Source organism: Rhodococcus sp. BP-332 (genome assembly GCF_019836065.1).
Classification (GTDB): domain Bacteria; phylum Actinomycetota; class Actinomycetes; order Mycobacteriales; family Mycobacteriaceae; genus Rhodococcoides.
In genome coordinates, this window is sequence record NZ_JABUEC010000003.1 from 340,657 (window position 1) to 453,496 (window position 112,840).

Annotated in this window: 115 protein-coding genes (1 of these 115 cut by a window edge); 69 read left to right on the forward strand and 46 right to left on the reverse strand. The window is 69.2% G+C overall.

Translation table 11 applies throughout. From position 1 onward, the window contains the following. Positions 1–476: the 5' portion of a DUF6542 domain-containing protein gene (locus HQ314_RS12805; RefSeq protein WP_261781647.1), read on the reverse strand. Its footprint begins 358 nt before the window's first position; 476 of the gene's 834 nt are visible here — the first part of the coding sequence; the start codon lies at positions 474–476; its stop codon lies off the left edge, out of view. A 20-nt stretch (positions 477–496) separates the two neighbouring features. Beyond that, a complete protein-coding gene (locus HQ314_RS12810; protein ID WP_222650252.1) occupies positions 497–1,675 on the reverse strand; it encodes a DNA recombination protein RmuC in 1,179 nt (392 codons plus the stop codon). A gap of 79 nt (positions 1,676–1,754) precedes the next feature. Between HQ314_RS12810 and HQ314_RS12815 the strand changes: the two genes are divergently transcribed. Continuing rightward, complete coding sequence (locus tag HQ314_RS12815; protein ID WP_222650253.1) at positions 1,755–2,939, forward strand: exonuclease SbcCD subunit D; 1,185 nt, start codon at positions 1,755–1,757, stop codon at positions 2,937–2,939. Next, positions 2,936–5,917 carry an AAA family ATPase gene (locus HQ314_RS12820; RefSeq protein ID WP_222650254.1) on the forward strand — a complete coding sequence of 994 codons (2,982 nt, stop codon included), beginning with the start codon at positions 2,936–2,938 and terminating at the stop codon, positions 5,915–5,917. Before HQ314_RS12815 ends, HQ314_RS12820 begins: the two co-directional genes overlap by 4 nt. A 4-nt stretch (positions 5,918–5,921) precedes the next feature. On the opposite strand, the gene HQ314_RS12825 is transcribed toward HQ314_RS12820, so the two are convergent. From HQ314_RS12825 to HQ314_RS12840, 4 genes are all read right to left on the reverse strand, one after another. Next, a complete protein-coding gene (locus HQ314_RS12825) occupies positions 5,922–7,217 on the reverse strand; it encodes an AI-2E family transporter (protein ID WP_082544615.1) in 1,296 nt (431 codons plus the stop codon). A 98-nt stretch (positions 7,218–7,315) separates the two neighbouring features. Continuing rightward, positions 7,316–8,227, reverse strand: a complete 912-nt coding sequence (locus tag HQ314_RS12830) for an AlkA N-terminal domain-containing protein (RefSeq protein WP_308119387.1) — start codon at positions 8,225–8,227, stop codon at positions 7,316–7,318. Between the two features lie 12 nt (positions 8,228–8,239). Continuing rightward, positions 8,240–8,431: a YbdD/YjiX family protein gene (locus tag HQ314_RS12835; protein WP_051612930.1), complete on the reverse strand. Its 192-nt coding sequence runs from the start codon at positions 8,429–8,431 to the stop codon at positions 8,240–8,242. A gap of 1 nt (position 8,432) precedes the next feature. Then, complete coding sequence (locus tag HQ314_RS12840) at positions 8,433–10,706, reverse strand: carbon starvation CstA family protein (RefSeq protein WP_222650255.1); 2,274 nt, start codon at positions 10,704–10,706, stop codon at positions 8,433–8,435. Positions 10,707–10,905: 199 nt separating this feature from the next. Between HQ314_RS12840 and HQ314_RS12845 the strand changes: the two genes are divergently transcribed. Continuing rightward, positions 10,906–11,337, forward strand: coding sequence for a CD225/dispanin family protein (locus tag HQ314_RS12845; protein ID WP_308115714.1), 432 nt, complete (start codon positions 10,906–10,908; stop codon positions 11,335–11,337). A 37-nt stretch (positions 11,338–11,374) separates the two neighbouring features. Then, positions 11,375–12,454 carry a redox-regulated ATPase YchF gene (gene ychF, locus HQ314_RS12850; protein WP_027503913.1) on the forward strand — a complete coding sequence of 360 codons (1,080 nt, stop codon included), beginning with the start codon at positions 11,375–11,377 and terminating at the stop codon, positions 12,452–12,454. A 9-nt stretch (positions 12,455–12,463) separates the two neighbouring features. Here ychF and HQ314_RS12855 read toward each other — a convergent pair whose 3' ends face one another. After that, positions 12,464–13,483, reverse strand: coding sequence for an LLM class flavin-dependent oxidoreductase (locus HQ314_RS12855; protein ID WP_222650257.1), 1,020 nt, complete (start codon positions 13,481–13,483; stop codon positions 12,464–12,466). 71 nt (positions 13,484–13,554) lie between these two features. Between HQ314_RS12855 and HQ314_RS12860 the strand changes: the two genes are divergently transcribed. Then, positions 13,555–13,989 carry a VOC family protein gene (locus tag HQ314_RS12860; protein WP_222650258.1) on the forward strand — a complete coding sequence of 145 codons (435 nt, stop codon included), beginning with the start codon at positions 13,555–13,557 and terminating at the stop codon, positions 13,987–13,989. Positions 13,990–13,996: 7 nt separating this feature from the next. On the opposite strand, the gene HQ314_RS12865 is transcribed toward HQ314_RS12860, so the two are convergent. Next, the gene (locus HQ314_RS12865; protein ID WP_222650259.1) at positions 13,997–15,499 is read right to left on the reverse strand and encodes a DUF222 domain-containing protein; all 1,503 of its coding nucleotides are present in this window, start codon (positions 15,497–15,499) and stop codon (positions 13,997–13,999) included. A gap of 60 nt (positions 15,500–15,559) precedes the next feature. Between HQ314_RS12865 and HQ314_RS12870 the strand changes: the two genes are divergently transcribed. Then, a complete protein-coding gene (locus tag HQ314_RS12870) occupies positions 15,560–15,913 on the forward strand; it encodes a VOC family protein (RefSeq protein WP_222638182.1) in 354 nt (117 codons plus the stop codon). Between the two features lie 182 nt (positions 15,914–16,095). Here HQ314_RS12870 and HQ314_RS12875 read toward each other — a convergent pair whose 3' ends face one another. Further along, the gene (locus HQ314_RS12875) at positions 16,096–17,061 is read right to left on the reverse strand and encodes an SDR family NAD(P)-dependent oxidoreductase (RefSeq protein WP_307095058.1); all 966 of its coding nucleotides are present in this window, start codon (positions 17,059–17,061) and stop codon (positions 16,096–16,098) included. 8 nt (positions 17,062–17,069) lie between these two features. Further along, positions 17,070–17,264: an antitoxin gene (locus HQ314_RS12880; protein WP_037183861.1), complete on the reverse strand. Its 195-nt coding sequence runs from the start codon at positions 17,262–17,264 to the stop codon at positions 17,070–17,072. Between the two features lie 73 nt (positions 17,265–17,337). Between HQ314_RS12880 and HQ314_RS12885 the strand changes: the two genes are divergently transcribed. Both HQ314_RS12885 and HQ314_RS21390 read left to right on the forward strand, forming a co-directional pair. Beyond that, entirely contained in the window at positions 17,338–18,831 is a 1,494-nt protein-coding gene (locus HQ314_RS12885; RefSeq protein ID WP_261781648.1) for an alpha-amylase family glycosyl hydrolase, read from the forward strand. Beyond that, the gene (locus tag HQ314_RS21390; protein WP_261781649.1) at positions 18,794–19,249 is read left to right on the forward strand and encodes a hypothetical protein; all 456 of its coding nucleotides are present in this window, start codon (positions 18,794–18,796) and stop codon (positions 19,247–19,249) included. The genes HQ314_RS12885 and HQ314_RS21390 overlap by 38 nt, the downstream gene beginning before the upstream one ends. Here HQ314_RS21390 and HQ314_RS12890 read toward each other — a convergent pair. Further along, the gene (locus HQ314_RS12890; protein ID WP_222650499.1) at positions 19,246–20,412 is read right to left on the reverse strand and encodes a lipase family protein; all 1,167 of its coding nucleotides are present in this window, start codon (positions 20,410–20,412) and stop codon (positions 19,246–19,248) included. The genes HQ314_RS21390 and HQ314_RS12890 overlap by 4 nt on opposite strands. A 108-nt stretch (positions 20,413–20,520) precedes the next feature. On the opposite strand from HQ314_RS12890, the gene HQ314_RS12895 reads away from it, so the two are divergent. From HQ314_RS12895 to HQ314_RS12930, 8 genes are all read left to right on the forward strand, one after another. After that, positions 20,521–21,759 carry an acyl-CoA dehydrogenase family protein gene (locus HQ314_RS12895; protein ID WP_308119390.1) on the forward strand — a complete coding sequence of 413 codons (1,239 nt, stop codon included), beginning with the start codon at positions 20,521–20,523 and terminating at the stop codon, positions 21,757–21,759. 10 nt (positions 21,760–21,769) lie between these two features. Then, a complete protein-coding gene (locus HQ314_RS12900) occupies positions 21,770–22,060 on the forward strand; it encodes a hypothetical protein (RefSeq protein ID WP_027503896.1) in 291 nt (96 codons plus the stop codon). Then, positions 22,057–22,671: a bifunctional 2-polyprenyl-6-hydroxyphenol methylase/3-demethylubiquinol 3-O-methyltransferase UbiG gene (locus tag HQ314_RS12905; protein ID WP_285188406.1), complete on the forward strand. Its 615-nt coding sequence runs from the start codon at positions 22,057–22,059 to the stop codon at positions 22,669–22,671. The genes HQ314_RS12900 and HQ314_RS12905 overlap by 4 nt, the downstream gene beginning before the upstream one ends. Positions 22,672–22,680: 9 nt before the next feature. Further along, on the forward strand, positions 22,681–23,046 hold the full coding sequence (locus HQ314_RS12910; protein ID WP_027503894.1) for a VOC family protein: 366 nt from the start codon (positions 22,681–22,683) through the stop codon (positions 23,044–23,046). A gap of 23 nt (positions 23,047–23,069) precedes the next feature. After that, the gene (locus tag HQ314_RS12915) at positions 23,070–23,549 is read left to right on the forward strand and encodes an SRPBCC family protein (RefSeq protein ID WP_222638179.1); all 480 of its coding nucleotides are present in this window, start codon (positions 23,070–23,072) and stop codon (positions 23,547–23,549) included. A 1-nt stretch (position 23,550) separates the two neighbouring features. Then, positions 23,551–24,885, forward strand: a complete 1,335-nt coding sequence (locus HQ314_RS12920; protein ID WP_222650261.1) for a wax ester/triacylglycerol synthase domain-containing protein — start codon at positions 23,551–23,553, stop codon at positions 24,883–24,885. Between the two features lie 18 nt (positions 24,886–24,903). Then, complete coding sequence (locus HQ314_RS12925; protein ID WP_222650262.1) at positions 24,904–25,677, forward strand: site-2 protease family protein; 774 nt, start codon at positions 24,904–24,906, stop codon at positions 25,675–25,677. A 140-nt stretch (positions 25,678–25,817) separates the two neighbouring features. Then, complete coding sequence (locus HQ314_RS12930; RefSeq protein WP_222650263.1) at positions 25,818–26,555, forward strand: DUF1906 domain-containing protein; 738 nt, start codon at positions 25,818–25,820, stop codon at positions 26,553–26,555. 158 nt (positions 26,556–26,713) lie between these two features. Here the strand turns inward: HQ314_RS12930 and HQ314_RS12935 are convergent, their stop codons facing one another. Next, positions 26,714–27,481, reverse strand: coding sequence for a hypothetical protein (locus tag HQ314_RS12935; RefSeq protein WP_204866753.1), 768 nt, complete (start codon positions 27,479–27,481; stop codon positions 26,714–26,716). Between the two features lie 350 nt (positions 27,482–27,831). On the opposite strand from HQ314_RS12935, the gene HQ314_RS12940 reads away from it, so the two are divergent. Beyond that, positions 27,832–29,061, forward strand: coding sequence for a mannosyltransferase (locus HQ314_RS12940; protein ID WP_222650264.1), 1,230 nt, complete (start codon positions 27,832–27,834; stop codon positions 29,059–29,061). Here HQ314_RS12940 and HQ314_RS12945 read toward each other — a convergent pair. Beyond that, entirely contained in the window at positions 29,009–29,293 is a 285-nt protein-coding gene (locus tag HQ314_RS12945) for a 4a-hydroxytetrahydrobiopterin dehydratase (protein ID WP_222638174.1), read from the reverse strand. The two genes, HQ314_RS12940 and HQ314_RS12945, sit on opposite strands and share 53 nt — an antisense overlap. 9 nt (positions 29,294–29,302) lie before the next feature. Here HQ314_RS12945 and HQ314_RS12950 point away from each other — a divergent pair, with 9 nt between their 5' ends. After that, positions 29,303–29,695 carry a (deoxy)nucleoside triphosphate pyrophosphohydrolase gene (locus HQ314_RS12950; protein ID WP_269320087.1) on the forward strand — a complete coding sequence of 131 codons (393 nt, stop codon included), beginning with the start codon at positions 29,303–29,305 and terminating at the stop codon, positions 29,693–29,695. Here HQ314_RS12950 and HQ314_RS12955 read toward each other — a convergent pair whose 3' ends face one another. Further along, positions 29,696–29,866, reverse strand: coding sequence for a hypothetical protein (locus tag HQ314_RS12955; RefSeq protein WP_204866762.1), 171 nt, complete (start codon positions 29,864–29,866; stop codon positions 29,696–29,698). It abuts the gene before it with no gap. A gap of 178 nt (positions 29,867–30,044) precedes the next feature. Here HQ314_RS12955 and typA point away from each other — a divergent pair, with 178 nt between their 5' ends. From typA to HQ314_RS12980, 5 genes are all read left to right on the forward strand, one after another. Then, positions 30,045–31,976, forward strand: a complete 1,932-nt coding sequence (typA, locus tag HQ314_RS12960; protein ID WP_037183854.1) for a translational GTPase TypA — start codon at positions 30,045–30,047, stop codon at positions 31,974–31,976. 2 nt (positions 31,977–31,978) lie between these two features. Next, positions 31,979–33,733 carry an ABC transporter family substrate-binding protein gene (locus HQ314_RS12965; RefSeq protein WP_222650265.1) on the forward strand — a complete coding sequence of 585 codons (1,755 nt, stop codon included), beginning with the start codon at positions 31,979–31,981 and terminating at the stop codon, positions 33,731–33,733. After that, entirely contained in the window at positions 33,730–34,611 is an 882-nt protein-coding gene (gene mshB / locus HQ314_RS12970; protein WP_308119392.1) for an N-acetyl-1-D-myo-inositol-2-amino-2-deoxy-alpha-D-glucopyranoside deacetylase, read from the forward strand. Before HQ314_RS12965 ends, mshB begins: the two co-directional genes overlap by 4 nt. A gap of 129 nt (positions 34,612–34,740) precedes the next feature. Continuing rightward, complete coding sequence (locus tag HQ314_RS12975; protein WP_162246780.1) at positions 34,741–34,893, forward strand: glycoside hydrolase family 6 protein; 153 nt, start codon at positions 34,741–34,743, stop codon at positions 34,891–34,893. Positions 34,894–34,921: 28 nt separating this feature from the next. Continuing rightward, positions 34,922–35,323, forward strand: coding sequence for a hypothetical protein (locus tag HQ314_RS12980; RefSeq protein ID WP_027503883.1), 402 nt, complete (start codon positions 34,922–34,924; stop codon positions 35,321–35,323). On the opposite strand, the gene HQ314_RS12985 is transcribed toward HQ314_RS12980, so the two are convergent. The 3 genes from HQ314_RS12985 to HQ314_RS12995 are packed head-to-tail and all read right to left on the reverse strand — an operon-like array spanning position 35,296 to position 38,080. After that, complete coding sequence (locus tag HQ314_RS12985) at positions 35,296–36,054, reverse strand: uracil-DNA glycosylase (protein ID WP_222650266.1); 759 nt, start codon at positions 36,052–36,054, stop codon at positions 35,296–35,298. The genes HQ314_RS12980 and HQ314_RS12985 overlap by 28 nt on opposite strands. Then, entirely contained in the window at positions 36,051–37,565 is a 1,515-nt protein-coding gene (locus HQ314_RS12990; protein WP_308119394.1) for a PH domain-containing protein, read from the reverse strand. The genes HQ314_RS12985 and HQ314_RS12990 overlap by 4 nt, the downstream gene beginning before the upstream one ends. Further along, positions 37,562–38,080, reverse strand: a complete 519-nt coding sequence (locus HQ314_RS12995) for a PH domain-containing protein (RefSeq protein ID WP_027503881.1) — start codon at positions 38,078–38,080, stop codon at positions 37,562–37,564. Before HQ314_RS12995 ends, HQ314_RS12990 begins: the two co-directional genes overlap by 4 nt. Before the next feature lie 60 nt (positions 38,081–38,140). On the opposite strand from HQ314_RS12995, the gene HQ314_RS13000 reads away from it, so the two are divergent. From HQ314_RS13000 to HQ314_RS13040, 9 genes are read left to right on the forward strand one after another with little or no spacing between them, the layout of a single operon-like run. Further along, positions 38,141–40,708: a bifunctional FO biosynthesis protein CofGH gene (locus HQ314_RS13000; protein ID WP_222650503.1), complete on the forward strand. Its 2,568-nt coding sequence runs from the start codon at positions 38,141–38,143 to the stop codon at positions 40,706–40,708. Then, on the forward strand, positions 40,705–41,532 hold the full coding sequence (locus HQ314_RS13005; protein ID WP_222650267.1) for a hypothetical protein: 828 nt from the start codon (positions 40,705–40,707) through the stop codon (positions 41,530–41,532). The genes HQ314_RS13000 and HQ314_RS13005 overlap by 4 nt, the downstream gene beginning before the upstream one ends. An 11-nt stretch (positions 41,533–41,543) precedes the next feature. Next, positions 41,544–41,867, forward strand: a complete 324-nt coding sequence (gene fdxA / locus HQ314_RS13010; RefSeq protein ID WP_027503879.1) for a ferredoxin — start codon at positions 41,544–41,546, stop codon at positions 41,865–41,867. A gap of 53 nt (positions 41,868–41,920) precedes the next feature. Next, a complete protein-coding gene (dapC, locus tag HQ314_RS13015; protein WP_222650504.1) occupies positions 41,921–43,009 on the forward strand; it encodes a succinyldiaminopimelate transaminase in 1,089 nt (362 codons plus the stop codon). 8 nt (positions 43,010–43,017) lie between these two features. After that, positions 43,018–43,557 carry a DUF6584 family protein gene (locus HQ314_RS13020; protein WP_027503877.1) on the forward strand — a complete coding sequence of 180 codons (540 nt, stop codon included), beginning with the start codon at positions 43,018–43,020 and terminating at the stop codon, positions 43,555–43,557. Between the two features lie 56 nt (positions 43,558–43,613). Then, entirely contained in the window at positions 43,614–43,826 is a 213-nt protein-coding gene (locus tag HQ314_RS13025) for a hypothetical protein (protein WP_037183849.1), read from the forward strand. 13 nt (positions 43,827–43,839) lie between these two features. Continuing rightward, entirely contained in the window at positions 43,840–45,237 is a 1,398-nt protein-coding gene (locus tag HQ314_RS13030) for an acyl-CoA synthetase (protein ID WP_222650268.1), read from the forward strand. An 11-nt stretch (positions 45,238–45,248) separates the two neighbouring features. After that, on the forward strand, positions 45,249–46,265 hold the full coding sequence (locus tag HQ314_RS13035) for an NADP-dependent oxidoreductase (RefSeq protein WP_222650269.1): 1,017 nt from the start codon (positions 45,249–45,251) through the stop codon (positions 46,263–46,265). Between the two features lie 16 nt (positions 46,266–46,281). After that, positions 46,282–47,466, forward strand: a complete 1,185-nt coding sequence (locus HQ314_RS13040) for an alpha/beta fold hydrolase (RefSeq protein WP_222650270.1) — start codon at positions 46,282–46,284, stop codon at positions 47,464–47,466. A 15-nt stretch (positions 47,467–47,481) separates the two neighbouring features. Here HQ314_RS13040 and HQ314_RS13045 read toward each other — a convergent pair whose 3' ends face one another. The 7 genes from HQ314_RS13045 to dapD all read right to left on the reverse strand — a co-directional run bounded on the left by HQ314_RS13045 (position 47,482) and on the right by dapD (position 56,044). Beyond that, a complete protein-coding gene (locus HQ314_RS13045; protein WP_222650271.1) occupies positions 47,482–49,293 on the reverse strand; it encodes an ABC transporter ATP-binding protein in 1,812 nt (603 codons plus the stop codon). Beyond that, entirely contained in the window at positions 49,286–51,091 is a 1,806-nt protein-coding gene (locus HQ314_RS13050) for an ABC transporter ATP-binding protein (protein WP_222650272.1), read from the reverse strand. Before HQ314_RS13050 ends, HQ314_RS13045 begins: the two co-directional genes overlap by 8 nt. Before the next feature lie 97 nt (positions 51,092–51,188). Then, on the reverse strand, positions 51,189–52,175 hold the full coding sequence (locus HQ314_RS13055) for a crotonase/enoyl-CoA hydratase family protein (protein WP_308119396.1): 987 nt from the start codon (positions 52,173–52,175) through the stop codon (positions 51,189–51,191). Next, positions 52,172–53,809: an acyl-CoA dehydrogenase family protein gene (locus HQ314_RS13060; RefSeq protein WP_222650273.1), complete on the reverse strand. Its 1,638-nt coding sequence runs from the start codon at positions 53,807–53,809 to the stop codon at positions 52,172–52,174. The genes HQ314_RS13055 and HQ314_RS13060 overlap by 4 nt, the downstream gene beginning before the upstream one ends. After that, entirely contained in the window at positions 53,806–54,429 is a 624-nt protein-coding gene (locus tag HQ314_RS13065) for a TetR/AcrR family transcriptional regulator (protein ID WP_056447444.1), read from the reverse strand. The genes HQ314_RS13060 and HQ314_RS13065 overlap by 4 nt, the downstream gene beginning before the upstream one ends. Positions 54,430–54,502: 73 nt before the next feature. Beyond that, complete coding sequence (locus HQ314_RS13070) at positions 54,503–55,060, reverse strand: GNAT family N-acetyltransferase (protein WP_222650274.1); 558 nt, start codon at positions 55,058–55,060, stop codon at positions 54,503–54,505. A gap of 33 nt (positions 55,061–55,093) precedes the next feature. Then, on the reverse strand, positions 55,094–56,044 hold the full coding sequence (gene dapD / locus HQ314_RS13075; protein ID WP_222650275.1) for a 2,3,4,5-tetrahydropyridine-2,6-dicarboxylate N-succinyltransferase: 951 nt from the start codon (positions 56,042–56,044) through the stop codon (positions 55,094–55,096). Between the two features lie 54 nt (positions 56,045–56,098). On the opposite strand from dapD, the gene dapE reads away from it, so the two are divergent. The 10 genes from dapE to HQ314_RS13125 all read left to right on the forward strand — a co-directional run bounded on the left by dapE (position 56,099) and on the right by HQ314_RS13125 (position 64,586). After that, entirely contained in the window at positions 56,099–57,211 is a 1,113-nt protein-coding gene (gene dapE / locus HQ314_RS13080; RefSeq protein ID WP_222650276.1) for a succinyl-diaminopimelate desuccinylase, read from the forward strand. 10 nt (positions 57,212–57,221) lie between these two features. Continuing rightward, entirely contained in the window at positions 57,222–58,019 is a 798-nt protein-coding gene (locus HQ314_RS13085) for a TIGR00730 family Rossman fold protein (protein WP_027503866.1), read from the forward strand. Continuing rightward, the gene (locus HQ314_RS13090; protein ID WP_056447448.1) at positions 58,016–58,594 is read left to right on the forward strand and encodes a TIGR00730 family Rossman fold protein; all 579 of its coding nucleotides are present in this window, start codon (positions 58,016–58,018) and stop codon (positions 58,592–58,594) included. The genes HQ314_RS13085 and HQ314_RS13090 overlap by 4 nt, the downstream gene beginning before the upstream one ends. Positions 58,595–58,651: 57 nt before the next feature. Then, positions 58,652–60,424 carry a long-chain-acyl-CoA synthetase gene (locus tag HQ314_RS13095; RefSeq protein ID WP_222650277.1) on the forward strand — a complete coding sequence of 591 codons (1,773 nt, stop codon included), beginning with the start codon at positions 58,652–58,654 and terminating at the stop codon, positions 60,422–60,424. A gap of 106 nt (positions 60,425–60,530) precedes the next feature. Then, entirely contained in the window at positions 60,531–61,343 is an 813-nt protein-coding gene (gene folP / locus HQ314_RS13100; protein ID WP_081821090.1) for a dihydropteroate synthase, read from the forward strand. Between the two features lie 11 nt (positions 61,344–61,354). Further along, entirely contained in the window at positions 61,355–62,302 is a 948-nt protein-coding gene (locus HQ314_RS13105; protein WP_051613039.1) for a glucosyl-3-phosphoglycerate synthase, read from the forward strand. Between the two features lie 101 nt (positions 62,303–62,403). Beyond that, the gene (locus HQ314_RS13110) at positions 62,404–62,727 is read left to right on the forward strand and encodes a DivIVA domain-containing protein (protein WP_222638160.1); all 324 of its coding nucleotides are present in this window, start codon (positions 62,404–62,406) and stop codon (positions 62,725–62,727) included. A 13-nt stretch (positions 62,728–62,740) separates the two neighbouring features. Continuing rightward, positions 62,741–63,304 (forward strand): DNA-3-methyladenine glycosylase I, encoded by a 564-nt coding sequence (locus HQ314_RS13115; RefSeq protein ID WP_222650506.1) that lies wholly within the window; start codon positions 62,741–62,743, stop codon positions 63,302–63,304. A gap of 157 nt (positions 63,305–63,461) precedes the next feature. After that, on the forward strand, positions 63,462–63,629 hold the full coding sequence (locus HQ314_RS13120) for a DUF3117 domain-containing protein (RefSeq protein ID WP_003406247.1): 168 nt from the start codon (positions 63,462–63,464) through the stop codon (positions 63,627–63,629). Between the two features lie 108 nt (positions 63,630–63,737). Then, entirely contained in the window at positions 63,738–64,586 is an 849-nt protein-coding gene (locus tag HQ314_RS13125; protein ID WP_222650278.1) for a methyltransferase domain-containing protein, read from the forward strand. Here HQ314_RS13125 and glgA read toward each other — a convergent pair. Next, positions 64,565–65,731, reverse strand: a complete 1,167-nt coding sequence (gene glgA, locus HQ314_RS13130) for a glycogen synthase (RefSeq protein WP_222650279.1) — start codon at positions 65,729–65,731, stop codon at positions 64,565–64,567. The two genes, HQ314_RS13125 and glgA, sit on opposite strands and share 22 nt — an antisense overlap. Positions 65,732–65,808: 77 nt before the next feature. Between glgA and glgC the strand changes: the two genes are divergently transcribed. Further along, positions 65,809–67,023, forward strand: coding sequence for a glucose-1-phosphate adenylyltransferase (gene glgC, locus HQ314_RS13135; RefSeq protein ID WP_027503860.1), 1,215 nt, complete (start codon positions 65,809–65,811; stop codon positions 67,021–67,023). Position 67,024: 1 nt separating this feature from the next. On the opposite strand, the gene HQ314_RS13140 is transcribed toward glgC, so the two are convergent. After that, positions 67,025–67,642, reverse strand: a complete 618-nt coding sequence (locus HQ314_RS13140) for an O-methyltransferase (RefSeq protein WP_027503859.1) — start codon at positions 67,640–67,642, stop codon at positions 67,025–67,027. Between the two features lie 239 nt (positions 67,643–67,881). Between HQ314_RS13140 and sigE the strand changes: the two genes are divergently transcribed. The 4 genes from sigE to tatB all read left to right on the forward strand — a co-directional run bounded on the left by sigE (position 67,882) and on the right by tatB (position 70,941). Continuing rightward, positions 67,882–68,544 carry an RNA polymerase sigma factor SigE gene (gene sigE, locus HQ314_RS13145; protein WP_027503858.1) on the forward strand — a complete coding sequence of 221 codons (663 nt, stop codon included), beginning with the start codon at positions 67,882–67,884 and terminating at the stop codon, positions 68,542–68,544. Positions 68,545–68,661: 117 nt separating this feature from the next. After that, positions 68,662–69,006 carry a hypothetical protein gene (locus HQ314_RS13150; protein ID WP_056442598.1) on the forward strand — a complete coding sequence of 115 codons (345 nt, stop codon included), beginning with the start codon at positions 68,662–68,664 and terminating at the stop codon, positions 69,004–69,006. Between the two features lie 9 nt (positions 69,007–69,015). Then, positions 69,016–70,512, forward strand: coding sequence for a trypsin-like peptidase domain-containing protein (locus tag HQ314_RS13155; protein ID WP_222650280.1), 1,497 nt, complete (start codon positions 69,016–69,018; stop codon positions 70,510–70,512). A 9-nt stretch (positions 70,513–70,521) separates the two neighbouring features. Beyond that, entirely contained in the window at positions 70,522–70,941 is a 420-nt protein-coding gene (gene tatB, locus HQ314_RS13160; protein ID WP_222650281.1) for a Sec-independent protein translocase protein TatB, read from the forward strand. A 13-nt stretch (positions 70,942–70,954) separates the two neighbouring features. Here the strand turns inward: tatB and HQ314_RS13165 are convergent, their stop codons facing one another. The 5 genes from HQ314_RS13165 to HQ314_RS13185 all read right to left on the reverse strand — a co-directional run bounded on the left by HQ314_RS13165 (position 70,955) and on the right by HQ314_RS13185 (position 76,189). After that, positions 70,955–72,091, reverse strand: coding sequence for an Mrp/NBP35 family ATP-binding protein (locus tag HQ314_RS13165; protein ID WP_027503855.1), 1,137 nt, complete (start codon positions 72,089–72,091; stop codon positions 70,955–70,957). A gap of 24 nt (positions 72,092–72,115) precedes the next feature. After that, on the reverse strand, positions 72,116–72,964 hold the full coding sequence (locus HQ314_RS13170) for a lytic murein transglycosylase (RefSeq protein WP_222650282.1): 849 nt from the start codon (positions 72,962–72,964) through the stop codon (positions 72,116–72,118). A 150-nt stretch (positions 72,965–73,114) separates the two neighbouring features. After that, positions 73,115–74,236, reverse strand: coding sequence for a lytic transglycosylase domain-containing protein (locus tag HQ314_RS13175; RefSeq protein WP_222650283.1), 1,122 nt, complete (start codon positions 74,234–74,236; stop codon positions 73,115–73,117). Between the two features lie 65 nt (positions 74,237–74,301). Next, a complete protein-coding gene (locus HQ314_RS13180) occupies positions 74,302–74,919 on the reverse strand; it encodes a DUF1003 domain-containing protein (RefSeq protein WP_081821023.1) in 618 nt (205 codons plus the stop codon). Continuing rightward, the gene (locus HQ314_RS13185) at positions 74,912–76,189 is read right to left on the reverse strand and encodes a magnesium transporter MgtE N-terminal domain-containing protein (protein WP_027503853.1); all 1,278 of its coding nucleotides are present in this window, start codon (positions 76,187–76,189) and stop codon (positions 74,912–74,914) included. The genes HQ314_RS13180 and HQ314_RS13185 overlap by 8 nt, the downstream gene beginning before the upstream one ends. 55 nt (positions 76,190–76,244) lie before the next feature. Between HQ314_RS13185 and HQ314_RS13190 the strand changes: the two genes are divergently transcribed. The 6 genes from HQ314_RS13190 (at position 76,245) to HQ314_RS13215 (ending at position 82,214) form a co-directional block, all read left to right on the forward strand. Beyond that, the gene (locus HQ314_RS13190; RefSeq protein WP_308119398.1) at positions 76,245–77,246 is read left to right on the forward strand and encodes a CoA ester lyase; all 1,002 of its coding nucleotides are present in this window, start codon (positions 76,245–76,247) and stop codon (positions 77,244–77,246) included. Further along, on the forward strand, positions 77,243–77,734 hold the full coding sequence (locus tag HQ314_RS13195) for a general stress protein (RefSeq protein ID WP_027503852.1): 492 nt from the start codon (positions 77,243–77,245) through the stop codon (positions 77,732–77,734). Before HQ314_RS13190 ends, HQ314_RS13195 begins: the two co-directional genes overlap by 4 nt. Positions 77,735–77,906: 172 nt before the next feature. Beyond that, positions 77,907–79,280 (forward strand): extracellular solute-binding protein, encoded by a 1,374-nt coding sequence (locus HQ314_RS13200; protein ID WP_231476097.1) that lies wholly within the window; start codon positions 77,907–77,909, stop codon positions 79,278–79,280. Further along, positions 79,277–80,215 carry a carbohydrate ABC transporter permease gene (locus HQ314_RS13205; protein ID WP_027503850.1) on the forward strand — a complete coding sequence of 313 codons (939 nt, stop codon included), beginning with the start codon at positions 79,277–79,279 and terminating at the stop codon, positions 80,213–80,215. The genes HQ314_RS13200 and HQ314_RS13205 overlap by 4 nt, the downstream gene beginning before the upstream one ends. A 3-nt stretch (positions 80,216–80,218) precedes the next feature. Further along, positions 80,219–81,049, forward strand: a complete 831-nt coding sequence (locus HQ314_RS13210; protein WP_027503849.1) for a carbohydrate ABC transporter permease — start codon at positions 80,219–80,221, stop codon at positions 81,047–81,049. A 4-nt stretch (positions 81,050–81,053) separates the two neighbouring features. After that, the gene (locus tag HQ314_RS13215; RefSeq protein ID WP_056442586.1) at positions 81,054–82,214 is read left to right on the forward strand and encodes an ABC transporter ATP-binding protein; all 1,161 of its coding nucleotides are present in this window, start codon (positions 81,054–81,056) and stop codon (positions 82,212–82,214) included. A gap of 67 nt (positions 82,215–82,281) precedes the next feature. Here the strand turns inward: HQ314_RS13215 and HQ314_RS13220 are convergent, their stop codons facing one another. Further along, positions 82,282–83,130 carry a hypothetical protein gene (locus tag HQ314_RS13220; RefSeq protein WP_027503847.1) on the reverse strand — a complete coding sequence of 283 codons (849 nt, stop codon included), beginning with the start codon at positions 83,128–83,130 and terminating at the stop codon, positions 82,282–82,284. Then, positions 83,120–83,830 carry a metallophosphoesterase gene (locus HQ314_RS13225; RefSeq protein ID WP_222650284.1) on the reverse strand — a complete coding sequence of 237 codons (711 nt, stop codon included), beginning with the start codon at positions 83,828–83,830 and terminating at the stop codon, positions 83,120–83,122. The genes HQ314_RS13220 and HQ314_RS13225 overlap by 11 nt, the downstream gene beginning before the upstream one ends. Before the next feature lie 60 nt (positions 83,831–83,890). Here HQ314_RS13225 and HQ314_RS13230 point away from each other — a divergent pair, with 60 nt between their 5' ends. From HQ314_RS13230 to HQ314_RS13245, 4 genes are all read left to right on the forward strand, one after another. Beyond that, positions 83,891–84,505 (forward strand): suppressor of fused domain protein, encoded by a 615-nt coding sequence (locus HQ314_RS13230; RefSeq protein WP_222650285.1) that lies wholly within the window; start codon positions 83,891–83,893, stop codon positions 84,503–84,505. Between the two features lie 28 nt (positions 84,506–84,533). Then, positions 84,534–85,412 (forward strand): PHP domain-containing protein, encoded by an 879-nt coding sequence (locus HQ314_RS13235; RefSeq protein ID WP_222646045.1) that lies wholly within the window; start codon positions 84,534–84,536, stop codon positions 85,410–85,412. Continuing rightward, positions 85,409–85,666: a hypothetical protein gene (locus HQ314_RS13240; RefSeq protein WP_027503843.1), complete on the forward strand. Its 258-nt coding sequence runs from the start codon at positions 85,409–85,411 to the stop codon at positions 85,664–85,666. Before HQ314_RS13235 ends, HQ314_RS13240 begins: the two co-directional genes overlap by 4 nt. A 263-nt stretch (positions 85,667–85,929) precedes the next feature. Then, on the forward strand, positions 85,930–87,135 hold the full coding sequence (locus HQ314_RS13245) for an NADP-dependent malic enzyme (protein WP_222650286.1): 1,206 nt from the start codon (positions 85,930–85,932) through the stop codon (positions 87,133–87,135). 6 nt (positions 87,136–87,141) lie between these two features. Here the strand turns inward: HQ314_RS13245 and HQ314_RS13250 are convergent, their stop codons facing one another. Genes HQ314_RS13250 through HQ314_RS13265 form a run of 4 tightly spaced genes read right to left on the reverse strand, consistent with a single transcriptional unit; the run spans position 87,142 to position 90,600 of the window. After that, complete coding sequence (locus tag HQ314_RS13250; RefSeq protein ID WP_027503841.1) at positions 87,142–87,822, reverse strand: ABC transporter permease; 681 nt, start codon at positions 87,820–87,822, stop codon at positions 87,142–87,144. Then, complete coding sequence (locus tag HQ314_RS13255; protein WP_027503840.1) at positions 87,819–88,496, reverse strand: ABC transporter permease; 678 nt, start codon at positions 88,494–88,496, stop codon at positions 87,819–87,821. Before HQ314_RS13255 ends, HQ314_RS13250 begins: the two co-directional genes overlap by 4 nt. Beyond that, positions 88,496–89,632, reverse strand: coding sequence for an ABC transporter ATP-binding protein (locus HQ314_RS13260; protein WP_222650287.1), 1,137 nt, complete (start codon positions 89,630–89,632; stop codon positions 88,496–88,498). Before HQ314_RS13260 ends, HQ314_RS13255 begins: the two co-directional genes overlap by 1 nt. Continuing rightward, positions 89,629–90,600 carry an ABC transporter substrate-binding protein gene (locus HQ314_RS13265; RefSeq protein WP_027503838.1) on the reverse strand — a complete coding sequence of 324 codons (972 nt, stop codon included), beginning with the start codon at positions 90,598–90,600 and terminating at the stop codon, positions 89,629–89,631. Before HQ314_RS13265 ends, HQ314_RS13260 begins: the two co-directional genes overlap by 4 nt. A gap of 80 nt (positions 90,601–90,680) precedes the next feature. Between HQ314_RS13265 and HQ314_RS13270 the strand changes: the two genes are divergently transcribed. After that, complete coding sequence (locus HQ314_RS13270) at positions 90,681–91,520, forward strand: hypothetical protein (RefSeq protein ID WP_222650288.1); 840 nt, start codon at positions 90,681–90,683, stop codon at positions 91,518–91,520. Here the strand turns inward: HQ314_RS13270 and HQ314_RS13275 are convergent. From HQ314_RS13275 to HQ314_RS13285, 3 genes are read right to left on the reverse strand one after another with little or no spacing between them, the layout of a single operon-like run. Next, positions 91,500–92,411, reverse strand: a complete 912-nt coding sequence (locus HQ314_RS13275; RefSeq protein WP_222650289.1) for an alpha/beta hydrolase — start codon at positions 92,409–92,411, stop codon at positions 91,500–91,502. The two genes, HQ314_RS13270 and HQ314_RS13275, sit on opposite strands and share 21 nt — an antisense overlap. A 21-nt stretch (positions 92,412–92,432) precedes the next feature. Then, a complete protein-coding gene (locus HQ314_RS13280; RefSeq protein WP_222650290.1) occupies positions 92,433–93,272 on the reverse strand; it encodes an SDR family oxidoreductase in 840 nt (279 codons plus the stop codon). Then, entirely contained in the window at positions 93,269–94,852 is a 1,584-nt protein-coding gene (locus HQ314_RS13285) for an NAD(P)/FAD-dependent oxidoreductase (RefSeq protein ID WP_027503834.1), read from the reverse strand. The genes HQ314_RS13280 and HQ314_RS13285 overlap by 4 nt, the downstream gene beginning before the upstream one ends. A gap of 69 nt (positions 94,853–94,921) precedes the next feature. Between HQ314_RS13285 and HQ314_RS13290 the strand changes: the two genes are divergently transcribed. Next, on the forward strand, positions 94,922–95,548 hold the full coding sequence (locus HQ314_RS13290; RefSeq protein ID WP_222650291.1) for a TetR/AcrR family transcriptional regulator: 627 nt from the start codon (positions 94,922–94,924) through the stop codon (positions 95,546–95,548). A 103-nt stretch (positions 95,549–95,651) separates the two neighbouring features. Next, positions 95,652–96,683, forward strand: a complete 1,032-nt coding sequence (locus HQ314_RS13295) for a beta-ketoacyl-ACP synthase III (RefSeq protein WP_027503832.1) — start codon at positions 95,652–95,654, stop codon at positions 96,681–96,683. Between the two features lie 5 nt (positions 96,684–96,688). Here the strand turns inward: HQ314_RS13295 and HQ314_RS13300 are convergent, their stop codons facing one another. The 6 genes from HQ314_RS13300 to HQ314_RS13325 are packed head-to-tail and all read right to left on the reverse strand — an operon-like array spanning position 96,689 to position 107,490. Beyond that, positions 96,689–97,399: an AAA family ATPase gene (locus HQ314_RS13300; protein ID WP_307806153.1), complete on the reverse strand. Its 711-nt coding sequence runs from the start codon at positions 97,397–97,399 to the stop codon at positions 96,689–96,691. A gap of 10 nt (positions 97,400–97,409) precedes the next feature. Then, entirely contained in the window at positions 97,410–101,180 is a 3,771-nt protein-coding gene (locus HQ314_RS13305) for a multifunctional oxoglutarate decarboxylase/oxoglutarate dehydrogenase thiamine pyrophosphate-binding subunit/dihydrolipoyllysine-residue succinyltransferase subunit (protein ID WP_222650292.1), read from the reverse strand. A 36-nt stretch (positions 101,181–101,216) separates the two neighbouring features. Next, complete coding sequence (locus HQ314_RS13310) at positions 101,217–105,077, reverse strand: ABC transporter ATP-binding protein (protein ID WP_308119399.1); 3,861 nt, start codon at positions 105,075–105,077, stop codon at positions 101,217–101,219. Beyond that, the gene (locus HQ314_RS13315) at positions 105,074–105,853 is read right to left on the reverse strand and encodes an ABC transporter permease (protein ID WP_222650294.1); all 780 of its coding nucleotides are present in this window, start codon (positions 105,851–105,853) and stop codon (positions 105,074–105,076) included. Before HQ314_RS13315 ends, HQ314_RS13310 begins: the two co-directional genes overlap by 4 nt. Further along, the gene (locus HQ314_RS13320; RefSeq protein WP_222627359.1) at positions 105,850–106,800 is read right to left on the reverse strand and encodes an ATP-binding cassette domain-containing protein; all 951 of its coding nucleotides are present in this window, start codon (positions 106,798–106,800) and stop codon (positions 105,850–105,852) included. Before HQ314_RS13320 ends, HQ314_RS13315 begins: the two co-directional genes overlap by 4 nt. A gap of 3 nt (positions 106,801–106,803) precedes the next feature. Next, a complete protein-coding gene (locus tag HQ314_RS13325; protein ID WP_056442559.1) occupies positions 106,804–107,490 on the reverse strand; it encodes a hypothetical protein in 687 nt (228 codons plus the stop codon). A 74-nt stretch (positions 107,491–107,564) separates the two neighbouring features. On the opposite strand from HQ314_RS13325, the gene HQ314_RS13330 reads away from it, so the two are divergent. The 9 genes from HQ314_RS13330 (at position 107,565) to rplQ (ending at position 112,798) form a co-directional block, all read left to right on the forward strand. Beyond that, positions 107,565–108,413 (forward strand): AraC family transcriptional regulator, encoded by an 849-nt coding sequence (locus HQ314_RS13330; RefSeq protein WP_222650295.1) that lies wholly within the window; start codon positions 107,565–107,567, stop codon positions 108,411–108,413. Then, complete coding sequence (locus HQ314_RS13335; RefSeq protein ID WP_222650296.1) at positions 108,410–108,829, forward strand: glyoxalase/bleomycin resistance/extradiol dioxygenase family protein; 420 nt, start codon at positions 108,410–108,412, stop codon at positions 108,827–108,829. Before HQ314_RS13330 ends, HQ314_RS13335 begins: the two co-directional genes overlap by 4 nt. A gap of 141 nt (positions 108,830–108,970) precedes the next feature. Continuing rightward, complete coding sequence (infA, locus tag HQ314_RS13340; protein WP_005140011.1) at positions 108,971–109,192, forward strand: translation initiation factor IF-1; 222 nt, start codon at positions 108,971–108,973, stop codon at positions 109,190–109,192. Between the two features lie 99 nt (positions 109,193–109,291). After that, positions 109,292–109,405, forward strand: coding sequence for a 50S ribosomal protein L36 (rpmJ, locus tag HQ314_RS13345; protein ID WP_009679193.1), 114 nt, complete (start codon positions 109,292–109,294; stop codon positions 109,403–109,405). 173 nt (positions 109,406–109,578) lie between these two features. Next, the gene (gene rpsM, locus HQ314_RS13350) at positions 109,579–109,953 is read left to right on the forward strand and encodes a 30S ribosomal protein S13 (protein ID WP_027503825.1); all 375 of its coding nucleotides are present in this window, start codon (positions 109,579–109,581) and stop codon (positions 109,951–109,953) included. Beyond that, positions 109,953–110,366 carry a 30S ribosomal protein S11 gene (gene rpsK, locus HQ314_RS13355; protein WP_027503824.1) on the forward strand — a complete coding sequence of 138 codons (414 nt, stop codon included), beginning with the start codon at positions 109,953–109,955 and terminating at the stop codon, positions 110,364–110,366. Before rpsM ends, rpsK begins: the two co-directional genes overlap by 1 nt. Before the next feature lie 20 nt (positions 110,367–110,386). Then, the gene (gene rpsD, locus HQ314_RS13360; protein ID WP_027503823.1) at positions 110,387–110,992 is read left to right on the forward strand and encodes a 30S ribosomal protein S4; all 606 of its coding nucleotides are present in this window, start codon (positions 110,387–110,389) and stop codon (positions 110,990–110,992) included. A gap of 117 nt (positions 110,993–111,109) precedes the next feature. Beyond that, positions 111,110–112,171 carry a DNA-directed RNA polymerase subunit alpha gene (locus tag HQ314_RS13365; RefSeq protein WP_027503822.1) on the forward strand — a complete coding sequence of 354 codons (1,062 nt, stop codon included), beginning with the start codon at positions 111,110–111,112 and terminating at the stop codon, positions 112,169–112,171. Between the two features lie 39 nt (positions 112,172–112,210). Beyond that, entirely contained in the window at positions 112,211–112,798 is a 588-nt protein-coding gene (gene rplQ, locus HQ314_RS13370; protein ID WP_027503821.1) for a 50S ribosomal protein L17, read from the forward strand. Positions 112,799–112,840: the final 42 nt, after the last annotated feature.

Here is a 112,840-nt window from a genome sequence, read left to right on the forward strand (position 1 = left end):
GCGGCCGGTCGCGCTGTGCGCGCCGGCTTCCGGACCGGAGTGGGGCGACGATCGAGCGCGAGCCGGGCGCCACCGACGCCGAGGACCAACAGCGTGGTCAGCGCCATGAGCGGGAAGCGATCGACGAGCGGCACGGCGACGGTCAGGACGATGTCCTTGATCGAGGTGCCCGCTCCGTCGGTGAGGATCTGGTATGCGATGGGGACGCCGAGGAACATGATGAGCGGCGGCTGCACCATGGCGGTGAAGAGTCCACGATGGCGGACCGCGACGACGGCGATGAGTGCACCGAGCACGTACAGGACGGCGAACGTCGATCCCAGTTCGTCGCCACGCATGGCATCGACGAGAAAGCCCAGGACGGCTGCGCCCACTGCCACCGCGACGGCGCCCCATGCGGGGATTCCGGGTACCGACGGCACAGCGGAGCGCTGGTCGAGAGGCACTCCCGAGCGTGCGCGTTGGGGGGAAGACACACAGCGAGGTTAGCGTTGATTCAACGACTTGCGTCGTCGGCATGCCCGCGACACGTCGACGAGGTGCCCTCCATCGCAGTCGCGGTCATGGTTCGTGGCCGCTGGTCCACACTCGTGACCTGCGGCGGTTCGCCGTCGAAGAGGGACATCTCGTGCAGCTTGCGTGCTGTGACGAAGACCCGGGCGTCCAACGATCCCGCCGCCGCGTTGAACGAGTCCACGGCCTTGCCCAGCTGTGATCCCAAGCGATCCACGTGGGCTCCGACCGTGCCGAGGCGCTCGTACAGCTCACGGCCCAGTACACGCACGCGAGCGGCGTCCTCGGCCAGTGCGTCCTGTTTCCACGTGTAGGCGACGGTCCGCAGCAGGGCGATGAGAGTGGTCGGGGTGGCGAGCACCACGTTGCGGGAGAAGGCGTGTTCGAGCAGGCTGCGGTCGCGCGTCAGCGCGGCATCGAGGAACGGATCGCCCGGAACGAAGAGGACGACGAATTCCGGCGACGGGTCGAACGCGTGCCAGTACTTCTTGTCGGCGAGCTGGTCGACGTGTGTGCGCAGGTGCTTGGCGTGGCGTTCGAGATGCCGATCGATGGTCTCGGGATCCTGCTCGGCGCTCGCGTCGAGGAAGGCGACCAGCGGAACCTTGGCGTCGACGACGATGCGCTTGCCACCGGCGAGCTTGACCACCAGATCGGGGCGCACGCCGGGTGCGGCGACCTGGGTGTCGAAGTCGCAGTGGCGCGTCATGCCGGCCAGCTCCACGACCCGCTCGAGCTGGATCTCGCCCCACCGGCCACGAATCTGTGGCGCCCGCAGCGCGGTGACGAGCTGGTCCGTCTGCGACGCCAACTGCCGCGAGGCGCGGTGCATCCCGGCGACCTGCTCGGTCAGTCCCGCGTATGCGTGAACACGGTCGCGCTCGACGAGCCGTACGTGTTCCTCGAGTGCGTCGACCGCCTCCCGCAGCGGGTCGACCAGGTGGGAGACCTGGTGACCGATGGCGCCGGAGTGGCGCCGCGCGGAGTCCTCGTTGAGCAGCGACAACGACCGCCGCAGCGTCTCCTCGTTGTCCGCGGAGACCGCGAGCCGCTCACCCGCACGGGCGAGTTCGACGTCGCCGCGTGCGGCCCGCAACCACCAGCCCAACCCCAGGCCGACGAGAAGGGTGACGAGAGTGGTCACGGCAGTGAGGGCGGTCATGAGGCTCACTATGAACCGGGGTACCGACACACCTTCGGCCCGAGCGTCTTTGTCGTAGGTCTCCGTTAGCGTCGGCGACATGAGAATCCTGCACACCTCGGACTGGCACATCGGGCGCACCTTCCACGGTGTCGACCTGCTGGCCGATCAGCGTCGTGCTCTGGAGGCTCTCGCCACCGTCGTCCGAGAACAGAGTGTGGACGTCGTCGTGGTCCCCGGGGACATCTACGACCGTGCGGTGCCCAATGCGGACGCGGTCCGGCTGTGCAACAAGGCATTCGAGGCCATCCGTGACGCGGGGGCCGTCATCGTCGCCACGTCGGGCAATCACGACTCGCCCGCCCGGCTCGGTGCCGGGTCGGCGTTCTCCGCTGCCGGCGGTCTGCATCTGTTCACCACCGTCGACGCCGTCGACCGACCGGTCGTGCTGGCGGACGAGCACGGTGACGTGGCGTTCTACGGCATTCCGTACCTCGAGCCGGACGCCACCCGCGCCGAGCTCGGGGTACCCGGCGCTCGTTCGCACGCCGCGGTGCTGCAGGCGGCGATGGGCCGCATCGCGGCCGATCTGGCGACGCGGCACTCGTCGGTCCGCTCGGTGGTGCTGGCCCATGCCTTCGTGATCGGCGGCGAGGGTACGGGTTCCGAGCGTTCGATCTCCGTCGGTGGCGTCGAGACCGTGCCGGCCTCGATCTTCGGCGGTATCGACTACGTCGCGCTGGGCCACCTGCACTCTCCGCAGACCATCGACGACCACATCCGGTACTCGGGATCGCCGCTGCCGTACTCGTTCGGCGAGCGTTCGCATCGCAAGGCTGCGTGGCTCGTCGACATCGACGGCTCGGGTGGCCGCGTCGTCACGCGTGTCGATCTGCCGGTGGTGCGGGGCCTGTCCGTCCTGGAGGGAACGCTCGAGGAGCTCTGCACGGAGAACCGGTTCGACTCCGCGACAGAGCATTACGTCTCCGCTGTGCTCATCGATGCGGTGCGGCCCGTCGACGCGATGCGCCGTCTGCAGGAGCGTTTTCCCCACGCGGTGCACCTCGAGTGGAAGCGCCCGGCCGGTGTCGATTCCGGGAGCTACCGCGAGAAGGTGCAGGGTAGGTCGGACCGTGAGGTGCTCAGCAGCTTCCTCGCGGACGTGCGCAGCGCGCCCTCGTCGTCCGAGGTCGAGCTGCTCGATCGTGCGGTCGAGAACGTCACAAGTCAGCGGGATTCGACGTCCGCATCGCCCGTCGAGCACGAGTGGGTGCGCTCGGCGTGAAACTGCATGCGTTGTCGGTCACCGCGTTCGGGCCGTTCGGCGGCACGGTCGACGTCGACTTCGACGATCTCGGGGCCGACGGCCTCTTCCTCCTGCACGGCCCCACCGGAGCGGGAAAGACGTCCGTTCTCGATGCCATCGCCTTCGCTCTCTACGGCGTTCTCCCCGGCTCGCGCCGAGAGAGTCGACGCCTGTTGTCGGATCACGCTGCGCCGGGTGTGGTTCCGCGCGTCGAACTCGACGCGACGTTGGGTGGCCGCCGCCTCACCATCGTCCGGCAGCCGGAGTTCCTGCGCCCCAAGCGGCGCGGGGTGGGAACCACGAAACAGAACGCCAAGGCGACGCTGACGTGGCACGACGGCCGGGGCGAGAACCTGACGCGCATCGACGAGATCGCGCTCGAGGTCGAGCGCCTGCTCGGCATGCGGGTGGACCAGTTCTTCCAGGTCGTCCTGTTGCCGCAGGGGGACTTCGCGCGGTTCCTGCGGGCGCGCAACGAGGAACGGGGTGCGCTGCTGGAGCAGTTGTTCGACACCGATCGGTTCCGCGACATCGAGACGTGGTTCCAGGATCAGCGTCGCGCCAGCGCGGAGCGTCTCGCCGGGCGATCGGAGTCCGTCGACAGACTGGCTGCCCAGGTGGCCACCGCCGCCGGCGTGGACCTCTTCACGGGCACCGACGTGGTGGAGTGGGGGACCGATCTTCTGGGCGGTGCCCGAGAGCTGGCCCGTGGGCGCACAGAGCATCTGCGGACAGCGCGCGCCGAACACGCCGCGTCTCGTGAGACCGCTCGGATCGCGCACCGCCGCCGGGAGGCACGCGAGCGGGGGGCCGCGGCAGCAGCGCGACTCACGGTGCTGGCGGACGGCGACGCCGAGCGCGCGCAGCAGATCGCTGAGCTGGACCGTGCGCGTCGGGCGCTGCCGGTGCGCGATCGCGCCGTCACCCTCGACCAGCACCGTCAGCGCGCGACCGCCGCCGCCGCGACGATGCGGCGCCGGGAGCGGGCGGCTGCCGAGACCGAGGCCTCCGTGCTGGTCGGGACGTTGTCGTGGCCGCCCCGTCCTGCCGATGCGGAGGTGCTCGATGCCGCGGTGCACCGGTGGAGCGGCGAGTGCGCGGTGCTGGACAGTGTCGCGGGCGACGAGTCCGATCGAAGGACGGCGGTGGCCGATCGGGAACGCGCCGTCGCCCGGGTGCGCGGTCTGGAGACGGACCTGCGGGCGGTACGGGTACGTCTCGACGCGGTACCTGCGGAGCGCGCGGCACTGGACGCCGAGCATCGAGTAGCCGTCGCGGCTCGTGCGGGTCTCGCCGGCCTGGAGGCGCGGCATCACGGCGCCGAGGACGCGGCACGCGCACACGTCGAGTGGGCTCGCGAGTCCGAGCGCCTCGCGGCGGCCGTGACGACGGCCGAGCGTGCCCGGACCCGCTACGACGATCTGCGCACGGAATGGTTGGACCTGCGGGAACGCCGTCTCGAGGGGATGTCCGCGGAGCTCGCGGCGGGACTCGAGGACGGCGCCCCGTGCGGAGTCTGCGGCGCGACGGAACATCCGGCGCCCGCATCTCCGACCGCGGGGCGGGTGTCCCGGGACGACGAGAACCGCGCGGGACAGCGGGTCGGTGCAGCCGAGGCGGAACGCACCACGGCGGACGCCGCGGTGCAGCGCTGCCGACAGCGTGTGGACGAGCTCGCGACCCGGTGCGCGGATCGCACCGCAGCGGAACTCGCGGCCGAACTGGACGCGGCCACGACGGCACTGGCGGAGGCGCGGCGTGCCGCGGATCGTCTCGCGGCGATCGACACCTCGCTGGCGGCGCTGGACGAGGAGACCGCAGGTCTGCGGGTGCGGGCCGATGCGATCACGACCGAACTGGGCGTCACTCGCGGGCGTACGGAGGCGCTGGAGACTCGGATCGCGGAGGCCACCGCGCGCATCACGGCCGCCGTGGGGACGACGTCCACCGTGGCGGAACGGCGTGCCGCACTCGACGCGGCCATCGCAGCCGCGGTGGCGTGGCGCGATGCTCGCCGCGACGCCGACTCGGCCGATCAGGCGGTGATGCGGCTCGAGACCGACCTGGTGGAGTGCGCGCGCGAGCACGGATTCACCGAGGTCACGGAAGCCCTGGCGGCGGTCCGTGACAGGGCCCGGTGCACGGTGCTGGAGAACGCCGTTCTCGACGCCGAGAAGCAGCGCTCCGCGGCTGCGGCCGTGCTCGCGGAGCCGGACGTGGCGGAGGCGATGGTGGGGGAGACCGTCGACACCGCTGCTGTCGATGCGGAGGAGATCCGACTGCGGGGGTTGCTGGACGAGGCCATCGCCTCGGCCGGAGACGCCGACAGTCGGCTACGCATGCTCGAGGACCTCGTCGCCCAACTGTGGGCCGCTGCGGACCGTCTGGGACCTGCCCACCTCGAGCACGCGGAACTCGAGCAGCTGGCGGAGGTGGTGGCCGGCAAGGGCGCCAACGCGCGTCGGATGTCGCTGCGGTCCTACGTGCTGGCCGCGAGGCTCGAGGACGTCGCCACTGCGGCATCCGTGCGCTTCCGGTTGATGTCGCAGGGACGGTTCGAGTTCGTGCACTCCGACGACGTGGGCCCGCGAGGCACCCGCGGCGGGCTGGGTCTCGACGTACGCGACGACTACACCGGGGTGGTCCGGTCGGCGGGCACCCTGTCGGGCGGCGAGGCGTTCTGCGCGTCGCTCGCGCTCGCGTTGGGTCTCGCCGACGTCGTCGCGGCCGAGGCGGGCGGCATCACCCTGGACACGATGTTCATCGACGAGGGGTTCGGAAGCCTCGACTCGGGATCACTGGACGCCGTCATGGGAGTCCTCGACGAACTCCGGTCCGGTGGGCGCACGGTGGGCATCGTCAGTCACGTCGACGAGATCCGTGACCGGGTGCCCTCACGCCTCGAGGTGATCCGCGAACGTCACGGATCCACGGTACGAGTGCACGCGGGAGTGTGACCGCTCAGTCGTCCTTCTTCTCGTCGTCCTCGTGCGTGTCGACGTCGATCGGAGTCGGTGCCACGTCGTCGGACTGGTCCGAGGGCGCCGGCGCGTATCGGGTCTTCTCGTCGTGGACGACGACGGGCGCGTCGTCACCGGGTGTGCCGAGATCGTCGTGGATGCGTTCGGCGATGTCGTTCGCGCCGGGATCCTCGTCGGACCGAAGTTCGATCTGCTCGTTGATGTAGCGCAGCAGCACCGCGGTGGCCGCAGCGACCGGGACCGCGAGGAACGCCCCGATGATGCCGAAGATGGAACCGCCGGCGGTGACGGCCAGCAGCACGATCGCGGCATGCAGGTTCATCGACTTGCTTTGCAGGATCGGCTGCAGGACATTGCCTTCGATCTGCTGCACGGCCAGGATGATCGCCAGGACGATGACCGCGGTGGTGAACCCGTTGGCCACCAGCGCGACCAGGACGGCGAGGGCACCGGCGACGAAGGCACCCACGATGGGGATGAAGCCACCGAGGAAGGTGAGCGTCATCAGCACCGGGGTCAGCGGCACGCCGAGGATCACCAGGCCGATGCCGATGAAGATCGCGTCGATCGCGCTGACGATGGCCTGGGTACGGATGAAGCCACCCAGGGTGTCCCACACTCGTCGGAGTACCTCGGCGAGATGACCACCGGCCTTGCGTCCGGCCAGTCCGTGCAGCCAGGGGAGGAAGCGCGGGCCGTCTTTGATGAAGAAGAAGCTCAGGACGAGCACCAGACCGAGCGTGACCAGGATCGACCCGGCGGTGGCGACGCCGGCGAAGACGCCCGAGGCGATCGCCGTGCCGCTGTCCTGCAGCTGCGTGACGATGGCTTCGACGGCGCTGTCGATCTGCTCGTCGTCCAGATTGATGGGCGGGCCCTCGAGCCACTCCTGGACCTGCGAGACGCCGAGGGTGGCACTGTCCGCGAGATCGGGAGCCTGGCTGATGACGGAGGGGACGATGAACGCGACCACACCGGCGAGAACCGCGAGGAAGCCGAGGAGTGTGGTCAGTGCGGCGAGCGCGGGCGGAAAACCGATGCGGCGCAGCAGCCTGGTGGGCGGCCAGAGCACCGTCGCGACCACCAGTGCCAGCAGAACCGGGAGCATGATCACCCACAGCTGGCCGACCAGCCAGCCGGCGATCCACAGCGCTGCCGAGACGACGAGGAGCACGGCCGACCACTTGGCCAGCCAGAGTCCGCCGGCGCCGAACAGGTCGCTGCGATCACGGCCCGACGCGGAGCCTGCGGAAGTGGTGGGCGCGTTCTCGCTCACGTGTGTCCTCTCGTCTGACGATGATGCGGCGAACGCAGAGTCGAACGCGCTGTGACTGTACCCGGGAAGCCGATTCCACACGCATGGCGACGGAGGGACTACCCGATGGTGAGCCCGCGGGCGAGAAGGGCAGTACGCCACAGGTGCATGGAGGCGTAGGACCGCCACGGTGACCAGTGGGCGGTGTCCGACAGATCGATGTCGAGGAGGGCCGCGCCCTGCCGGACCACCAGGTCGGTGTCGAGCAGCACGTCGGGGTCGCCCAGCAACCGCATCGACACGTAGCGGGCGGTCCACGGGCCGACACCGCGCAGTGCCAGCAGTGCACGCTCCTGGGTGGCCGCGTCGCCGTCGTGGCGCACGTCCACGGCGCCCGATGCCAGAGCGTCGGCCGTCGACGCGATCGCGGCGACCCGCCGCGCCGGACCGGTGAGGATCTCGGTGCCGCGTGTGGCCACGGCCTCGGGAGTGGGGAACAGGCGAGTGATGCCGTGGTCGGCTTCGCCCTCGTCGTCGCCCACCGGATCCCCGAGGGCCGCGACGAGCCGGGCGGTGTGCGTGGCCGCGGCACCGAGCGAGATCTGCTGACCGATCATCGTGCGAAGAAGCACCTCCGCGGCATCGAACGCCCCGGGAACGCGGATCCCCGGGGCCGCGGCCACCGACGCGGCGAGCGCAGGATCTGCCGCGAGCGCAGCGTCGACGGGAGCCGCGTCGACGTCCAGGGCCAGTACCCGCCGCACTCGGGACAGCGCGGTGGGGACGTCCGACTCGTCCCGGGCTCGCGTCTCCACCCGGACGACTCCCGCGCCGCCGTCACCCGGGACGAACCGGCAGGCGACTACGGCGGGGCCGTGATCGAGGCGCAGAGCCCGGCGGTAGACGCCGTCCGTGAAGGTCTCCATGCCCGGAACCGCGTGACCCGCCAGGAACCACCGCATCCACCCCGTGTCGTACGGAGCGGAGTACGGCAGCTCGGAGGTGTCGAGGGTCCAGCGCGGCGACGTCACCCCGTCATGATCTCAGCAGCAGCGTGCGCCCGGATTCGCGTCCGCCTCCGCATGACGTGCCTTCCAGTACTCGCGCTCGGACGGCACCGGATGCCCGGGATGGACCCGGTTCCGGTGCTCGACGAAACGCTCGTAGTCGTGATCACCCATGACGGAGGTGATCCACCACGTCGCGGCGCGAACGGACTTCAGGACGGCGTTCATGTCAGTGGCCCGTTCCCGGCCGACGGACCGTGCCGTCGGCGATGAGGACGTCCCACTCCGCCTGCACCGACTTCTCCGCCTCGGTGGGGAGGAAACCGCTGGGCGCGAACAGCTTCGACGGTACGTCCTCCTCCTCGCTGCTGGGCAGTCCACCGGCGCGGATCGCCTTGAAGCAGACGGCGAATCCGGCGAGCGCGACGATGAGGACGAGCACCGCGAAGACGATGGACAGCGTGCCCTGGATGAAGGTGTTGCGGATGACGGCGTCGATGGCCTCCGGTGTGGCGGCAGACCGGAACTCGGTGAGGCCCTGCGACTTCGCTTCCTTGAAGTCGCTGTGCTGCGCCCAGTAGCCGATGGCCGGAACGTCGGAGAAGATCTTCTGGTACGACGCCGTCATGGTGACCACGAGGTCGAAGGCCAGCGGCAGCGCGGGGATCCAGGCCCACTTCAGCAGACCCTTCTTCACCACGACGGTCAGGACGACCGTGAGCGCGATGGCGGCCAGCAACTGGTTCGCGATGCCGAACAGCGGGAAGAGCGTGTTGATGCCGCCCAGCGGATCGGTGACGCCCATGAGCAGGATGGCGCCCCAGGCGGCGACGACGATGACCGAGCAGATCCAGGCACCGACGCGCCACGACGGATCGCGGAACTTCTTCGCGCCGCCGCCGAGGTTGCCGAGCGAGTCCGACAGCATGAAGCGAGCGACACGCGTGCCTGCGTCGACGGTGGTGAGGATGAACAGCGCCTCGAACATGATCGCGAAGTGATACCAGAACGACTTCAGGCTCTCGCCGCCGAAGACCTGGTGCAGCACCTCGGACATGCCGAACGCGAGCGTGGGGGCGCCGCCGGTGCGCGAGATGATCGACTCCTCACCGACGTCCGTCGCGGCCTGCGACAGCTCGGCCGCGCTGACGTCCCCGCCTGACAGTCCGAGCCCGTTGACGTACGCCGCGGCGGTCTCGGGTGTTCCGCCGGTGAGTGCGGTCGGTGCGTTGAGCGCGAAGTAGATGTGCTGATCGAGAATGCAGGCGGTGACCAGAGCCATGATGGCGACGAAGGACTCGGTGAGCATGCCGCCGTAGCCGATCATCCGCATCTGCTTCTCCTTCTCGAGAAGCTTCGGCGTGGTGCCCGAGGAGATCAGCGCGTGGAAACCGGAGAGCGCGCCGCAGGCGATGGTGATGAAGAGGAACGGGAAGAGCGATCCGGAGAACGCGGGTCCGTTGCCCTCGCTGGCGAACGACGTCATGTCCGGCATCTGCAGGACGGGTCGAGCGATGAGGATGCCGACGGCGAGCAGCACGATGGTGCCGATCTTCATGAATGTCGACAGGTAGTCACGCGGGGCGAGCAGCAGCCACACGGGGAGGATCGACGCGGCGAGACCGTAGGCGATGAGCAACCACGCGACGGTGACCTTGGACAGCGTGAACCAGTCAGTGCCCCATTCGGTCTCGGCGACCCAGCCGCCCGAGATGATGGCGAGCAGCAGCAGGACGACGCCGATGAGGGAGACCTCGGAGACCTTGCCCGGGCGAAGGTACCGCAGGTAGACGCCCATGAAGAGGGCGATGGGAATGGTCAGTGCGATGGAGAAGACGCCCCACGGGCTCTCGGCGAGTGCGTTCACGACGACGAGTGCGAGCACCGCGATGATGATGATCATGATGACGAAGACGCCGATGAGGGCGGCGATACCGCCGACCACGCCGAGCTCCTCGCGGGCCATCTGACCGAGGCTGCGGCCGCGTCGGCGCGTGGAGATCCAGAGCACCAGGAAGTCCTGCACCGCGCCGGCGAAGACGACGCCGATGATGATCCACATGGTGCCGGGCAGATATCCCATCTGCGCAGCGAGGACGGGACCGACGAGGGGACCGGCGCCCGCGATCGCGGCGAAGTGGTGGCCGAACAGCACCCGACGGTCCGTCGGCATGTAGTCCTTGCCGTTCTCCAGGATCTCGGCGGGTGTGGCCCGATCGTCCCGCGGATGGACGATGCGGTTCTCGATGAGGCGTGCGTAGAACCGGAACGCGAAGATGTAGGTGCAGACCGCCGCGACGACGAACCACACCGCGTTGACCTGCTCGCCGCGGATCACGGCGATGACGGTCCAGGCGACGGCGCCCAGCAGACCGATGATGACGAAGACGATGCGTTTGGGCACCGTCATCGGTGAGCGGTCGACGACGCCCACGGGGGGAAGGTCGTCGTCGGTCTTGAGGAACTCGACGTGCGAGTTCCCCCTGTCGGACACGGCAGTCATCTGCGGGCTCCTGGCATGCGGTGGAGGGGCGGCGATCATCGTGTGATCGCAGTCACTGTAAGCAGACCGACCGACATTTCGTGCGGTTGTGAGCCTGGCGTGTGCGGATCGTTGCGCCGAGCGGTCCGGGACCGTCGCCGAACGTCACGACATGACAACGAGACCCCACTCGCGCGCCCCGACTGCCTACGATGCTCGTGTGTCAGACCACCCCGAGTACCCGCAGCAGCCGTACACCGGTTCGTCGTACGAGCCCGACCTGACGAAGGGGCCGACGGACACCGGAGCGTTCCCGACCAGTGGAGCCTTCCCGCAGCAGCAGCAGCCGAGTTATCCCCAGCAGCAGTACGGCCCGCCGCCGCTGCCGCCGACCAACGCCGGCTGGGCCGCCGCCGCGCTGATCTTCTTCTGGCCGCTGGCGTTCTCGGCGTTCAACCACTCGAGCTCGGTGTTCCCGCGGTGGTCGCTGGGCGACTATCAGGGTGCGCACTACGCGTCGGAACGCACGAAGCAGCTGGGCAAGTACTCGCTCTACATCTTCGTGGGGCTCTTCGCGCTGTTCATCCTCTTCTACGTGCTGCTCATCGCCTTCGCGATCTCGGCGGGATCGGGCACCGACTACACGTACTGACAGGGCGGTCGGGGGCGGCACGTAGACTCTCCTCCCTGTGAGCCTCACCCTCGGAATCGTCGGACTGCCCAACGTCGGCAAGTCCACCCTGTTCAACGCGCTGACCAACAACGACGTGCTGGCGGCGAACTATCCGTTCGCCACCATCGAGCCGAACGAGGGCGTCGTACCGTTGCCGGATCCGCGGCTGAACGAGCTGGCCAAGATCTTCGGTTCCGAGAAGATCCTTCCGGCGCCCGTCACGTTCGTCGACATCGCCGGCATCGTGAAGGGCGCGTCCGAGGGCGCCGGCCTGGGCAACAAGTTCCTCGCGAACATTCGTGAGGCCGACGCCATCTGCCAGGTCGTGCGCGTGTTCGCCGACGACGACGTGGTGCACGTCGACGGCAAGGTCGATCCGGCCGCCGACATCGAGGTCATCGAGACCGAGCTGATCATCGCGGACATGCAGACCCTCGAGAAGGCGATCCCGCGTCTCGAGAAGGAAGTTCGCACGCAGAAGGATCGCGCGCCGATGGTCGCCGCGGCCAAGGAAGCGCAGACGATTCTCGACAGCGGCACGACGCTGTACTCGGTGAAGGACACGTTCGACGCGTCGTCACTGCGTGAGCTCAATCTGCTCACCACCAAGCCGTTCCTCTACGTCTTCAACGCAGACGAGTCGGTGCTCACCGACGACGCGAAGGTCGCCGAGCTGAAGGCTGCTGTCGCACCCGCCGACGCCGTGTTCCTCGACGCCAAGATCGAGTCCGAGCTCGTCGAACTCGACGACGAATCCGCGATGGAGCTGCTCGAGAGCATCGGCCAGACCGAGCCCGGCCTGCACGCCCTGGCCCGCGCCGGCTTCCACACCCTCGGACTGCAGACCTACCTCACGGCGGGGCCGAAGGAGTCCCGCGCGTGGACCATCCATCAGGGCGACACCGCACCCCAGGCCGCCGGTGTCATCCACACCGACTTCGAGAAGGGCTTCATCAAGGCCGAGGTCGTGTCCTACGACGACCTCGTCGCCGCCGGATCCATGGCCGCCGCCAAGTCGGCCGGCAAGGTCCGCATCGAGGGCAAGGAATACGTCATGGCCGACGGCGACGTGGTGGAGTTCCGCTTCAACGTCTGAGCGGGACTGCTACCGCCAGCCCAACTCCGGCGCCACGTGGGTCAGAACCGACTCGATCAGGTGCGCGCAGTACTCGACGCCGAGCTGGTTGGGCACGGTCAGGAGCAGCGTGTCGGCCGCGGCGACGGCTTCGTCCTTCGCCAGCTCCGCGATGAGCTTGTCGGGTGTCCCCGCATAGGTCTTGCCGAATCGGGCGATGCCGCCGTCGATGTAGCCGACCTGATCGCCGCTTCCGCCCTCACGGCCGAAGTACGCGCGATCGACGTCGTCGACGATCGGGAAGATGCTGCGGCTGACGGACACTCGTGGTTCGAAAGAGTGTCCGGAATCTGCCCACGTCTTACGGAAGCGCTCGATCTGTTCTGCCTGCAGCTCGTGGAACGGCACGCCGGTGTCCTCGCTGAGCAGAGTGGAGCTCATCAGGTTCATGCCCTGCTGCGCCGTCCACTCGGCGGTCGCCCTGGTGCCTGCGCCCCACCAGATCCGCTGGCGCAGACCCTCCGAGTGGGGTTCGAGGCGCAGCAGGCCGGGCGGATTGGGGAACATCGGTGACGGGTTGGGCTCTGCGAAGCCGTTGCCCTCCAATAGGTCCAGAAAGATGCGGGTGTGGTCGCGGGCCATGTCGCCGCTGTCGGAACCCTCGGCCGGCGCGTATCCGAAGTAACGGAACCCGTCGATGACCTGCTCGGGCGATCCCCGGCTCACGCCGAGCTGCAGTCGGCCGCCGGAGATCAGGTCCGCCGATCCTGCGTCCTCTGCCATGTAGAACGGGTTCTCGTAGCGCATGTCGATGACGCCTGTGCCGATCTCGACGCGACTGGTCTTCGCGCCGACCGCGGCGAGCAGGGGGAAGGGCGACGCGAGCTGGTTCGCGAAGTGGTGAACGCGGAAGTAGGCCCCGTCCGCGCCGAGCTCCTCGGCGGCGACGGCGAGGTCGATCGACTGCAGCAGGACATCCGACGCGGAGCGCGTCTGCGAGTGCGGCGACGGTGACCAGTGCCCGAACGACAGGAACCCGATGTTCTTCATGCACCGGAGAACGCTGAGGGCGCCCGAATATTTCCCTTCCGACGGCTGCCACTGTCGCCTAGCGTGGTTCCATGGCTCAGGTGAGACAGGTGCAGGTCACCTTCGATTGCGCGGACCCCGAGCGAGTCGCCCGATTCTGGTGCGAGGTTCTCGGATACGTGGTGCCGCCGGCGCCCGCGGGCTTCGCCGACTGGGCGGAGTTCGACCGTTCGCCCCCCGCCGAGAAACAGGGGTCGGCCTTCGCATGCGTGGACCCGAACGGGGTGGGCCCACGGCTGTACTTCCAACGCGTACCCGAGGCGAAGACCGTCAAGAACCGCGTCCACCTCGACGTCCGTGTGGGCGTCGGCATGGTCGGTGACGAGCGCCTCGGGGCTCTGGAAGCGGAATGCGCACGCCTCGTCGACCTCGGAGCCACGCGAGTGCGGCTCCTGCCCGCGGGCGACGGAGAAGAGTCCTGCATGGTGATGCAGGACGTCGAGGGCAACGAATTCTGCCTGGACTGACGTCCCGTCAGAACGGTGGTGGGTCGTCGTTGTCGGCGAACTCTCGTCTGCGTCGGTTTCGGGAGCGTTCGGACCGCCGCCGCGCATGCTTGTCCGCCAGGCGGGTTCTTCGCCTGGTCGGTGATGTGCGCGGGGCATCCGGTGGGGCCTGCGCCGGCTGTTCGAAGGTGATGTCGGCGAGTCCGGGGTACAGGTCGTACCCGTTGTGCGCCGGGCCCGGAATCACGCGTCCCTCGGGTGTGGCGATGGTGGAGACGACTCGTCCGGTGTCTCCGTCGAGGTACTGGTCGTCGACGAAGTCGCCGAACGTCTTCAGGTTGTGGTGAAAGCGGCACTTGGCGCCGAGGTTGACGTCGGTCGTCTGTCCACCGGCCGCGGGATCGTCGTGGTCGTACTCGGTGATGTGGTCGAGGTCGCCGGTCCAGACGGCGTTGCTGCAGCCGGGCCAGGTGCAGTACTGATCGCGGATGCGCACGAACGTGTCGAGGGCACTGGACGGGCGGTAGGGAAGCGCGGGTTGCGAGGCGGGGTTGGTGGCGGCGACCGGCCTCAGAACCGCGTCGGGGCGCGCAGCGAGGTCGGCGACGTGGTCGGCGGAGATGACGCCGTGGCCCGCGAGGAAACCCGGGTTGCCCTGCTGCGCGGAGGCGGTGTCCCCGTTCACGGTGGCGGCGTCGGCGACGACGTGCACGATGACGGTGGTCAGGAGACCGTCCTCTCCGGTCCAACCGGGGGCACTGCAGTCGTCGTCGTCACACTGGCATTCGAAGGGGGTGCGCGTGGCGAGGGCGAAGAGGGCGTCGCTGCGTCGGGCGCCGGCGCTGCGCGGGTCTTTCGGGCAGACGCGTCCGGCGAGGTCGTCGACAGCAGCGGCGACGAGGACGGCGTTCTCGGCGGGCATGGTGGCGCACTGATAAGCCATGCCGTCGGGTGCGGGGTCGATCCAGAAGCCGCGGTCGTCCTTCGCGCGAGTGCGACGCTCGCGGACGGCGTCGGGGTCGTGGCGGTAGACGATGCGGTCGACCATGTCGCGCATCCGGGCCACTGACCAGGAGCCGCGTCGCCGTAGTGCCGCCGCGATCTCGGCATCGACCAGGTGGGCATGGTCGGTGCCGTCGACGAGGTCGGTGCGGGCGATGATGGTGTGGATGTACTTCGGGGTCACGAGGCCGTCGCGGAGGCAGGCGGCAACGTCGGGCAGACGATCTCGCAGGGCCACGGCACGGGTGAGTATGCCCTCGCCTGCGCCCTGGGTGATCGACAGGACTGCGGCGATGCGAGCGGCGCAGTGGGTGGTCGCGTCGAAGCGGCGGCGGTCGGCGGTGTCCAGTGGTGCGACCAGTCGGGTGTGCAGTTCCGCCGCGGCCCGGTAGCGGGTCCATTCGAGGTACGCGGCGCCGGCGGTGGCGTGGGTGAGTGCGCCGAGGACGCCGTCGACCGTGACATCGGCGAGGTGTCCGGGTAGGCCCATGGCCTCCGGATCGCGCGTCGCCCACCCCTGTTCGAACATGTGTGCGAAGGTAGCAGCGGGCACCGACACGAACAGGCCGAGAGGGGCAGAATGCGCACCATGCGAGTCGAGCGCATCACCACCAACCTGCCGGTCGAGGACATCGCCGAGGCGAAGTCGTTCTACACCGATTTCCTGGGACTCGCGGTCGAGGAGTTCGATCTCGGTTGGGTCGCCCGCTTCACGTCACCGGAGACCGGTGCGCACGTACAACTGGTGACGCGAGATGCGACGAGTCCGGTGGAGTCGGCGATGTCGGTTCACGTCGACGACGTCGATGCGGCGTACGAGGAGGCCGTCCGTCGCGGTCACGAGATCGTGCATCCGCTCACCACGGAGGAGTGGGGAGTCCGACGATTCCTCGTGCGCGCTCCTGACGGAAACGTCGTGAATGTCGTGATGCACCGAGCGTGACAGTGACTCGTCACCGACATCCGCCGTCCGAGGTGCACGCCTGCAACGACGCGTCTTGACTGTCGGGGACAGATGTTCCCTGCAGTGAGGACTACCGCCATGCTTTCGCTCTGGATCTGGAATCAACCGTGGGTCTGGTCCTCGATCGTGTCGAACCTGACCGATCTCCTCTGACGGAGACGTCAGCCGAGGTCGATACCCGTGGCCTCCACGACCGCGCCCCACAGTGCGTCCCGTGCTTCCGGCGAGTCCCGCCGCCAGGACGGGTAGTGCGTGGGGCGCGGTCGTCTGTCGTGCCAGAACATCCCCGTGGACGCGAGTGGCTGATCGGCGGCCGCGAGCCACACGATGGTGTCGGCTCCGTCGTCGGCGGTGCGGAGGATGGGTTTCATCACCGAGCCGAACATCGGAATGGAGTCCGTGACACCGGGTGTGGCCGCCCACCCCGGGTGCATGCTGTGCACGACGGGATCGTCGGGCCCGGTGAGGCGCTCCGCCAGTTGCTCGGTGATCACCACCTGCATGCGCTTGGTGCGGGCATAGGCGGTGAGGCCCGAGTAGTCGCCGTGAGCGAACTCGACGTCGGTGGTCTGCAGCGGCACCGGATACATGCCGCCGCTGGAGACGAACACCACGCGAGACCCCGCGTCGAACAGCTCGCGTAGCCCGACCGTGAGCGCGACGGGTCCGAGCACGTGGGTCGCGAAGGCCATCTCGTGCTTCTGTGCCGTCTCGGTGCGCTCGGGCGGCATGACGCCGGCGCAGTGCACCACCGCGTGGATCGACGTCAGCTGAGCGGTCAGGGTGGTGACCAGCGCAGCCACGGCATCGAGGTCGCTCATGTCGCACTCGTGCGCGACGAGCTCGGCGCCGGGCACGGTGTGGCGGATCTCGGTCGCGGAGGCGTCGAGCCGCCGCGCCGAACGCCCGACCAGGTGCACCCGCGCACCGAGGACGGCCAGTTGTCCGGCGGCAGCTGCGCCGAGACCCGAGCTGCCGCCGGTGACGATCACGTCGATGGGGGCGGGAAACGGGGCCGGATCGGCCGCCCAGAATCGACGACGGACGGCCGACCCGATACGGGAGTAGCCGGGCACGACCGTCCGGTCGAGCGCCTCGTCCAGGACTCCTGTCAGAAAGTTCCCCACCGCGACCACTAGGCGGGAGGACCGTCGGTGCGGTCGCTGTTCTTCTCGCCGATGGCGTCCTTGGCCTTGTCCAGCGCGCCGTCGATCTGGGAGTCGTGCCCGGCGAACTTCTTCTTGGCCGCGTCGCCCGCTTTGTCCAGTGCCTGTTCGACCTTCTCCTCGTTCTGGTCGAGCTTGCGCTTGATCTCGCCGAAGTTCACCATCGGTCGTCCTCTCGTTGATCGTGTGAGCTGCAGTTCGAGGCTACCCACTGCCGGGCGTGGAAGAATCCCGACCATGCCGCGCACCGCCGTACCCGACGCGATCCACGACATCATCGGTGCGGCACTCGCCCCGCTCCCGCCGCACCGGCGGGACACCTTCACTCTCCGTGTCGAGCGCTGGTGGCCCGATCTCCACGAGGCCGTCACCGCCCTGTATGCGGAGCCCGATGCGGTGGCGCGCACCCTCGTCGAGCGCGCGGCACACGCGTTCGCGGACCGGCCCGACGAGCTGCACCGGCTCGACGAGCGGCGTCTGCTGGAGCCGGACTGGTTCCAGCAGCCCACCATGTTCGGGTACGCCTGTTACGTCGACCGTTTCGGTGACACTCTGTCCGGTCTGGCGGATCGGCTGGACCACCTGACGGATCTCGGTGTCACCTACCTGCACCTGATGCCGCTGCTCACGCCGCGTCCGGGCGACAACGACGGCGGGTACGCGGTCATGGACTACCGCACGGTGCGGGAGGACCTCGGGACGGTCGACGATCTGCGGGCGCTCGCCACCACCCTGCGCGAGCGCGGGATCAGTCCCGTGATCGACCTGGTCCTCAATCACGTTGCTCGCGAACACGAGTGGGCGGAACTGGCGCAACAGGGCGACGCAGTCCACCGCGACTACTTCCACATCCATCCCGACAGGTCGACGCCCGACGCCTACGAGCGCACGCTGCCCGAGGTGTTCCCCGACTTCGCACCGGGGAACTTCACGTGGGACGACGGCGTCGACGGCTGGGTCTGGACGACCTTCAACGAGTGGCAGTGGGATCTGAACTGGGCCAATCCCGCGGTGCTGGTCGAGTTCGTCGACATCGTCGCCGCTCTCGCGAACCTGGGCATCGAGGTGGTCCGTCTCGACGCCATCGCCTTCCTGTGGAAGCGGCTGGGAACCAACTGTCAGAATCAGCCCGAGGTGCACGCGATCACGCAGATCCTGCGGGCGACGGCGCGCATGGCCTCGCCTGCGCTGTTGTTCAAGGCCGAGGCGATCGTCGGACCACGAGATCTGTTGCCCTACTTGGGAACCGGATCGCACACCGGTCGGGTGTCCGACATCGCTTACCACAACAGCCTCATGGTCCAGGTGTGGTCGATGCTGGCCTCGGGCAGCACCGAGCTGGCGCGCCACGCCCTGTCGACACTGCCACCGACTCCGCCCGGCGGGACGTGGGTGACGTACGTGCGGTGCCACGACGACATCGGATGGGCGATCGACGACGGCGACGCGGCCGCGATGGGTCTGTCCGGCGCCGGCCACCGACACTTCCTCGCCGATTGGTATTCCGGAGAGTTCCCGCAGTCGTGGGCGGAAGGTCTGGTGTTCCAACACAATCCGGACACCGGCGACCGTCGGATCAGCGGGACGGCGGCGGCGCTCTCGGGCCTCGGTGCGGAGCGACGGGATCCGGACGGCGCGTTCGCCCGGCTGTTCCTCGCCCACGCCCTCGTCGCGGTCTGGGGGCGGGATCCCCGTGGTGTGGAGTGGGGACGAGATCGGCTCGCCGGGTGATCCCGACTGGGCGGCGGAACCCGGCCACGAGGACGACAACCGGTGGGTGCACCGACCGCGAGTGACCGACGCCGACAGGGCGCGACGCCACGAGCAGGGCTCCGACGCGCAGCGGGTGTTCGACGGCATCGCGCACATCGCCCGCGTGCGGTCGGATCTGCCCATGCTGCATGCCGAGGCGCCGGTCGACGTTCTGGGCGATCTGGACGACGGAGTGCTGGGTGTCCGCCGTCGGCACCCGAGCGGCACACTCGTCGCCCTGTTCAACGTGAGCGACACACACCGCCCGGTGGCGGTGTCCGTCCTCGGCCGCTCGGGAATCGTCGCTCCTCGGGAGGTGCTGACGGGCGTCGGGTCGGTCGACGACGACACCGTCTGGCTCCCGCCGTACGCCGCCTGGTGGGTGGTGGACGGCTAGCCGTCCCGGAACCTCGCGTCGATCCACCGCATCGCGAACGGCAGACCGGACAGCGCGCCCACGAAGTGGTCGCCGAACACAGGCCGGTACTCCACGTCCGCGCCGCGTCCGCGCCACGCGTCGACCAGGTTCAGGACGCCCTGCTCGGGGATCCACCGATCGGCGAACCGGGGCACCGCAGCACCGTGATAGAACGCCACGGGTACGACGGGCGCGTCCGCCCCCGGAGTGTTCGCCTCGATGACGGCGCGCGCGGTGGCGGACTCGAACACGCCCGGGTCCACGGACAGCCGTTCCAGTCGCAACCGCGCCAGCCCGGACAAGGCCAGCGGGACGACGGACAGGTCCTTGATCATCGACGCGAGAACGATGCCGGTGGGGCTGAACTGCTCGACCAGGGCTGGGTGTTCGCGAGCCATGCCGATGATCGCCGCCCCGAAGAGGCCGGCTCCGAGAGTGCCGTTCATGGTCCCGCGCAGCAAGCCGACGTCGACCGGTGATCCTCCGGCCACGGCGCCGCGCAGGACGAGCTCGGGCGCGTAGGAGGGGTGCAGTTGCGCGGCCCAGGCCGTCGCGATGGCACCGCCGCTGTAGCCGTAGAGGGCGGTCGGGCTCGTCGCGTAAGACGAGTCGAGCGCGACGAGTCCGCGGATGCTGTCGAGCACGGCGTGCCCTGCCATGGTCCCCTCGGCGTAGGCCATACGCGGTCCCTGATGGTCCGGGATCAGCACCGCGTACCCGCGCTGAAGCCAGAGCGGAACCACCGTGGGGAAGTCCTGGCCGACGCCGTGGACGATGCGATACGACGGTGTCGACCGGGTGCCGAGCGAGTCGATCGCGACGTTGTGCACGACCACGGGCCGGGTACCCGACCCGCGCCACGGCCTCCTCGGTTCCATCAGCGTGGCGGTGACGGGCACCGAACGACCGAGAGCGTCGGTGGAGCCGACCATGAACTGGCGCAGGCGGGTTCGTGGTCGCGGGAACCATCCCGTCGCATCGCGGTGGCGCACGAGGACACCCGGTGACAGGTCGTGATCAGGCGTGTCGAAGAAGGAGTCGTCGGCGATGGGGGTCGGCAGGATGGCGGCGTGCGGATCCGCCGCCATCTCCGGTGTGATCCGCCCCGCGATCAGTCGATTCATGCTGCGCGACAGCGCCATGGTTCCCCCCGTTCGGGTCACCGTACTGCCTCGGGCAGCGGGCGTGGCAAGAATCTCCTCGAGTCCAACGGTGTCGGCCGACGGCGCCGACGAGCAGTCTCGTCTCCCGTGACGACGACACACGACCGAGTGACCGACGGCCCGGCGACCGACGAGGCCCTCCGCGCCCGCTTCCAGCCCGTCTTCGACCGCATCGCCGAGGGCGCGGTGGCCCGCGAGAAGGACAGACGGCTCGCCCATGACGAGATCGCGCTGCTGCGCGAGGCCGGCTTCGGCGCACTGCGCGTGCCGGTCGAGCAAGGTGGCTCCGGCGCCTCGGTGACGCAGTTGTTCTCGCTGCTGGTCGATCTCGCGGCCGCCGAGTCGAATCTGCCGCAGGCGCTGCGCGTGCACTGGAGCTTCGTCGAGGACCAGGTGGCGGCAGAACCGGGACCCGATCGCGACGCGTGGCTGCGGGCGATCGCCGACGGCACACTCGTCGGCAACGCGATCACCGAGCCGGGTGTCGGGGCGGTGGACCACTACCGCACGACGGTCACGCGCGGCCCGGACGGTCTGCGTCTGAACGGCGAGAAGTTCTACAGCACGGGCAGTCTCTACTCCGACCACATCCTGGTCGCTGCCGACCTCGACGGCGAGCGGGTGTCCGTGCTCGTCGACTCGGACGCTCCCGGCGTCGTGCAGCGTGACGACTGGGACGGCTTCGGGCAGCGGCTCACCGTCAGCGGCACCACCACGTTCACCGACGTCGCCGTCGACGAGTCGCGCCTGCTCGGACCGGGGTACGGCGCACCCGGACGCACGTACGCGACGTCGTACCTGCAGCTGGTCCAGCTCGCGGTCCTGGCCGGCATCGCGCGCCGCGCCGCCGACGACGTCACCGCGTGGGTCCGCGCCCGCACCCGCAGCTACACCCACGCCGCCGCCGACCTGCCGCGACACGATCCGGTGGTGCAGCAGCTCATCGGGCGGCTCGAAGCTGCCGCCTGGTCCTCTCGCGCCCTGGTTCTGTCGGCGGCCGCAGACGTCGAGCGCGCCGTCGAGGTGGGCGACGACGCATCGCTCGACCGGGCCGAATTGAGCACGTCGCACGCCCAGGCCGTGGTCGTCGACCTCGTGCTGGACGCGACGACGCAGTTGTTCGAGGTCGGCGGAGCATTGATCGTGTCGGAGACCCTCGCCCTCGATCGGCACTGGCGCAACGCGCGCACCATCTCCGTGCACAACCCGGTGCTCTACAAATTGCGCTCGGTGGGTGCTCACATGCTCAACGGCGAGGACCTGCCCTACGCGTGGTCGGCGGGGAACAAGACGAGCATCGCGGCGCCCGCTACGGGCAGGGGATAGCGTCACGGGCATGACACACGCCGGTGGCACCGACCCGAAGCCCTACTCCACGGGGGAGCGGGTGTTCGGTCCGCCCAACGGCACGTTCGACGCGGACTGGGCGGCGACGGCCCTGCGATCGAACCGGCCGGAACTCGATCACGCGACGTCGGTACGGCTGGTGGAGAAGGCCTGGGACCTGCTGCGCTCGCAGGGGCTGCGCGGCAGCGAACTCGCCGATGCCCTGGATCTCGAGCCCGGGCTGGCGTCCGCGGTGTCCGACGTGGCGACCGAGACCGCGCGCTTCTACCTCGACCGGTGACCGCTACCCGGTGGTCGGCCGAGCGCAGTGCCGAGGACTCGCACGCCTACGTCGCCCGCTTCCGGGAACTGGAGGCGTCGGGCGCGGACATGCACGGGGAGGCCCGCTTCGTCGACGCCGTGCTGCCCCGAGCCGCGCGTGTCCTCGACGCAGGATGCGGAACCGGACGACTGGGCGCGGAACTCGCGCGGCGCGGACACACGGTGACCGCCGTGGATCTCGACTCGGTCCTGGTCGAGGAGGCGCGTCGACAGCACGGCATCACGGTGGTGGAGGGCGACCTGGCGACCATGGATCTGGAGCCGCAGTCGTTCGACGCGATCGTGGCCGCCGGCAACGTCATGGTCTTCCTCGCCCCGGGCACCGAGTCGACGGTGCTCCGGCGCTGGCACGACGCGGTGGTCCCGGGCGGGGTGGTGATCCTGGGGTTCGCGACGGACCGCGAGTACACCGCCGACCGGGCCGAACGAGACGTCCGGGAGGCCGGCTTCACGGCCGTGCAGCGCTTCTCCACCTGGTCGGTGGCACCGTGGCGCGAGGGTGCGGAATGGGTTGTCCTGACCGGGTACCGACAAGCGGGAAGTCTCTCGGGCATCGGCACGCCTGGCTAGAATTCGGACATGACACGACCCACGATCGACATGGACTACACGGTTCTCGACTGTCCCGATCCGGTGGCGCTCGGGCGTTTCTACACCGCTCTGCTGGGGTGGAAGGTGGTGCAGGACGATCCCGACTGGACCGTGATCGAGGGCACCGGCGGCTCGCGTCTGGCCTTCCAGAAGGCGCCCGACTTCGTCCCGCTGTACTGGCCTCGGGAGGGCATCCGCATCCACCTCGATCTCGTGGTCGACGACATGGAGGCGGCGCAGGCCTTCGCTGTGGAGCAGGGTGCCCGCGTGCTGGACGACGACGGCGAACACCCGGGTTTCCGCGTGTTGCAGGATCCCGTCGGTCACCTCTTCTGCCTGTGCAGGCGCGACTGACTGCTGCGCCCTACCATCACCCCATGACCACCGACAGGGTCCACGAGTTCGTGATCGAACGTTCCGTCCTCGTCGACGCTCCGGCGTCGACCGTGCACGGTTTCCTCGACGATCTGCACCGGTGGACGTCCTGGTCGCCGTGGGAGGGCAGCGACCCCGATCTGTCCCGCACCTACAGCGGCTCGGAGTCCGGGGTCGGGGCGTCCTACGCCTGGTCGGGTAATCGCAAGGCCGGTGCCGGGTCGATGACCATCGTGGATTCGACGGACGATCGTGTCGTGCTCGATCTGCTGTTCACGAAACCGTTCAAGGCCACGAACGTGACTGTCTTCCTGCTGTCGCCGGCAGGAAGCGGCACCGAGGTGACGTGGCGAATGACGGGACAGCAGAACCTCGTCGCGCGTCTCGTCGGCAGGATCGTGCCGATGGACAGGTTCATCGGCAGGGACTTCGAGAAGGGACTCGCCGCGCTGAAGTTGCAGGCGGAGCAGCAGGACCGTTGACGTGACCGGTCGGCTCACGGCCACCGACGCCCGCATGTACTGGCTGTCGCGGCGCCTGCCGAGCGACCAGTTCCTGCTCTACGCGTTCGACGGTGTGCTCGACGACCCGGACGCCGTCGCCACGGCACTCGTGCGTCGGGCGCGTGCGGTGGGCGGGCTGTCGGTCCGTCTGCGCGAGACGCGGTGGACGGCCGACTACCCCTACTGGGTGCCCACGGAGGTGACCCGCGACCGGGTCCGCGTCCACGCCGGCGGGACGTGGCAGGACTGCCTCGACCGGGTGGCGGAGACCTTCGGGGATCAGGTCGAGCCGCGCCGCGAGCCGTGGCGCGTGCATCTGTACCCGTGCGTCCACGGGGTGCCCGGCACGACGGGGTCGGCGACGGTGCTCGTCCTGCAGATCGCGCACGCTCTCGGGGACGGCGGGCGGGTGTCGGCGCTGGCTCGCGCGTTGCTGTCGGACGAGCCGTCAGCGGCGGTGCGCACGGTGGTGGTGCCGGCGCCCCTCGCGGTCGCGCGTGGTGCCGTCGAGCTTCCCGCACGGGTGATCGGCATGGTGCGTCGGGCACGTGAGGCGGTGGTGGCCGATCGTCGGCGCACGGCCGACACTGTGGCCGGCGTCATCCCCGGCCCGCCGCTTCCCCGAGCACCGACGCTGCTGTCCCGCCCGGCAGGCGGGACCACCCGCATCCGGTGCGTGGTGTGCCCGGCGTCGGACCTCCGCACCGACACCGTCAGTGTCACCGTGGCCGCGCTCGTCGTGGTGTCGGACGCGATGAGTCGGCATCTCGCGTCCCTGGGCGAGCCGGTTCCGGACGACCTCGGGGCCGAGGTCATGATCGCCATACCGGGGGAGAGTCGAACCACCGCTGCTGCCAATGCTTTTCACAACGCGGGGGTGGATCTGCACCCGTCCGTGCAGGATCTCCGCGCGCGGGCGCGGGCGATCGACGACTCCCTGCGAGATCGGCGAAGACGGCTGGAACACCCCGCGTTCGGGGTCGGCGATCGTGCGACGGCGACCGTTCCCGCGGTGATCGTCCGGCGCGACGTCGACCGCGCCGACCTGTCGGTGGCGCCGACGACGGTGGCGGGTCACACGGTGGTCTCCAGTGTGAATCGAGGCGTCGCCGACCTCACGCTGAGCGGTCGGCCCGTCGTGCTGAGCGCCGGGTTCCCGGCCCTCTCGCCGACGGTCGGCGTCACGCACGGAGTGCACGGCATCGGCGACGTGGTGACCCTCTCGATCGTGACGAGCGACGACGTCATGGACGCCGACGCGTACACAGACTGCCTGCGGGAGGCCGTCGATCGAGTGCGGGAAGCGCTCAGGTGACCCGCCTACGCTGCTGACATGGCACTGTCCACGTCGGTACGACCCAGCCCCGTCTTCCTCGCGGTCGTCGCCGTCGCCGTGATCGGCGGTGTTCTGGCCTGGAACTCGACCAGGCCGGGCGACGTCCTGTCGTACGCCGGTGTCTTCGTCCTCGTCATCGGTGGATGGGTGGTGTCCCTGTGTCTCCACGAGTTCGCCCACGCGGTGACGGCCTGGCGCTTCGGTGATCACGACACCGCCGCGCGCGGCTATCTCACGCTGAACCCCCTGAAGTACACGGTGCCCGGACTGTCGATCGTGCTGCCGCTGATCTTCGTCGCGCTGGGCGGGATCGGTCTGCCGGGCGGCGCCGTGTGGCTCAACACCAGCGGTATGACCAGGCGGCAGCGGACGACGGTGTCCCTGGCCGGCCCGTTCGCCAATCTCGTTCTCGCGGTGATCCTTCTGACGATCGTCGCGGTGTGGGCCCCGGGCAGCGAGCACGCCTCCTTCTGGTTCGGCATGAGCTTCCTGGCGTTCCTTCAGGTGGTCGCGGTGGTCCTCAACCTGATCCCGATGCCCGGTCTGGACGGGTTCGGCGCGATCGAGCCCTACCTGTCGCCCGGGGCGCGGCGGTCGTTCGCGCAGATCGGGCCCTACGGGGTTCTCATCGTGGTGGCCCTGCTGTTCGTGCCGCAGGTCAACCGCGTCTTCTTCGACGCGGTGTACTCCCTGTACGAGCTGTCCGGCGTCCCCGCGGGGTGGGCCCAGAGCGGCGGCGTGCTCACGCGGTTCTGGACGCAGTGGTACTGATCGCTGGGGACGAGGGGGCTCACGGGACTAGCGGGGTCCCTGAGGTCTGTGGTGCAATAGCGCCGGAAATCGTGAGAAGTTACCAGCCCGGGCCGTCATGTCGAGGAAGGCGCGCCGGGCGAATCGAGAGGTAGACCCCAGTGCACGTGTCGCGTCGTCAATTGTTCCGCTATGCCGCCGCCGGTTCCGTCGCGGTCGGGGTCACCGGTGTCGCCGCTCGCGGCGTCGCCTCTGCCGCGCCCGCAGCACCCGCAGCGTTGGGCACGATCGTCGACTACGCCGGGGGAGTGCCGTCTGCCTCCGCCATCGCCGCCGCCGGCCATCTGGGCGCCATCCGCTACGTCTCGGACCGTCGACCCGGTGCCGCCTGGATGACGGGCAAGCCGATGACCGCCGCCGAGGCCGACGAGCTCACCGCGGCCGGTCTCCAGGTGGTGTCGTGCTACCAGTTCGGCAAGGGGGCGACGGCCGACTGGCGTGGCGGATTCGCCGCCGGCGTGAAGCACGCGACGCGCGGCCTCGAATTGCACACGGAGGCAGGCGGACCGGCGGACCGGCCCATCTACGCGTCGATCGACGACAACCCGACCGCGGTCGAGTTCGCCGCGATGATCGCGCCGTACCTGCTCGGCTGGCAGTCGGTGGTCGGGGCCGAGAACACGGGCGTGTACGCCAACTCGCCGACCATCGACCTCGCGGCGGCAGCGGGACTCGGTGCCTGGTACTGGCAGCACAACTGGGGGACGCCGAAGGGCTACGTGAACCCGGCTGCCCACCTGCATCAGATCGAGATCGACAAGCGAGCGATCGACAGAGTGGGTGTGGACGTCAACACCGTGCTGCGCGAGGACTACGGGCAGTGGAGCCTGTCCGCGTAACGCGGCGGCGGCCTCTCACGACACACCTGTCACAGCAGTCACACCTACGGAGAGGCACCATCATGGAGTTCATCGACTACCTGTACGCGATCGCCGGAGCGATCTACACCCAGATCTCGACCGCGTTCGGTTCCTGAACGCCGGTCTCGTCCCGATCGTCAGACGACGAAGGCGCCGATGGTCGGCAGGAAGCTGCACGTGATTCCGGCCTCGGTGCTGATCGACCCGGAGACGGCGGCCAGGACGCGACCGGTCCCGGTGTCCGCGAGTGCCGAGAGCGTGGCCGGGCCGTCGGGGTTGATCCCCGCGGCACCCGTGAGCACGGTTGCTCCGGTGCGGCCCGTGTCGACGTTGACCCAGTTCGCGGTCAGCGGCGCTGCCTGCACGTCGGCGAGCGGCGCGGTGCCGAGTGCCGTGAAGACGAAGCCGGCCTGACCGGCTGCGGGTCCGGGAGGCGGCAACTGGGCCGGGCCGGGCACCGCCAGCGCGCTCGCGACGGAGTCGGCCGTGGCGGAGATGCAGCCCTTGCCGACGGTGGGGTAGAAGAACTGGGAGATGACCGGGCCGTTCTCGGGGATCTCCGGGCCGCCACCGCCGCTGCCGTCGAGGAACGTGATGATGCTGGTGAGGATGCGCTTCGCCTGGTCCGACAGCGGGGCCGTGGCCAGCAGCGCCTTCGCGCGCACCAGCAGATCGCTCTGCGGCGAGGCGGCGTCGCGCTCCGCGGCGTCGAGCAGGGTGGGGGCCAGGGCGGCCAGTGCCTCGTAGCCCGGCACCACCGGAACCTCGGCGGGCAGCGGCATGACGGGGGCGGGGGCTGCGCCGGCCGCGGCAGGTGCGACGAAGGCGCAGGCGGCGGCGACGGCCACTCCGCCCAGAACACGTCGCGCTGCGACGCGCGTTCCCGTTGTCCCGATGTCCCGCATGATGTCCCCGTTTCTCCTCCGGCCGCCTCGAACCGATCCGAGGCGACCCACGATGCACTATCTGCCCGTCACCGCCGTGCGAGGCAGTCGGGCGCGGGGTCACTCTATGTACACGGAGTGACGGTTGTACAGCAGCTCACCGGTCGATCGACCCGTGTCGCTCGCTCCGATTCGAACCGTAGTCTGTTAATAGAGTGTCTGGTGTTGTCAGAGTGAACAGTGATGCGATCGTTACTGCTGTGAGCCGTGTCGCGTGACAACGCGGTGGCCCCGTGGTGCGGAAGAGTCACGTCGGATGGTGCGGATAGGCTGCGCTCTGGCTTCGACCCCCGTCGATCGGAAGAACACTCGTGAGTGAAGTACGGCGATCGGCCGGGCGCGCGTTGCTGGCAGCAGCACCGGCCCTGTTCGTGATCTCGCTGATCCTGCGTGTGGTGTGGACCGTCGCCACCTCCAACGGCAGCAACTGGGTCGATCTCCACGTGTACGTCGACGGTTCGGCCCGCCTGTTCAGCGGTGACCTCTACGACTTCACCTACTCGGAGGAGACCCCGGACTTCCCCCTGCCCTTCACGTACCCACCGTTCGCCGCGCTCGTGTTCTATCCGCTGCACTTCCTGCCGTTCCCGGTGGTGGGCGCTGCCTGGATGATCGCCACGATCGCCGCGCTGTACGCGGTGGTCCGGCTCGCGCAGGGCATGGTCGACTCGGGCCTCTGGTCAGGACGCCGGGCGGCGTTGCTCTGGACGACGGTGGGACTGTGGACCGAGTCCATGCGCACCACCCTGGACTACGGCCAGGTCAACGTGTTCCTGGTCCTGCTGGCTATGCTCGCGGCCCGCAGCTCCCGCTGGTGGCTGTCGGGTGCCCTGGTCGGCGTCGCGGCAGGCGTCAAACTCACCCCCGCCATCACGGGCCTCTACTTCCTGGCGCAGCGTCGGTGGACCGCCGCCGCGTTCTCCGCCGTGGCCTTCGCGGGGACGGTCGCGATCAGCTTCCTGCTCGTGGGGTCCGCCGCGACGACGTACTTCACCACCCTGCTGGGCGACGCGGACCGGATCGGTCCCGTCGGCTCGGTGTGGAACCAGTCCCTGCGCGGAGCGCTGTCACGTGTGGCCGGGCAGGACGTCGGCCAGGGTCCGGTGTGGCTGGTCGCGGCGGCCGTGGTGCTGGCCGCGGCTTTCCTGGCCTGGCGGACGCTGGCACGCGACGATCGCCTGGGAATGCTCGTCGTCGTCTCGTTCGTGGGCCTGATGATCTCGCCGATCTCCTGGTCCCACCACTGGGTCTGGGTGGTGCCCATGCTGATCTGGCTGATGCACGGACCGTTGTCGGGTGCGCCGGGAGCGCGAGTGCTCGCGGGATACTGGCTCGTGGTCACCCTGATCGGCGTGCCGTGGATCCTCAGCTTCGAACAACCGTCCATCTGGGACATCTCGCGTCCGTGGCCACTCGCTCTGGCGGGATCGGTCTACGCCGTCGGCACCCTGGCACTGTTCGTCTGGATCGCGGTGGTGGGCCGCCGCGTCACCTCGCCAGGCGGTCGATCGCGGCCGCGAGCAGGACGTCCTTCCCGGTGAGTCCACCCGCGGAGTGCGTCGACAGCCGGTAGGTCACCGACCGCCATCGGATGTCGATGTCCGGATGATGGTCCGCCGATTCTGCCTCCTCCGCGACGCGCCGGACGAGGTCGATCGCCTCGAGGAAGCTCGCCGACTCGACGGTGCGGACCAGGGTGTCCCCGTCTCGCTGCCAGTCGGTCAGGCGGGTGAGTGCGTCGTCGATCTCCGTGTCGTTCAGCAAGTCGGCCATACTGCGATGGTGCCAGTTCCCGAGCCCGCGCTGGTGGTCGCGGGCGCCCTCGTCGAGAACGGGCGCCTGCTGCTCGCGCGTCGCGCCTTCCCGCCGGAACTGGCGGGACTCTGGGAACTGCCCGGCGGCAAGGTCGACCCCGGCGAGACCCCCGAGGACGCACTGGTCCGGGAACTGCGCGAGGAACTGGGTATCGAGGTGACCGTCGGCGAGCCCGTCGGTGTCGACGTTGCACTCTCGGCGTCGCTGACACTGCGCGCCTACGCGGTCACACGGTTCTCCGGGACGGCGACGGCGCTCGAGCACGAAGCCCTCCGCTGGGTCGACGCGGCGGATCTGCACGGAGTCGATCTGGTGCCGGCGGACGCCGCGTGGCTGCCGGATCTCGCGGCGCTGCTGTAGTCAGGCCGCGCGGGCCTTCTTCAGACCCTTCTTCAGGTCCTTGCCCGTGACACCTGCTTGTTCCAGTTTCTTCATCCGCATGATCACCACCGGACACGTCAGACAGCGAGTCTTGCTGCGGCAGCACTTCTTCTTGGCCTTGCCGCGAGCGACCTTCGATGCCGAGGACATCGGGTGAGGGTACCCTGAGGTGGAGCCCGTGCCGACCGTCCCGGCCTGCGTGACCGCCGTCACCCGAGCCGACCGAGTAAACTGATCCGGTCGCGCTTCTCGTCGGCGACGCAGCGCGCTCTCTGGGAGAGGAAGCCGCTCGCTCTTCACCCCGCATTCGACCCAGGAGATTTCACGCGTGACCAGCCCCACCGCCAGTCAGACCGTACCCACCACCTTCCGCAACGTCGCCATCGTCGCGCACGTCGACCACGGCAAGACCACGCTCGTCGACGCGATGCTGCGCCAGTCCGGTGCCTTCGAGGAACGCGCCGAGGCCATCGACCGCGTGATGGACTCGGGTGACCTGGAGAAGGAGAAGGGCATCACGATCCTGGCCAAGAACACGGCCGTGCACAAGCGCAACGCCGACGGCAGCACCACCGTCATCAACGTGATCGACACCCCCGGCCACGCCGACTTCGGTGGCGAGGTCGAGCGCGGCCTGTCCATGGTCGACGGTGTCGTGCTGCTCGTCGACGCCTCCGAGGGCCCGCTGCCGCAGACGCGCTTCGTGCTCCGCAAGGCGCTCGCCGCGTCGCTGCCCGTCATTCTCGTGGTCAACAAGACCGACCGTCCCGACGCGCGCATCGAGGAGGTCGTCTCCGAGAGCCACGACCTGCTCCTCGACCTGGCGTCGGACCTCGACGACGAGGCCTCCGAGGCTGCCGAGCTGGCCCTCGACCTCCCCGTCCTGTACGCCTCCGGCCGTGAGGGCAAGGCGTCGACGAAGCAGCCGGAGAACGGACACGCTCCCGACGCGGAGAACCTCGACGAGCTGTTCGAGATCCTGCTCAGCTACATCCCGGCACCGAAGGGCAACGTCGAGGCGCCGCTGCAGGCTCACGTCACCAACCTCGACGCCTCCGCCTTCCTGGGCCGTCTCGCCCTGGTCCGCATCCACAACGGTGAGCTCAACAAGGGTCAGACCGTGAGCTGGATGCGCGAGGTCGACGGCGAGCCCGTCGTCCAGAAGGCCAAGATCACCGAGTTGCTCACCACCATCGGTGTCGAGCGCGTTCCCGGTCAGAAGGGTGTCGCCGGTGACATCGTCGCCGTCGCCGGCTTCCCGGACATCATGATCGGTGACACGCTGGCCGACCTCGAGAACCCGGTCGCCCTGCCGCGCATCACCGTCGATCAGCCGGCCATCTCGGTGACCATCGGTACCAACACGAGCCCCCTGGTGGGACGCGTGAGCGGCCACAAGCTGACCGCCCGCATGGTCAAGTCGCGTCTGGACCAGGAGCTCATCGGCAACGTCTCGCTCAAGGTCCTCGACATCGGTCGCCCCGATGCGTGGGAGGTCCAGGGTCGTGGCGAGCTCGCGCTCGCCATCCTGGTCGAGCAGATGCGCCGCGAAGGCTTCGAGCTCACCGTCGGCAAGCCGCAGGTGGTCACCCGCCAGGTCGACGGCAAGCTGCACGAGCCCTTCGAGGAGCTCACCATCGACACTCCCGAGGAGTACCTCGGCGGCGTCACGCAGCTGCTCGCCGCCCGTAAGGGAAAGATGGTCCAGATGACGAACCACGGCGCAGGCTGGGTTCGTATGGAGTTCATCGTCCCCTCGCGCGGTCTCATCGGCTTCCGCACGGACTTCCTCACCGACACGCGCGGCACCGGCATCGCCAACGCCGTCTTCCACGGTTACGCACCGTGGGCCGGCGAGATCCGCGCGCGCCACACCGGCTCGCTCGTCTCGGACCGTCAGGGCAGCGTCACCCCGTTCGCCATGATCCAGCTGGCCGACCGCGGCACGTTCTTCGTCGAGCCCGGTGCGGACACCTACGAGGGCATGGTCGTGGGCATCAACCCCCGCCAGGAGGACCTCGACATCAACGTCACCCGCGAGAAGAAGCTGACCAACATGCGTCAGTCCTCCGCCGACGTGATGGAGACCCTCGCCAAGCCGAAGAAGCTCGACCTCGAGATGGCGATGGAGTTCTGTGCCGGCGACGAGTGCGTCGAGGTCACGCCGGAGGTCGTCCGCGTGCGCAAGGTGCACCTCGACTCGAACGAGCGTGCGCGTGAGCGTTCGCGCAGCAAGTCGCGTGACAAGGCTGCTCTGTAATCATGTCGGTGGCGCGGGTGGGTGCGGCGCTGGCCGTTGCCCTGCTCGCGCTGTCCGCGTGCACGGCCGATCCGCCGCCGCCGATCCAGAGCACCGAGACGGCCACGACGACGCCTCCCGCAGCGCCGGCCGCCACGGGTAATCCGGTCGTCGTGGCCATCGACGACGTCGGTACGGGATTCAACCCGCACCTGCTGGCCGACCAGTCGCCCGCGAACACCGCGGTGTCCACACTGGTGTTCCCCAGCCCCTTCCGCCCCGCGTCGGTGGGGACAGGAGTCGAGTGGCTTCCCGACGCGTCGCTGGTGCTGTCGGCCGAGGTGACGTCACAGGCCCCGTTCACCATCACCTACCGGCTGCGCAACGAGTCGCAGTGGTCGGACGGTGCGCCCATCGCGGCCGAGGACTTCCGCTACCTGTGGCAACAGATGATCGACGCGCCCGGCGTGGTGGATCCCGCAGGCTACGAGGCGATCGACGACATCGCGTCCTCGGACGGCGGCAAGACCGTCACCGTCACGATGGCGACGCCGTACCCCGCGTGGCGCGAGCTCTTCGAGAATCTGCTGCCCTCCCATCTGCTCAAGGACTCGCTGGGCGGCTTCGAGCGCGGACTGCGCGACAACGTGTCCGTCTCCGGCGGACACTTCCGCATCGAGTCGATCGATCGTGGCCGCGACGAGATCCTGCTCGAGCGCAACGACCGCTACTGGGGGTCACCCTCCACGCCCGATCAGATCCTCCTCCGACGCGGGGGCAGCGACGCCCAGCTCGCCGACTCGATGCGCTCCGGTGACGCCCAGATCGCCGAGGTGCGTGGCGGTTCGGCGACACTGGCGCAACTGGGCGCCATCCCCAACGTCCGTACGGACACCCGGTTCCGTTCGCGGACCCTCGAACTGACGTTGAACGGCCGGGTGCCGGAACTCGCGGACGCCGACGTGCGCCGCGGCGTCATGGGTCTGCTGGACGTAGACCTGCTGTCCACCGTCGCGTCGGGTACCGGCACGGCCGCGAACACCGTTCGCGCGCAGGTTCTCTCGCCGTCCCAGCCCGGCTACGTCCCCACGGCTCCGCAGACTCTCCCGCGGGACGAGGCACTGCAGCTGCTCGCCGACGCGGGATTCGTGCCGGTGCCGCTGCCGCCGGCCCTGGCTCCCACCTCGGGCCAACCCACCGCGACGACGACGCCGGTGCCGGGTAGCACGCGCGCGCTGACCGTCGTGATCGGCGCTCCCGAGAACGACGCGGTCGCGGTCGCGGTGGCCAACACGGCCGCCGATCAACTCCGCGACGCGGGCGTCGACGCCAGCGTCGCTCCCACCGATCCGGAGGAGTTGTACGGCACCGCGCTGCTCGAGGGCACGGTCGACGCCGTCGTCGGGTGGAGCCACGTGGGTACCGATGTGGCCACCGCCTGGTCGTCGCGCTACGGATGTGCAGCAACCGATCTCGCGACGTCGACGACGACGGCACCCGATTCCGACGCCGACCCGGTGGCGGCGAGCAACCTGTCCGGAGTCTGCGATCCGTCGCTCGAGCCGGTGATGGACCAGAGCCTGAGAGGCGACGTGAACCCGACCGAGGCCGTCATCGCGGCGCAGCCGCAGCTGTGGAACCTGCACACCGTGCTTCCCATCGCGCAAGACAGTTCCGTCGTCGCCGTCGGTCCCGGCGTGAGCGGCGCGACGCTCGCGGGGCCCGTCGAACTCGGTGTCTTCGGGGACGCGGACGACTGGATGCGGGTGACGCCGTGACGGAGCGGCCCCGGATGCTGGTCGTCCATGCGCACCCCGACGACGAGACCATCACCACCGGCGGCACCATCGCCCGCGCCGTGCGGGCGGGCGTGGACGTGACGGTCCTGACCTGCTCGCTCGGCGAGGAGGGTGAGGTGATCGGGGAGACGTGGGCCGGACTGGTCGCGGATCGCGCGGATCAGTTGGGCGGGTACCGCATCCACGAGCTGACCGTGGCGCTCGAGGCGCTCGGATGCCGGCCGCCGCGGTTTCTCGGCGGTGCCGGGCACTGGCGCGACTCGGGCATGGCCGGAACCCCCGCGGCCCGTCATCCGCGTGCCTTCGTCAACGCCGACCCGGACGAGGCCGTCGGCGCGATGGTCGAGGTGATCCGTGACGTGCGCCCGCAGGTTCTCGTGGCCTACGACCCCGAGGGCGGCTACGGCCACCCTGATCACATGCAGGTGCACCGGCTGGCAGGACTGGCCGTCGAGGCGGCGGAGGACGCTGCCCGGTTCGCCGAGACGGGGCCGGCCTGGTCGGTGGACAAGATGTACTGGACGGTCACCGGTCTGCAGCAACTGACCGCGGGCCTGAGCGACCTCGGCGACATCCCCCAGCAGTGGCGCATGCCTGTCGAGGGCGAGCTGCCGAGCGTGCCCGACGACACGATCACCACGTCCGTCGACGTCCGCCCGGTGCTCGATCTCAAGCGACTCGCGTTGCGCGCGCACCGAACTCAGGTCACCGTCGCGGAGTCCGGTCGGGTCTACGCCCTGTCGAACGACATCGCGCAGCCGGTGCTCGAGGACGAGCAGTACATCCTCGTCCGTGGAGAACTCGGACCCGTCGACTCGTCGGGGCGCGAGACCGACCTGTTCGCGGGAATCGTGTGACGGCCCCCAGTGTCTGCGCACGGACGGTGTGCGGGTCCGAAGCGGGCACGGTGCCGGGTTATGCTGTGAGCGGCATCACCGGACGGGGTCGGACGTACCCGGTGAGTTCGACTCGAAGGAGCTCTTCCCATGAATTTCGATCTTCAGTACGCCATCGTGGCGTTCGTGGATTCCCTGCGACCCACAGCCGATCTGCAGCGCGAGATCTACCTGAACTCCGTGGGCGGCTTCGCGACGTTCGTGAGCAACTACCTCACGTCGATCGGGTTCCCTCCTCGCTGACGTTCACGGCGCCGACAGGATCGGCGCGATGACGGGCCACGCCGGGGAGGGCGTGGTGTCCGGCATCAAGGCGTCGATCGTCGGTGCACTGGTGCTCGACGGGTTCCTGTGCGCCGTGACCGCAGTGCTGTTCCTCCCGCTGTATCTCGGAAGCACTCCGTTCCCCGTCAGTGGTGTCCTCGCCGGCATCGTCAACGTGATCCTCGTGCGGGTCGCGTTCTCGGTGACGCACAACGTATCCCGCGCCGCTCTCCCGGTCGCGGGATTCTTCGTGGGTCTCGTGCTGGCCATGCTGGGGGGACCGGGTGGAGACGTGCTCGTCGTGGCCGACTGGCGCACCCTGGTCCTCGTGGCAGGCGGGTTGCTTCCCGCCGTGGTGCAACTGTTCGCGCTGCGGATGGGTCAGTTCGCCGAACTCGGACGCGGCTGACCCCGATCGATCCCGGCGGCATCGGCCGCCGCGGCGAGCACCTGCTCCACCATGGCCGGCGTGAGCCGTCCGGTGAAGGTGTTCTGCTGGCTGACGTGGAAGCACCCGAACAGATGCAGGTCCGGCAACTCCTTCTCGGGTGACGTCAGCACGACGTGCGCACCATGGCCGAACTTCGGGCGCGGTCGGGGGATCGTCCACCCCGCGCCGTCGAGGACCGGAAGCAGTGCCTGCCAGCCGAATCCGCCCAGGACCATCACTGCCCGAACGGTCGGCGCCAGGATGTGCAGTTCCGTCTCCAACCAGTGACGGCACCGGTCGCGCTCCTCCGGTGTCGGCTTGTTGGCCGGGGGAGCGCAGTGCACCGGCGACGTGATGCGCGTGCCGATCAACTCGAGGCCGTCGGCGATGTGGGTCGCCGTGGGCTGCGTGGCGAGGCCGACGGCGTGCATGGCCGCGTAGAGAACGTCGCCGCTGCGGTCGCCCGTGAACATCCGTCCGGTGCGATTCGCGCCGTGAGCCGCCGGCGCCAGGCCGACGATCAGCAGGCGGGCGTCCACGGGGCCGAAACCCGGAACCGGTCGGCCCCAGTAGGTCTCGTCACGGAACGCGGCCCGCTTCTCGCGCGCCACCAGCTCACGCCACTCCACGAGGCGCGGACACGCGCGGCACTCCGACACCGCCACATCGAGTTCGGGGATGCTCCGGGGTGTACCGGAGTCGGGTGTCACGGGCGCTCCGCCCACACGTCGCCGGCACCGGGCTGAGCGCTCTCGACGATCGACCACGCGTGGTCGGCGGGTACGTCGAGCACCGTGTAGCGGCCCGTGCCGGCCGCGGTGGCGGCGACGATGGTCGCGACACCGGCCCGTCGCTGGAAGAAGGTCTGCCGGACACCCCAGGCGACCACGCCGTCGGTGTCGAGGACGACGCGTCGCCGGTCGAGGCTACCGTGCTCGATGATCAGAACTCCCGGGTGGGCACGGTGGCCCAGGGCGGCGTACCGATCGAGCGCCAGGGCGACGGCGGCCACCACGAGGAGCGCGACGCCGATCCACGCGGCGATCGGGACGTCCCGGCCGGTCGACCGGACCACGAGGAGTGCGACAGCGACCAGCAGGACCGGCCCGACGGCGCGGGTGAGCCTGCGCCGCAAAGCCGCCGGTCCGTGCTTCTGCAGTGTCGTCGTGGCCGGCGCACTCTCCGGCAGACCCGCCAGCACGTCGTCCATCGTGTGGTGGGCGGCCCGGAGGGGAGCGGGCGGCAGGAGCAGCGACGACTCCTTCTCCGTGGCGGACACCCCGGTCATGACGGCATCCAGGCGTGCTCCGCGCGCCCACCGCAGGACCAGCGGTCGACGCAGCGTCGCGCCGCGGAGGCGGTCGCGGTCCAGCGTCGTGTGCCGCGTCGACAGCAGTCCGTGGCCGACGCGGAGCCTGGTGCCGTCGTCGGTCACGGAGAGGTTGCCGTAGACGACCAGGTAGCGCACCACGGAGACGATGCTCGACACGACGAGCAGCAGGGCCGCGGCGACGACCACCGCGACCACGATGCCGAGGCGCAGAACGGCCTGATAGGTGTCGTCGAGGGCCGGCGAAGAGGCGATGTCACCGGCGAACCCGGACTGGAACACGAGCCCGAATCCCGCACCGACGACGACGATGCCCGTGGCCGTGAAGGGGGCGAATCGAACCCAGCCGGTGCGGAAGTGGGCGATCTCACGTTCGGGCGTCACGGCGGGTTCGGTCACTGCGACCGGATCCACTCCCACCGTCCGGCCGGTGCCCGCCAGCAACTCCTCACGCAGGGCGGGGACCAGGTTCGAGGCGAGGGCGTTCAGCTCGAACGAGTCGGCCTTGTCCGACTTCTGCTGACCGGTGCCCACGGTGAGGATCGACAGTCCCAGCAGTCGGTGCAGCGGCCCGGCTCGCACGTCCACACTGCGGATTCGACCACGCGGAATGGAGAGCACCTTCTTCTGGAAGAGCCCGCGGCGCAGCTGGACGTCGTCCGAGCCGATGCGGTACCCGGTGGTGAACCAGCGCAGGATCGCCGCGCCCACGAGGAGGACCACGACGATCAGGCCCCAGACGTGCGTGCCGCTCTGCGATCCGAGGACGAGGGACACCAGGAGCACCGGCAGCAGGCGGACCAGCTCGGTGACCGGGTGGATCAGGAGCATGCGCTTGTCGAGTCGCAGCCACGGCAACTCGTCGACGCGCAGGCCGGCGTCCTGCGTCACGTGGCGTCGCCTCGTGAGCGTGCGGCCGCCGCGGTGATGGCGGCGACGGTGCGATCGGCGGTCGCGAGGTCGAGCCCCGCGATCTCCAGAGCTCCCGCGGAGGACGCGGTCGTCACCGTCACGGTGGCCAGTCCGAGTGCCCGGTCGAGCGGCCCGCGCTCGGTGTCGACGGTCTGCACTCGGGACAGGGGAGCGATGCGCCGTTCCTGAGTCACCCAGCCAGTGCGCGTGTGGACGGCGGTGTCGCTCAGTTCCCAGCGGTGCACCCGATAGCGCCACTGCGGCGCGATGGTCACGTGCGCTCCCGCGAGGACCACCACGGCGACGGCAGCGGCCACCACGGGCGTCCAGGACGGGCGCTCGACGTTCACCGCGAGCACCACGGCCCACACGATCACGGCGACGACCACCGGGAGCCACAGCAGGGCGGCTGCCACGGCCCACAGAATCTTCGCCCGCGGATCGGGGCGATGCGCGGGATCGGTGAGGACCACACCGGGACTGTTGTCGGACACGTCGCATCACCCCTGCTGTGGCACGCCTCCGGCCGGAGGGCGCATGATCGAACGGTGACGATGTTGCCCGATCCGAGTACTCCCGCGCGCGCCGACACCCGAGTGACGCCTCCCGACAGCCCGGCACCGACCGCATCGGCGCTGCGGCGTGCGCTGCGCCGTGCCCGCGACGGTGTGGTGATCAGTGTCGACGAGGCGACCACGCTGCTGCACGCCCGCGGCGACGACCTGACCGATCTGTGCGCGTCCGCGGCGCGGGTGCGGGACGCGGGACTGCTCGCCGAGAACCGCCCCGGCACGGTGACCTACTCGCGCAAGGTGTTCATTCCCCTCACCCGGCTGTGCCGGGACACGTGCCACTACTGCACGTTCGTGACGGTCCCCGGCAAGCTGCGCGCCGAGGGGCACGGGATGTTCCTCGAGGCCGACGAGGTGCTCGACATCGCGCGGCGCGGTGCCGAACTGGGATGCAAGGAAGCGTTGTTCACGCTCGGCGACCGCCCCGAGGCCCGCTGGCCCGAGGCGCAGGAGTGGTTGGACGCGCGCGGCTACGACTCGACGCTGGACTACCTGCGGGCGATGTCGATCCGCGTGCTCGAGGAGACGGGTCTGCTCCCGCACCTCAATCCCGGAGTGATGAGCTGGGAGGAGATGTCGCGCCTCAAGCCGGTCGCACCGTCGATGGGCATGATGCTCGAGACCACCTCGCGTCGACTGTTCGAGGAGAAGGGGCAGGCCCACTACGGCAGCCCCGACAAGGACCCCGAGGTGCGTCTGCGCGTGCTCACCGACGCAGGTCGTCTCACCGTTCCGTTCACCACCGGCATCCTCGTGGGCATCGGCGAGACGATCCGTGACCGCGCCGAGTCGATCATGGCGATCCGGAAGTCGCACAAGGCATTCGGTCACGTGCAGGAAGTGATCGTGCAGAACTTCCTGGCCAAGGACGACACCGCGATGCGATCCGCACCCGATGCCGGCCTGGAGGAGTTCCTCGCCACCATCGCCGTGTCCCGCATCCTTCTCGGCCCGGCCATGCGCATCCAGGCGCCGCCGAATCTGGTGTCCGCGCAGGAGTGCGCGGCGTTGCTCGCCGCGGGCGTCGACGACTGGGGCGGTGTCTCGCCGCTCACCCCCGATCACGTCAATCCCGAGCGGCCGTGGCCGAACCTCGACACTCTCGCGCAGCTGTCCGCGGACGCCGGCTTCACGCTGACCGAACGCACGGCGGTGCAGCCGCGGTACGTCCTGGCGGGCTCACCGTGGATCGATCCGCGGATCTCGGCGCACGTGCGTGCGCTCGCCGACGACGCGACCGGGCTGGCGGTGCCCGAGACGATCCCGTCCGGTCTGCCGTGGCAGGAACCCGACGAGGTGTGGGAGTCCACCGGCCGCGTCGACCTCCACACCGGCATCGACACCGAGGGTCGCAACACCGAGACGCGCAGCGACATGGGCAGCGCGTTCGGCGACTGGGAGTCCATCCGCGAGCAGGTGGCGCACCTCGCGACCCTGGACAGCGTCGACCGCGACGTGGTCGCCGCCCTCCGCGCCGCGGAGAAGGATCCCGGCAACTGCACCGACGAGGAGTACCTGGCACTGGCCACCGCCGAGGGTGCGGCGCTCGACGCGGTGACCGCCTTCGCCGATCAGCTGCGCCGCGACGTCGTCGGTGACGACGTCACGTACGTCGTGAACCGGAACATCAACTTCACCAACATCTGCTACACCGGGTGCCGCTTCTGCGCCTTCGCCCAACGCAAGGGCGATGCCGACGCGTTCTCGCTGTCGACCAGCGAGGTCGCCGACCGGGCCTGGGAGGCGCACGTCCTCGGCGCCACCGAGGTCTGCATGCAGGGCGGCATCGATCCGGAGCTGCCCGTGACCGGATACGCCGACCTGGTGCGCGCGGTGAAGGCGCGGGTGCCGTCGATGCACGTGCACGCCTTCTCGCCCATGGAGATCGTCAACGGGGCCTCGCGCGGTGGCCAGTCGGTGCGCGACTGGCTGACCGACCTGCGGGAGGCCGGGCTGGACACCATCCCCGGGACGGCGGCGGAGATCCTCGACGACGAGGTCCGCTGGGTGCTCACCAAGGGCAAGCTGCCCGCCCAGACGTGGATCGACGTCGTCACCACGGCACACGAGGTGGGACTGCGGTCGAGCTCGACGATGATGTACGGCCACGTCGACAACCCCTCGCACTGGGTGGGACATCTGAACGTGCTCAAGCGGATCCAGGACCGCACCGGGGGTTTCACCGAGTTCGTGCCGCTGCCGTTCGTGCACCAGAGTTCGCCGCTGTACCTGGCGGGGGCGTCACGACCCGGACCGACGCAGCGCGACAACCGGGCCGTCCACGCACTGGCGCGGATCATGCTGCACGGCCGCATCGACAACATCCAGACGAGCTGGGTGAAACTCGGCGTGACGGGAACTCGGGTGATGCTGAACGGCGGCGCCAACGACCTGGGTGGCACGCTGATGGAGGAGACGATCTCGCGGATGGCGGGATCGCAGCACGGATCGGAGAAGACCGTCGAGGAACTACACGCGATCGCCGAGGGAATCGGACGACGCGCAGTCGAGCGCACCACCGCCTACGCAGACCGGACGGAAGCAGCATGAGCGCTGATCGATTGGGCGACGAGCGCGTCGCCGGAGTTCTCAAGGCCGCGGTGCGCGTGATCGTGCCGGTCCTCGAACTGCTCGCGGACCGTGACCCGCTCGGCCTCAAGAAGCGCACGTTCCGCGAGCAGGCGGACGCGAGCGGCACGAAGGTCGACGCGGCGCTGAACGCCGTCGCGTCGGTGTTCGACGCCGCCGACACACCGGGAACCAGGGCGTGGGAGTCGATGACCGTCGACCAGCGTGTCTCGTGGTGGGTCGGCCGCGTCGGCGGGATCGGCACCGTGGCGGTGGCGTTCCCCGGCATCTTCGGTGTACTCGCTCGCCGACTCCCGCTCGGCGACGTCCTCGGGTTCGCGAACCAGGCCATCGTCCTGGTGGCCGTCGCCCGCGAGTACGGCATCACCGAGCAGGACGAGCAGGTCCGCCTGCTGGCATCGGTGCTGTGCAACCGCGAGCTGCCGAAGGGTGCCAGCATCCACGCACCCGAACCCGACGTCGACGGCGTCACGGACGACAGCCGTGTCACCGAGCCGTCCGGTCGCTTGTCCCGGTCCCCGTTCGCGTTGCTGTCGACCTTGTGGTCGGTCACCAAGATCCTCAAGGCCGTCACCGACGAATTGGACAAGCGGCCCCGCAGCCGTACCGTTTACAGATGGCTCGGTAACCTGCCCGTGGTCGGTGCGGTCGCCGGGTACTTCGGCGAGCGCGGCGCACTGTCCCGAGCTGCGAAGCTGGGGCGCCGGTGGGTCGAGCAGAACAGCACGTCCGCGTCGAACGCGTCCCTGCGGGGCCGCGACACGCTCAGAGTTCGGAAAGGCTAAGGAGAACCTCAGTGCCGTACACGATTGCTGAACCGTGCGTCGATGTCCTCGACAAGGCATGCATCGAGGAATGCCCTGTCGACTGCATCTACGAGGGTGGACGCATGCTCTACATCCAGCCCGACGAGTGCGTGGACTGCGGTGCCTGCGAGCCGGTGTGCCCCGTCGAGGCGATCTTCTACGAGGACGACGTCCCCGAGCAGTGGTCCGCCTACGTCAGCGCCAATGTCGACTTCTTCGACGAACTGGGCTCACCCGGTGGCGCGGCCAAGGTCGGCAAGACCGACTACGACCCGCCGTTCATCAAGGCTCTGCCCCCCATGGGTGAGAACTGAGCGTGACGGACGCACCCGTCGTCTCGCGTCGGTCGCCCGCTGTTCGTCGATCCGTGGCGAGCCTGTTGCCCGAGTTCCCGTGGGACACGCTGGCCGACGTCACCGCGCTGGCGCGGTCGCATCCGCACGGCATCGTGAACCTGTCCGTCGGTACGCCGGTGGACCCGGTCGCCGACGTCGTCCGTGACGCTCTCGCGGCGGCCTCCGCGCAGCCGGGGTACCCCACGACAGTGGGCACACCCGAGCTGCGGGCGGCCGCCGTCAGTGCGCTCGCACGCCGCTACGGCATCGGTGGGTTGGACGAACGCTCGATCCTGCCGGTGATCGGAACCAAGGAAGTCATCGCCTGGTTGCCGACCCTGCTCGCGCTCGGCCCGGACGATCTCGTCGTCATCCCGGAATTGGCGTACCCCACGTACGAGGTCGGGGCCCTGCTCGCGGGATGCCGCACACTGCGCGCGGACGGGGTGTCGCGTCTCGGTCCCGAACGCGCGTCCCTGATGTTCGTCAACTCGCCGTCCAATCCCAGTGGCCGGGTGCTCGGTGTAGCCCACCTGCGCAAGGTGGTCGAGTGGGCCCGCGAACGCGGCACGATCGTCGTGTCGGACGAGTGCTACCTCGGACTCACCTGGGAGGGACGCGCCGTCTCGATCCTCGACGACGAGGTGTGCGGCGGGGACACCACCGGCCTGCTGGCCGTGCACTCGCTGTCCAAGACGTCGAACCTCGCGAGCTACCGCGCCGGCTTCGTGGCCGGCGATCCCGCCCTGGTCGCGGAACTGCTCGCGGTCCGCAAGCACGCGGGCATGATGGTTCCCCTTCCGGTGCAGGCGGCCATGACCGCGGCGCTGAGCGACGACGAGCACGAGAACGTGCAACGCGAGCGCTACCGCGATCGTCGGACCGCGCTCGCCGCCGCCGTGGTGGCGGCCGGATTCACCATCGATCACTCCGAGGCCGGCCTGTACCTGTGGGCCACGCGCGGTGAACCGTGCCGGGACACCGTGCGCTGGTTCGCCGAACGCGGCATCCTCGTCGCTCCGGGGGAGTTCTACGGTCCAGACGGCGGCACCCACGTCCGCATCGCGCTGACGGCGACCGACGAGCGCATCGCCGCTGCCGTCGCCCGTCTCACGGTCTGAGCCCGGCCGTGGGAGCGCTCGACCGTGCGCAGGAGGATCTGGCCCGCGGGGAACCATGGAGTGCGCGCAAGCGCCTGACAGCGCTGCTGGATCAGGACGCCGCCTCGCAACCCGCGCTCGACCTCCTCGGCTACGCGTGCCTGGCGATGGACGACCCGGCCGGTGCCGGTGCGGCCTGGTTCCTCACCGATCGAGACGACGCCGACCCGCTGGTGCGGCACGCGCTCGACTCGTTCGTCGCCGCGTGTCCGACGCCGTTGGTGCTCGCGCGTCGGCTGCCCATCAACGCGCCGTCGCGGGCCTATCCGCCTCGCGTGCGCGAGCGGCTCGCGGTGCTCGAGTCCCGGGTGCGTGCCAGCGGCGAGGAGTGGGAGCCGCCCGGCGAGGTGCACTACTTCGCGCAGGAGGGCGTCGACGTCGAGGCGTTCGACGAGTGGTCGGACGCTCCTGTCTCGTCCCGGTCCGGTGTGAAGATGGTCGCGGCCGTCCTGGTGATCGCCATGATCGGCACCGCGTCCATCGCGACCGTTCTCACCGTCTTCTTCTGACGACGCGCCGCCGCGAGGTCGAGGACGTGTCGGGGGCCGGTGGTACAGATGGAGTCATGAAGGATTCGCTGACGGGATGCGTCGAGTGTCTCGGCGCTCTCGACCACTGTCACGGCACGCTCGTCGTCCACTCGCACGGTGCGGTCGAGTGCACCGACGACGCCTGTGTTCTGCTGCACGCCGTCCGGCACACCCTCGTCGTCGACTGTTCCGCGGTCGCCGGGGGCTGCACGTGCGTCGAGGTCACGGAGCAGCTGCGGGCGTCGTGAGAGACTGCTCGGTGTGCTGCTCCGGTCACTGAACTCGTACGCGATCACCCACGGCGGCGACGTCGACGACGCGGTCACCGTCGGTGACGTCGTCCTCTCTCGAAGCGATCTGCTCGGGGCCGCCACGTCGGTGGCCGAGCGCATCATGGGCGTCGACCGGGTGGCCGTCCTCGCGGAGCCGACCGCCCGCACCGTCGTCGCCGTGGTCGGTGCGCTCATCGCCGGAGTGGCCGTGGTGCCCGTGCCCCCGGACTCGGGGCCGACCGAACTCGACCACATCCTCGCGGACTCCGGTGCCAGTGGGTGGCTGGGTGTCGCGCCCGAGCACGACGGCGGTCTGCTCGTCGTCCCGGTCCGCATGCACGCACGGTCCTGGCACAGCTACGCGGAGCCGTCGGACGACGCGACCGGTCTCGTGCTCTACACCTCGGGAACCACGGGCCCTCCGAAGGGCGTGATCCTCAGCCGCGGTGCGCTCGCCGCCGGCATCGACGCGCTCGCCGAGGCGTGGGGGTGGACGGCGAACGACACTCTGGTGCACGGACTCCCGCTCTATCACGTGCACGGGCTCGTGCTGGGAGTCCTGGGTCCGCTGCGACTCGGCAGTCGAGTGATCCACACCGTCAAGCCCTCCGCGGAGCGGTACGCCGCGGCGCGGGGAACGATGTACTTCGGGGTTCCCACCGTGTGGTCGCGAGTGGCGGCCGACCCGGAGTCCGCCGCGGCGCTGTCGCACGCTCGGTTGTTGATCTCGGGCAGTGCCCCGCTGCCGGTGCCGGTGTTCGAAAAGATCGCCGCTCTCACGGGTCTCGAGCCGATCGAGCGCTACGGCATGAGCGAGACCCTCATCACGCTGAGTACGCGCGCCGACGGTGAGCGACGACCCGGTTGGGTCGGAGTTCCGGTGCGCGGCATCGAGACTCGGCTGCGCGGCGAGGACGGCTCGGAGGTCCCACGCGACGGGGAGTCCATCGGTTCGTTGGAGGTGCGCGGCCGGTTCTTCGACGGTTACCTGAACAAGCCGGAGGCCACCGCGGCCTGCTGGACGGACGACGGGTGGTTCCGGACGGGAGACGTCGCGGCGATCGACCCGGCGGGCTTCCATCGGATCGTCGGCCGGGAGTCGACGGACCTGATCAAGACCGGTGGGTACCGCGTCGGCGCGGGCGAGGTGGAGACGGCGATCCTCGGTGTTCCCGGAGTGCGTGAGGTGGCGGTCGTGGGACTGCCCGACGACGATCTCGGCCAGCGCATCGTGGCGTTCGTCGTGGGTGACGAGGTGGAGCCGCGAGCAGTCGTCGACTCTGTGGCACAACAGCTCTCGGTGCACAAGCGGCCGCGTGAGGTACGCGTGGTGGACTCGTTGCCGCGGAACGGGATGGGCAAGGTCCGCAAGAACCTGTTGGAGTAGCGTCGGGAGACATGACCTCCTCCACTCGCATCGTCCTGGCCTCTCGTCCCACCGGCGCACCCACTGCCGAGAACTTCCGGACCGAGACGGTCGATCTCCCCGAGGTCGGTGACGGTCAGGTCTCGCTGAAGACCCTGTACCTGTCGCTGGACCCGTACATGCGCGGCCGGATGAGCGACGCCGAGTCGTACGCGGAGCCCGTCGAGGTGGGCGACACGATGGTGGGCGCCACGGTCTCCGAGGTGATCGAGTCTCGAAGCGACGCCGTGTCGGTCGGCGCCGTGGTGCTCGGTTACACGGGGTGGCAGTCGCACGCGGTGGTCGACGCGTCGTCCGTGCGAGTGCTGGATCCGGAGAAGGCGCCCGTGTCCACCGCGCTGGGCGTGCTGGGGATGCCGGGCTTCACCGCGTACTCCGGCATGACGAAGATCGGGCAGCCGAAGCCGGGGGAGACCGTCGTGGTCGCAGCGGCCAGTGGGCCCGTCGGCTCGGCCGTCGGCCAGTTCGCGAAGATCAAGGGTGCGCGCGCCGTCGGCATCGCCGGCGGTCCCGAGAAGTGTGCGTACCTGATCGACGAGCTCGGCTTCGACGCCGCCGTCGATCACCGCGCCCCGGATTTCAAGGATCAGTTGAAGGCCGCGACTCCGGACGGCATCGACGTCTACTTCGAGAACGTGGGCGGCGCCGTCGCGAAGGCGGTGCTCCCGCGGCTCAACCTCTACGCACGTGTGCCGGTGTGCGGTCTGATCGCGCAGTACAACGACACGCAGGCACCGGAGGGCCCGGATCGGCTGCCCGGCTTCTTCACGCGCGTGCTGACGAAGAGCCTGACCATCCGCGGCTTCATCCAGAGCGAATTCGTCCCGGAGCTCTACAAGGACTTCCTGCGCGAGGTCGCTGAGTGGATCGAGAACGGGTCGTTCCGCTACCGGGAGGACGTGGTCGAGGGTCTCGAGAGCGCTCCCGACGCGTTCTTCGGGCTGCTCGAAGGCAAGAACTTCGGCAAGCTCGTCGTCAAGGTGGCGTGACGGTTAGAGTACACGTGTGCACTCGAATCGCGATCGGAACGAAGTAGCGGGCGCTGCCGACGTCGTGGCCACGGCCATCGACATCCTCAGCCGCCCCGTCCAGGGGACCCACCGCGCGATCAACGATGTGGTGTTCGGGGTGCTGGGCCGTTCCGCGGCACCCGTGCGCATCCTGAACGAGGGCATCGCCGACCTGGTCTACGAGGCTGTGCGCGGGGGCGGTGTGGCGGCCGCCGAGGCTGTCACCGCGGTGTCCCGGCTGTTGCCCGAGGACCGCGTGTCCCACGCGGTCACGTCCACCGCGGCCGGATCGGTCGTGGTCGGCGCCGTCAACGGGCTGCTGGGCGACCGGCTCGCCGCCGAGGGCAACGACCTGACGGTGGAACTCGGGCCGCATCACGAGCGCCGCATCGTCGGGAACGACACCGCGATGCTGACCACCGCGTATCCGAAGGCCACGGGTCACGTCGCCGTGCTCGTACACGGGCTGGGGGAGACCGAGCAGGCCTGGTACTACCGCCACGACGGGCGGGGCAGTTACGGCGAGGCGCTGGCCGCGCACGGCATCAGCGCGGTCTGTCTGCGGTACAACACGGGCGCCGGGATCGAGGACAACGGGGCGGCACTGGCCGGCCTCCTCGACGAGCTGATCGCGGTCTGGCCCGTCCCCGTCGAGCGGATCGACCTCGTCGGGCACTCGATGGGCGGGCTCGTGGTGCGGCGTACCTGTGCGGTCGAGGCGAGCAGGGCGACCTGGCTGCCGCTGGTGCGCACGGCCTGCTACCTGGGCACCCCGCACGAGGGCGCACCGCTCGCGACGGGCGTGTACCACCTCTCCCGTGCCCTGCGGAAGGTGCGGCAGACGGCGGTGTGGGCGGACCTGCTCGACGTCCGCAGCCGCGGCGTGGACGACCTGAGACTGGCCACGGACGTGGCGCTCGCCCCCGGGATCCGGCACGTCGCGGTCGCCGCCACCCTGGCCGCCGACGACACGGCCTGGTGGGCCGACGCCGTGGGAGACGGACTGGTGACGCTGCGCAGCGCACGGGGGCCGATGACGGAGTTGCACACGCTCGTCGGCACCGGGCACCTCGCGCTGCTGTCGGATCCGCGGGTGCTCGACGTCCTCACCGAACTCATGGCGGACGCGACACCGGCAGAGATCGACGACGTCACCGAGCCGGACGAGACGGTGGCCTGAGACCACCGTCCCGCGTCATACCAGGCTCTCCTGCCACGCCGTGTTCAGGTGCGCGAACCTGCCGTCGCCGGCGACGAGGGCCTCCGGGGTGCCGTCCTCGACGATCCGTCCGTCGGCCATGACGAGAACGCGGTCCGCGATCGCGACCGTCGACAGGCGGTGCGCGATGATCAGTGCGGTCCGGCCGTGCAGGATCGTCTCGAGGGCGCGCTGGACCAGGCGCTCGCCGGGGATGTCGAGGCTGGACGTGGCCTCGTCGAGCACGATCACCGACGGTGCGGCGAGGAACACCCGCGCGAAGGCCACCAGCTGTCGCTGTCCGGAGGACAGACGTCCACCGCGCTTGCGCACGTCGGTGTCGATGCCTCGCGGCAGTGCGGCCAGGAACGGGGTGAGGCCCACGGCGTCGGCGGCCGCCCGCACCTCGTCGTCGGTCGCGGACGGTCGGCCGAGTCGGATGTTGTCCGCGATCGATCCGGAGAACAGGAACGATTCCTGCGTCACCATGACGACGTTGCGACGCAGGTCGTCGTCGGCCAGGTCGCGGAGATCGATGCCGTCGAGACGGATCCGGCCGTCCGTGGGGTCGTAGAACCGCGCGAGGAGCTTGGCCACCGTCGACTTGCCGGCACCGGTGGCGCCGACCATGGCGACCACCTGTCCGGCCGGCACGTGCAGCGAGAAGGGCTGCAGCACCGGCGCGTCCGCGGCGTAGCCGAACGAGACCCGGTCGAACTCCACGTCGCCGGCCGCGATTCCGATCGGCACCGGGGTGGTGGGAGGCGCCACCGTCGGTTCCTCCTCGAGCACGCCCGAGATCTTCTCGAGCGCCGCCGCGGCCGACTGGTACGCGTTGAACACCTGCGCGAGTTCGTCGAGCGGCCCGTAGAAGCGGCGGAGGTACAGCACGTAGGCGGCGAGCACGCCGATGTCGAGGGCACCGCCGATGACCCGCATGCTGCCCACGACCACGATGACGGCGAGGGTGGCGTTGCCGATCCAGCGCACGATGCCGGTGTAGCTCGCCATTCCGCGCAGCGCGGTGGTGGTGGCGTCCCGGTACTCGGTGTCCTCCGCGAGCAGGATCGCGTCGTTGCGGCGCTCGCGGCGGAACACCTGGACGGCGCGGATGCCGACCATCGACTCGACGAAGTGCACCACGACGCGCGCGATGGACACCCGGGTGCGTCGGTAGGCGCGGCGCTGGCGGCGCTGCGACCAGCGTGTGATCAGTAGCAGCGGAACGAATCCCGCGAGCACGACGAGGGCCAGCGGAACGTCGAGCCAGAACAGGATGATCGCGATCGAGACCATCGACAGGATCGCGGTCAACGCATCGTTGAGCGCGCTCTCGAGAAGCGTCTGCAGTGATTCGACGTCGCTGGTCAGTCGCGAGATCACCTTGCCGGACGTGTACTTCTCGTGGAAGGACAGCGACAGTGCCTGCGCGTGGCGGAACACCCGCTCGCGCAGATCGAACAGGATGTCCTGGCTCAGGCGGCCCGAGACCACGAGGAACGCGTACGTCGTGGCGGCGCCGAGGAACCCGACCACGACGTATCCCGCCACGGTCCACACCAGCGGCGCCCAGCGTCCGTCGACGGCAGCGGCGACGCCCGTGTCGAGAGCGTGGGCGATGAACAGCGGTCCGGCGACGAACGCCAGGTTGTCCAGGAAGATGATCGCCATCGCGAGGACCGTGCGGCGGCGGTGCGGGCGCAGCAGCGAGAGGAGCAGTCGACGTGAACGACCGGCCAGGACGAGGTTGCCTGCCCGGTCCACGTCGGTGTCCTCACCGCCGACGCCGCGCCAGTCGGTGTCAGCCATGATCTCGCTCCGCTCCCGACATCGAGCCCATCACGTCGCGGTACGCCGCCGAGGTGGCGAGCAGGTGCTCGTGCGTCCCGGTCTCCATCACCGTGCCGTGGCCGAGGTGCACGACGCGGTCCGCGAGCGCGGCGGTCGAGGGGCGGTGTGCCACCAGCACGGTCGTGGAGTGCGCGAGCACGGTGCGCAGCCTGCGCTGAACCGTCGCCTCGGTGTCCACGTCGAGTGCGGAGAGCGGATCGTCCAGCACGAGCACGCGGGGCCGGCCGAGCACCGCCCGCGCCAGCGCCAGACGCTGGCGTTGACCGCCGGACAGGCTCAGTCCCTGCTCGCCGATCCGGGTGTCGAGGCCCCACGGCAGCTTCTCGACGAAATCCGTCGCGTGCGCGATCTCGAGTGCCTCCGCGACGTCCTCGTGCGTCGCGTCGGGGCGGCCCAGCGCGACGTTCTCGCGCACACTGGCCGAGAACAGCACCGGCTCCTCGAAGGCGACCGAGACCACCGAGCGCAGATCCGCCAGCCGCATCGACCGGACGTCGACACCGTCGAGAGTGATCGCGCCACCGTCGACGTCGAAGAGCCGAGGAATCAGCGTCGTCAGGACGGACTTCCCCGTTCCGGTGTTGCCGACGAGAGCCACCGTCTCGCCCGGACGCACCTCGAACGTGACGTCGTGCAGGAGGTGGTCGGATGCGTCCGGGAATGCGAAGGAGACGTGGTCGACGCGGATGTGCCCCCGCACCGGGTCGGGCAGGGGAACGGGGGAGACCGGATCCACGATGGTGTCCGGGGTGTCCATGATCTCCCAGTACCGATCCGCCGCCGTCCGCGCGTTGTTCAGCTCGGCGAGCAGGAAACCGAAGGACTCGATGGGCCACAGCAGGAAAGCGACGATGGCCATGGTCGCCACCAGAGTTCCGGCCGTCAGGGTCCCCGTCACGATGGCGTACGTCCCGTAGGCGAGCATGCCGCCGACGGCCACCGGTGGCAGTCCGACGATGACGGTCCACAGGATCGCCAGGTATCGGACCTTGGTGAGCTCGGTCGTGCGGAGCGTCGCGGCCTGCGCGAGGAAGCGGCGTCCCAGGTGGGCGCTGCGGCCGAACGCCTTGAGCACCCGGATGCCGTGGATGGACTCCTCGACGGTGGTGGTGACGTCGCCGGCCTGGTCCTGGGCGTCGCGTGCGACGACGCGATAGAGCTCCTCGAACCGGACGCACGCCCACACCAGCGGAATCGCCACGACGAGCATGATGACGCCGAACTGCCATGCGCGGGAGAGCAGGACACCGAGACCCACGACGAGGGTCACCGCGTTGATGATGATGAACGGTCCGATGAAGGCGACGAAGCGGCGCAGCGCGGAGAGGTCTGAGATGGCGCGGGAGAGCAGTTGGCCCGATTCCCAGCTGTCGTGCGCGGCCACCGACACGTGCTGCAGCTTCGCGAACACGTGCGCGCGGGCCGTGATCTCGAACTGACTCGACGGCCCCGACACCAGGTAGCGACGGATCCAGATGCCGGCGGCATCGATCGTTCCCAGCAGCAGCACCAGCGCCGCAGGCCACCACACGCCGGCGACGTCGCCGCGGGTGATCGGGCCGTCGATGATGCTCTGGATGACGAGCGGGATCACCAGGCCGGTGAGCGTGGCGATCAGCGAGACCACGATGGACCCGACGAAGTACCAGCGATACGGCGCCAGGAACGGGGCGAAGCGGCGGAGCGACGAGGTCACCGTCGCGGAGGACGCCTCGACCGCACGTCTCGTTCCGCGATCGAGCACTCCGGTGGACACACACGACTCCTCACGTACCGCTCGACTGTCTCATCGAGCCGTACTCGGAGCCAACCGATTTATCGCGGGGCCTGTTCCCCCCCCCCCCGTTCTCACGTCACCTCCGCTTCGCGTCACCGAACGGTTCGTCGCGTTCCTGGACGGCCTGCCGGAATCCGACGGTGGCAGCGCGGGTCTGGAACGCGAAGCCCTCCCGGGTGTGCCGGGCGACGCCGTCGAAGACCGTGCTGATCATCGTGGAGGTGTGCACGCCGGAGCTGATCAACGCGCTGTTGAGCGCCAGCTTGACCATCATCAGCTGGTTGATCGGCATGCGCGCGATCCGTGCGACAAGTTCCTCGGTGCGGGCGTCGAGCTGATCCGCGGGCACCGATTCGACGGCGAGACCCCACTCCGCCGCCTGCGCCCCGGTGAGACAGTCACCGGTCAGGAGCAGTCGTTTGGCGCGCTGGTCGCCGAGGCGGTGTGCCCACATCCCGGCGGCGGGAACGCCCCAGACGCGGGTCGGCGGGTAGCCGATCCGCGTGTCGTCCGCACAGATGATCTGGTCGGCGTACAGCGCGATGTCGGTACCGCCGGCCACGGCGAAACCGTGCAGCTTGGCCACCACCGGCTTGTTCGCGTGCAGCAGGCTGGCGAATCCGCGGTTGAATCGGCTCATCATCGCGTAGTCGATCATCGGGTCCCACTGGCCCGACGGATCGTGGTTGCGGGCCTGGACGACGGGGTCGAGAACCGTCCCCGTCGTGTCCACGGCCCCGCTGTCGCCCCGATCGAGATTCTCGGCGTAGATCGACAGGTCGTAGCCGCCGCAGAACCCCTTGCCGCGACCGGACAGCAGCAGGACGTGTACTCGCGGATCGAGATCCGCCCGCTCGACGGCCGCCGCCAGTTCGACGGGGGTGTCCGCGGTGATGGCGTTGCCGTGCTCCGGTCGGTCGAAGGTGATCCGGGCGATCCGCCCGTCGACCTCGTAGGTGAGCGTCCGGAACGTCGGGGAGTCCTGCTGTGGAGTGCGGCCGGTGAAGGGGGAGTCGGCTCCCTCGTCCCACCCCTCCCGCCACGGGGCGGGTGCGTCGGTCACGCCGGAACCTTCGGCGTCGATCGCTCGATGATGGCGGCCGTGTCCACCCCGGTAGGCAGGGTGCCGTACACGCTGCCCCAGTCGCCGCCGAGTCGGCTCGTCGTGAACGCGTCGGCGACCGCGGGGTGGCCGTGCCGCACGAGCAGCGAGCCCTGCAGTGCCAGTGCCATCTCGCCGACGACGCGGCGTGCCCGCTGTTCGAGGGTGGCGATGTCGGTGAAGGAGTCCTTCAGCGACCGCACCGCGGCGTCGAGCGCCGCATCGGCTCCGCGGCAGCCGTCGAGCTCGTCGAAGAACACGGCGAGCGTCTCCGGCTGTCGTGCCACGGCGCGCAGGGTGTCGAGCGCCGCGACGTTGCCCGAACCCTCCCACACCGACAGCAGTGGAGCCTCCCGGTAGAGCCGCGGCATCCTCGACTCCTCCGCATACCCGTTGCCGCCCAGGCATTCGAGGGCCTCCGCCGCATGCGCCGGGCCGCGCTTGCACACCAGGTACTTGCTGACGGAGAGGCTGATGCGCCGCAGTGCGGCGGCACGCTCGTCGCCCGCAGCTGCCTGATCGGTGAGCGCGGCGAGCCACAGGGCGACGGTCGTCGACGCTTCGGACTCGATCGCGAGATCGGCCAGGACATTTCGCATGAGTGGCTGGTCGACGAGGTTCTTCCCGAACGCCTGCCGGTGCACCGCATGATGCACGGCCTGAGCGGTGCCCGCCCGCATTCCCGTGGCCGACCCCAGGGTGCAGTCGAGCCTCGTCATGTTGACCATCTCGATGATGGTCCGCACGCCGCGACCCTCGTCGCCGACGAGCCAGGCGGTCGCGTCGTCGTACTCCACCTCGCTCGAGGCGTTGGAATGGTTGCCCAGCTTGTCCTTCAGGCGCTGGATCGCCATGGCGTTGCGAGTGCCGTCCGGGAGGACGCGGGGCAGGAAGAAGCACGACAGGCCGCCGGGCGCCTGCGCGAGGACCAGCAGGACGTCCGACATCGGCGCCGACGTGAACCACTTGTGGCCGGTGATCCGGTACGAGCCGTCCGGCTGCGGCACGGCCGTCGTGCGGTTCGCCCGGACGTCGGAACCCCCTTGCTTCTCGGTCATGGACATGCCCGCGATCAGACCCGTCTTGGTCGCGGGAGGACGGTACGAGGGGTCGTACGTCGACGAGGTGAGCAGCGGTTCGTACAGCGCGGACAGTTCCGCGTTCGCTCGGAGTGCGGGAACGACGGCGTACGTCATGGAGATCGGGCACCCGTGCCCCGCGTCCACCGCGCCCCAGACGCTGAACTTCGCGGCACGGATCAGATGTGCGTGCGGTGACGGGTCGCGCCACGGCGCCCCGTGCATGCCGAATTCCACTGCCGTGCGCATCAATTCGTGGTACGCCGGGTCGTAGACCACCTCGTCGATGCGGTTCCCGTAGCGGTCGTGCGTGTGCAGGACGGGCGGATGCTCCTCGGCGAGATCGCCCCAGCGCTGCGCCTGCTCGCTCCCGGCCAGCCGACCGAGCCGGTGCAGCTCGTCGAGCGCGTCGTCGGCGCCCTCGCGGTGCAGGGCCTCCAGGACGACCGGGTGGTCGGCGACGTCGTGGCCGATGAGCGGCGGAACCTGATTGGTGACGGTGTGCGTGGGGGTCATGACGCTCTCCTGTCGGTCGGGGCGCCGAGGGCGCGGAGTGTGAAGGTCTCGAGTGCGGCGAGAACGCGAGCGTCGGCCTCGCCGCGGGCGAGTGGGACGACCAGTGCCTCGCCGATGGCGCCGACGATGCACGCCGCCGTCAGGGGCGCGTCCTGGTCCGGGAGTTCACCGGCCAGGGCGGCGGCACGGATGGCGGCGGCGAACGCGTCCGCGAACGACTGCCGGAAGGCGAGACGCTCGGTGTCGACGAGGGCGTCGATGGGCTCGGCCAGCAGCGCGTACGCGAGAGTCGGTGCGCGACAAGCGCGATCGCAGAAGGTGCGGACCGAGGCGAGCAGGCTGTCGGTGTGGGTGCCGGTCGCGGCGGCGCGCACACCCGCCGCTGTCGCGGCGGCCACCTCGCGGCTGCAGGCGTCGCGGAAGACCTCGGCGAACAGTTCGCCCTTGCCGGGGAAGTAGCGGTAGACGGTGCCCACACCGATGCCGGCGCGGGCGGCCACGTCGGCCATCGAACATGCGGCGTACCCCCGCTCGGCCACGAGAGACAGTGCAGCGGTGACGATTCGAGATCGGGCGGCATCGAGCCGCTCCTGGACCGCAGCGGTCCGTCGGTACACCATGGCAAGAAGTGAACGCCCGTTCCGCACTGGTGTCAAGGACGGAACGGTGATTCATATGTTCGGGAGGGCAGGACTACCAGCGCGACCCGACGCGATTGTTGACCAGCAGCGTGCCGTCCGGATCGAGACGGGACTCGGGACGGAACACCATGACGGCGTCGTCCTCGTCGGGCGGTGTCGGCTCCTCCGTGTTGCCGATGCCGCCGAGCAGTCCGCGCCACAGCACCCAACCGCGCCGTTCGTAGAACCCGACGGCGTCGGGAAGGGAATTGAGCACGCCGACCACGTCGTCCGACTCGATCTGCTCCTCGATCGCGGCCATGAGCCGCGCACCCAGCCCGGTGCCCCGGAACTCCGGGTCCAGGGCGACGGCCTCGACGAAGCCGCCGTCGAACTCGTCGCCGCCGTGGTGGAGAAGGCGCGGCACCACGGCGGCATGGCCGATGATGCGGTCGCCGTCGCGGAGGATCACGTGGGTACCGCCCAGGGCGTGCTGCCAGTCGTACGGGGTGAAGCGCTCGCCGAAGGCGCCGCGCACCAGCCCCTCGCACGTGTGGGCGTCCGCGTCACCCAGATCGTCGGTGATCACCGACTCGAGTCGCGGTTCCTGCTGTATCGCTTCCTGGCTCACGGTCCCCCCGGACGCAGCCTGCCGCCGAATCGCTCAGTCGTTGGCGTGCAGGATCGAGTTGAGCTCGACGCCCGTACCCTTCCACGGCACGACCTCGACGGCACCGGAAACGGAGTTACGACGGAAGAGCATGTTCGACTGCCCACTGAGATCGGCCGCCTTGACGACGGTGCCGTCCGGGCCGGTGACCTTGGTGCCCGCGGTGATGTAGAGGCCCGCCTCGACGACGCAGTCGTCGCCGAGGGAGATGCCGAGCCCCGCGTTGGCGCCGAGCAGGCAACGCTGTCCCACCGAGATGACGGCCTTGCCGCCGCCGGACAGAGTGCCCATGATCGAGGCGCCGCCGCCCACGTCGGAGCCGTCGTCGACGACGACGCCGGCGGAGATGCGGCCCTCGACCATGGACGAGCCGAGCGTGCCGGCATTGAAGTTCACGAAACCCTCGTGCATGACCGTCGTGCCGGATGCGAGGTGGGCGCCGAGGCGCACGCGACCGGCGTCGCCGATGCGGACACCGGTGGGGAGCACGTAGTCGACGAGTCGCGGGAACTTGTCGACACTGAAGACGGTGACGGCGCCCCGTGCACGGAGACGGGCGCGCGTCGCCTCGAAGCCGTCGACGGCCGCCGGGCCGTGGTTGGTCCACACCACGTTGGACAGCAGGCCGAACTGGCCGTCCAGGTTGAGGCCGTGCGGCCGGACGAGGCGATGCGAGAGCAGGTGCAGGCGCAGGTAGACGTCGTGCGCGTCGACCGGGGCGTCGTCGAGGGAGGAGATGGTGGTGCGCACCGCGACGATGTCGAGGTCGCGGGCGTCGTCGTGTCCGACCAGCGCGGCCAGTTCCGGGGGAACCTCCGCCGTGTCGAGCCGTGCGGTGCCGGTGTCGGCCACCTCGGCGAGCTCGGGAGCGGGGAACCAGGTGTCCAGCACCGTTCCCGACGGGGTGATGTGTGCGATGCCGACTGCCGATGCTCCTGTGGTCACGGGGACCGAGCCTAGAGGACGACCGGACGGCCGCGCGAACGTAAGGTCGGCTGCGTGAGCGCACCGATCTCCCTGGACCTGCACGCCGATCCCGTCGACCTCACGGCGGCGCTGGTGGACGTTCCCAGCGTCTCGCGAGACGAGGCCACGCTGGCCAACGCGGTGGAGCGGGCGCTGCGCGAGCAGACCACGGGATTCGAGATCGCGCGCTCGGGCGACGCCGTGCTGGCCAGGACGAACCGGGGGCTCCCGACGCGGGTGATCCTCGCGGGTCACCTGGACACGGTCCCCATCGCCGACAACGTGCCGAGTCGTCGCGAGCGCGGGCACGCCGAGGGCGACGTCCTCCACGGATGCGGAACCGTCGACATGAAGTCGGGGGACGCGGTGTTCCTGCACCTGGCGGCGACGGTCGCTGAGCCCACCGCGGACCTGACGCTGATCTTCTACGACTGCGAGGAGATCGAGGCGTCGGCCAACGGTCTGGGTCGCATCGAGCGGGAGATGCCCGAGTGGCTGCGCGGAGACGTCGCGATTCTCGGCGAGCCGTCGGGTGGCTTCATCGAGGCGGGGTGCCAGGGGACGCTCCGCATGCGGTTCACCGCGACGGGGACGCGCGCCCACTCGGCCCGATCATGGCTGGGAGACAACGCGATCCACAAGCTGGGCCCGCTGTTCGACCGGCTCGCCGCGTACACGCCGCGCAGCGTGGACATCGACGGCTGCGTGTACCGGGAGGGACTGCAGGCGGTCCGTGTCAGCGGCGGCGTCGCCGGGAACGTGGTCCCCGACGAGGCATTCGTCGACGTCAACTGCCGCTTCGCCCCCGACCGCAGTGTGGAGCAGGCGATCGAGCACGTGCGCGAGGCGACCGACGCGGAGCATCTCGATCTCACCGTCGAGGTGACCGACAGGTCGCCGGGCGCGCTGCCGGGTCTGGCCGCACCCGCGGCGGCGGCGCTGGTCACGGCGGCGGGGGGAGAGTTCCGCGCCAAGTACGGCTGGACCGACGTCTCCCGGTTCTCCGCGCTGGGCATCCCGGCGGTGAACTACGGTCCCGGCGATCCCAACCTCGCGCACAAGCGCGACGAGCGTGTACCGGTGCAGCAGATCACCGATGTCGCCGACGTCCTGCGCCGGTATCTGACCGCCACCGACGCCCACTAGCCTCTCCGTCATGGGAGCGCACGAGAGCCGGGAGAACGCCGGCGAGAGGTCCACGAACTACCGCGGGCCCGTCATGGACCGACGGGAGTTCGGTGGGTCCACCACCGATCAGCGGCTCCTCGACTCGCGGGGCTCCGCCGACTGGCTGCACACCGATCCGTGGCGGGTGCTGCGGATCCAGAGCGAGTTCGTCGAGGGCTTCGGCGCACTGGCGGAACTGCCTCGGGCCGTCACGGTGTTCGGGTCGGCGAGGACGTCGCGCGAGTCCGCGGAGTACGCGCTCGGCGTCGAGCTGGGCACCGCGTTGGCGGGCGCCGGCTACGCCGTGGTGACGGGCGGGGGACCGGGCGCGATGGAGGCCGCCAACAAGGGGGCCTGCGAATCGGGCGGGTTCTCGGTCGGCCTCGGTATCGAGCTGCCCTTCGAGCAGTCGCTCAACGAGTGGGTGGACCTCGGCGTCAACTTCCGCTACTTCTTCGTCCGCAAGACGATGTTCGTCAAGTACTCGCAGGCCTTCGTCTGCATGCCGGGCGGATTCGGCACGCTCGACGAGTTGTTCGAGGCACTCACGCTGGTGCAGACCCGCAAGGTCACCCGGTTCCCCATCATCCTGTTCGGCACGCAGTTCTGGGGCGGGCTGCTCGACTGGATCCGCACCACGCTGGTGGCCGCCGGCACGGTGTCCGAGGCGGATCTCGAGTTGATCCGCTGCACGGACAGTGTCGCGGAGGTGGTCCGCTGGGTCGACGAGAGCCGGGCGGCCGAGATCGCGGCGACCGAGTCGCGGGCGAGCGAGACCGAGCAGTGACCGGGTCGATCGCGGTGTGCGTCTACTGCGCGTCCGGCCCGGTGGAGCAGCATCACCTCGATCTGGCCGCCGCCGTGGGCACCGAGATCGGACGTCGCGGCGGCACGTTGGTGTCCGGGGGCGGCAACGTCTCCATGATGGGCGCCGTCGCGGCGGCCGCACGCGCCGCGGGGGCATTCACGGTGGGAGTCATCCCGCAGGCCCTGGTGCACCGCGAGGTGGCGGACATCGATGCCGACGAGCTGGTGGTCACCGAGACGATGCGCGAGCGCAAACGCATCATGGACGACCGGGCGGACGCGTTCATCACGCTCCCGGGCGGTATCGGCACGCTCGAGGAACTGTTCGAGACCTGGACCGCCGGATATCTGGGAATGCACGACAAACCGGTCGTAGTCTTGGATCCCGTGAACCACTTCACACCGCTGTTCGACTGGATGCGCTCGCTCGTCGGGACGGGATTCGTCTCCGAGCGCTCGCTCGATCGCCTGGTCGTCACGGCGGACGTGGACACGGCTCTGACGGCGTGTGGGCTCGTGCAGGGCACGCGCACCGTGAACATTACCAATCAGTAAGGTAAGCGTCGTCACAGCCGGAGACGCAGCCGGCTCGCCAGGGGAGGGAACCACAGCATGGGTGCCGAGGCTCGTCACAAGGTCGGATTGCTCGACATCGCCGCCACACTTCCGAAGATGACTGCGGCGCTGCCCAGTGTCCTCCGGGGTGTGCCCGGGTTCCTGCGCAAGCCCGACGACAAGGAGTCGATCGGCCACATCTTCCAGCGCGTCGCGGCGAAGACGCCGGACCACCCGTTCGTACGTTTCGAGGGAGACACCCTCACGTACGGCCAGGCCAACGATCTGGTGAACCGGTACGCGAGCGTGCTCACCGACCGCGGCGTCCGGCGCGGTGACGTCGTCGGTGTGCTGGCCAAGAACTCGATGCGCACGCTGCTGGTGGCCCTGGCCACCGTCAAGCTCGGCGCCACGGCCGGAATGCTGAACTTCAATCAGCGCGGCGACGTGCTCGAGCACAGTCTCGGCATCCTCGACGCGCGCGTCCTCGTCGTGGACGGCGACTGCGTCGAGGCCCTCGAGTCCCTCGACGAGGCGCTTCCGGAGAAAGTCATCCTGCACGCGGACGAGCTGGACGAGAAGGCGGCGTCGGCGAGTGCGGAGAACCCTGCCACCACGGCCGAGGTCCAGGCCAAGGAGAAGGCGTTCTACATCTTCACCTCCGGCACCACGGGCATGCCCAAGGCCAGCCTGATGAGCCACTTCCGCTGGATGAAGTCCATGTCCGGTCTCGGCAGCATGGGCGTGCGTCTGGACAAGAACGACGTCCTCTACTGCTGCCTCCCGCTCTATCACAACAACGCGCTGACGGTGTCCCTGTCGTCCGTGCTGGCGTCCGGCGCCACCATCGCCATCGGCAAGCAGTTCTCGGTGTCCAACTTCTGGAAGGACGTCCGCGAGAACGAGGCCACCGCGTTCACCTACATCGGTGAGCTGTGCCGCTACCTGCTGACGCAGGACGAGACCCCGCAGGACTCCGACAACACGATCAAGCTGATCGTGGGCAACGGGCTGCGCCCGGAGATCTGGGAGGAGTTCACCACCCGCTTCGGCATCGAGCGCGTGGCGGAGTTCTACGGCGCCAGCGAGTGCAACATCGCGTTCATCAACGCCTTCAACATCGACCGCACCGCAGGCTTCTGCCCGTTGCCGTACGCCGTCGTCGAGTACGACGACGAGACGGGCAAGGCCAAGCGGGACGACAACGGTCGGCTGCGCAAGGTGGGGTCCGGCGGCGTGGGCCTGCTGCTGTCGAAGATCACCGACCGCGCGCCGTTCGACGGGTACTCCGACGAGGAGGCCACGAACAAGAAGCTCCTCAAGGACGGGTTCAAGGACGGCGACTGCTGGTTCGACACCGGAGACCTGGTGCGTCAGCAGGGCTTCCGGCACGTGGCGTTCGTCGACCGTCTCGGCGACACCTTCCGGTGGAAGGGCGAGAACGTCGCCACCACCCAGGTGGAGGGCGCGCTCAACTCGCACCCCGACGTCGATCAGGCCGTGGTCTTCGGTGTCGACGTTCCCGGTACCGACGGCAAGGCGGGCATGGCGGCGGTGACCCTGCGCCACGACAAGAGCTTCGACGGCGCGAGCTTCGCCGAGCACGCCTACAAGAACCTGCCCAACTACGCCGTTCCGCTGTTCATCCGCGTCGTGGACTCGCTCGAGGCCACGTCCACGTTCAAGAGCAAGAAGGTCGAGCTCCGCAAGGTGGGCTACGGCGACGGGGACGGCGACCTGTTCGTCCTGAAGGGCAAGTCCGGCGGTTACGTCGAGAGCTACGACGAGTACGTCGACGAGGTCGGTGCCGGCAAGCTGCCCAAGGGCTGAGGTGGCCCCCGGGGACGGGCATCATGGTGGTGTGAGCGCACCCGAGACGTCCGTCCCCGCCGACACCCTGTGCGGTCGACCGGTCGCGACCGACCGTGCGCTGGTCATGGCCATCGTCAACCGCACCCCCGACAGCTTCTACGACCGCGGCGCGACGTTTGAGGACGACGCCGCGATGGACGCGGTCCGCCGTGCGGTGGACGAGGGTGCCGACCTCGTCGACATCGGCGGTGTGAAGGCCGGACCCGGCGCCACCGTCGACGCCGCCGAGGAGACCCGACGGGTCGTGCCGTTCGTCGCCGCCATCCGCGCCGCATACCCGGATCTGGTGATCAGCGTGGACACCTGGCGGGCCGAGGTCGCTCGGCTCGCGTGCGCCGAGGGCGCCGATCTGATCAACGACACATGGGCCGGCGCGGACCCCGAGCTCGTGCACGTCGCCGCCGAGGTCGGTGCCGGCATCGTCTGTTCGCACACCGGCGGAGCCGTTCCCCGGACCCGGCCGCACCGCGTTCGCTACCCCGACGTGGTCGCCGACGTGCTCTCCGAGGTGACTCGATCGGCCGAGAACGCTCTGGCCGCGGGCGTGCGAGCGGACGGGATCATCATCGATCCGACCCACGATTTCGGTAAGAACACCTATCACGGGCTCGAACTGTTGCGTCGGATCGACAGTCTTGTAAACACCGGATGGCCTGTCCTGATGGCACTGAGCAACAAGGATTTCATCGGGGAGACTCTGGGTGTAGGACTTGCCGAACGGTTGGAGGGAACATTGGCCGCGACAGCTTTGACGGCATCACAGGGTGCTCGGATGTTCCGGGTGCACGAGGTGGCAGCGACGAGACGGGTGGTCGACATGGTGGCAGCGATAGCAGGCACCAGGGCTCCCGCCCGGACGGTACGGGGTCTGGCATGACACTCGCAGGCATGCTCACCCCCGCGACCGACTGGGATCGCGAGAACAGCTGGGAATCACCCTCCTGGACCCTCGAGGAGCTCGAGGCGGCGAAGGGTGACCGGACCGTCTCGGTCGTGCTTCCCGCACTGAACGAGGAAGAGACCGTCGCCGGTGTCCTCGACACCATCTCGCCGCTCCTCGGGCGACTGGTCGACGAGTTGGTGGTGCTCGACTCCGGGTCGACCGACCGGACCGCCGTGCGTGCGACGGCCGCCGGCGCCACCGTCGTCTCCCGGGAGGAGGCGGTTCCCGAACTCGCCCCCGCTCCCGGCAAGGGGGAGGTGTTGTGGCGCGCGATCGCGGCCACGACGGGCGACGTCATCGCGTTCGTGGACTCCGACCTGATCGATCCCGATCCGCAGTTCGTGCCCAAGCTCCTCGGGCCGTTGCTCATGGGGGACGGCATCCATCTGGTCAAGGGCTACTACCGCCGGCCGCTGAGCGGGTCGACCGAAGCACACGGTGGTGGGCGCGTGACCGAACTGGTGGCCAGACCGCTGTTGGCCGCGCTGCGTCCGGAGCTCGGAAGGGTCATCCAGCCGCTGGGCGGGGAGTACGCGGGCACCCGCGAACTGCTGTCCTCGGTGCCCTTCGCGCCCGGGTACGGCGTGGAGATCGGTCTGCTGATGGACACGTACGACCGGTTGGGCATGGACGCGATCGGGCAGGTGAACCTCGGAGTCCGGCGTCACCGCAACCGGCCGCTCGTGGAGCTGGGGGCCATGAGCCGTCAGATCGTCGGAACCATGCTGGCGCGCGCCGGCATCGCCGACTCGGGAGCCGGTCTCACGCAGTTCGTCCTCGACGGGGAGACCTTCGTGCCCTCGATCACCGACGTCTCGCTGGCCGACCGGCCGCCCATGCGCACGGTGCGGCCGTGGGCGGGCAAGTCGGGAGTCGAGAAGTCGGGGGGCTGAGAAGTCGGGGGGCTGAGAAGTCGGGGGGCTGAGAAGTCCAGGTCGGCAGAGGCGCACCACCGCCGCGGATCCTGTCGCCTCGTCGTGACAGGATCCGTGTCATGGTGACGATCCTGCTGTACGTCGTCGTGATCGCGGTCGTGGCCGCGGCCCTGTTCCTCCTCGCGTCCGTCGTCTTCGGCCGCGGGGAGGAGATGGAACCGTTGCCGGAGGGGACCACGGCCACCGCGCTGCCCGCTCGTGGCATCTCCGGGCGCGACGTGCGCGCGCTGCGCTTCTCCCTCACGCTGCGCGGGTACGACGCCCGCGAGGTCGACTGGGCCCTCGATCGACTCGCGGTCGAAATCGACAGCTTGCGGCTACGCCTGCGCGAGGCCGAGCCGTCGGAAGCCGTCGTGGAGGACGCGCCCGGTGACGACGTCTGAGTCCGGTCTCCGGATCGGTTCGGACGGACGGGCCCGCTGCCTCTGGGCCGGTGACCCGACGACCGATCCGCTGTACGCCCGGTACCACGACGAGGAATGGGGCGTCATCGTCCACGGCCGCGACGCGCTCTACGAGCGGATCACCCTCGAGGCGTTCCAGTCGGGGCTCTCGTGGATCACCATTCTGCGCAAGCGCGACGCCTTTAGAGCGGCGTTCGCGCACTTCGATCCGACCGTCGTCGCGCGGTGGGGAGACGACGACGTCGAACGCCTCATGGGTGACGCGGGGATCGTCCGCAACCGCGCAAAAATCGTTGCGGCGGTGCGTAATGCGCGGGCCATCGTCGATCAGGACCTCGATCTCGACGCGCTCCTGTGGTCGTTCGTACCGCCGCGCCGCGGTCGCCCCACGAGCCTGCAGGACGTTCCCGCGGTGACACCCGAGTCCACCGCTCTCGCGCGCACTCTCAAGAAGTCCGGCTTCGCATTCGTCGGTCCCACCACGGCGTACGCGCTGATGCAGGCGACCGGAATGGTCGACGATCACCTCGCCGGATGCTGGGTTCCCGCGCGCTAGTACACACCCGTGTCCCGCTCGTTCGAGGGTGTCCGTTGCCCACGGATCCAGAGGATAGGGAACAATAAGTGCACGAGCCTCGTCGGACCCCGGCGAGGCGCGACCGAATTGATGCAGCGCGCGATGCAGGGCAGCGCAGATCTGGAGGGAGCAGAGAATGGCGGCCATGAAGCCCCGGACCGGGGACGGTCCGCTCGAGGCGACCAAAGAGGGACGAGGAATCGTCATGAGGGTTCCACTCGAAGGCGGAGGACGCTTGGTCGTCGAACTGACTCCCGACGAGGCAGCCGCTCTGGGCGACGAGCTCAAGGGCGTCACCAGCTGACACCACACCTGTCATCACCGTGAGAACAGCCCCACCGGCCGACCCTGACCGGTGGGGCTGTTCTCGTCCCGACCGAACGAGCGACCCACCACGACGAGCGGAGGAACCGTGAACGACGATGCGGTGGCCCTGCTCGCGTGCCCACACTGCGGGTCGGACCTCGAGGCCGACGATCCGGACTCGGGAGCTGCCGCGCTGCTGTGCGACCGCGGGCACACGTTCGACGTCGCGCGCCAGGGATACGTCAGCCTGCTCTCAGGGTCCGGCGGCAAGATCGTCGGCGACTCCACCGAGATGGTCGCTGCACGCGCCGAGTTCCTCGACCGCGGGCACTACGACCCGCTGATGGACGCCGTGGCCGACGCCGTGGGGGACCGGCGCCGCGTGCTCGACGTCGGAGTGGGCACCGGGCACTACCTCGCCCGCGTGCTGGACGCGGGCGTCCCCGATGCCGTCGGCGTCGGTCTCGACGTGTCCAAGGCGGCTGCGCGCCGCGCCGCACGATCGCACCCTCGGGCCTCCGCGGTGGTCGCCGACGTCTGGCAGAGCATCCCGGTCCGCTCCGGCGTGATCGACGCGGCCCTGTCGGTGTTCTCGCCGCGCAACGCCGAGGAACTCGCGCGCGTGCTCGCACCGGCCGGGGTGCTGGTGGTGCTCACCCCCACCGAGCGCCATCTCGTCGAGTTGGTCGACGATCTGGGTCTCGTCCGGGTGGACGAGAACAAGACGCAGAGGTTGGGCGACACGCTCGGCGGCCGGTTCGAGCGGGTGCGCCGGGTCCCGATCACCTACTCGACCACGCTCTCGCGGGACGAGATCGTCGACGTCGTGAGCATGGGGCCGTCGGCGCGCCACATCCCGGCGGCGGATCTGCGCGCGCGGGTCGACGAGATGCCGCCCGCGCGCGAGGTCACCGTGTCGGTGACCCTCGGTGTCTACGCGCGGGCCGCGGCGTAGACCTCCATCGTCTGCTGCGCGATCGACTCCCAGGAGAACTCGGCGACGGCGCGCTCGCGACCGGCGACACCCTGCCGCGCTGCTCGACTCTCGTCGGCGACGAGGTCGTTGACCGCGGCGGCCAGGTCCGCCTCGAACGTGGCGGTGTCCGCGGCGTCGTAGTGCACGAGAGCCCCGGTACGGCCGTCGGCCACGACCTCGGGGATGCCGCCCACGTCGGACGCGACGACGGCCGTCTCGCAGGCCATCGCCTCCAGGTTGACGATGCCGAGGGGCTCGTACACCGACGGGCACACGAACACGGCGGCCGCCGAGAGGATCTGGCGGATCTGCTCGGTCGGCAGCATCTCGCGGACCCAGAACACGTTGCCGCGGCTCTCGGACAGGGCGGTGACGGCGCGCTCGGTCTCGACCGCGATCTCCGGGGTGTCGGGCGCACCCGCGCACAGCACCAGCTGAATGGACGGATCGAACGAGTGGGCCGCGGCGATGAGGTGCCCCACGCCCTTCTGCCGGGTGATGCGGCCGACGAACGCGACGATGGGGGCGTCGGTGCGCACGCCGATCGCCTCGAGCGCGGACGGCGCGCCGTCCGCGGGGCCGCCGGCGTGCCACACCTCGGTGTCGATGCCGTTGCGCACCACGTGAACTCGGTCCGGATCGATGCGTGGGTAGCAGTCCAGCACGTCGGCCTTCATGCCGTCGCTGACCGCGACGACGGCGTCGGCGTACTCCATGGCGTTGCGCTCGGACCACGACGAGATGCGGTAGCCGCCGCCCAGCTGCTCGGCCTTCCAGGGGCGGCGCGGTTCCAGCGAGTGCGCGGTGAGCACGTGCGGGATCCCGTACAGCTCGGCCGCGAGGTGGCCGGCGAGGCCGGTGTACCAGGTGTGCGAGTGCACCACGTCGGCGCCGCCGGCGGCGTACGCCATCCGCAGTCCCGTGGAGAGCGTGGTCAAGGCCGGGTTCGCGTCGACCAGGGCCGGGTCCGGCGAGTGCACGACGGCGGTCTCGCGCGGCGCGCCGATGCAGTGCACGTCGACCTCGCACAGTGCGCGGAGACGGTCGACCAGCTGCGTCACGTGAACGCCCGCGCCGCCGTAAATCTCGGGGGGATATTCCTTGGTCATCATCGCCACTCGCATGAGAGGAACGTAACGCGTCGGTGTGCATTCGGCCTATACGTAGCGATTGCTCGTCACAACCGGATAGGTTGGCTGTTGTGAGGACCCAGCCGCATGTACTCGGAATCGTGCTCGCCGGAGGTGAGGGCAAACGCCTGTATCCGATGACAGCCGATCGCGCGAAGCCCGCGGTCCCGTTCGGTGGTGCGTACCGCCTGATCGACTTCGTGCTGAGCAATCTCGTCAACGCCGGCTATCTGCGGTTGTGCGTTCTGACCCAGTACAAGTCGCACTCGCTCGACAGGCACATCTCCCAGACCTGGCGGCTGTCGGGTTTCGCGGGTGAGTACATCACCCCCGTGCCCGCGCAGCAGCGGCTCGGGCCCCGCTGGTACACCGGCAGTGCCGACGCCATCTTCCAGTCCATGAACCTCGTGTACGACGAGGATCCCGAGTACATCGTCGTGTTCGGTGCGGACCACGTGTACCGCATGGACCCCGAGCAGATGGTGCAGCAGCACATCGATTCCGGTGCCGGTGTCACGGTGGCCGGCATCCGCGTACCGCGCGCCGAGGCAACGGCATTCGGCTGCATCGACAGCGACGCCTCGGGCAACATCACCGAGTTCCTCGAGAAGCCGTCGGACCCGCCCGGAACGCCGGACGACCCCACCATGACGTTCGCGTCGATGGGCAACTACGTCTTCACCACCAAGGTGCTCGTCGATGCCATCCGTGCCGACGCCGAGGACTCGGATTCCGATCACGACATGGGCGGCAACATCATTCCCGCGCTCGTCGCGGCCGGGAAGGCATCGGTCTACGACTTCAAGGACAACGTCGTCCCGGGTGCGACCGAGCGGGACAAGGGCTACTGGCGCGACGTCGGCACCCTGGACGCGTTCTACGACGCGCACATGGACCTGGTGTCGGTCCACCCGATCTTCAACCTCTACAACAAGCGGTGGCCGATCCGCGGCGCCGCGGACAACCTGCCGCCCGCCAAGTTCGTGCAGGGCGGTCTGGCTCAGGAGTCGATCGTCGGAGCGGGATCGATCCTGTCCGGCGCGACGGTGCGCAACTCGGTGCTGAGCTCGTCGGTGATCATCGACGCGGGCGCCACCGTGGAGGGCAGCGTCATCATGCCCGGAGTGCGCATCGGTCGTAATGCGGTCGTCCGCAACGCCATCCTGGACAAGAACGTGGTGGTGAACGACGGCGAGATCATCGGCGTCGACCGCGAGCGGGACAGCGAGCGGTTCAACGTGAGCGCCAACGGCGTGGTCGCCGTCGGCAAGGGTGTCTGGATCTAGGTCACTCCGGCACGCGCGAGGCGCACAGCAGGCCGTCGCCGAGGGGAAGGACGACCGCTGTCAGGCTGTCGTTCTCCGCGATGGCGCGGGCGGCCGCGCGGACGGCGACGGTGGCCTCGTCGCGTGACGAGGCGTCCGCGACGCGTCCACCCAGCAACGCGTTGTGCAGGATCAGGGCGCCGCCGGGGCGGAGCATCCGCACGCCCTCCGTCACGAATCCGACGTGGTCCCGCGGCGTCGCGTCGACGAACACCAGGTCGTAGGACGCGTCGGCAAGGCGGGGGAGCACGTCGAGCGCGCGGCCGTTGATCAACCGGGTCCGCGATGCCCCGATGCCGCCGGAACGGAACGCCTCCTTGGCGGCGCGCTGATGCTCCGGTTCGGTGTCGATGGTGGTGAGGACCCCGTCGGGCCGCATCCCGTCCAGCAGCCACAGCCCGCTGACGCCTGCGCCGGTTCCGACCTCCACCACCGTGCGCGCTCCGGACAACTGCGCGACCATGCTGAGCACGGCACCGACGGACGCCGGTATCGGCGCGGCGCCCAGATCCACGGCGCGCTCGCGCGCGGCCTGCAGGATCTCGTCCTCCACGACGGAGGCTTCGGCGTAGTGCAGCATCTTGGCGGCGTCGGCAGTCACGAAGGGACCCTAACCCGCCCACGAACTCCTCGCGTCCAGACTCTCAGCCCACACTCAGCCTTCTCACACGGGTCGCACACCTGCCCGCGACATAGTTTCCTTACGCGGGTTCGTCGGATCGTCCTCACGCTTCGGTCGCGCCGAACACGGGTAACACCACATCGCACGTCGACACCACGCCGCGATGATCGCCCGAGTAGGAGGATTGAACGATCCACATGATCACCAGCCCGCGCGAACACGCTGCCCTCACGTCCCCGACCTCCCGCCCCGCCGCCGAGTCCGAACTGACCGTCGATGGTCCCGAGGAGCTGTCCGGCACCGCGGTGTTCGACGCGACCGGAGACGCGACGTCGATGCCGTCCTGGGACGAACTCGTCCGCGAGCACGGTGACCGCGTCTACCGCCTCGCCTACCGGCTGTCCGGCAACGCGCAGGATGCCGAGGACCTCACGCAGGACACCTTCATCCGCGTGTTCCGCTCGCTGCAGAACTACCAGCCCGGCACCTTCGAGGGCTGGCTGCACCGCATCACGACGAACCTGTTCCTGGACATGGTGCGTCGCCGCAACCGCATCCGCATGGAGGCGCTGCCGGAGGACTACGACCGGGTGCCGTCCGACACCCCCGATCCCGAGCAGATCTACCACGACGCCCGGCTCGACCCGGATCTGCAGGCGGCGCTCGACTCGCTCGCTCCCGAGTTCCGTGCAGCCATCGTGCTGTGCGACATCGAGGGTTTGTCCTACGAGGAGATCGGCGCGACCCTGGGGGTCAAGCTCGGCACCGTCCGTAGCCGTATCCACCGTGGCCGCCAGGCGCTGCGCGACCACCTCGCCGCCAGTCGGCGTACTCGCGAGTCGCTGACCTCGGCCGAGTAGCCGCCGGCGCGAGTACCGTTCTGTGGGGAACGGATGCGGGCCGGGAACTTCCGGCCGGTGCCGTGCGTTTCACCCCGGGACGATCCGCACATCGGCACGGCATGAATTGGAGGCAGCATGACTCGGTTTCGTGATCCTCGGCAGTTCAGCCCCACCGACCACCTCGCCAGTGAGGCGGTGGCCGCCTACGTCGACGGCGAACTGCGCATGAACGCCTACCTGCGCGCCGCGCGGCACGTGTCGGAATGCGCTTCCTGTGCCGACGAGGTCCAGGCGCAGCAGCAGGCCCGTGTCGCCCTCCAGGGCTCGCCGGAGATGTCCATGCCGTCCTCGCTCCTGGGTCTCCTGCACCAGATCCCGCACTGCACGTCTCCCGAGCCCGGCCGATCCGAACCCGGCATCGGCTCCGGCCTGCGTCATGGCCTGGGGTCGGTCGTCGGGTCACGTTTCCGGCGCCGGTAGCGTGCAGAGGTGACTCCAGCCGACGAGTACCGACCGGACCCCACGGCTTCTTCGGCGGACGGGGGAGCACCCGACGACGATGCGCCGCGGCTTCCTCCGCGTCCGCTCTACCGGCCCACCATCGACGCGCACGTGGTGCGGGCGTTCGGTCGCCCCCACGGCATCCGCGATTCCTTCGGTGACGCGCAGACCCGGCGACGGGACAGTTCGTCGATCCGCGTCGCGGCGCCCGATCCCGTCCTCACCGAGGCCTTCGGTCGGCCGCCCGGTGTCGCCGAATCCCTGATGCGCGAGCCCGAGGCGCCCGAGGTCGAGCAGGAACCCGAACCTCAGAACCCGTGGCGCGTGCCCTCGTCGGCTGTCACGACGGTCTCGCCCGCGCTCGACGAACCGGAACCCGCGCCGCTGACGCCCGGCACGAGACTGGGTGCGCGGGAAGTACTGTTCGGCCGCCGCGTCTCCGCCGGCGCTCTCGCCTCGCTCGCGGGTGTCGCACTGGTCATCGGCCTGCTCGGCGGCGTCGTCGGCAGTGTCGCGGCCGATCTGGGCGGCTCGCTGACCAGCTCGCGCGTGACCCTGGAACAAGGCGGCAGCGAACTCCCGCAGGGCCAGGTGGCCAGGGTCGCCGAGGCCGTCCTGCCGTCCGTGGTGTCGGTCCAGGAGACGTTCGGCGGCAACGCCGGCACCGGCTCGGGAGTCGTCATCGACGGAGCCGGCTACATCGTCACCAACAACCACGTCATCTCGATGGCTGCGACCAACCCGGGCGCGACGCTCAACGTGACGTTCTCCGACGGCACCAAGGTGCCCGCGCAGATCGTCGGCCGTGACACCAAGACCGATCTGGCCGTTCTGAAGACGGACGTCGCGGACCTCAGCGTCGCCCGACTGGGCCGCTCGTCGGACGTGGCGGTCGGCGACGACGTCGTCGCCGTCGGATCTCCACTGGGACTGAGCAAGACGGTCACCCGCGGCATCGTCAGTGCGCTCGATCGTCCCGTGCGACTGTCCGGGGAGGGCACGGACACCGACGCCGTCATCGACGCGGTCCAGACCGACGCGGCGATCAACCCCGGTAACTCCGGGGGTCCCCTGATCGACGCCGAGGGTCGCGTCATCGGTATCAACTCCGCGATCCGCAGTGAGAGCGGGGGATCGGTGGGACTGGGCTTCGCCATCCCCATCGACGACGTCACCGAGGTCGCGCAGTCCCTCATCCGGACCGGCGCGATGAATCACCCCGACATCGGCGTCAACGCGCGGTCCGTCGTCAACGACGCGCTCAGCGGTGCGCAGATCGCCAACGTCACCGCCGGTGGCCCCGCTCAGCAGGCGGGTATCGCGGAGGGCGACGTGATCGTCCGCGTCGGCGACCGCACCGTCTCCGGTGCCGACGAGCTGACGGTCGCCGTCCAGGAGCAGGAGATCGGTACGCCGGTGCAGGTGCAACTCGTCCGCTCGGGGCGGACCGTCGACGTGACGGTCACTCCGGTGTCGGATGCGTAAGGTGTAGACGTGTTCTCGAACATCGGCTGGGGCGAGATGATGGTTCTTCTCGTCGCCGCACTCGTCATCCTCGGTCCCGAGCGTCTGCCCGGGGCCATCACGTGGACCACCCGGTCGCTCCGGCAGGTCCGTGACTATGCCAGTGGGGCCAGCCAACAACTCAAGGACGAGCTGGGGACGGACTTCGACGATCTTCGCAAGCCCCTGGCCGACCTGAACCAACTCCGCGGCATGACCCCGCGCGCGGTCATCACCAAGCACCTGCTCGACGGCGACGACTCGATCTTCACCGGGAAGTTCGACGAGAAGCCGCAGTCCGGGACACAGTCGTCGACCCCGCAGTCCGGGACGCCGAACATGATGAAGTCCACCGGGTCGGCGCCGTTGCCGACCGGGGACCGTCCCCCGATCGACCCCGACGCGACCTAGGTCCTTCCGGCCGTCAGAGGTGCCGGGTGGTGTCGATACCCAGGCTCATGCCCGCGAGGCCGCGACTGCGGACCGACAGCTTCTCGGCCACCTCGATCATGGCCTTGGCCGCGGGCGACTCCGGATCGCTGAGCACGATCGGAACGCCCGAGTCGCCGCCCTCGCGCACCGCGGTGTCGAGCGGGATCTGGCCCAGCAGCGGGACCTTCGCGCCGACCGCGGTGGTGAGTCGCTCCGACACGGCCTGGCCGCCGCCGGAACCGAAGATGTCCATCCGCGATCCGTCGGGCAGCTCGAGCCACGACATGTTCTCCACCACCCCGACGACTCGCTGACGCGTCTGCAGGGCGATGGCGCCGGCACGTTCCGCGACCTCGGCCGCGGCCTGCTGCGGGGTGGTCACGACGAGGATCTCGGCGCCGGGGATCAGCTGGGCCACCGAGATGGCGACGTCGCCGGTGCCCGGCGGCAGGTCCAGCAGAAGAATGTCCAGGTCGCCCCAGAACACGTCGGCGAGGAACTGCTGCAGGGCGCGGTGCAGCATGGGACCGCGCCAGACGACGGGCGTGTTGCCCTGCGTGAACTGCGCGATCGAGATCATCTTCACGTCGTGCGCCACGGGCGGCATGATCATGCGCTCGACCTGTGTGGGGCGAGCGTCGGTACCGAGCATGCGGGGCACCGAGTGGCCGTAGATGTCGGCGTCGAGGACGCCCACCGACAGTCCCTTGGCGGCCATCGCGGCGGCCAGGTTGACGGTGACGGACGACTTGCCGACACCGCCCTTCCCCGACGCCACCGCGTACACGCGGGTGAGGGAGCCGGGCTGAGCGAACGGGATGACCGGCTCGGCGGAATCTCCCCGCAACGACTTGCGCAGTTCGGTGCGCTGCTCGTCGTTCATGACGTCGAGCTCCACGCGGATCTCACCGACACCGGCGACGTCGGCCACGGCCTTGCGTACCCGGTCGGAGATCTCCGTCTTCATCGGGCACCCGGCGGTGGTCAGATAGATGCCGACGTCCACGGATCCGTCGTTACCGAGCGCGACACTCTTGACCATGCCGAGTTCGGTGATGGGCTTGCGAATCTCGGGATCGTTCACGCGCGCGAGGGCGCTGCGAACGTCCGATTCGGTGGCTACGGGCATCTCTCCATGGTATGCGGTACCGCGTCAGTGAATTCGGGGCAGGTCCGCTTCGGAGGGGGCGATGCCGGTGGAGTAGGCGACCGACCACGCGACCACGTTGGCCACGTAGGCCATCGAGTTGTTGTAGCGCAGGATCGCCTGTGTGGCCTGGATCGGATCCGCCATGTTCAGGCCGCCGTCGCACAGGTACTTCCCGGTGGTGGCGGCGCTGTCGAACAGGTTCTGCGGGTCGGCCCTGCCGTCCCCGTTCCCGTCCGTGGCGTAGTGCTTCCACGTCGCCGGCAGGAACTGCATCGGCCCCACGGCGCGGTCGTACGTGGCGTTGCCGTCGAGCTCGCCGCCGTCGGTGTCCATGATCACGTTGTTGCCGGCGAGGCTGCCGTCCAGGACCGGTCCGAGGATCGGCTCGAACAGCGTTCCGTCGGCACCCGCCTTGCCGTCGTTCGCGTGGGTGGACTCGACCCGGCCGATACCGGCGAGGAGGGCCCAGTTCATCGAGCAGCCGGGGGTGGTCTGCGCCAGGAGGGTCTCGGCGCTCCTGTAGGCGGCGACGTTGATGCCCGGGACGCCGAGCGGGCCGGCCGCGAGGGACTCGGGCAGCGCGGGGGCGGGAGCGGGCTCCGGCGCGGGCGGTGCCACGGGCTCGGGCGCGGACTGCGTGGTGGGTGCGGGCGCGACGTCCACTGCCGGGGCCACGTCGGTGGGCTCGAGGGCGGACTCGCTGGCCGTGGTGTGCGTGCGGAGGAACGGGATGTCGGCGCTGGCGCCGTAGCCACTGGCCACGGTGATCGCTCCCGCGGGGATCAGACCGGTCAGCGCGATGACCGTGTTCCGTCGCAGAGTGGAAGACGATCGTTTGCGGTGCCGACCCACGGATACACAACCTCCTCGCCCCCGCGAGACTCGTGATCCGCGACGACTGTTCCCGCCCCGTTCCGGGGCGCTTCCGACCTTTGCTGTCGGAGCGAGGCTACCTGATCCGTTGCCGATCCGTTACCGGCCCGTGATGTGAGCCACGACCGGTCACGGTGTCGTGACGGACGTGTCCTGCTCAGGTGGGGCGGGTGGTGCCATTGGTGCAGGAGGGCACAGGAGACACGGGATCGTGGGGAGCTCGATGACCGGGAGCGGCGGCAGTCCGGGGATGCCGAACGCCGGCGGTGGTGTCACCGGAGTGAGCGAGGTGTCCGGCATCGCGGTGGTCGTGGCGGTGGTCGTCGGAGCCGCGGTCGAGGGATCCGTGACCTCGCCGCCGGCGGCGGCCGCCGCGGCGACGGCCAGCGCGTCCGCGGGGGAGGGCGCCGCCTCGCCGATCCGGCCGACGACAGGGGTGCCGCCGCCGGAGTACGCGGCGGACCAGGCCAGCACGTTGGCGGTGTACGCGGCGGAGTTGTTGTAGCGCAGGACGGCGGTGGTCGCCTGCGCCGGATTCGTCATGTCAAGGCCGCCCGAGCACAGGTACTTGCCCGCGGCGAGAGCCGCGTCGAAGACGTTGTTCGGATCGCTCCGACCGTCGCCGTTGCCGTCCGAGGCGTAGCCGGCCCAGGTGGCGGGGATGAACTGCATCGGCCCGACCGCACGGTCGTGCCCCGCGTCCCCGTCGAGCGCGCCGCCGTCGGTGTCGGTGATGACCGCGTCCGCGGCCGACCGTCCGTCGAGCACCGGGCCCAGCACGGACGTGATCGTGGTGCCGGCGGCATCGGTACGGCCGCCGCCCGCGTGGCCGGACTCGATGCGCCCGATGGCGGCGAGCAAGTGCCACGGCAGGTGACAGCCCGGTGTCGAGGTGGCGAGCTGGGCCTCGGCGGAGCGGTAGGCCTGCAGGACGAGTTCGGGAATGCCGAGTGCGCCGACGAGCACGGCGGACAGCGGCGCCGCAGCAGCGGCCGGGGCGCCCGCGGGCGCGGCGACGGCTGGTTTCGGGGACCGGAACGCGACCGGTTGCCGATCGGCGGGCTCGACCAGGCCGACAGCGCGCTCCCGTGGTGGGAGTGTCGGCGCCGCAACCGATTCAGCAGACGCCATCGCGACGGAACCGTGCGCGGAACTCGGCGTCACCGAGCCGGCGGCCAGCGTGACCGCGCTGAGGAGAAGAATCGAGGCACTCAGTGCACCTCCGAGTCGAGAGTCTCGACCGACGCGCATACGACAAACCCCCACGAACACTCGGCTGCGCACTCACCGAGACCCGACGCGCAGTGTGACCGAGGTTACCGTCGCGTGTCCTCGCTGTGGTCGAAACGAGTTGTTTCCTCGACGGAAGGGGCGGCGGCGAACGAGGTGGAGTCCTCGTCGACCGACTTCTTGCGAGACTTCTTGCGCGCCTTCTGTTCCTCGGCCGCCGCCTGCGCGGGATCGAGCAGCGCCGCGCGCAGGTCGTCGAGTTCGCGGCGGAGATAGTCGCGCGTGGCGACCTCGCCGACCGCGATCCGGAGCGCGGCGAGCTCACGAGCGAGGAACTCGGTGTCCGCCTTGGTCTGCGCGGCGCGCGAGCGATCTTCCTCGAGCGACACCCGGTCGCGGTCGTCCTGCCGGTTCTGAGCGAGCAGGATCAGCGGGGCCGCGTAGGCGGCCTGCGTCGAGAACGCCAGATTGAGCAGGATGAAGGGGTAGGGATCCCACTGCAGGCTCACGGCGAAGACGTTGAGCAGGATCCACACGATGACGATCCCCGTCTGGATCGCCAGGTATCGCCCCGTACCGAGGAATCGCGCGACGTTCTCGCCGGTCCGGCCGACCGAGTCGACGTCGATGTCGAGCTTGAACCGTCGGGATCCGCGTGGAGTGTCGAGGCGCTGTCTGGCGGTCGCCGCCGACTTCTCACTCATGTCCCACGTGCTCCTGTTCGCGCCAGTCGTCGGGAAGAAGGTGGTCCAGGACGTCGTCCACGGTCACGGCGCCGATGAGATGCTCCTCGGCGTCCACGACCGGTCCGCAGACCAGGTTGTACGCCGCGAAGTATCGCGTGACGGCGGCGAGACTGTCGTCCGGGGAGAGCGTCGACAGTGTCGTGTCGATCACGCCGCCGACCAGACTGGCGGGCGGTTCGCGCAGCAACTGCTGGAGATGGACGCAGCCGAGGTAGCGGCCCGTGGGTGTGGCCGTCGGCGGTCGCACGACGAAGACCAGCGACGCGAGGGCGGGCGTGAGGTCGGGGTTGCGCGCACGAGCGAGCGCCTCGGCGACCGTCGCGGACGCGCTCAGAACCACCGGTTCCGGTGTCATCAGACCACCCGCCGTGTCGGGGGAGTGCTCGAGGAGACGTCGCACCGGTTCGGAGTCCTGCGGATCCATCAGGCGCAGCAGCGATTCGGCCTCCGGCTCCGGCAACTCGCCGAGCAGGTCGGCTGCGTCGTCGGGGTCCATGGCCTCGAGCACGTCGGCGGCACGGGCGGGGGCGAGCGCCTGCACCAGGTCGATCTGATCGTCGTCGGGCATCTCCTGGATGACGTCCGCGAGGCGCTGGTCGTCCAGGGCGAAGGCGACCTCGAGTCGCCGCTTCTCCGGGAGGTCGCGGATCGCGTCGGCCACGTCGGCGGGCCGGAGTCCCTCGAACTGGGCGAGGAGCTGTGACACACCCTGACCCGGCAGGGACAGATCGGACCAGGTGAGGCCCTGCACGTTCTGCCAGTCGAGCACGTGGATGCTGCCGCGGCGACCCAAGCGGGTGCGGTGGGGGCGCACGGCGACACGCGCGATGACCCAGTCCCGCGTGCGGGTCTGCTCGATGCCGAGGTCGACGACGACGCAGTCCACGCCGTGCAGGTCCTCGGCGTCCGGATCGTCGGTCCGCACCCGCGAGTCCAGGACCTGGGCCAGGGCCAGCACCTCGCCCGGTCGCTGGACGAAGCGGCGCATACTGACGTTGCCGGTGGTCAGCGTCACCGACGTCGGTTCGACGGCCGTCACGCGCAGCATCGGAACGAAGATCTTGCGCCTCGTGGCCAGATCGACCACGAGGCCGAGGACGCGGGGTTGCTGGCGACCGACGCGCACGGTCACGACGATGTCGCGGACGCGGCCGATGCTCTCACCGTCGGGTCCGAGCACCACGAGGCCCGCGAGCCTGGCGGCGAACACCTTGTTCACTGCTGCCATGGGCGCAACAGTAGACGGGGGCCTCGCACGCGGTGCGGGCCGATAGTGTGCCGTGGTGACCACCACAGTGCCGCGCGCCCGCCTCCGACGCTCCGTGCTCGCCGTGCCGGGCAGCAGTCCGAAGATGATGCGCAAGGCTCTGAGCCTGACCGCCGACGCCGTCTTCCTGGATCTCGAGGACGCGGTCGCGCCGGCCGCCAAGGCGCAGGCGCGCATCGACGTCGCCGACGCGCTCGGATGGGACGGGTGGGGCACGCAGCTCCGGCTCGTGCGGGTCAACGACTGGACGACGGAGGCCACGTTCCGCGACGTGCTCGAGGTGGTCGGACGGGCGGGTGCCCACCTCGACGCCCTCGTCCTGCCCAAGGTGCGCTCGGCCGGTGAGGTGCAGGCGCTCGATCTGCTTCTGACACAACTCGAACGCGAGTCGGACCTGCCCGTCGGCCGCATCGGGATCGAGCCGCAGATCGAGGACGCCGTGGGTCTGCTCCACATCGACGCCGTCGCGACGGCCTCGCCGCGGGTGCAGACCCTGGTGTTCGGGCCGGGTGACTTCATGGCCGACGTCGGCATGCGCACCCTCACGGTGGGGGAGCAGCCGCCCGGCTACGAGCGCGGCGACGCCTACCACCACGTGCTGATGACGATCTTGCTGTCGGCCCGGGCCCACGGGCTCCAGGCCATCGACGGACCCTGGGTGCAGGTCCGCGACACCGACGGGTTCACCCGCGCCGCCCGGCATTCCGCGGCTCTGGGCTACGACGGCAAGTGGGTGCTGCACCCCTCGCAGATCGACATCGCCAACGAGACGTTCTCGCCGCGCCAGGCCGACGTCGACCGCGCCCACGACATCGTCGAGACCTACCGTCGGTACCTCTCGGTCGACGGGGGAGCGCGCGGGGCCGTCATGGTGGGGGACGAGATGGTCGACGAGGCGGGTCATCGAATGGCTCGGGCCCTCGTCGAGGCCGCCGACGCGGCCGGCATGGTGCGCAGCGGTGCGCGGCCCGCACCGGACCCCACGACCGACCCGCCAGCAGGCACAATGGAGTCATGACGAACCCCATGTCGCAGTCCGGCCGCCCCGGACAGGGCCTCCCCACCCCGCCGTCGGGCTGGCCCATCGGTTCCTATCCCACCTACGCCGAGGCGCAGCGCGCGGTCGACTACCTCTCCGATCAGGAGTTCTCGGTCCAGGACGTCACCATCGTGGGTGTCGACCTCATGCAGGTCGAGCGTGTCATCGGTCGCCTCACCTGGGCCAAAGTGATTGGCGGCGGCATCATCTCGGGCGCCTGGCTTGGTGTCTTCCTCGGACTCGTTCTCGGAATCATCACGAACACCAACTACCTGAGCGCGCTCCTCGTCGGTGTGCTGGGCGGCATCGTCTTCGGACTGATCTCGGCCACCATTCCCTACGCGGCGACCAAGGGGCAGCGCGACTTCGCGTCGACGATGCAGTTGGTCGCGGGGCGGTACGACGTGCTGTGCGAGCCGAAGACGGCCGAGAAGGCGCGCGATCTTCTGGCGCGTCTCGCCATCTGACCTCTCACCACCGACCCGTCGGTACCGAAAGCATCACGGGATTGCAACAAGCCACCGTTTTCCTCTCAGCTTTCGACTAGGTTCCACTTCGCAGGGAATGCGTGTCCAACGAAGCACACGCTGCGGAGTCGGGCCGACTGTGGCGCCTTCTCTTGCGGCAGAGGAGGCGGTCGTGCCGAAGAGGTACAGGGCGAGGAAACTCGCAGCGACAGGGGCCGCCGCGGTGGTGGCCGGAAGTCTGTTGGCGGGGTGTGGATCCTCCGACGACGGAATCGTGTTGAGCTTCTACACCGCCGCCGACGGCGCGGAGCAGTACGCGGCGGCGGCGCAGGCGTGCACCGAGCAGTCGGGCGGCGCGTACCGGGTGGAGCAGCGCACGCTCCCCAAGAGCGCCAACGATCAGCGCCTGCAGCTCGCTCGCCGTCTGGCGGGCAACGACCGCACGCTCGATCTGATGACACTCGACGTGGTCTGGACCGCCGAGTTCGCCGAAGCCGGTTGGGCACTCCCGGTTCCGGACGATCTCGAGGCGAAGCTGCGTGACGGATCGGTGCTCGAGGGCCCGCTCGCCACCGCCGAGTGGCTCGACCCCGAGACAGAGCAGAAGGACAAGCTGTATGCGGTCCCGCTGAACTCCAACACCCAGTTGCTCTGGTACCGCCCGGACATGGTGCCGAACGGCCAGCCCCCGGCGACGTGGGACGACCTCATCGCCACCGCCGGCGAGAACGCCGCCTCCGGCAAGCCCGCGGCCATCGGTGTGCAGGCGAAGCAGTACGAGGGCTTCATGGTCTGGTTCAACACCCTCCTCGAGAGTGCCGGCGGATCCGTCGTCGGCGAGGACGGCACCACCGTGACACTGAACGACACCCCCGAGCACCGCGCGGCCACCGAGAAGGCGCTCTCGATCATCAAGAGCGTCGCGACCGCTCCGGGCGCCGACCCCTCGGTCTCCCAGAGTGACGAGGGCACAGCGCGTCTCGGCGTCGAGGCGGGCACCATGTTCGCCGAGGTGAACTACCCGTTCGTGCTCCCCGGACTCAAGGAGAACGCCGCCGCGGGCGGCGTGTCCTTCCTCGACCTGTCCACCGTTCCCGCCGACCAGCAGGACGCGGCGGTGAACGAGGTGTTCCGCAGCGCGCCGTACCCCTCGGTGAACCCCGGTGAGCCCGCCAAGGTCACCATCGGCGGGTTCAACATCGGTGTCGCCAAGACCACCGAGCATCCCGACGAGGCGTGGGCCGCCGTCGCGTGCCTGACCGACGAGCAGAACCAGCGCAACAACGCCGTCGACGGCGGTGTGCCGCCGGTGATCCGCTCGCTCTACGACGATCCCGAGTTCCAGGCCGCCTACCCGGCATGGGAGGGCGTTCTCGGCTCGATCGAGAGTGCCGCGGTCCGACCGGTGTCGCCCGCGTACCAGTCCATCTCGATCCTCCTGACCGACGCGCTCAACCCCCCGCAGGACATCGATCCCGTGGGAGACGTCGACAGGCTCGCCGATCTGGTCCGCCAGGCCGTGAACTCCGAAGGGCTGATCCCATGACCGTCACCGACGAGCCCCGACGCCCGCAGAAGCACGCCAAGGCGGCCGAGGCGGTGTCCGAGGGCAAGAAGGCGGAGCGCCGACTGGGGCTCCTGCTGGTCGCTCCCGCCGCGATCCTGATGATCGCCGTCACCGCGTATCCCATCATCTACGCCTTCTGGCTGAGTCTGCAGAAGTACAACCTGGCATTCCCGGACGACAAGGAATTCGTCGGCCTGTCCAACTATGTCTCCGTCCTCACCGACGGTTACTGGTGGACGGCGTTCGCGGTGACCGTGGGCATCACCGTCATCTCGGTGATCATCGAGTTCGTCCTCGGCCTCGCGGTCGCGTTGGTCATGCACCGCACCATCTTCGGGCGCGGCGTCGTTCGCACCGTCGTGCTGATCCCGTACGGCATCGTCACCGTCGCCGCCGCGTACAGCTGGTACTACGCGTGGACACCGCAGACCGGCTACCTGGCCAACCTGCTTCCCGAGGGCAGTGCGCCTCTGACGCAGCAGCTTCCGTCGCTCGCGATCGTCGTGCTCGCCGAGGTGTGGAAGACGACGCCGTTCATGGCACTGCTGCTGCTCGCCGGTCTCGCGCTCGTTCCCGACGATCTGCTCAAGGCGGCCCAGGTGGACGGCGCCGGCGCGTGGACCCGACTGATCCGCATCATCATCCCGTTGATGAAGCCGGCCATCCTCGTGGCGCTGCTGTTCCGCACGCTCGACGCGTTCCGCATCTTCGACAACATCTACGTTCTGACGAAGGGCAGCAACAGCACCGGTTCGGTGTCGATCCTCGGGTACGACAACCTCTTCGGGGCGTTCAACCTCGGTATCGGGTCGGCCATCAGCGTGCTGATCTTCTTCTGCGTGGCCATCATCGCCTTCGTCTTCATCAAACTGTTCGGGGCCTCCGCACCCGGCTCCGACGCGGAAGGACGCTGACCCATGGCAGCCACCACGAAGACGAAGGCCGGCTGGTCCATCGTCAACCTTCTCGTCCTGCTGTACGCACTGATCCCGCTCGTGTGGATCATCAGCCTGTCGTTCAAGCCGGTGGCGAACATCGCCGACGGCAAGTTCATCCCGACGACGTGGACGTTGGACAACTACAAGGGCATCTTCCAGACGTCCCAGTTCACCAGCGCCCTGATCAACTCCATCGGCATCGGTCTCATCACCACGCTCATCGCGGTGGTCATCGGCACGATGGCGGCCTACGCCGTCGCTCGTCTCGACTTCCCCGGCAAGAAGCTCCTCGTCGGCGCCGCGCTGCTCATCGCGATGTTCCCCCAGATCTCGCTCGTCACACCGCTGTTCGACATCGAGCGTGCGCTGGGCCTGTTCGACACCTGGCCGGGCCTGATCATCCCGTACATCACGTTCGCGCTCCCGCTCGCCATCTACACGCTGTCGGCGTTCTTCCGTGAGATCCCCTGGGAGCTGGAGAAGGCCGCCAAGATGGACGGTGCCACCCCGGGACAGGCGTTCCGCAAGGTCATCGCACCGCTCGCGGCACCGGGCATCGTCACCGCGGCGATCCTCGTCTTCATCTTCGCGTGGAACGACCTGCTGCTCGCCATCTCGTTGACGGCCACCGAGCGTTCGGTCACGGTGCCGGCAGCGATCTCACAGTTCACCGGTAGTTCGCAGTTCGAGGAACCGACGGGCTCGATCGCGGCTGCGGCCGTGGTCATCACCATCCCGATCATCATCTTCGTCCTGTTCTTCCAACGTCGTATCGTGGCGGGCCTGACGTCCGGCGCAGTGAAGGGATAAGTCCATGGCCGAAATCGTTCTCGACAAAGTGACCAAGCTGTACCCGGACGGTGCCGCGGCGGTGAGCGACGTCGACATCACCATCGCCGACGGCGAGTTCATCATCCTGGTCGGACCCTCCGGCTGCGGAAAGTCCACCACGCTCAACATGATCGCCGGCCTCGAGGACATCTCGAGCGGCGAGCTGCGCATCGCCGGTGAGCGCGTGAACGAGCGGGCACCGAAGGATCGCGACATCGCGATGGTGTTCCAGTCGTACGCGCTCTACCCCCACATGACGGTGCGCGACAACATCGCCTTCCCCCTCACACTCGCCAAGATGAGCAAGGAGGACATCGCGAAGAAGGTCGACGACGCCGCCCGCATCCTCGACCTGGGCCAGCACCTCGACCGCAAGCCGTCCAACCTCTCCGGTGGTCAGCGTCAGCGCGTCGCGATGGGACGCGCGATCGTCCGCAGCCCCAAGGCGTTCCTCATGGACGAGCCGCTGTCGAACCTCGACGCCAAGCTGCGCGTGCAGATGCGGACCGAGATCGCTCAGCTGCAGAAGCGTCTCGAGACCACCACGGTGTACGTGACGCACGACCAGACCGAGGCCATGACGCTCGGCGACCGCGTCGTCGTGCTCCGCGGCGGACTGGTGCAGCAGATCGGCTCGCCGCAGGAGCTCTATGATCACCCGCGAAACCTGTTCGTGGCGGGCTTCATCGGGTCGCCGTCCATGAACTTCGTGTCGGGTCGTCTGACGGACGGCGGGGTCACCACCTCGCTCGGCGAGATCCGGTTGAGCGACGAGGCGCGGCAGAAGATCGCCTCGAAGAACGCGAAGGGGGATGTCGTCGTCGGCATCCGCCCCGAGCATCTCGAGGACGCCTCGCTCGTCGAGTCGTACCAGAAGATCAACGGCAGCACGTTCTCGGCGCGAGTCGAGGTGCTGGAGTCGATGGGGTCGGACAAGTACATCTACTTCTCCGCCGAGGGCCCCAAGGTCACCTCGCGCGAACTCGACGAGCTGGCCGCGGACTCCGGCGCGGACGGCGGCCAGTTGGTCGCTCGACTCTCGGCCGAGTCCGCCGCTCGCATGGGTGAGTCCATCGAGCTGTGGTTCGACCAGAAGCGCGTGTCGGTGTTCGACGTCGAGTCGGGTGCCAACCTGACGCTCTGACCGCTCGAACGCGACGACGGCCCCCACCGCACGGTGGGGGCCGTCGCCGTCTCGGTCGGCGCCCGTCTCAGTTCGGCGCGGCCTCCTTGAGCTGCGCGATGATCTCGTCGTTCCAGATGTGGCTGCGCACCAGGCGGTAACGCTCGCGCGCCACCCACATGTAGGCCTCGGCGTCGGTGTGGCGGGTCAACATGCCCCCGACGGACCGCACCATCCGGACGACCGGCAGGAACTCCTCACCGAACCAGCGGCGGGCGACAGTGCGGCGGTCGACGAACTCGCCGAGTTCCTGCATCAGCCGGAAACCCCAGGCCTCCACCGCATCCGAGAGTTCGGCGTACTGCCACGGATCCGTGAACTCGATCGCCTCGCGCGACTTCCCGGTGAGGGGAACGCGGCTGAGGAAGATGCGCCGGTGATCCTTCACCAGGAGATCGCCCCTCGTGGAGATGCCGTCGGGGGAGATGCGGGTGATGATCTCGGTGACGTAGGCCTCGATGGTGAGACTGTGCATCGCGCAGGCGATGGACACGCGATGGTGCCCGTCGATGACGAAGTGCATGCCGCCGACGCGATACACCTCGATGGGCGGCATCGGTTCGCCGCGGCGCCAGGCGGTGGCGAGGCGCTGCCAGCGTTCGCGTGTCCGCGTCGACGTCGGGCGGAAGTACCGGTCGAAGTCGCGGGTGCGATCCACGCTGCCCACGATCGAGTCGACCCGGATGACCTCGAGTCCGACGCGGCGCTCCCGCACCTTGCCCAGGGCGGCGACCACCTCGTCGAACGGCAGGATCGTGTTGATGTCGTCCGGTTGACGGCGCAGCCAGCCGACCAACCGCGCCACGTCCGCGCGCCGGCGCTGGCGGGAGAAGTCGTTCTGCGCGTCGGCAGCGGGGAATCCGGTGTCACGAGCCATGACGTCGCCTCTCGATGATGGGCGCGGTGTGGCCGCCCGGGGTGATGTCGATCAGGGCGTAGCCGACGGTGTTGATCACCGTGGCTCCGTGCAGCTGTCGGTCGGCCGGCCTCGTGCCGTGCGGGTGGATGTGTCCGTGGACGAGGAGCTGAGGCCGCAACCGTTCGGTGAGCGGATCGAGACACCGGAAACCGCGGTGTGGTGCGTCCTCGGCGTCGCCGACACCGAACGGTGGGCTGTGGGTCAGCAGGACGTCGACCCCGTGTGCGTCCGCTCCGCGTCGCAGCAGCGGGTGCCAGGTGTGGGTCCGGATCAGGGAGCCGGAGCGCCGCTTCTGCTGCCGTTCCGTCCACTGGTTGGGTCCGTCGCGGTAGCGGATGGACCCGCCCAGCCCCGCGATCCGCAGACCGGCGGCGCTGACGATCCGTCGATCGGCGTTGACGGCGCCGTCCGGACCGGGCCAGCTCGACGGCAGCCCGGCACGCATCCAGCCGGCTCGACCGGCCGAGTACCCGGTGAGGTCGGCGTCGTGGTTGCCGGGGACGAAGACGCACGGGGCGTCGGCGGCCTCGGCGAGGTGCTCGAGGTACTCGAAGGGCAGGTCGCCCGCACCGAGGACCAGGTCGACGTCGAACGGGAGTGTGCGGGCGTTCCACAGGCCTTCGACCACCTCGTCGGACACGGTCAGCACAGTCACCACACGCAGGACCGTACCGGCACGCCGGTCCCGTCGGAGCCGGTACGGACGTCGTGGGGTTGGATGGACGGTGTGAGTGGGAGCGACGTGACAGCGCAGGTGCGAACCCATCTGCAGACGGTGCTCGGTCAGGACGACCCGTCCAGCGCGTCCGTGACCTTCCTGGGCCTCGAGCCGCTGGAGGTGTTGCTGTTCGCTGCCGACGTCGAGGGAGTCGTGCGGTTCACCACTCTCGGGTGCTCGCGGCATCCGATGGCCGACCCGTCCGACATGGTCACCGACTCGCAGCGAGGCCCGCGCGCCGAGCTGATCCTGGCCCTGCGCGGAGTCGACGAGTCCGTCGCCAAGGTCTGGCGCACGCTCGCCGTCTTCGCCGCGTCGCCCGCGGTGGAGGGCATCGTGCTGGTGCCCGACGCCCTGCTGGACGCCGGCGAGCCTCTCTGGCCCGGCGCTCCGTTCACGGCGGTGCTGCTGACGGCCGAGTCCGGGGTGGCCGACCTCGAGCTGCCCGAACCGTACGATCCGGTGCGGTTCCTGCGGGCAGTCCCGATCACCGGCACCGAGGCCGCGTGGGTGCGCCTGCGCGGAGCCGATGCGTTGCGCGACGCGTGGACCGAGGCGGGCATCGACATCGCCGACCCGCGGCGCTCGGCGGCGTCGCTGCGCCCGCCCACCTGAGCGCTCGCGCACCTGACAGACTGGGCGCGTGCTGATCGATCTCCACACCCATTCCACGTCGTCGGACGGAACCGAGACGCCCACCGAGCTGATCGCCACGGCGACCGCCGCGGGCCTCGACGTGATCGCGTTGACCGACCACGACACCACTCACGGCTGGGACGAGGCCGTGGCCGCGGTGACCGCGACGCCCGGTGCGCCCACCCTCGTCCGTGGCATGGAGATGTCGTGCCAGGGCCGCGGAGCCGACGGTGACCCGGTGACGGTGCATCTGCTCGCGTACCTCTTCGACCCCGGGCACGTCGCCTTCGCCGAGGAGCGCAGCCGGTTGCGTGGGGAGCGGGAAGTGCGTCTGCGCAGCATGATCGACCGTATGGCGGCCGACGGCTACGACGTCGACGCCGACACCATCCTCGCCGCGGCAGGTCCGTCGGCGGGCCGCCCGCACCTCGCCCGTGCACTCGTCGCGGCCGGAGTCGTCGAGACAGTGAACGATGCGTTCACCGACCTGCTGCGGACCGGTGGGACGTACTACGTCGAGAAGGCGGACACCCCACTCGACCTCGCCGTCGAGTTGATCGCCGACGCCGGGGGAGTGCCCGTCATCGCCCACGCCCGCGCGCGCACGCGAGGTCGACTCCTGCACACCGACCACATTCTCGAGCTCGCCGCCGGTGGGCGACTCGGCGGACTCGAGGTCGATCACCCCGACCACAGCCCCGAGGACGCGGACGTCCTGCGCGACATCGCGCGCGAGCACGATCTCGTCGTGACCGGATCCTCCGACTACCACGGCACCAACAAGACGACGCCGATCGCGGCCCGCACCACCGCCGAGGACCAGTTCGACGCGTTGGTGAGCCGGGCGACGGGCGTGCCGCTCGTCGTACCCGGAGGCCGCCGGTGAAGGCGCTCAGCGGATCGATCACTGCGGGTCTCGTCGTCCTCACGGCGCTCGTCATCGCCGCCGCCGTCGTCGGCGGTGATCGGGGATTCCCCGGCCCCGGCACCGCGTCCATCGCGTGGCACGTCGCCGCCGTCGTCGCGGCGCTCCTGCTCCAGCGGATCGCCGACCATCGATCGCGTGGGGTGTCGTTCCTCGGCTCACTGGGCGTGCTGGTGGTCGCGGGAGCGCTGCTGTGGACGCAGTGGTGGGGCTGACGAGCCAGGGGTGGGGCTGACGAGACAGTGGTGAGGCTGACCGGCACCTGTTTGCTCCCGAGGAACCGGCGGTGGCACACTGGCTCCACTCGCGATCACCGCCACCCCGTGGTGATCGACCACGGTCACCGCTCGTCGGTGGCGCGCGAAGTCGGCTCACCCGCCGCGCACGCATCGAGATGTCGCCAGCCCTCGGTTCTCATCCCCCGGGCGCGCATCTCGACTTCCCCTCACGCCTGTGATCCGCACCCTCCGTGCGGACGATGAAGGAGCGCCCCCCAGTGACCGCCGCAACAGATCCGACCGAAGATCTCACGACCATCACGGACGACGAGATCTTCCTCAGCCACGTGGGCGGCAAGCTGTCCGTCGAGCTCACCGCGCCGCTCGAGACCAAGCGCGACCTCTCCATCGCGTACACCCCCGGGGTGGCCAAGGTGAGCAGTGCGATCGCCGCCGATCAGGAGCTGGTGAACAAGTACACCTGGACCGAGCGACTCGTGGTGGTGGTCAGCGACGGCTCCGCGGTATTGGGTCTGGGCGACATCGGCCCGCGCGCCTCGCTGCCCGTCATGGAGGGCAAGGCGGCACTGTTCAAGAAGTTCGCCGGCCTCAACTCGATCCCGCTCGTGCTCGACACCAACGACGTCGACGAGATCGTCGAGACGCTGATCCGCCTGCGGCCCAGCTTCGGAGCCGTGAACCTCGAGGACATCTCGGCACCCCGGTGCTTCGAGATCGAGAAGCGCGTCGTCGAGGCACTCGACTGCCCGGTCATGCACGACGACCAGCACGGTACGGCCATTGTCGTCCTGGCTGCGCTGAAAGGCGCTGTGGCAGTGCAGAAGCGCGAGCTCGCGGGTCTGCGTGTCGTCATCTCCGGTGCGGGAGCCGCGGGCGTCGCGTGCGCGAACATCCTGCTCGCCGCGGGCATCTCGGACGTTGTGGTGCTCGACTCGAAGGGCATCGTCGGTGCGGATCGCGCCGACCTCAATCCCGTGAAGGTCGACCTCGCCTCGCGTACCAACCCGCGCGGCCTCTCCGGGACGGCTGCCGACGCCCTGACCGATGCGGACGTGTTCCTCGGGGTCTCCGCGGGGAAGATCGGGCACGAACTCATCGCCTCGATGGCAGACGACAGCATCGTCTTCGCCCTCTCCAACCCGAACCCGGAGATCCATCCGGAGGACGCGAAGAAGTACGCCGGCATCGTCGCCACCGGACGCAGCGACTTCGCCAATCAGATCAACAACGTGCTCGCGTTCCCCGGTGTGTTCCGCGGTGCTCTCGATGCGGGCGCGCGGCGCATCACCGAGAACATGAAGCTCGCCGCCGCGGACGCGATCCTGTCCGTGGTCGGCGACGATCTGAGCGTCGACATGATCGTGCCCAGCCCACTCGACCCGCGGGTCGCTCCGGCCGTCGCGGCGGCAGTGGCCGCGGCTGCGAAGGCGGACGGCGTCGCCTGAGAGGTCTCAGAGACGGGGCGCGCGGCGCAGCCGCCCCGTCCCGGGCGCCGAGACCCACACGGCGAGGGCCAGCAGGCCGTCCGCCACGAGAGCCAGCACGGCCACCAGGATCGCGCCGACCACCACTCGGTCGTAGCTGTAGAGCGCCAGACCGTCGAAGATGTACCGCCCGAAGCCGCCCAGGTTGACGAAGGCGGCGACGGTGGCGGTGGCGATGACCTGCAGGGTGGCGTTGCGGATGCCCCCGAGCAGCAGCGGCAGCGCGTTGGGAATCTCCACCCGCAGCAGCACCTGGCGTTCGGTCATGCCCATCGCCCGTGCCGCGTCCACGACGGTGGCGTCGACATTGGCCACACCCGCATACGTCCCGGCGAGGATCGGCGGAATGCCCAGGAGCACGAGGGCGATCAGTGGTGGCACCAGTCCCAGCCCGAGCAGCAGGACGAGGAACGTCAGCACGCCGAGCGTCGGCAGCGAGCGCAGACTGTTCACCAGGCCGACCAGGGCCACCTCGCCGCGGCGCAGGTGCCCGATCAGCAGTCCCAGCGGAACCGCCACGACGACGGAGAACAGCACGGCGAGAAAGCTGTACCAGACGTGCTCGGTGAGACGCGTCGCGATGCCGGTGCCGCCGGACCAGTTGGCGCCGTCGAGGATGTAGCCGATCGCGTCGGAGAAGATGCTCATGCGCGGGCCCCCGTCACTCGTCGCCGGCGCGTCGAGGGCACACCGGCGCGGGTCCACGGCGTCAACGCACGCCCGAGCAGGAACAGCAGCGCGTCGAAGACCAGGGCCAACACGACGATCGCGATGATGCCCGCCAGGATCTGGTCGGGGTAGTCGCGCTGGTAGCCCTGGGTGAAGAGCTGTCCGAGACCACCGATGCCGATGACCGACCCGACCGACACCATCGAGATGTTGGTGACCGCGACGACGCGGACGTTCGCGACGAGCACAGGAAGTGCCAGCGGCAGTTCGACGGTCGCGGCGCGGCGGAACCGTCCGAAGCCGACCGCGGTGGCCGCGTCGACGACGGCGGGGGACACCGAGTCGAGTGCCTCGGGCACTGCGCGGACGAGCAGCGCCGTGGAGTACACCGTGAGCGCGATGACCACGTTCAACGGATCGAGGACACGCAGTCCCGCGATGAGCGGGATGGTGACGAACAGTGCGAGCGAGGGGATCGTGAACGCGACGCTCGCCACCACCAGGGTCAGACGCCGCAGCCAGCCCACCGTGCGCACGGCCGCGCCCACGGGCACCGCGACGACCAGTCCGACGAGCAGCGGCACCAGCGACAGGTACAGGTGGGTCCGCGTCAGCTCGAGGACGATGTCGATGTTGTCGATCAGCCAGCGCATCAGGGCTTCTCGAAGTACTGGCGGCCGCGCTCGCGGTCCTCGGCTCGACGCTGGTCCGCCAGCAACGCCACCACCTCGGTGGCGTCGATACCGCCCAGGACGGCGCCGTTCGCGTCGACCGCCACGCCGACGCCGGACGGCGACGAGATGGCCGCGTCCAGCGCCTGTCGCAGATCGCCCGACGGCGGGTACAGCGAACCGCCCGCGGAGGTGCTGTCCGCGATGCTCGCGCCGGACTTGAGCGCCTCGAGGCCGGTGACGTCCATCCAGCCTCGCGGACGGCCCTCGGCGGAGACGACGAGAAGCCACTGGCCCTGGTCGAGACGGACCGACGCCGCGTCCTGCTCCGACGCCGTCGTGATGGGATGCAGGGACACCCCGTCACCGTGGCGGAACGACAGTCCACGGTAGCCGCGGTCCCGACCGACGAAGGACGCGACGAAGTCGGTCGCGGGAGCCGACAGCACCACGTCCGGGGTGTCGTACTGCTGCAACGTTCCGCCGGTGCCGAACACGGCGATGCGATCGCCGAGTTTGATGGCCTCGTCGATGTCGTGCGTGACGAAGACGATGGTCTTCTTCAGATCGGCCTGCAGCCTGAGCATCTCGGTCTGCAGGTCTTCGCGCACCACCGGATCGACGGCGCTGAACGGCTCGTCCATCAGCAGGATCGGAGGATCTGCCGCCAGGGCACGCGCGACCCCGACTCGCTGCTGCTGGCCGCCCGACAGCTGAGCGGGGTACCGGGTGGCCAGCGACAGATCGAGGCCGACGCGCTCGAGGACCTCCATCGCGTCGCGACGGGCCTCCTTGCGTGAACGACCCGTCAGCACCGGAACGGTGGCGACGTTGTCGACGACGGTGCGGTGAGGCAGCAGGCCGGCGCTCTGGATGACGTAACCGATGCCCAGCCGAAGCTTGACGGCGTCGACGGTCGAGATGTCTCGACCATCGACGCTGATCGTGCCCGACGTGGGCTCGATCATCCGGTTGATCATCCGCATCGAGGTCGTCTTGCCGCAGCCCGACGGGCCGACGAAGACGGTGAACGACCGGTCCTCGATCCGGAGATCGAGAGAGTCGACCGCGAGCGTTCCGTCCGGGTACTGCTTGGTGACTCCCTCGAACGAGATCACGAGACCGGCTTGTCCAGACCCTGCTCGACGACCCAGGCGTTCGCGGCGGCGGCGGGCTCGGTCTTCGCGTCGCCCGACACCTCCTGGTTCAGCGCCAGCAACTCGACCGTCGTGAGCTTGGCCGACACGGCGTCCAGGACGGCGGTGAGCTTGTCCGACTTCTTCGACGAGTTGTAGACCGGGACCACGTTCTGCGCCGGGAAGTTGTTGTCCGGGTCGCCCAGTGCCACGAAGTCGTTCTCGACGATCGCGGGCGTGGTGGTGAACAGGTTCGCCGCGGTGATGTCCCCCGCAGCGAGGGCGGCCACGGTGGCCGGGCCGCCGCCGTCGGAGATCGGGACGAAGTTGGCGGCCGGGATGTCGACGCCGTACTTGTCGCGCAGGCCGGGCAGGCCGACGGGACGCTCGGCGAACTCGGGCGGCCCACCGAACTTGACCTCACCCGCGTACGGCGCGAGATCGGCGATGTTGGTCAGGTTCCAGCGCGTCGCGGTGTCCCGCGTGACGACGACGGCGTCCTTGTCCTCGCCGGGGGCCGGCGTGGATGCCAGGAGATCGTCGCTCAGTGCCGCCGTGAGGGCGGTGTTCACCTCGTCGGGCGCCGTGGCCGTGGCCTCGGGGTCCAAGTACAGCAACAGGTTTCCGGTGTAGTCCGGGATGAGGTCGATGGAGCCGTCGCGCACGGCCGGGATGTAGGCCTCACGGCTGCCGATGGACAGGCGTGTGCTGGCGTCGAAGCCGTTGGCCTTCAACGCGTCGGCGTAGATGTTGGCGATGATCTCGGACTCGGTGAAGTTTGCGGAACCGACGACGATGGTGTTCGGATCGCCTCCGCTACCACCCTCACCGCCGCTGCTCAGTGGATCGGAGTCGCCGCCGCAGGCGGACAGGGTGAGTGCTGCAGCGGCCACCAGAGCGGTGGCGGCGACGCGCACGGAACGTGAGGTGGTGCGACGTGTCGTGTTCACTGTTCGAGTGTAACGATAGGCCCCGACACCGGCCCGCTTTCGGCGCCGGAACGCCGGTACCGGGTTCGAGAGGATGGTCGATGCGGGTCTGCAGGTCGGCCGTCGCGGCGCTGCTCGCGGCCTCGGTGGTGGCCGGGTGTTCGAGTACCGGCGGCCCCGAGGGGACGACGCGCCCGCAGCCGCTGGTGGTCGCCGACACCGGAACTCCGGTGCAGACGGTGCTGGCGCACCTGTACGCCGACGCGCTGTCACGCGGGGGAGCGGACGCTCGGGTGGACACGGTCGACGGTCTCCCCGGCGCGCTCGCCGGCCTCGACGACGCCTCGGTCGCGCTCGTCCCCGGCTTCACCGGATCGTTTCTGGCGCAACTGGATCCGTCGTCCGCCGCGCGGGCGCCGGAGGACGTCTACGCCGATCTGGCGCGTGCACTGCCGGAGTGGCTGGCGGTCACCGACCAGGGTCTCGCCGAGAACGGGCCGACGGTGTCCGTCACCGCGGCCGCGGGATCGGCTCTCCCCGAAGCCACTTTGTCGGCTCTGTCTCCGCAGTGTTCCCGCCTCTCCGCCGCCGTCGACCCGGCCGTCGATGCGTCCGCGGTGACACGGGCCCTCGCCGAGAGTTACGACTGTGCGTTCGCTCCTGCCGGCCCCACCGAGGTGACGATCGTCCGGGCCACGGACCGGGTCGCCGTGGTCGATGCGACCGCCGTGGTGCTGGCCGACGATCGAGACGGCCTCACCGCCGACGTCCTCGTCCCCCTCGTCCGCAAGGGCTCCGTGGACGAGACGCTGGACCGTCCGCTGCAGATCATCGCCGGCGAACTCACCACCGCGGATCTCGCGGAGATGGTCGACCGTGTCCGCGGCGGCGAGGATCCGGGCGCGGTCGCCGCGAGTTGGCTAGGGACGCAGTCGTTCTGAGTGGGCGGTCGCGTCGCGGACGAAGGCGCCGATCTCCCGGACCGCTGTCGCCGCCTCGGCCAGCAGGGTGGCCTGCAGGTGGGCGACGTGCCACAGATCCGTGAGTTCGGTGCACCGCACGGAGACACCGGCCTCGGTCAATGCGTCGACGAAGCGAAGGATCTGAGGCCGCAGGATCTCGTCGGCGGAGTACTGGATCAACGTCGAGGGGAAGCCGGTCAACGTGCCACGCACGGGGGCGTAGCGCGGATCGGTCGGGTCGCCGTCGCCCAGATACTGCCGCGCCGAGTTCCGCAACCAGCGAGCGTCGAGCAGGAAGTCGCGCGGCGCCGGGAAGTCCTGGTCCGCCGGATCGGCCCACGGGGAGATCATCGCGACGCACGACGGTGGTGTGCCACGGTCGACGAGCGCCTGTATCGTCGCCGCGGCCAGACCGCCACCGGCCGAATCACCGACCACGGCAATGTGATCGGCCGTGACACCGTCGGCGACCAGCCCGTCGAACACGGCCAGTGCGTCCTCGAGCGCGGCCGGGCAGGGATGCTCCGGAGCCAGACGGTAGTGCGCCGCCACCACGACGGCGCCACTGTCGCGGGCGAGCGACGACGTGACGACGCGGTGCGTCAGCGGCGACCCCAGCGTGTATGCACCGCCGTGCAGATACAGCACGGCGGTGCGGCGGACGGTGGCACCGACGGTGACCCGTTCGACCGGGACACCGCCCACGGTCTCGCTGCGGATCACCGTGCCCTCCGGCAGCGGTAGTGACCGGGCCGCGACCTCGAGCAGTGTGCGCTGCACCGGAACCGGGAGGCGCGGGTTCAGAATCACCCGGAACACAGGCTTCAGAACTCGCGACACCACGGGCAACGGCAGAGTCATCGGTCGCATCGCCCGAACCTACCGTCAGCCCTACCGCTGGATGGTCGTTCGCGGCAGGACGCGCGAGGACAGTCTGACGATGATGTCCTGGTACCGCGATCCCGTGATGCGGGCGAGGGCGTCGAGCGCGCGGGCGTCGTTGCCGATGAGCACGCGGGCCTTGTTCTTCTCCACTCCGCGCAGGATCACCAGGGCGGCCTGCTCCGGGGTGGTCTTCGCGAGGCGACGGTCGAAGAACTCGGCCACCGACTTCTGGTCCTGGCCCTCGGCGACGGTCGCGTTGCGGGCGATCGCCGTCTTGATGCCGCCCGGGTGGACACACGTGACGTGCACCGGGTGGCGGGCGATCAGCATCTCCTGGCGCAACGCCTCGGTGAAGCCGCGCACGGCGAACTTGGCTGCGTTGTACGCGGACTGGGACGGGATCGACAGGAGGCCGAACAGGCTGGACACGTTGACCACGTGACCGTCTCCCGACTCGACGAGATGCGGGAGGAATGCCTTCGTACCGTTGACGACGCCCCAGAAGTCGACGTCGATCACGCGCTCGAGATCCTTGAACTCGGTCTTCTCGACGTCGCCGTGGAAAGCGATGCCGGCGTTGTTGTAGATCTGGTTCACCACACCGAAGTGCCGACGCACGGTCTCCGCGTAGTCGAGCACGCTGCCGCGTTCGCTGACGTCGAGGTGGTCGCTGCGGACCTCTCCGCCGCGCTGCTCCACGGCCGCCACGGTGGCGGCCAGGCCGACCGAGTCGACGTCGGACAGCGCGAGTCGTGCTCCGCGCGAAGCCAGTTCGAGAGCCAGCGCACGGCCGATCCCCGATCCGGCTCCGGTCACCACGGCCACTCGTCCACGGAACTCGCTCATCGGGAGATCGCCTTCTCGTCGTCGTTGTCGGTCGTCGCAGGGGTGGGGGTGCCGTCGACGGCGCTCACAGGCCTCGTGACGTCGCCGGCCGCGAGGGCGTCGTATGCCTCGAGGTCGAAGTTGCGGGTGATGCGGCGGAACTCGAAGGTGAAGTCCGGCCACAGCGTCGTGTTGTTGCCGTGCTTGTCGAGGTACCAGCTCGCGCACCCGCCGTTGAGCCACACCGTCTTGTTCAGCTTGGTCTGCAGGTCGGCGTTGAACTCGTCCTGCACCTCGCGGCGCACCTCGACGACACCGAGATCGTGCTTGTCGATCGTGTTGAGCGCGTCGATCACGTAGTTCAGCTGCGACTCGATCATGAACACCATCGAGGTGTGCCCCAAGCCCGTGTTGGGTCCGACCAGGAAGAACAGGTTGGGGAAGCCCGCGACCGTGGCGCCCTTGTATCCCTGCTGTCCGCGCTCGTCGAAGACCTCGGCGAGCGAGCGGCCGTCCTTGCCGAAGATGCCCTGGAAGGTGGGGGAGTCGGTCACGTGGAATCCGGTGGCGACCACCAGGGCGTCGATCTCACGCTCGGTTCCGTCGGCCGTCACGATGGAGTGCGCCCGCACCTCACGGATACCGTCGGTCACCAGGTCGACGTTCGGTCGATCCAGTGCCGGGTAGTAGTTGTTGGAGATCAGCATGCGCTTGCAGCCGATGCGGAAGTTCGGCGTCACCTTGCGGCGCAGCTCGGTGTCGCGGATGCCCTTCGCGATCTGTCGGCGCGCGATGAACTCGAACGCCTTCATGAGCTTGGGGACGCGGGTGAGGCCGACGACCTGGGTCTCACGTGCGGCGTAGATGCCGGTGCGTGACAGACGCTGGTAGCCGGGGAGGTACTTGAACGCCAGCTTCTCGATGCGGGTGTACTCGCGGTCGAAGCGCGGGAGGACCCACGGGGCGGTGCGCTGGTAGACGTCGAGATGGGCGACCGTCGGCGCGATGGCCGGGACGATCTGGATCGCGGAGGCGCCGGTACCGATGACGGCGACGCGCTTGCCCTCGAGGCTCGCGTCGTGGTTCCAGCGGGCCGAGTGGAAGATCTCGCCCTGGAAATCGGTGATGCCGGCGATATCCGGGAGGTTCGGCTCGCACAGGGCGCCGACGGCGGACACGACCTTCTTGGCCGTGAAGTTCCCCCGGGTGGTCACGATGTCCCACTGCGAGGTGGCGGTGTTCCAGCGGGCCGACTCGACGTGGCAGTCGAAGACGTGGCGGTCGTACACGCGGTACTGCCGCGCGACGCTCTCGATGTACTTCTGAATCTCCGGCTGACGGGAGAACGAGCGGGTCCAGTCCGGATTCAGCGCGAACGAGTACGAGTAGAGGTGCGAGGGCACGTCGCAGGCGGCACCGGGGTAGGTGTTGTCGCGCCACGTGCCACCGACGTCGCTGCCGCGCTCGAGGACCAGGAAATCGGTGCTTCCCTGCTGGCTCAGCTTGATCGCGGCGCCCAGTCCTGCGAAACCGCTGCCGATGATGATGGTGTCGACGTAGCGTGCAGCGACAGCGTCGGTATCTGTAACTGGAAGACTCATGAACCCAGACTAGGTCCTTATTGAGCGCAGGTCAACAGTTACTGACGAACGTTCAGTAGTATGGAGCGCATGGACAGCGTGAAGCGAACGCGGCTCAGTCCGGAACAGCGGCGGGCCCAGCTCATCGACCTGGGGGTCGAGATGCTCTCGGAGCGCACGCTGGACGCCATCTCGGTCGAGGACATCGCCGACCAGGCGGGCGTGTCGCGTGGGCTGCTCTTCCACTATTTCTCGTCCAAGCACGACTTCCACGTCGCGATCGTCGAGCACACCAGCCGACAGATGCTCGACGCCACCGAGCCGCCCGTCGGGCTCGACCCGTTGACGACGCTCGCCGCGGCACTCGCGTCCTACGTCGACTACGTCACCGAGCACCGCTCCAGCTACGTCTCGCTGCTGCGCGGCACCGCGAGCGGGGATCCCGACATGCGGGCCGTCTTCGAGCGCACCCGCGACGTCATGGTCGAACGGACGGTGTCGCAGCTCCCGCTGCTCGGTGTCGAGCGCACTCCGCGGATCGCACTGGCCATCCGTGGCTGGGTGGCGTTCTGCGAGGAGGTCACCATCACCTGGCTGAACCAGGAGGACCTCAGCCGGGACGAGCTGATCGAACTGCTGGTGCACGCGCTGCCTGCCGTGGCGCTGCCGACGGCGGACACGACCGAGTTGTCGTGGGCGAGTGCCGACGCGGGATGACACCTCGAGCGACACCCCCTTCGATCGACGGGTCCGCACCAGTAACGTGAGGGCGTACACCGGCGCACGAGCGGCGGTCGGCAGCACGAGAGGACGGCCTTCGATGGGCGCGCAGATCAGTATCCCGACCGAGACGCGACACTCGGGAATCCTGGGAATCGGGGCCTACCGGCCCGAGCGTGTCGTCACCAACGAGGAGATCTGCAAGACCATCGACTCGAGCGACGAGTGGATCCGTACCCGTACGGGCATCGAGTCCCGCCGTTTCGCCGGGGAGAACGAGAACGTGGTCTCCATGTCGATCGAGGCCGGACGCCGTGCCCTCGAGAACTCCGGCGTGGACGCCGCCGAGATCGGCTGCGTCATCATCGCGACGTCCACTCACCTGTTGCTCACACCGCCCGCCGCGTCGATCATCGCGGACGCGCTCGGCACCGGTGGCCCCGGCGCCTTCGACCTCGGCGCGGGCTGCGCGGGCTTCTGCTACGGCCTCGCACTCGCCTCGGACATGGTTCGCGCGGGCACGTCGGACAAGGTGTTGGTCATCGGCACCGAGCACCTGAGCGTCACGACGCGACCCGACGATCGCGGCACGCGCATGATCTTCGGCGACGGTGCCGGCGCCATGGTCGTCGGCCGCACCGAGGAGCCCGGTATCGGACCGGTCGTCTGGGGTTCGGACGGCTCGCAGGCCGACGCCATCAAGCAGGACAAGGACTGGCTGCAGTACTTCGCGGACCTGAAGGAGGATCCGAACGCCGATCGTCCGTGGATCGCGATGACCGGTATCGCGGTCTTTCGCTGGGCGGCGTTCGAGATGGCCAAGGTGGCACGCGAGGCCCTCGACAAGGCGGGCGTGAAGGCCTCCGAGCTGGACGTCTTCGTGCCGCACCAGGCGAACTCCCGCATCACCGATCTGCTGGCGAAGAGCCTCGAGCTCGCCGAGGACATCCCGGTGGCACACGACATCGCCGAGGCCGGCAACACCTCGGCCGCCTCGATCCCGCTCGCGGTGGAGGAGGTGCTGCGCACCGGCAAGGCGAAGAAGGGCGACACCGCCCTGCTGCTCGGTTTCGGTGCCGGCCTGTCGTTCGCCGGCCAGGTCGTGACGTTGCCGGAGGCCCCGACCGCCTAGTCGTGTCAGAGGTGGCGCAGGAACCGGTCGGGGGCGTCGAAGAACGCCGACCAGTCCCGGACGACCTGCGCCTCCTCCCACGTCGTGGACGACAGACCGTCCTCGCCGAGTTCGAGCAGGCGTGCACCCGGCATGGCGGCGAGCACCGGCGAGTGCGTCGCCATCACGATCTGTGAGCCCTCCTCGACCAGTTCCTTCATCACCGAGATCAACGCCAGACACGACTGGAACGACAAGGCCGCCTCGGGCTCGTCCATCAACCAGAGTCCGACTGCGACAGGGCGATCCGCGACATAGCGCAGAAACGACTGTCCGTGGGACAGCGCGTTGTAGACGACGTCGGTGTCGCGGACTCGCCGTGCGTCCGCGGACTCGAACAATCCGTGCATCGTCTCGGCGCGCAGGAAACACCCGCCCTGCGGCCGCGGTCGGGCACCGTGGCACGTCAGGTGCTTGTGCAGGTCGGTGTCCTGCGCCCCGCCGCCGGGTGACCACATCGCGTCGGCCGCACCGAGACCGAAGGCCCAGCACGCGGCCAGCGCCTCCATCAGCGTCGACTTCCCGGTTCCGTTCTCCCCGACGATCACGGTCACGGGACTGTCGAAGTCGAGCCCGGTGCGCACGATCTCGGCGACCACGGGTACCTGCAGATACCACGAAGCCGGGTCGAATCCCCTCCGTGGAGTGAACTCGACCCGGCTCAGTGGCAGCGTCACAGGTGAACGATCACCCGTTGAAGGCCGTGTCGATGATCTCGGCCTGCTCGACCGCGTGGACCTTGCTCGAACCCGACGACGGTGCGGACATCGGACGCCGCGAGACGCGCTTGATGCCGGACAGACGCTCGGGCAGCAGCTCCGGGAACGCGAGACCGAACGTCGGCCACGCACCCTGGTTGGCCGGCTCCTCCTGGACCCACCGGTACTCGGTGGCGTTGGGATAGCCGTCCAGCGCCTCCGCGATGCGGCGGCTCGGGATCGGGTAGAGCTGCTCGACCCGCACGATGGCGACGTCGTCCCGCTTGTTCTTCTGCTTGAAGGCGAGCAGCTCGTAGTACAGCTTGCCGCTGACCATGAGCACCCGCTCGACCTTCTTGCGGTCACCGTCGCCCGAGTCGTAGGTGGGCTCGTCGAAGACGGAGTGGAACTTGCCGTCGGTGAAGTCCTCGATGTTGCTGACCGCAGCCTTGTTGCGCAGCATCGACTTCGGGGTGAACACGACCAGGGGCCGCTGGATGCCGTCACGTGCGTGACGACGCAGCAGGTGGAAGTAGTTCGCCGGCGTGGACGGCACCGCGACCGTCATCGATCCCTCGGCGCACAGCTGCAGGAACCGCTCGATGCGTCCCGAGGTGTGGTCGGGGCCCTGGCCCTCGTGGCCGTGCGGCAGCAGCAGCACGACGTCGGAGAGCTGACCCCACTTGGCCTCACCGGACGAGATGAACTCGTCGATGATGGACTGGGCACCGTTGACGAAGTCGCCGAACTGCGCCTCCCACAGCACCAGCGCGTCCGGGTTGCCCACGGAGTAGCCGTACTCGAAGCCGACGGCCGCGTACTCGCTCAGCGCGGAGTCGTAGACCAGGAACTTGCCCGGATCGTCGCTGCCGAGGTTGTGCAGCGGCGTGTACTCCTCACCGGTCTTGCGATCGATGATGACCGAGTGCCGCTGCGTGAACGTGCCGCGACGGGTGTCCTGGCCGGACATGCGCACGAGCTTGCCCTCGTCGATCAGCGTGCCGAGTGCGAGCAGCTCGCCGAACGCCCAGTCGACCTTGCCCTCGTAAGCCATCTCGCGACGCTTGTCGAGGACGGGCTGCACGCGCGGGTGCACGGTGAAACCGTCCGGGACGTTGACGAACGCGTCGCCGATACGGTGCAGAACCGACTTGTCGACCGCGGTGGTGAGCTTGGCGGGCAGCTGCTGGTCGAGCTCGACGGACTCGCTCGGCTCCGGGGTGTACTTCTCGAGTTCGCGCACCTCGTTGAAGACGCGTTCGAGCTGGCCCTGGTAGTCGCGGAGTGCGTCCTCGGCCTCCTTGAGGCTGATGTCGCCACGACCGATGAGCGACTCGGTGTAGCTCTTGCGGACGCTGCGCTTGGTGTCGATCACGTCGTACATCGCCGGCTGCGTCATCGAGGGATCGTCACCCTCGTTGTGGCCGCGACGGCGGTAGCAGATCATGTCGATGACGACGTCCTTGTGGAACTTCTGACGGAAGTCGACCGCCAGTCGAGCCACCCAGGCGCACGCCTCCGGGTCGTCGCCGTTCACGTGGAAGATCGGTGCGCCGATCATCTTCGCGACGTCGGTGCAGTACTCGCTGGAGCGCGAGTGCTCCGGCGCCGTCGTGAAGCCGACCTGGTTGTTGACGACGATGTGCACGGTGCCGCCGGTGCGGTACCCGCGCAGCAGCGCGAGGTTCAGCGTCTCCGCCACCACGCCCTGGCCCGCGAAGGCCGCGTCGCCGTGCAGCATGAGCGGCAGGACGGAGAAGCCGTCGGACGAGTCGCCCTTGTCCAGCATGTCCTGCTTGGCGCGGACCAGGCCCTCGAGGACCGGGTCGACCGCCTCGAGGTGCGAGGGGTTGGCCGTGAGCGACACCTTGATGTCGTTCTCGCCGAACATCTGGATGTAGTTGCCCTCGGCACCGAGGTGGTACTTCACGTCGCCCGACCCGTGTGCGGCGGCCGGGTTCATGTTGCCCTCGAACTCGGTGAAGATCTTCGAGTACGGCTTGCCGACGATGTTGGCGAGCACGTTCAGGCGTCCACGGTGCGGCATGCCGATGACGACCTCGTCGAGGGCGTGCTCGGCGGACTGGTCGATGACCGAGTCCATCATCGGGATGACGGACTCCGCGCCCTCGAGCGAGAAGCGCTTCTGTCCGACGTACTTCGTCTGCAGGAACGTCTCGAACGCCTCGGCCGCGTTGAGCTTGCTCAGGATGTACTTCTGCTGAGCGACCGTCGGCTTGACGTGCTTGGCCTCGACGCGCTCCTGGAGCCACGCCACCTGGTCGGTCTCGAGGATGTGCGTGTACTCGATGGCGGCGTGCCGGCAGTAGGAGTCGCGCAGCACGCTGAGCACGTCGCGCAGCTTCATCTTGTCCTGGCCGTGGAAGCCGCCGACCTGGAACTCGCGGTCGAGGTCCCACAACGTCAGGTCGTGGCTGATCACGTCGAGGTCCGGGTGCATCCGGAACTTGTCCTTGGTGAACATCAACGGATCCGTGTCGGCCATGAGGTGGCCACGGTTCCGGTAGGCCGCGATGAGCTCGAGGACGCGCGTGTTCTTGTCGACGCCGCCGGTGGGCAGGTCACGACGCCAGCGGATCGGCTCGTACGGGATGGCCAGACCGTGGAAGATCTGGTCGTAGAACTCGTCGCTGATCAGCAGGTTGTGGATCGTGCGAAGGAAGTCGCCCGACTCCGCGCCCTGGATGAGGCGGTGGTCGTACGTCGAGGTGAGCGTCATCAGCTTGCCGACGCCCATCTCGGCGATGCGCTCCTCGCTGGAGCCCTGGAACTCTGCGGGGTACTCCATGGCGCCGGCGCCGATGATGGTGCCCTGGCCGTTCATCAGACGTGGAACCGAGTGCACGGTGCCGATGGTGCCCGGGTTGGTCAACGAGATCGTGACGCCGCTGAAGTCGGCGGCGGTGAGCTTGCCGTCGCGCGCACGACGGACGATGTCCTCGTAGGCAGTGTGGAACTGGTTGAACGTGAACTCCTCGCACCCCTTGATCGCGGCGACGACGAGTGACCGCGAACCGTCCTTGCCCGGCAGGTCGATGGCGAGGCCGAGGTTGGTGTGCGCGGGGGTGACCGCGTTGGGCTTGCCGTCGATCTCGGCGAAGTGCCGGTTCATGTTGGGGAACGACTTGACCGCCTGCACGATGGCGTAGCCGAGCAGGTGAGTGAACGAGATCTTGCCACCGCGGGTGCGCGCGAGGTGGTTGTTGATCACGAGACGGTTGTCGATCATCAGCTTCGCGGGGATGGCGCGCACGCTGGTGGCCGTCGGGATCTGCAACGAGGCGGCCATGTTCTTGGCGACCGCGGCCGAGGCGCCGCGGAGCACCTTGGTCGTGTCCTCCTTCGGCGCGTCCGACTCCGGCTGTGCAGGCGGCACGGCCGCGGACTTCTTCTCGGCCGGCCCGGCGGCGGCGGTCGACTTCGCGGGGGCAGCTGTGGTCACGGGCTTGGTCTCCGCCTTCGGTGCCGGCTTGTCGGTCTTCGCGGCGGCCGGCTTGTCGGCCTTCGGCGCGGCAGGCTTCTCCGCCTTCGGCGCAGCTGCCTTCGCGGAAGCGGGTGCGGCTGTGGTGGTCTCGGTGTCGGTGGCGGGATCGCCGCTACCGTTCTGCTCGGGCGTGTAGTCGGCGAGGAACTCGTGCCAGCTCTCGTCGACCGACGACGGATCGGTCTTGAAACGCTGGTACATTTCGTCGACCAACCACTGATTCTGTCCGAACTGTGTTGTAGAGCTGCTGCTCACGGCAGGTGTTCGCCTCGTTTCCTTCTTCGTTCTCGCTCAGCGCACGGCACGATCAAGGTTAGACCTTTCGGTCCGCGGCCGTGTGTCCGGATCACCCTTGTGATCGGCTTCACCGGTGTGTGGCGTGGTCGTGCCGTCGTCGGCTGCGTGACCCGCGCCACTCGCAGCCGTGGTACGTCCCTCGGTGGTTTCCCATAGTTCGGCGTAGAAACCGTCCGAGCGCACCAGGTTCTCGTGGGTTCCGCTCTCCACGATGCGCCCGTCGTCCACCACCACGACGAGATCGGCCCGCGCGGCGGTCGCGAGGCGGTGCGCCACGATCACCGATGTCCGACGGATGGTCACGGTGCGGCCGGCGTCCAGGACGGCTCGTTCCGTCGCCGGGTCCAGGGTCGCCGTCGCCTCGTCGAGCAACAGGATGTCGGGATCGACCAGCTCGGCGCGCGCCAGCGCCAGTAACTGCCGGGTTCCCGCCGCGAGGCCGCGGCCACGTTCTCCGACGGGCGTCGCCATGCCGAGAGGGAGTGTGGCGATGGCGGGCAGTGCCCCCACGGCGCGGGCCGCGCTCTCGATGTCGGCGCGCGTCGCGTCCGGACGCCCGAAAGCGATGTTGGAGGCGATGGTGCCGCTGAAGAGATGCGCCTCCTGCGGAACGACTCCCAGACGTCGGCGGTAGTCGCCGAGTGGGTACGACCGCACGGGCACGTCGTCCACGACGACGTCCCCGGTGGTCGGGTCGTAGAACCGCGCCATCAACTTCACGATGGTCGACTTGCCGGCGCCGGTGCGACCCACCAGTGCCACCGTCGATCCCGCCGGAACGTGCAGGTCGACCGACGTCAGCGCATCCCGCGGAGCCCCGGCGTAGCGGAAGGTGACGTCCTTCAGCGCGATGTCGCCGCGCAGTCGCGGTGGGACCGAGACCGGCGTCGACGACCCGGCCTGCTCGATCGAGCTGCGGGTGCGCAACAGGTCACCGATGCGAGTGAGACCCACGGACGCCTGCTGATAGCCGTCGAACACCTGGGACAACTGTTGGATGGGGCCGAAGAGCAGACCCAGGTACAGCACGAAGGCGACGAGGGCGCCGGCCGAGGTGCGCCCGTCGGCCACGCGGTACGCACCGACGAGGACCACGGCGGCGAGGGCGAGGTCCGACAGGAACGCGATGAACGGGAAGAACACCGAGATGGCCCGTTGCGACCGCATCCGGCTGCGGCGGTACGACTCGGAGCGGGCGAGGAACGAGCGTGCCGCAGCCGTCTGATGCCGGTACGCCTGCGTGACCCGTAGTCCGGTGACGTTCTCCTGGAACTCCGCGTTGACGGCCGAGATGCGCTCGCGTGACGTCGAGTACGCGCGAGCGGAGATGCGGCGGAACACCAGCGTCGCCACCACCAGGATCGGGACGACCGACAGGGCCACCGCGGCGAGGACGCCGTCGGTGAGGATCAAGGCGGCCGACACGCCGACGATCGTCAGGAGGCTGACGACGGCCGTCGAGAGACCCGTCTGCATGAACGCCGACAACGCGTCCACGTCGGTCGTCATGCGGGTCATGATCCGGCCGGACAGTTCTCGCTCGTAGTAGTCGAGGCCGAGACGCTGCAGGTGCGCGTAGCTGCGGACGCGGAGCCCGAAGAGCACGCGCTCACCGGCCCGCGCGGTCACCACCGTCATGGTGCGGACCACGAGCCAGTCGACGATCACCAGCGCCAGCGCGATGCCCGACACCGCCGCGAGGATTCCGGTGGACCTCTCGGCGACACCGTGGTCGACGGCGAACCGCACGATCGACGGGAAGGCGATGGTGACGGCCGAGTCGAACGCCAGGCAGACCATGACCACCGCGAGCAGTCCGGCGACGGGGGCGAGGGTGCGCCGCAGGGTGAACGTCGACTCGTCCCGCCGAGCCGTCGCGGTGTCGACGCGCGGGTCCTCGTCGGCCGGGGCGAGTCGGGTCAGGATCTCGGTCATGGCCTCGGTGGGCACGGCGCCGCCGAGTGACGACGCCATGTGACCGCCCGGGCCGGGAGGGACGCCGGCAGCCGCGCCGTCCGCGCTCGCGCGGGAGGCGGGTGAGGACGCGAACTCGGTGGAGTCGCCGTCGTCCGGCCACAGCGAGTCGGCGGGAACGTCGTCCTGCGCCGGCTCGGACTTCTCGCCTGCGCCGGACATCAGCGCGCGGAACAGGGGGCAACGCTCGTCGAGTTCGGCCTCGGTGCCGATGTCGACGATGCGCCCCCGGTCCAGGACGGCGACGCGATCGGCCAGCGCGAGCGTCGACCGGCGGTGCGCGAGCACCACCGTCGTCCGGCGTGGACCGGAACGCAGCCGGTCGAAGATCGCTGCCTCCGTGCGGGCATCGACGGCCGAGGTGGCGTCGTCGAGGACCAGGACGCGCGGGGAGGACAGCAGGACCCGCGCGAGCGCGATGCGTTGGCGTTGGCCACCGGACAGCGAGAGCCCGCGCTCACCCACCGTGGTGTCGTAACCGTCGGACAGGTCGCGGACGAAGTCGTCGGCCATGGCGCGCGTGGCCGCGTCGCGGACACTCGCCTCCGACGCGTCGGGGGCACCGAGGGCGATGTTGCGCGCGACGCTGGAGGAGAACAGGAACGGATCGTCGAACGCGACCGACACCGCCGCGCGGAGGTCGTCGGCGGACAGGTCGGCGATGTCGACGTCGCCGTTCTCGGACGTGAGCACGATGCTGCCCGACGACGGTCGGTAGAACCGCGGCAGCAGCATGGACAGGGTCGACTTGCCGCTGCCGGAGGGGCCCACCACCGCCACCGTCTCGCCCGGCGCGACCGTGAGGTCCAGTCCGTCGAGCACGGGGGCGTCGGGGTCGAAACCGAATCGGACGTCGCGCAGACGCAGCCCCAGCGGTCCGTCCGGGATCGGTACCGGATTCTCGGGTTCCTCGTGCGCCGGCCGGGTGTCGATGACGCCGTACACCCGTTCGACCGCGGCACGGGACAGCTGGGCCATGACCACGACGGACGTGAGTGTCCGGGTCACGGCGGCCATCGTGGCGACGTAACTCGCGAAGGCCAGGAACGTGCCGACGGTGATGGAACCGGACAGAGCCAACCATCCGCCCAGGGCCACCACACCCACCAGACCGAGCTGCGGCAGCGCCGCCATGCCGGGGGCGAATCGGGAGTTCACGACGGCGGCACGCAGGCGCTCGGCGTACAGCCGCCGGCCGATGCGCTCCAGCGTGTCCACGGCACGCGATTCCTGGCCGAAGCCTTTGACCACGCGCACACCGGTGACCGTCTCCTCCACGTGCCCGGCCAGTTCCGCGGCCTGCTGCTGGGCCGACCAGGTGGCCGCGTACAGCGTGGGGCGCATGCGGACCACCAGCACGCTGATGGCCGGTACGACGGCGAGCGCCACCAGGGTGAGCAGCGGCGACAGATACGCCATCACGCCGAGAGCCAGGACGAACTGCAGCAGGGCGCCCGCCGACAACGGGACCATGGCGAGCAGACCCTGCACCAGCTGCAGGTCGGTGATCGAGCGCGACACCACCTGACCGACCTGTACCTCGTCCTGCCGCTCGCCGTCGAGGCGGTGCAGCGACGCGAGCAGGCGTTGGCGCAGTCCGTGTTGCACGTCGATGGACAGGGCGCCGGCGAGGAGGCGCCGCCCGAACTGGCACGCGAAGCGGACGACGGCCAGTCCCGCGATGGCCGCGGCGATGGTGGCGATGTGGTCGGTGCGGCTGGCCGACGCGCCGTCGACGGCGGCGCGGGTGAGGAGGGGGAACATGATGTCGATGGCAGCGGCCACGAAGGTCACCGCGAGTGCGCCCACCGCGACGCGGCGATGAGCGAAGCAGTCCGACGCCAGCCTGCGGATCCACCCTCGCGAATCGGGAGTGCTCACGTCACGTCTCGGCGAGTGGTGCGCAGCCACCCGGCTCCGGCGATGCCGATGGTCCACAGCAGCAGTCCGATGACGGCAGCGGAGAACGGAAGCAGCATGTCGCCGTCCGTCCCCTTGTCCGCTGCCATGATCGCGACGGTGGTGGCTCCGAGGAGCAGGGCGGCGACCGCCTCCGCGCCGATGCCGCTGAGCACCGCGATCACGACGAGCTCTCCGATCGGTAGCCACGCGACCACGACGATCGCCGCGATGGCAGGGGAGCCGGTGAGCAGCCCGAGCCCGCAGCCGAGGACACACCACAGCGCGGAGACGACGATGCCGAGAAGACAGACCGCGATCACCAGTCCGTCGTCCACCACTGTGTTGCCCCCGAACAGTGCGAGCGACGCCACGCTGACGAGGACGGACACCACGGCGTACGCGGCACCGACGGCGGCCGAGACGAGAATCCTGGCGGCCACCACCTGACCGCGACGCGGCGCGGCGAGGAAGGTCGTGGACGCGGCGCCGTGGCGCAGGTCGGTCGCGGCGTGCACCGCGCCGAACACGGCGGCGAACAGCACCGACACGCCCACGGTGACGTACAACCCGATGAGAGCGGCGACGCGATTGGCGTCGTCGACGCCGGTGAGCGCGTCCGACGACGCGATGGCGGCGTACACGGCGCTGGCGAATCCGCCGATCAGCACGGGCGGTAGACCCAGTGCCCACCACGACCGCAACGATCCGACCCGGCGGATCTCCGCTCGGAGCAGACCGCCTGCCGTGGGGCTCATCGCCGAGCTCCGGTGAGGGCGGGATGCGGACCGACTGGGGTCGTGAGGGACAGGTAGATCTGCTCGAGGTCCACGGCGGACACCACGGTTCCGTGGACGGTCACCCCGGACGCGTGCGCCGTCGACCGGATCACGGCCTCGCCGACACCGGTGACCACGAGTCGGCCGTCGGGACCCAGCACGGCGTCGGTGTGGCCGGACGCGGCGAGGCCCAGTGCCAGGGCGGCGGGGTTCGAACTGTGCACCAGGATTCGGGCGGGACGGGTACCGCGGAGCTCACCGATACTGCCGTGGAAGACGACCGAGCCGCGGTCGAGGATCACGACGTGGTCGACGACCGCCTCGAGCTCGCGAACAACGTGGCCGGACACCAGAACGGAGCCGCCCGCACGAGCGAATCCGCGCAGGAAGTCGCGGAGCCACACGATGCCGCCGGGGTCGAGACCGTCGGTCGGCTCGTCCAGCACGAGGATGCGAGGTGTGCCGAGCAGTGCCGCCGCGAGCGCGAGGCGCTGCCGCATCCCGAGAGAGAACTCGCCGACGCGGCGACCGGCGACGTCGTGCAGACCGACGAGTGCGAGCACCTCCTCCACACGGGAGTCGGCGACACCGAGGACGGGCGCGAGAGTGCGCAGGTGTGCGCGCGCCGTGCGGCGGGGGTGCGCGCCGCCGCCGCCGAGCACGGCACCGACGGCGCGGCCCGGCTCGACGAGTGCCGCGTACGGCAGGCCCTCCACCAGCGCCGCACCCTCGTCGGGCTGTACGAGCCCGAGGAGCATTCGCAGCGTGGTCGACGTGCCGGAACCGACGGGTCCGAACAACCCGGTCACCGATCCGCGCGGTACGACGAACCCGATCCGCGCGGCGGCGACCGCGGTTCCGTACGTCTTGGTGAGGTCACGCGCCTCGAGCGCGTGTCCGGGGCTCGTCTCGGTGGTGACGTGCACGCGTCAGGCGTCCGGCTCGACGACGCCCGGTGCGTCCTGCCACCGCGCCGGCGGCGGCCCGAAGGCGTCCCGTGCATTGGTGACGACGCCTTTGCCCAAGGCGCGGTTGCCGGCTCCGCCGATGACGGCTCCGATGCCCGCGGGCAGCAGCGTGCCGAGCATGACCGCCCCTCGCTTCGCGGCGTACTTGGCGACGAACTTGCGGACGAGCCGCTTGTTCAGACTGCCGAGGTTCGCGCCGGGGATCCCGGCGGTGAGCACGCGGCCCACGTTGCCGCGGCCCAGTGTCCTGCCGACGATCTCCCGGCCGGACTCACCGAGAGCGACCGCCAGCACCAGCGCACGCCGCTGTTCGTGGTCGTGCACGGCGATGCCGTGGACAGCGGCCACCGACAGGGTGAGCAGTGCGGAGGCCTCGACGAAGAAGGCTGTCTCGGTGCCGACGGCAGCGACCGACGCGACGGTGCCGATGCCGGGCACCGCGGCGGTGGCCCCGGCAGCCCCGCCGCTTCCCGTCACGGCGTTCAGGAACGTCTTCTCCAGGCGACCGATGATCTGCGCCGGCGACTCGGTGGGATGCGCGCGGCGAATTCGCCAGACGTACTTCTCGACGGCGGGGCCCTGCAGTCGGCTCCCGTTGTCGAGGATCGACACCAACGCCTTCTCGACGCGTCCTGGATCCTCGGCCATCGATCGGTCCTCCTCGTCCGCAGCGTGTGCACGAATGCCGTGCGGCCTCGCTCGTACCGTTCTACCGTGTGCCCATGACAGCCGTGTCGGACGGCGCGACCGCGGTGCCGTCCCGGCCACTCCGCGGCCTCGTGCGTCGCTACGAGGGGTACCGCCTCTCCGGCTTCGCGCCGGGCTCGCACGTCGGCATGCCGTCCGTCGACCTGACGATCATTCTGCCGATCGGGCCACCGCTCACGATCTCCCGCACCGCGATGGCGGATCAGCGGCCGGGGGAGTTCGGTGCCCTCGCGTCGGGTCTGGGGACCGAACCCGTCGTGATCGAGCACGACGGCGAGCAGCACGGTGTCCAGATCACGGTGACGCCGGCGGGGTGCCGCGCGCTGCTCCACGTCCCGCCCGCCGAGTTGCGCCAGTACATCGTGCCGTTGGAGGACCTGCTCGGGCGCGATGCCGCTCGGCTTCTCGACGGCGTGCACGCAGCGACCGGATGGCGTGAGGCATTCGCGCTGCTGGACCGCACGCTGTGCGCGCGACTGGGCCGGGCCCCGCAACCGGATGCCCGGCTGGAGCGGGCGTGGGCGCGGACCACCGGTCCCACCGCGATGTCGGTGGAGCAGGTCGCCGCGGAGGTCGGATGGAGCCGTCGACGCCTCGAGACCGCGTTCGCCTCCGAGTACGCCGTCACGCCGCGGGACGCGGTCCGGCTGGGGCGGTTCGCCCGAGCGCACGCGATGCTGCGGGTGGCCGAACCGCCCCGGCTCGCCGAGGTGGCGTCGGTCTGCGGCTACTTCGACCAGGCACACATGGCACGGGACTGGCGCGCGCTGGCGGGATCGGCGCCCTCGGTGTGGCGTGCGAACGAGGTGTTCGCATCCGTACAAGACGAGCGCACCTCCGCGGCGACAGGATCGACGGCATGACCGAGACACAGCACACCGAGACCACCCCGACCGTCGTCTGGCCCGCACTCCGCTACGACGACGCGCGTGCCGCGATCGCCTTCCTCGTCGACGTCCTCGGCTTCACCGAGGCCGCCGTGTACGGCGAGGGGGAGCGCGTCGACCACGCCGAGCTCGTCCGCGCCGGCGGCGGAGCCGTCATGCTCGGCTCGGCGCGACCGGACAGCACCATCGCGGGCCTGCCGCCCGGAGTCGGCGCCGTCTACGTTGCCGTGGGACAGGACGAACTGACGCGACTGCACGATCGCGCGCGCGAGGCCGGCGCCCGTATCGTGGAACCCCTGCGCGACGAGGACTACGGCGGCCAGGGTTTCACCTGCCTCGATCCCGAGGGGGTGCACTGGTCCTTCGGCACCTATCGGGGCCATTCGGGCTAAGGGTGCTCCGCGCCTGTGGACGGCTGGTTTGGCCTGCTCGCTCCGACCCGGTAACATGGAACGTCGGTGCGTTCACGCGTGCCTGCACGAAGTGTGGTTACGAGACGTCAATCAGGTGTGCAAACCAGGATCGCGGAGGATATGGCAAAGAAGGACGGCGCAATCGAGGTCGAGGGCCGAGTAGTCGAACCCCTGCCCAATGCGATGTTTCGCATCGAGCTGGAGAACGGTCACAAGGTGCTCGCTCACATCAGCGGCAAGATGCGGCAGCACTACATCCGCATCCTCCCCGAGGATCGCGTCGTGGTCGAGCTGTCTCCCTACGACCTGACACGCGGGCGGATCGTCTACCGCTACAAGTAGTCAAGAGTCCCCGGTTCCTCGCGAGCCGGGGATCAACCATGTCCGAGGTTCGACGCGTTCGCGCGTGATCCTCGGACGCGACCAGGAGATCGAACAGACGTGAAGGTCAAGCCGAGCGTCAAGCCGATCTGCGAGAAGTGCAAAGTGATCCGCCGTAACGGCCGGGTCATGGTGATCTGCGACAACCTGCGCCACAAGCAGCGTCAGGGCTGATCAACCCCCCTCTCGAAGATCTACTTGGCTCCACATGCCAGAAGAAGACCTCCCAGCACCAGCTGCCCACACGCGGGTAGTACACCCCCGGCCGCGGAGGCCGGGGCCCCGAGCACCACATGTATGGGGACGGACTGGGAGCAGACCTCCGCACGAATGAAGGAAAACGCCACATGGCACGTCTAGCCGGTGTGGATCTTCCGCGCGAGAAGCGCATGGAGATCGCACTCACCTACATCTACGGCATCGGCCGTACCCGTTCGCAGGAGATTCTCTCCGCCACGGGCGTCAGCCCCGATCTCCGGAGCAAGGACCTCACCGACGAGGACCTGACCAAGCTCCGCGAGTACATCGAGGAGTCGCTCAAGGTCGAGGGAGACCTGCGCCGCGAGGTGCAGGCCGACATCCGTCGCAAGATCGAGATCGGCTGCTACCAGGGCCTTCGCCACCGTCGTGGTCTGCCCGTCCGTGGACAGCGCACGAAGACCAATGCGCGCACCCGTAAGGGACCGAAGCGCACCATTGCCGGCAAGAAGAAGGCGAAGTAATGCCCCCGAAGTCACGCACCTCCGGTCCGAAGAAGACCCAGAAGACGCGCCGCAGGGACAAGAAGAACGTCCCGCACGGCAGCGCTCACATCAAGAGCACGTTCAACAACACGATCGTGTCGATCACCGACCCGTCGGGCAACGTCATCTCGTGGGCGTCCTCGGGCCACGTGGGCTTCAAGGGCTCGCGCAAGTCGACTCCGTTCGCCGCTCAGCTCGCTGCCGAGAGTGCCGCGCGCAAGGCGCAGGAGCACGGCGTCAAGAAGGTCGACGTCTTCGTGAAGGGTCCCGGCTCCGGCCGCGAGACCGCGATCCGTTCGCTCCAGGCGGCAGGCCTCGAGGTCGGCACCATCTCCGATGTCACCCCCCAGCCGCACAACGGCTGCCGTCCGCCCAAGCGCCGTCGCGTCTAGCGGGAAGGAAGTAACAGAACATGGCTCGTTATACCGGACCCATCACCCGCAAGTCGCGTCGACTGCGCGTCGACCTCGTCGGAGGCGACCAGGCCTTCGAGCGTCGCCCGTACCCGCCCGGCCAGCACGGCCGCGCGCGTATCAAGGAGAGCGAGTACCTGCTCCAGCTGCAGGAGAAGCAGAAGGCACGCTTCACCTACGGCGTCATGGAGAAGCAGTTCTCGCTGTACTACAAGGAAGCGAACCGCCTCAAGGGCAAGACGGGTGAGAACCTGCTCCGCATCCTCGAGACGCGTCTCGACAACGTCGTCTACCGTGCGGGCCTCGCTCGCACGCGTCGTCAGGCACGCCAGTTGGTCACGCACGGCCACTTCTTGGTCAACAACAAGAAGGTCGACATCCCCAGCTACCGCGTCTCGCAGTACGACATCATCGACGTCCGCGAGAAGTCGCTGAGCACGCTGCCTTTCCAGATCGCCCGCGAGACCTACGGCGATCGTCCCGTTGCCGGTTGGCTGCAGGTCGTTCCGAACCGTCTCCGCATCCTGGTCCACCAGGAGCCGGAGCGTTCGCAGATCGACATCCCGCTGACCGAGCAGCTCATCGTCGAGTACTACTCGAAGTAGGCCATCGGCCCGTGCGCCTCACGTGACCTCCCCCTGCGGGAACACGCGAGGCGCACGGGGCGTTGACCGCCCCACCACGAGCGTCAAATAGCGGACGCTCTTCCCAGGAGGACATCAATGCTCATTTCTCAGCGACCCACGCTGACCGAAGAGGTCATCGCTGACAACCGCTCGAAGTTCGTCATCGAGCCCCTCGAGCCTGGCTTCGGGTACACCCTCGGCAACTCGCTTCGCCGCACGCTTCTCTCGTCGATCCCCGGCGCTGCTGTCACCAGCATCCGTATCGACGGCGTTCTGCACGAATTCACCACGGTCCCCGGCGTGAAGGAGGATGTCACCGACATCATCCTGAACCTCAAGGGTCTCGTCGTGTCCTCGGAAGAGGACGAGCCGGTCACCATGTACGTCCGCAAGCAGGGCCCCGGCACTGTCACTGCAGGCGACATCGTTCCTCCGGCCGGCGTCACCGTGAACAACCCGGATCTGCACATCGCGACCCTGAACGACAAGGGCAAGCTCGAGATCGAGCTCGTCGTCGAGCGTGGCCGCGGATACGTTCCGGCTGTTCAGAACAAGGCGTCGGGCGCCGAGATCGGCCGTATCCCGGTCGACTCGATCTACTCGCCCGTGCTGAAGGTGACCTACAAGGTGGAGGCCACCCGCGTCGAGCAGCGCACCGACTTCGATCGGCTCGTTCTCGACGTGGAGACAAAGAACTCCATCACCGCGCGGGACGCGCTCGCCTCGGCGGGCAAGACCCTGGTCGAGCTGTTCGGGCTTGCCCGTGAGCTCAACGTCGAAGCAGAAGGCATCGAGATCGGACCCTCGCCCGCCGAGGCCGATCACATCGCATCCTTCGGTCTGCCGATCGAGGATCTGGACCTCACCGTCCGGTCCTACAACTGCCTCAAGCGCGAGGGTGTTCACACCGTCGGCGAGCTGGTCGGCCGTACCGAGTCGGATCTGCTGGACATCCGTAACTTCGGACAGAAGTCCATCGACGAGGTCAAGGTCAAGCTGCACTCGCTCGGCCTCTCGCTCAAGGACAGCCCCGCGACGTTCGATCCGAGCACTGTCGCCGGATACGACGCCGCCACCGGTACCTGGAGCGACACCGACACCGCCGTGAGCGATGCCGACGGCGCCGAGCAGGACTACGCCGAGACCGAACAGCTCTGACGCACTCGCGTCCCGAGCTCTTGATCAGGAGAGATTGACATGCCCAAGCCCACCAAGGGTCGCCGTCTCGGCGGATCGGCGTCGCACCAGAAGGCGATTCTCGCCAACCTGGCCACGGCGTTGTTCGAGCACGGACGGATCACCACCACGGAGTCGAAGGCCAAGCGCCTCCGCCCCTACGCCGAGAAGATCATCACGCACGCGAAGGCCGGCTCGCTGGCTCACCGTCGTGAGGTCATGAAGGACATCCGCAACAAGGACGTCGTTCACACTCTGTTCGCAGAGATCGGCCCGCACTTCGCCGAGCGCGCAGGCGGCTACACCCGCATCATCAAGACCGTTCCCCGCAAGGGTGACAACGCTCCTCAGGCCATCATCGAGCTCGTTCGCGAGCAGACGGTGTCCAACGAGGCGGACCGTGCTCGTCGTGTCCAGGCATCGCAGGCCGCGCCTGCCGCCACGAACGACGAGACCGCCGCTGACGAGGCTGCATCCGATCAGAACGTCGTCGAGGCCGTCGAGGCCGAGGCAACCGACGCTCAGGTCGAGAATGCAGACGCCGTCATCGAGGGTGTCGAGGCAGAGGACGCTCACGCGGCCAACGCCGATGAGGCAGACAAGAAGTAAGAGTGTCCTCGGACTCTCTGGGCGAGCCCGTCACCCCTTTCG

What these genes read in the sequence shown, in the direction of transcription:
- HQ314_RS13280 (WP_222650290.1), bottom strand. Translation starts at nt 93,272, where the DNA reads ATGAGCGAGTTCCGTGGACGAGTGGCCGTGGTGACCGGAGCCGGATCG.
- HQ314_RS12975 (WP_162246780.1), top strand. Translation starts at nt 34,741, where the DNA reads ATGAATTTCGATCTTCAGTACGCCATCGTGGCGTTCGTGGATTCCCTG.
- HQ314_RS12945 (WP_222638174.1), bottom strand. Translation starts at nt 29,293, where the DNA reads ATGGCCGACTTGCTGAACGACACGGAGATCGACGACGCACTCACCCGC.
- HQ314_RS13000 (WP_222650503.1), top strand. Translation starts at nt 38,141, where the DNA reads ATGTTGCCCGATCCGAGTACTCCCGCGCGCGCCGACACCCGAGTGACG.
- HQ314_RS12915 (WP_222638179.1), top strand. Translation starts at nt 23,070, where the DNA reads ATGACCACCGACAGGGTCCACGAGTTCGTGATCGAACGTTCCGTCCTC.
- sigE (WP_027503858.1), top strand. Translation starts at nt 67,882, where the DNA reads ATGATCACCAGCCCGCGCGAACACGCTGCCCTCACGTCCCCGACCTCC.
- HQ314_RS13150 (WP_056442598.1), top strand. Translation starts at nt 68,662, where the DNA reads ATGACTCGGTTTCGTGATCCTCGGCAGTTCAGCCCCACCGACCACCTC.
- HQ314_RS13285 (WP_027503834.1), bottom strand. Translation starts at nt 94,852, where the DNA reads ATGAGTCTTCCAGTTACAGATACCGACGCTGTCGCTGCACGCTACGTC.
- rpsK (WP_027503824.1), top strand. Translation starts at nt 109,953, where the DNA reads ATGCCCCCGAAGTCACGCACCTCCGGTCCGAAGAAGACCCAGAAGACG.
- HQ314_RS13175 (WP_222650283.1), bottom strand. Translation starts at nt 74,236, where the DNA reads ATGCGCGTCGGTCGAGACTCTCGACTCGGAGGTGCACTGAGTGCCTCG.
- HQ314_RS13295 (WP_027503832.1), top strand. Translation starts at nt 95,652, where the DNA reads ATGGGCGCGCAGATCAGTATCCCGACCGAGACGCGACACTCGGGAATC.
- HQ314_RS13120 (WP_003406247.1), top strand. Translation starts at nt 63,462, where the DNA reads ATGGCGGCCATGAAGCCCCGGACCGGGGACGGTCCGCTCGAGGCGACC.
- HQ314_RS12860 (WP_222650258.1), top strand. Translation starts at nt 13,555, where the DNA reads ATGGCTCAGGTGAGACAGGTGCAGGTCACCTTCGATTGCGCGGACCCC.
- rpsM (WP_027503825.1), top strand. Translation starts at nt 109,579, where the DNA reads ATGGCACGTCTAGCCGGTGTGGATCTTCCGCGCGAGAAGCGCATGGAG.
- HQ314_RS13085 (WP_027503866.1), top strand. Translation starts at nt 57,222, where the DNA reads ATGGGAGCGCACGAGAGCCGGGAGAACGCCGGCGAGAGGTCCACGAAC.
- HQ314_RS12955 (WP_204866762.1), bottom strand. Translation starts at nt 29,866, where the DNA reads ATGTCCTCGGCATCGAAGGTCGCTCGCGGCAAGGCCAAGAAGAAGTGC.
- HQ314_RS13095 (WP_222650277.1), top strand. Translation starts at nt 58,652, where the DNA reads ATGGGTGCCGAGGCTCGTCACAAGGTCGGATTGCTCGACATCGCCGCC.
- HQ314_RS13185 (WP_027503853.1), bottom strand. Translation starts at nt 76,189, where the DNA reads ATGGCAGCAGTGAACAAGGTGTTCGCCGCCAGGCTCGCGGGCCTCGTG.
- HQ314_RS12865 (WP_222650259.1), bottom strand. Translation starts at nt 15,499, where the DNA reads ATGTTCGAACAGGGGTGGGCGACGCGCGATCCGGAGGCCATGGGCCTA.
- HQ314_RS13195 (WP_027503852.1), top strand. Translation starts at nt 77,243, where the DNA reads ATGACGAACCCCATGTCGCAGTCCGGCCGCCCCGGACAGGGCCTCCCC.
- HQ314_RS13250 (WP_027503841.1), bottom strand. Translation starts at nt 87,822, where the DNA reads ATGAGCATCTTCTCCGACGCGATCGGCTACATCCTCGACGGCGCCAAC.
- HQ314_RS13210 (WP_027503849.1), top strand. Translation starts at nt 80,219, where the DNA reads ATGGCAGCCACCACGAAGACGAAGGCCGGCTGGTCCATCGTCAACCTT.
- HQ314_RS12965 (WP_222650265.1), top strand. Translation starts at nt 31,979, where the DNA reads ATGTCGGTGGCGCGGGTGGGTGCGGCGCTGGCCGTTGCCCTGCTCGCG.
- HQ314_RS12815 (WP_222650253.1), top strand. Translation starts at nt 1,755, where the DNA reads ATGAGAATCCTGCACACCTCGGACTGGCACATCGGGCGCACCTTCCAC.
- HQ314_RS12840 (WP_222650255.1), bottom strand. Translation starts at nt 10,706, where the DNA reads ATGACTGCCGTGTCCGACAGGGGGAACTCGCACGTCGAGTTCCTCAAG.
- HQ314_RS13025 (WP_037183849.1), top strand. Translation starts at nt 43,614, where the DNA reads ATGAAGGATTCGCTGACGGGATGCGTCGAGTGTCTCGGCGCTCTCGAC.
- HQ314_RS13325 (WP_056442559.1), bottom strand. Translation starts at nt 107,490, where the DNA reads ATGGCCGAGGATCCAGGACGCGTCGAGAAGGCGTTGGTGTCGATCCTC.
- HQ314_RS13275 (WP_222650289.1), bottom strand. Translation starts at nt 92,411, where the DNA reads ATGCGACCGATGACTCTGCCGTTGCCCGTGGTGTCGCGAGTTCTGAAG.
- HQ314_RS13315 (WP_222650294.1), bottom strand. Translation starts at nt 105,853, where the DNA reads ATGAGCCCCACGGCAGGCGGTCTGCTCCGAGCGGAGATCCGCCGGGTC.
- folP (WP_081821090.1), top strand. Translation starts at nt 60,531, where the DNA reads ATGGCCATCGTCAACCGCACCCCCGACAGCTTCTACGACCGCGGCGCG.
- rplQ (WP_027503821.1), top strand. Translation starts at nt 112,211, where the DNA reads ATGCCCAAGCCCACCAAGGGTCGCCGTCTCGGCGGATCGGCGTCGCAC.
- HQ314_RS13005 (WP_222650267.1), top strand. Translation starts at nt 40,705, where the DNA reads ATGAGCGCTGATCGATTGGGCGACGAGCGCGTCGCCGGAGTTCTCAAG.
- infA (WP_005140011.1), top strand. Translation starts at nt 108,971, where the DNA reads ATGGCAAAGAAGGACGGCGCAATCGAGGTCGAGGGCCGAGTAGTCGAA.
- HQ314_RS12900 (WP_027503896.1), top strand. Translation starts at nt 21,770, where the DNA reads ATGACACACGCCGGTGGCACCGACCCGAAGCCCTACTCCACGGGGGAG.
- HQ314_RS12885 (WP_261781648.1), top strand. Translation starts at nt 17,338, where the DNA reads ATGCCGCGCACCGCCGTACCCGACGCGATCCACGACATCATCGGTGCG.
- HQ314_RS13105 (WP_051613039.1), top strand. Translation starts at nt 61,355, where the DNA reads ATGCTCACCCCCGCGACCGACTGGGATCGCGAGAACAGCTGGGAATCA.
- HQ314_RS13215 (WP_056442586.1), top strand. Translation starts at nt 81,054, where the DNA reads ATGGCCGAAATCGTTCTCGACAAAGTGACCAAGCTGTACCCGGACGGT.
- HQ314_RS12810 (WP_222650252.1), bottom strand. Translation starts at nt 1,675, where the DNA reads ATGACCGCCCTCACTGCCGTGACCACTCTCGTCACCCTTCTCGTCGGC.
- glgA (WP_222650279.1), bottom strand. Translation starts at nt 65,731, where the DNA reads ATGCGAGTGGCGATGATGACCAAGGAATATCCCCCCGAGATTTACGGC.
- HQ314_RS13065 (WP_056447444.1), bottom strand. Translation starts at nt 54,429, where the DNA reads ATGGTGTACCGACGGACCGCTGCGGTCCAGGAGCGGCTCGATGCCGCC.
- HQ314_RS13220 (WP_027503847.1), bottom strand. Translation starts at nt 83,130, where the DNA reads ATGGCTCGTGACACCGGATTCCCCGCTGCCGACGCGCAGAACGACTTC.
- rpsD (WP_027503823.1), top strand. Translation starts at nt 110,387, where the DNA reads ATGGCTCGTTATACCGGACCCATCACCCGCAAGTCGCGTCGACTGCGC.
- HQ314_RS13060 (WP_222650273.1), bottom strand. Translation starts at nt 53,809, where the DNA reads ATGACCCCCACGCACACCGTCACCAATCAGGTTCCGCCGCTCATCGGC.
- HQ314_RS13165 (WP_027503855.1), bottom strand. Translation starts at nt 72,091, where the DNA reads ATGCCCGTAGCCACCGAATCGGACGTTCGCAGCGCCCTCGCGCGCGTG.
- HQ314_RS12935 (WP_204866753.1), bottom strand. Translation starts at nt 27,481, where the DNA reads ATGCGGGACATCGGGACAACGGGAACGCGCGTCGCAGCGCGACGTGTT.
- HQ314_RS12980 (WP_027503883.1), top strand. Translation starts at nt 34,922, where the DNA reads ATGACGGGCCACGCCGGGGAGGGCGTGGTGTCCGGCATCAAGGCGTCG.
- HQ314_RS13245 (WP_222650286.1), top strand. Translation starts at nt 85,930, where the DNA reads ATGAAGGAGCGCCCCCCAGTGACCGCCGCAACAGATCCGACCGAAGAT.
- HQ314_RS13180 (WP_081821023.1), bottom strand. Translation starts at nt 74,919, where the DNA reads ATGAGTGAGAAGTCGGCGGCGACCGCCAGACAGCGCCTCGACACTCCA.
- HQ314_RS13140 (WP_027503859.1), bottom strand. Translation starts at nt 67,642, where the DNA reads ATGCTGCACTACGCCGAAGCCTCCGTCGTGGAGGACGAGATCCTGCAG.
- HQ314_RS13230 (WP_222650285.1), top strand. Translation starts at nt 83,891, where the DNA reads ATGGACGGTGTGAGTGGGAGCGACGTGACAGCGCAGGTGCGAACCCAT.
- HQ314_RS12855 (WP_222650257.1), bottom strand. Translation starts at nt 13,483, where the DNA reads ATGAAGAACATCGGGTTCCTGTCGTTCGGGCACTGGTCACCGTCGCCG.
- HQ314_RS13290 (WP_222650291.1), top strand. Translation starts at nt 94,922, where the DNA reads ATGGACAGCGTGAAGCGAACGCGGCTCAGTCCGGAACAGCGGCGGGCC.
- HQ314_RS12910 (WP_027503894.1), top strand. Translation starts at nt 22,681, where the DNA reads ATGACACGACCCACGATCGACATGGACTACACGGTTCTCGACTGTCCC.
- HQ314_RS12835 (WP_051612930.1), bottom strand. Translation starts at nt 8,431, where the DNA reads ATGAACGCCGTCCTGAAGTCCGTTCGCGCCGCGACGTGGTGGATCACC.
- HQ314_RS12880 (WP_037183861.1), bottom strand. Translation starts at nt 17,264, where the DNA reads ATGGTGAACTTCGGCGAGATCAAGCGCAAGCTCGACCAGAACGAGGAG.
- HQ314_RS13110 (WP_222638160.1), top strand. Translation starts at nt 62,404, where the DNA reads ATGGTGACGATCCTGCTGTACGTCGTCGTGATCGCGGTCGTGGCCGCG.
- HQ314_RS13045 (WP_222650271.1), bottom strand. Translation starts at nt 49,293, where the DNA reads ATGGCTGACACCGACTGGCGCGGCGTCGGCGGTGAGGACACCGACGTG.
- HQ314_RS13330 (WP_222650295.1), top strand. Translation starts at nt 107,565, where the DNA reads ATGACAGCCGTGTCGGACGGCGCGACCGCGGTGCCGTCCCGGCCACTC.
- HQ314_RS12870 (WP_222638182.1), top strand. Translation starts at nt 15,560, where the DNA reads ATGCGAGTCGAGCGCATCACCACCAACCTGCCGGTCGAGGACATCGCC.
- HQ314_RS12890 (WP_222650499.1), bottom strand. Translation starts at nt 20,412, where the DNA reads ATGGCGCTGTCGCGCAGCATGAATCGACTGATCGCGGGGCGGATCACA.
- HQ314_RS13205 (WP_027503850.1), top strand. Translation starts at nt 79,277, where the DNA reads ATGACCGTCACCGACGAGCCCCGACGCCCGCAGAAGCACGCCAAGGCG.
- HQ314_RS13255 (WP_027503840.1), bottom strand. Translation starts at nt 88,496, where the DNA reads ATGCGCTGGCTGATCGACAACATCGACATCGTCCTCGAGCTGACGCGG.
- HQ314_RS13035 (WP_222650269.1), top strand. Translation starts at nt 45,249, where the DNA reads ATGACCTCCTCCACTCGCATCGTCCTGGCCTCTCGTCCCACCGGCGCA.
- HQ314_RS12925 (WP_222650262.1), top strand. Translation starts at nt 24,904, where the DNA reads ATGGCACTGTCCACGTCGGTACGACCCAGCCCCGTCTTCCTCGCGGTC.
- HQ314_RS13335 (WP_222650296.1), top strand. Translation starts at nt 108,410, where the DNA reads ATGACCGAGACACAGCACACCGAGACCACCCCGACCGTCGTCTGGCCC.
- HQ314_RS13270 (WP_222650288.1), top strand. Translation starts at nt 90,681, where the DNA reads ATGCGGGTCTGCAGGTCGGCCGTCGCGGCGCTGCTCGCGGCCTCGGTG.
- HQ314_RS13365 (WP_027503822.1), top strand. Translation starts at nt 111,110, where the DNA reads ATGCTCATTTCTCAGCGACCCACGCTGACCGAAGAGGTCATCGCTGAC.